At 39.8% G+C, this 115,343-nt stretch carries 94 protein-coding genes and 1 tRNA gene (2 of these 95 running past the window's edge); 62 read left to right on the plus strand and 33 right to left on the minus strand.

Annotation, left to right across the window (positions count from 1 at the left end; all coding sequences use genetic code 11):
* The 4 genes in view from floA to G4420_RS08975 are tightly spaced (at most 5 nt apart) and all read right to left on the minus strand, a layout consistent with a single transcriptional unit that may run on beyond the window.
* Window positions 1-373 carry the 5' portion of a flotillin-like protein FloA gene (floA, locus tag G4420_RS08960; RefSeq protein ID WP_163323305.1) on the minus strand. 614 nt of this gene lie to the left of the window's left edge, so 373 of the gene's 987 nt are visible here — the first part of the coding sequence; the start codon lies at window positions 371-373; the stop codon falls past the left edge of the window.
* Window positions 374-376: 3 nt separating this feature from the next.
* A complete protein-coding gene (locus G4420_RS08965) occupies window positions 377-847 on the minus strand; it encodes an NfeD family protein (RefSeq protein ID WP_163323306.1) in 471 nt (156 codons plus the stop codon).
* Between the two features lie 5 nt (window positions 848-852).
* A complete protein-coding gene (locus G4420_RS08970) occupies window positions 853-1,131 on the minus strand; it encodes an ATP-dependent Clp protease adaptor ClpS (protein ID WP_163323307.1) in 279 nt (92 codons plus the stop codon).
* Window positions 1,128-2,570: a tetratricopeptide repeat protein gene (locus tag G4420_RS08975; protein ID WP_163323308.1), complete on the minus strand. Its 1,443-nt coding sequence runs from the start codon at window positions 2,568-2,570 to the stop codon at window positions 1,128-1,130. The genes G4420_RS08970 and G4420_RS08975 overlap by 4 nt, the downstream gene beginning before the upstream one ends.
* A 153-nt stretch (window positions 2,571-2,723) precedes the next feature.
* On the opposite strand from G4420_RS08975, the gene bcp reads away from it, so the two are divergent.
* From bcp to rpe, 7 genes are all read left to right on the plus strand, one after another.
* Window positions 2,724-3,188, plus strand: coding sequence for a thioredoxin-dependent thiol peroxidase (gene bcp / locus G4420_RS08980; protein ID WP_163323309.1), 465 nt, complete (start codon window positions 2,724-2,726; stop codon window positions 3,186-3,188).
* 12 nt (window positions 3,189-3,200) lie between these two features.
* Window positions 3,201-4,226, plus strand: coding sequence for a recombinase RecA (recA, locus tag G4420_RS08985; RefSeq protein ID WP_163323310.1), 1,026 nt, complete (start codon window positions 3,201-3,203; stop codon window positions 4,224-4,226).
* A gap of 122 nt (window positions 4,227-4,348) precedes the next feature.
* Complete coding sequence (gene thrA, locus G4420_RS08990; protein WP_163323311.1) at window positions 4,349-6,769, plus strand: bifunctional aspartate kinase/homoserine dehydrogenase I; 2,421 nt, start codon at window positions 4,349-4,351, stop codon at window positions 6,767-6,769.
* A gap of 108 nt (window positions 6,770-6,877) precedes the next feature.
* Window positions 6,878-8,083, plus strand: coding sequence for a cofactor-independent phosphoglycerate mutase (locus tag G4420_RS08995; protein ID WP_163323312.1), 1,206 nt, complete (start codon window positions 6,878-6,880; stop codon window positions 8,081-8,083).
* A 106-nt stretch (window positions 8,084-8,189) separates the two neighbouring features.
* The gene (gene thrC, locus G4420_RS09000) at window positions 8,190-9,503 is read left to right on the plus strand and encodes a threonine synthase (RefSeq protein WP_163323313.1); all 1,314 of its coding nucleotides are present in this window, start codon (window positions 8,190-8,192) and stop codon (window positions 9,501-9,503) included.
* A gap of 166 nt (window positions 9,504-9,669) precedes the next feature.
* On the plus strand, window positions 9,670-10,536 hold the full coding sequence (locus G4420_RS09005) for a sigma-70 family RNA polymerase sigma factor (protein ID WP_163323314.1): 867 nt from the start codon (window positions 9,670-9,672) through the stop codon (window positions 10,534-10,536).
* A gap of 9 nt (window positions 10,537-10,545) precedes the next feature.
* Window positions 10,546-11,196: a ribulose-phosphate 3-epimerase gene (gene rpe / locus G4420_RS09010; protein ID WP_163323315.1), complete on the plus strand. Its 651-nt coding sequence runs from the start codon at window positions 10,546-10,548 to the stop codon at window positions 11,194-11,196.
* On the opposite strand, the gene G4420_RS09015 is transcribed toward rpe, so the two are convergent.
* Window positions 11,188-11,439, minus strand: coding sequence for a hypothetical protein (locus G4420_RS09015; protein ID WP_163323316.1), 252 nt, complete (start codon window positions 11,437-11,439; stop codon window positions 11,188-11,190). The genes rpe and G4420_RS09015 overlap by 9 nt on opposite strands.
* A gap of 1 nt (window position 11,440) precedes the next feature.
* Entirely contained in the window at window positions 11,441-13,903 is a 2,463-nt protein-coding gene (feoB, locus tag G4420_RS09020; RefSeq protein ID WP_163323317.1) for a ferrous iron transport protein B, read from the minus strand.
* A 140-nt stretch (window positions 13,904-14,043) separates the two neighbouring features.
* Between feoB and G4420_RS09025 the strand changes: the two genes are divergently transcribed.
* From G4420_RS09025 to G4420_RS09165, 29 genes are all read left to right on the plus strand, one after another.
* Window positions 14,044-14,796, plus strand: a complete 753-nt coding sequence (locus tag G4420_RS09025) for a hypothetical protein (RefSeq protein WP_163323318.1) — start codon at window positions 14,044-14,046, stop codon at window positions 14,794-14,796.
* A complete protein-coding gene (locus G4420_RS09030) occupies window positions 14,777-15,079 on the plus strand; it encodes a thiamine-binding protein (RefSeq protein WP_045032654.1) in 303 nt (100 codons plus the stop codon). The genes G4420_RS09025 and G4420_RS09030 overlap by 20 nt, the downstream gene beginning before the upstream one ends.
* A 144-nt stretch (window positions 15,080-15,223) precedes the next feature.
* Window positions 15,224-15,297: transfer RNA gene (locus G4420_RS09035), tRNA-Arg, on the plus strand.
* Window positions 15,298-15,662: 365 nt separating this feature from the next.
* Window positions 15,663-16,274, plus strand: a complete 612-nt coding sequence (locus G4420_RS09040; protein WP_163323319.1) for an RNA polymerase sigma factor — start codon at window positions 15,663-15,665, stop codon at window positions 16,272-16,274.
* Window positions 16,275-16,408: 134 nt separating this feature from the next.
* Entirely contained in the window at window positions 16,409-17,644 is a 1,236-nt protein-coding gene (locus G4420_RS09045; RefSeq protein WP_163323320.1) for a FecR family protein, read from the plus strand.
* A 145-nt stretch (window positions 17,645-17,789) separates the two neighbouring features.
* Window positions 17,790-21,098 carry a TonB-dependent receptor gene (locus G4420_RS09050; protein WP_163323321.1) on the plus strand — a complete coding sequence of 1,103 codons (3,309 nt, stop codon included), beginning with the start codon at window positions 17,790-17,792 and terminating at the stop codon, window positions 21,096-21,098.
* 27 nt (window positions 21,099-21,125) lie between these two features.
* Window positions 21,126-22,676 (plus strand): RagB/SusD family nutrient uptake outer membrane protein, encoded by a 1,551-nt coding sequence (locus tag G4420_RS09055; protein WP_163323322.1) that lies wholly within the window; start codon window positions 21,126-21,128, stop codon window positions 22,674-22,676.
* A 324-nt stretch (window positions 22,677-23,000) separates the two neighbouring features.
* Window positions 23,001-24,707: a carboxylesterase/lipase family protein gene (locus G4420_RS09060; RefSeq protein ID WP_163323323.1), complete on the plus strand. Its 1,707-nt coding sequence runs from the start codon at window positions 23,001-23,003 to the stop codon at window positions 24,705-24,707.
* A gap of 9 nt (window positions 24,708-24,716) precedes the next feature.
* Window positions 24,717-26,312, plus strand: coding sequence for a carboxylesterase/lipase family protein (locus G4420_RS09065; RefSeq protein WP_163323324.1), 1,596 nt, complete (start codon window positions 24,717-24,719; stop codon window positions 26,310-26,312).
* 57 nt (window positions 26,313-26,369) lie between these two features.
* Complete coding sequence (locus tag G4420_RS09070; RefSeq protein WP_163323325.1) at window positions 26,370-27,257, plus strand: alpha/beta hydrolase; 888 nt, start codon at window positions 26,370-26,372, stop codon at window positions 27,255-27,257.
* Window positions 27,258-27,305: 48 nt separating this feature from the next.
* Window positions 27,306-29,480 carry a hypothetical protein gene (locus G4420_RS09075; RefSeq protein ID WP_163323326.1) on the plus strand — a complete coding sequence of 725 codons (2,175 nt, stop codon included), beginning with the start codon at window positions 27,306-27,308 and terminating at the stop codon, window positions 29,478-29,480.
* A gap of 39 nt (window positions 29,481-29,519) precedes the next feature.
* Entirely contained in the window at window positions 29,520-30,194 is a 675-nt protein-coding gene (locus G4420_RS09080; RefSeq protein WP_163323327.1) for a LamG domain-containing protein, read from the plus strand.
* A gap of 22 nt (window positions 30,195-30,216) precedes the next feature.
* The gene (locus G4420_RS09085) at window positions 30,217-33,996 is read left to right on the plus strand and encodes a beta-galactosidase small subunit-related protein (RefSeq protein ID WP_163323328.1); all 3,780 of its coding nucleotides are present in this window, start codon (window positions 30,217-30,219) and stop codon (window positions 33,994-33,996) included.
* A gap of 205 nt (window positions 33,997-34,201) precedes the next feature.
* On the plus strand, window positions 34,202-34,801 hold the full coding sequence (locus G4420_RS09090; RefSeq protein WP_163323329.1) for an RNA polymerase sigma factor: 600 nt from the start codon (window positions 34,202-34,204) through the stop codon (window positions 34,799-34,801).
* Window positions 34,802-34,910: 109 nt separating this feature from the next.
* Window positions 34,911-35,951 carry a FecR family protein gene (locus tag G4420_RS09095; RefSeq protein ID WP_163323330.1) on the plus strand — a complete coding sequence of 347 codons (1,041 nt, stop codon included), beginning with the start codon at window positions 34,911-34,913 and terminating at the stop codon, window positions 35,949-35,951.
* Between the two features lie 241 nt (window positions 35,952-36,192).
* Window positions 36,193-39,462: a TonB-dependent receptor gene (locus G4420_RS09100; RefSeq protein ID WP_163323331.1), complete on the plus strand. Its 3,270-nt coding sequence runs from the start codon at window positions 36,193-36,195 to the stop codon at window positions 39,460-39,462.
* An 18-nt stretch (window positions 39,463-39,480) separates the two neighbouring features.
* Window positions 39,481-41,085, plus strand: a complete 1,605-nt coding sequence (locus tag G4420_RS09105) for a RagB/SusD family nutrient uptake outer membrane protein (RefSeq protein WP_163323332.1) — start codon at window positions 39,481-39,483, stop codon at window positions 41,083-41,085.
* A 49-nt stretch (window positions 41,086-41,134) separates the two neighbouring features.
* Entirely contained in the window at window positions 41,135-42,415 is a 1,281-nt protein-coding gene (locus G4420_RS09110) for a BACON domain-containing protein (protein ID WP_163323333.1), read from the plus strand.
* 33 nt (window positions 42,416-42,448) lie between these two features.
* Complete coding sequence (locus tag G4420_RS09115) at window positions 42,449-42,820, plus strand: hypothetical protein (RefSeq protein ID WP_163323334.1); 372 nt, start codon at window positions 42,449-42,451, stop codon at window positions 42,818-42,820.
* A gap of 156 nt (window positions 42,821-42,976) precedes the next feature.
* Window positions 42,977-45,310 (plus strand): beta-glucosidase, encoded by a 2,334-nt coding sequence (locus G4420_RS09120; protein ID WP_163323335.1) that lies wholly within the window; start codon window positions 42,977-42,979, stop codon window positions 45,308-45,310.
* 18 nt (window positions 45,311-45,328) lie between these two features.
* Window positions 45,329-46,900, plus strand: a complete 1,572-nt coding sequence (locus G4420_RS09125) for a GH39 family glycosyl hydrolase (protein ID WP_163323336.1) — start codon at window positions 45,329-45,331, stop codon at window positions 46,898-46,900.
* An 88-nt stretch (window positions 46,901-46,988) separates the two neighbouring features.
* Window positions 46,989-49,091 carry a hypothetical protein gene (locus tag G4420_RS09130; protein WP_163323337.1) on the plus strand — a complete coding sequence of 701 codons (2,103 nt, stop codon included), beginning with the start codon at window positions 46,989-46,991 and terminating at the stop codon, window positions 49,089-49,091.
* Window positions 49,092-49,163: 72 nt separating this feature from the next.
* Window positions 49,164-50,018, plus strand: coding sequence for an alpha/beta hydrolase (locus G4420_RS09135; protein WP_163323338.1), 855 nt, complete (start codon window positions 49,164-49,166; stop codon window positions 50,016-50,018).
* Between the two features lie 15 nt (window positions 50,019-50,033).
* Window positions 50,034-51,794, plus strand: coding sequence for an alpha-L-rhamnosidase-related protein (locus G4420_RS09140; RefSeq protein ID WP_163323339.1), 1,761 nt, complete (start codon window positions 50,034-50,036; stop codon window positions 51,792-51,794).
* Window positions 51,791-53,131, plus strand: coding sequence for a family 43 glycosylhydrolase (locus G4420_RS09145; protein WP_163323340.1), 1,341 nt, complete (start codon window positions 51,791-51,793; stop codon window positions 53,129-53,131). Before G4420_RS09140 ends, G4420_RS09145 begins: the two co-directional genes overlap by 4 nt.
* A 12-nt stretch (window positions 53,132-53,143) precedes the next feature.
* A complete protein-coding gene (locus G4420_RS09150; protein WP_163323341.1) occupies window positions 53,144-53,950 on the plus strand; it encodes an SDR family NAD(P)-dependent oxidoreductase in 807 nt (268 codons plus the stop codon).
* A gap of 59 nt (window positions 53,951-54,009) precedes the next feature.
* Window positions 54,010-55,527 (plus strand): hypothetical protein, encoded by a 1,518-nt coding sequence (locus G4420_RS09155; protein WP_163323342.1) that lies wholly within the window; start codon window positions 54,010-54,012, stop codon window positions 55,525-55,527.
* Between the two features lie 86 nt (window positions 55,528-55,613).
* The gene (locus tag G4420_RS09160; protein WP_163323343.1) at window positions 55,614-58,136 is read left to right on the plus strand and encodes a glycoside hydrolase family 2 TIM barrel-domain containing protein; all 2,523 of its coding nucleotides are present in this window, start codon (window positions 55,614-55,616) and stop codon (window positions 58,134-58,136) included.
* A 63-nt stretch (window positions 58,137-58,199) separates the two neighbouring features.
* A complete protein-coding gene (locus G4420_RS09165; protein WP_163323344.1) occupies window positions 58,200-58,754 on the plus strand; it encodes a Crp/Fnr family transcriptional regulator in 555 nt (184 codons plus the stop codon).
* Window positions 58,755-58,810: 56 nt separating this feature from the next.
* Here G4420_RS09165 and G4420_RS09170 read toward each other — a convergent pair whose 3' ends face one another.
* The 5 genes from G4420_RS09170 to G4420_RS09190 form a co-directional block, all read right to left on the minus strand.
* Window positions 58,811-59,806 (minus strand): DUF6268 family outer membrane beta-barrel protein, encoded by a 996-nt coding sequence (locus G4420_RS09170; RefSeq protein ID WP_163323345.1) that lies wholly within the window; start codon window positions 59,804-59,806, stop codon window positions 58,811-58,813.
* Window positions 59,807-59,920: 114 nt separating this feature from the next.
* Entirely contained in the window at window positions 59,921-60,685 is a 765-nt protein-coding gene (locus G4420_RS09175) for an SDR family NAD(P)-dependent oxidoreductase (RefSeq protein ID WP_163323346.1), read from the minus strand.
* 87 nt (window positions 60,686-60,772) lie between these two features.
* Window positions 60,773-61,201 carry a DUF2141 domain-containing protein gene (locus G4420_RS09180; RefSeq protein ID WP_163323347.1) on the minus strand — a complete coding sequence of 143 codons (429 nt, stop codon included), beginning with the start codon at window positions 61,199-61,201 and terminating at the stop codon, window positions 60,773-60,775.
* 218 nt (window positions 61,202-61,419) lie between these two features.
* Window positions 61,420-62,184 (minus strand): LytR/AlgR family response regulator transcription factor, encoded by a 765-nt coding sequence (locus tag G4420_RS09185; protein ID WP_163323348.1) that lies wholly within the window; start codon window positions 62,182-62,184, stop codon window positions 61,420-61,422.
* A complete protein-coding gene (locus G4420_RS09190; protein WP_163323349.1) occupies window positions 62,159-63,232 on the minus strand; it encodes a sensor histidine kinase in 1,074 nt (357 codons plus the stop codon). The genes G4420_RS09185 and G4420_RS09190 overlap by 26 nt, the downstream gene beginning before the upstream one ends.
* A 234-nt stretch (window positions 63,233-63,466) precedes the next feature.
* On the opposite strand from G4420_RS09190, the gene G4420_RS09195 reads away from it, so the two are divergent.
* Window positions 63,467-64,723, plus strand: a complete 1,257-nt coding sequence (locus G4420_RS09195; protein WP_163323350.1) for an NAD(P)-dependent oxidoreductase — start codon at window positions 63,467-63,469, stop codon at window positions 64,721-64,723.
* A gap of 67 nt (window positions 64,724-64,790) precedes the next feature.
* On the opposite strand, the gene G4420_RS09200 is transcribed toward G4420_RS09195, so the two are convergent.
* Entirely contained in the window at window positions 64,791-65,777 is a 987-nt protein-coding gene (locus tag G4420_RS09200) for a phosphotransferase (protein WP_163323351.1), read from the minus strand.
* A 55-nt stretch (window positions 65,778-65,832) separates the two neighbouring features.
* A complete protein-coding gene (locus G4420_RS09205) occupies window positions 65,833-66,168 on the minus strand; it encodes a winged helix-turn-helix transcriptional regulator (protein ID WP_163323352.1) in 336 nt (111 codons plus the stop codon).
* Between the two features lie 136 nt (window positions 66,169-66,304).
* Between G4420_RS09205 and G4420_RS09210 the strand changes: the two genes are divergently transcribed.
* Window positions 66,305-67,306 (plus strand): YhdH/YhfP family quinone oxidoreductase, encoded by a 1,002-nt coding sequence (locus G4420_RS09210; protein WP_163323353.1) that lies wholly within the window; start codon window positions 66,305-66,307, stop codon window positions 67,304-67,306.
* Between the two features lie 278 nt (window positions 67,307-67,584).
* Here G4420_RS09210 and G4420_RS09215 read toward each other — a convergent pair whose 3' ends face one another.
* Genes G4420_RS09215 through G4420_RS09225 form a run of 3 tightly spaced genes read right to left on the minus strand, consistent with a single transcriptional unit; the run spans window position 67,585 to window position 73,102 of the window.
* Window positions 67,585-68,862 (minus strand): TolC family protein, encoded by a 1,278-nt coding sequence (locus tag G4420_RS09215; RefSeq protein ID WP_163323354.1) that lies wholly within the window; start codon window positions 68,860-68,862, stop codon window positions 67,585-67,587.
* 35 nt (window positions 68,863-68,897) lie between these two features.
* Window positions 68,898-72,050, minus strand: coding sequence for an efflux RND transporter permease subunit (locus tag G4420_RS09220; protein WP_163323355.1), 3,153 nt, complete (start codon window positions 72,048-72,050; stop codon window positions 68,898-68,900).
* The gene (locus tag G4420_RS09225; protein WP_163323356.1) at window positions 72,050-73,102 is read right to left on the minus strand and encodes an efflux RND transporter periplasmic adaptor subunit; all 1,053 of its coding nucleotides are present in this window, start codon (window positions 73,100-73,102) and stop codon (window positions 72,050-72,052) included. The genes G4420_RS09220 and G4420_RS09225 overlap by 1 nt, the downstream gene beginning before the upstream one ends.
* Window positions 73,103-73,258: 156 nt before the next feature.
* Here G4420_RS09225 and G4420_RS09230 point away from each other — a divergent pair, with 156 nt between their 5' ends.
* Complete coding sequence (locus G4420_RS09230) at window positions 73,259-74,188, plus strand: helix-turn-helix domain-containing protein (protein WP_163323357.1); 930 nt, start codon at window positions 73,259-73,261, stop codon at window positions 74,186-74,188.
* 403 nt (window positions 74,189-74,591) lie between these two features.
* Here G4420_RS09230 and G4420_RS09235 read toward each other — a convergent pair whose 3' ends face one another.
* From G4420_RS09235 to G4420_RS09250, 4 genes are all read right to left on the minus strand, one after another.
* Window positions 74,592-74,816 carry a hypothetical protein gene (locus G4420_RS09235; protein ID WP_045032664.1) on the minus strand — a complete coding sequence of 75 codons (225 nt, stop codon included), beginning with the start codon at window positions 74,814-74,816 and terminating at the stop codon, window positions 74,592-74,594.
* Window positions 74,817-75,012: 196 nt separating this feature from the next.
* A complete protein-coding gene (gene ablB, locus G4420_RS09240) occupies window positions 75,013-75,852 on the minus strand; it encodes a putative beta-lysine N-acetyltransferase (RefSeq protein WP_163323358.1) in 840 nt (279 codons plus the stop codon).
* Window positions 75,842-77,158: a lysine 2,3-aminomutase gene (kamA, locus tag G4420_RS09245; protein WP_163323359.1), complete on the minus strand. Its 1,317-nt coding sequence runs from the start codon at window positions 77,156-77,158 to the stop codon at window positions 75,842-75,844. Before kamA ends, ablB begins: the two co-directional genes overlap by 11 nt.
* Before the next feature lie 78 nt (window positions 77,159-77,236).
* Entirely contained in the window at window positions 77,237-77,614 is a 378-nt protein-coding gene (locus G4420_RS09250) for a hypothetical protein (protein ID WP_163323360.1), read from the minus strand.
* Between the two features lie 169 nt (window positions 77,615-77,783).
* Between G4420_RS09250 and G4420_RS09255 the strand changes: the two genes are divergently transcribed.
* Both G4420_RS09255 and G4420_RS09260 read left to right on the plus strand, forming a co-directional pair.
* Window positions 77,784-79,988: a bifunctional alpha,alpha-trehalose-phosphate synthase (UDP-forming)/trehalose-phosphatase gene (locus G4420_RS09255; protein ID WP_163323361.1), complete on the plus strand. Its 2,205-nt coding sequence runs from the start codon at window positions 77,784-77,786 to the stop codon at window positions 79,986-79,988.
* Window positions 79,989-80,052: 64 nt separating this feature from the next.
* Window positions 80,053-81,858 carry a glycoside hydrolase family 15 protein gene (locus tag G4420_RS09260; protein ID WP_163323362.1) on the plus strand — a complete coding sequence of 602 codons (1,806 nt, stop codon included), beginning with the start codon at window positions 80,053-80,055 and terminating at the stop codon, window positions 81,856-81,858.
* Window positions 81,859-82,113: 255 nt separating this feature from the next.
* On the opposite strand, the gene G4420_RS09265 is transcribed toward G4420_RS09260, so the two are convergent.
* Window positions 82,114-82,596: a MarR family winged helix-turn-helix transcriptional regulator gene (locus tag G4420_RS09265; RefSeq protein WP_163323363.1), complete on the minus strand. Its 483-nt coding sequence runs from the start codon at window positions 82,594-82,596 to the stop codon at window positions 82,114-82,116.
* A 145-nt stretch (window positions 82,597-82,741) separates the two neighbouring features.
* On the opposite strand from G4420_RS09265, the gene dinB reads away from it, so the two are divergent.
* The 3 genes from dinB (at window position 82,742) to G4420_RS23545 (ending at window position 85,359) form a co-directional block, all read left to right on the plus strand.
* The gene (gene dinB / locus G4420_RS09270; RefSeq protein WP_246241587.1) at window positions 82,742-83,815 is read left to right on the plus strand and encodes a DNA polymerase IV; all 1,074 of its coding nucleotides are present in this window, start codon (window positions 82,742-82,744) and stop codon (window positions 83,813-83,815) included.
* Between the two features lie 192 nt (window positions 83,816-84,007).
* Entirely contained in the window at window positions 84,008-85,015 is a 1,008-nt protein-coding gene (locus G4420_RS09275; protein WP_163323365.1) for an alpha/beta hydrolase, read from the plus strand.
* 41 nt (window positions 85,016-85,056) lie between these two features.
* Window positions 85,057-85,359 carry a GIY-YIG nuclease family protein gene (locus G4420_RS23545; protein ID WP_163323366.1) on the plus strand — a complete coding sequence of 101 codons (303 nt, stop codon included), beginning with the start codon at window positions 85,057-85,059 and terminating at the stop codon, window positions 85,357-85,359.
* A gap of 46 nt (window positions 85,360-85,405) precedes the next feature.
* Here the strand turns inward: G4420_RS23545 and pgl are convergent, their stop codons facing one another.
* From pgl to mutY, 7 genes are all read right to left on the minus strand, one after another.
* Window positions 85,406-86,137, minus strand: coding sequence for a 6-phosphogluconolactonase (pgl, locus tag G4420_RS09285; RefSeq protein ID WP_163323367.1), 732 nt, complete (start codon window positions 86,135-86,137; stop codon window positions 85,406-85,408).
* A 44-nt stretch (window positions 86,138-86,181) separates the two neighbouring features.
* Complete coding sequence (gene zwf, locus G4420_RS09290) at window positions 86,182-87,675, minus strand: glucose-6-phosphate dehydrogenase (RefSeq protein WP_163323368.1); 1,494 nt, start codon at window positions 87,673-87,675, stop codon at window positions 86,182-86,184.
* 9 nt (window positions 87,676-87,684) lie between these two features.
* Window positions 87,685-88,320, minus strand: coding sequence for a 4'-phosphopantetheinyl transferase family protein (locus G4420_RS09295; RefSeq protein ID WP_163323369.1), 636 nt, complete (start codon window positions 88,318-88,320; stop codon window positions 87,685-87,687).
* Entirely contained in the window at window positions 88,320-88,901 is a 582-nt protein-coding gene (gene gldD / locus G4420_RS09300) for a gliding motility lipoprotein GldD (RefSeq protein WP_163323370.1), read from the minus strand. The genes G4420_RS09295 and gldD overlap by 1 nt, the downstream gene beginning before the upstream one ends.
* A gap of 24 nt (window positions 88,902-88,925) precedes the next feature.
* On the minus strand, window positions 88,926-90,248 hold the full coding sequence (gldE, locus tag G4420_RS09305; RefSeq protein ID WP_163323371.1) for a gliding motility-associated protein GldE: 1,323 nt from the start codon (window positions 90,246-90,248) through the stop codon (window positions 88,926-88,928).
* A 15-nt stretch (window positions 90,249-90,263) separates the two neighbouring features.
* Window positions 90,264-90,713 carry a single-stranded DNA-binding protein gene (locus G4420_RS09310; RefSeq protein ID WP_163323372.1) on the minus strand — a complete coding sequence of 150 codons (450 nt, stop codon included), beginning with the start codon at window positions 90,711-90,713 and terminating at the stop codon, window positions 90,264-90,266.
* 68 nt (window positions 90,714-90,781) lie between these two features.
* On the minus strand, window positions 90,782-91,831 hold the full coding sequence (mutY, locus tag G4420_RS09315; RefSeq protein ID WP_163323373.1) for an A/G-specific adenine glycosylase: 1,050 nt from the start codon (window positions 91,829-91,831) through the stop codon (window positions 90,782-90,784).
* A gap of 137 nt (window positions 91,832-91,968) precedes the next feature.
* Between mutY and G4420_RS09320 the strand changes: the two genes are divergently transcribed.
* The 5 genes from G4420_RS09320 (at window position 91,969) to G4420_RS09340 (ending at window position 97,735) form a co-directional block, all read left to right on the plus strand.
* Window positions 91,969-92,256, plus strand: coding sequence for an HU family DNA-binding protein (locus tag G4420_RS09320; protein ID WP_163323374.1), 288 nt, complete (start codon window positions 91,969-91,971; stop codon window positions 92,254-92,256).
* Window positions 92,257-92,469: 213 nt separating this feature from the next.
* Complete coding sequence (locus tag G4420_RS09325; RefSeq protein WP_163323375.1) at window positions 92,470-94,020, plus strand: Rne/Rng family ribonuclease; 1,551 nt, start codon at window positions 92,470-92,472, stop codon at window positions 94,018-94,020.
* 60 nt (window positions 94,021-94,080) lie between these two features.
* The gene (locus G4420_RS23375; RefSeq protein WP_246241589.1) at window positions 94,081-95,175 is read left to right on the plus strand and encodes a helix-turn-helix domain-containing protein; all 1,095 of its coding nucleotides are present in this window, start codon (window positions 94,081-94,083) and stop codon (window positions 95,173-95,175) included.
* A gap of 173 nt (window positions 95,176-95,348) precedes the next feature.
* Window positions 95,349-97,277 (plus strand): protein-disulfide reductase DsbD family protein, encoded by a 1,929-nt coding sequence (locus G4420_RS09335; protein ID WP_163323376.1) that lies wholly within the window; start codon window positions 95,349-95,351, stop codon window positions 97,275-97,277.
* Window positions 97,278-97,282: 5 nt separating this feature from the next.
* Window positions 97,283-97,735, plus strand: a complete 453-nt coding sequence (locus tag G4420_RS09340; RefSeq protein ID WP_163323377.1) for a protein-disulfide reductase DsbD domain-containing protein — start codon at window positions 97,283-97,285, stop codon at window positions 97,733-97,735.
* Window positions 97,736-98,430: 695 nt separating this feature from the next.
* Here G4420_RS09340 and G4420_RS09345 read toward each other — a convergent pair.
* Window positions 98,431-101,244: a M16 family metallopeptidase gene (locus G4420_RS09345; RefSeq protein WP_163323378.1), complete on the minus strand. Its 2,814-nt coding sequence runs from the start codon at window positions 101,242-101,244 to the stop codon at window positions 98,431-98,433.
* Between the two features lie 213 nt (window positions 101,245-101,457).
* On the opposite strand from G4420_RS09345, the gene G4420_RS09350 reads away from it, so the two are divergent.
* Entirely contained in the window at window positions 101,458-102,081 is a 624-nt protein-coding gene (locus G4420_RS09350) for an isochorismatase family cysteine hydrolase (RefSeq protein ID WP_163323379.1), read from the plus strand.
* A 141-nt stretch (window positions 102,082-102,222) separates the two neighbouring features.
* Here G4420_RS09350 and G4420_RS09355 read toward each other — a convergent pair whose 3' ends face one another.
* Both G4420_RS09355 and G4420_RS09360 read right to left on the minus strand, forming a co-directional pair.
* A complete protein-coding gene (locus G4420_RS09355) occupies window positions 102,223-103,515 on the minus strand; it encodes an aminotransferase class I/II-fold pyridoxal phosphate-dependent enzyme (RefSeq protein WP_163323380.1) in 1,293 nt (430 codons plus the stop codon).
* A gap of 163 nt (window positions 103,516-103,678) precedes the next feature.
* On the minus strand, window positions 103,679-104,098 hold the full coding sequence (locus G4420_RS09360) for a hypothetical protein (RefSeq protein WP_163323381.1): 420 nt from the start codon (window positions 104,096-104,098) through the stop codon (window positions 103,679-103,681).
* 109 nt (window positions 104,099-104,207) lie between these two features.
* Between G4420_RS09360 and G4420_RS09365 the strand changes: the two genes are divergently transcribed.
* From G4420_RS09365 to smpB, 4 genes are all read left to right on the plus strand, one after another.
* A complete protein-coding gene (locus G4420_RS09365; protein WP_163323382.1) occupies window positions 104,208-104,807 on the plus strand; it encodes an HAD family hydrolase in 600 nt (199 codons plus the stop codon).
* Between the two features lie 127 nt (window positions 104,808-104,934).
* Window positions 104,935-106,965, plus strand: coding sequence for an excinuclease ABC subunit UvrB (gene uvrB / locus G4420_RS09370; protein WP_163323383.1), 2,031 nt, complete (start codon window positions 104,935-104,937; stop codon window positions 106,963-106,965).
* A 123-nt stretch (window positions 106,966-107,088) separates the two neighbouring features.
* Window positions 107,089-107,652: a Yip1 family protein gene (locus G4420_RS09375; RefSeq protein ID WP_163323384.1), complete on the plus strand. Its 564-nt coding sequence runs from the start codon at window positions 107,089-107,091 to the stop codon at window positions 107,650-107,652.
* 16 nt (window positions 107,653-107,668) lie between these two features.
* Window positions 107,669-108,130: an SsrA-binding protein SmpB gene (gene smpB, locus G4420_RS09380; protein ID WP_045032706.1), complete on the plus strand. Its 462-nt coding sequence runs from the start codon at window positions 107,669-107,671 to the stop codon at window positions 108,128-108,130.
* A gap of 534 nt (window positions 108,131-108,664) precedes the next feature.
* Here smpB and G4420_RS09385 read toward each other — a convergent pair.
* The gene (locus tag G4420_RS09385) at window positions 108,665-109,387 is read right to left on the minus strand and encodes a 3'-5' exonuclease (protein ID WP_045032708.1); all 723 of its coding nucleotides are present in this window, start codon (window positions 109,385-109,387) and stop codon (window positions 108,665-108,667) included.
* Entirely contained in the window at window positions 109,387-110,001 is a 615-nt protein-coding gene (gene udk, locus G4420_RS09390) for a uridine kinase (RefSeq protein ID WP_163323385.1), read from the minus strand. Before udk ends, G4420_RS09385 begins: the two co-directional genes overlap by 1 nt.
* A gap of 105 nt (window positions 110,002-110,106) precedes the next feature.
* On the opposite strand from udk, the gene G4420_RS09395 reads away from it, so the two are divergent.
* The 8 genes from G4420_RS09395 to G4420_RS09430 form a co-directional block, all read left to right on the plus strand.
* A complete protein-coding gene (locus tag G4420_RS09395; protein ID WP_163323386.1) occupies window positions 110,107-110,406 on the plus strand; it encodes a Dabb family protein in 300 nt (99 codons plus the stop codon).
* 38 nt (window positions 110,407-110,444) lie between these two features.
* Entirely contained in the window at window positions 110,445-111,428 is a 984-nt protein-coding gene (locus G4420_RS09400; RefSeq protein ID WP_163323387.1) for a type I phosphomannose isomerase catalytic subunit, read from the plus strand.
* 46 nt (window positions 111,429-111,474) lie between these two features.
* Window positions 111,475-112,071, plus strand: a complete 597-nt coding sequence (gene yihA / locus G4420_RS09405) for a ribosome biogenesis GTP-binding protein YihA/YsxC (protein ID WP_163323388.1) — start codon at window positions 111,475-111,477, stop codon at window positions 112,069-112,071.
* Between the two features lie 210 nt (window positions 112,072-112,281).
* Complete coding sequence (locus G4420_RS09410) at window positions 112,282-113,217, plus strand: ribose-phosphate pyrophosphokinase (RefSeq protein WP_232302863.1); 936 nt, start codon at window positions 112,282-112,284, stop codon at window positions 113,215-113,217.
* Window positions 113,218-113,334: 117 nt separating this feature from the next.
* Complete coding sequence (locus G4420_RS09415) at window positions 113,335-113,976, plus strand: 50S ribosomal protein L25/general stress protein Ctc (RefSeq protein ID WP_163323389.1); 642 nt, start codon at window positions 113,335-113,337, stop codon at window positions 113,974-113,976.
* 66 nt (window positions 113,977-114,042) lie between these two features.
* Window positions 114,043-114,606 (plus strand): aminoacyl-tRNA hydrolase, encoded by a 564-nt coding sequence (gene pth / locus G4420_RS09420; RefSeq protein ID WP_163323390.1) that lies wholly within the window; start codon window positions 114,043-114,045, stop codon window positions 114,604-114,606.
* Window positions 114,607-114,984 carry an RNA-binding S4 domain-containing protein gene (locus G4420_RS09425; RefSeq protein ID WP_163323391.1) on the plus strand — a complete coding sequence of 126 codons (378 nt, stop codon included), beginning with the start codon at window positions 114,607-114,609 and terminating at the stop codon, window positions 114,982-114,984. It begins immediately after the preceding gene.
* 103 nt (window positions 114,985-115,087) lie between these two features.
* Window positions 115,088-115,343 carry the 5' portion of a DUF4924 family protein gene (locus G4420_RS09430; protein ID WP_163323392.1) on the plus strand. Its footprint extends 284 nt past the window's final position, so 256 of the gene's 540 nt are visible here — the first part of the coding sequence; its start codon is at window positions 115,088-115,090; the stop codon falls past the right edge of the window.

The raw sequence follows: 115,343 nt of genomic DNA on the forward strand, positions 1-115,343 counted from the left end.
GTACGGCCTCAAAAACATCGCGACCCGCAAGGTCAATGGCGGTTGCCATATTAAAAGGCAGTTCGATGTTTGCCTTTGCGGCAGATACCAATGCATGAACAACCCTTGCTACGTGACCTCCGGCCAGGTAATGTGCTTCCAAAGCATCGCGACTCAATTCAACATCGGCTTTTGTTCCTTCGATCATTGCACGAACGATAACTCCCGGAGGTACTTTACGGAAACGCATTAAGAATAACTGCAGGAGTGAAATTCGTACTCCAGATACCAACGCTGAAAACCATAATCCTATGGGGATAAAATAAAGGATTATAAAAAGTAATACGATTGCCCCGATTATTAATCCCCAGGCGCCTACTGCTTCTACTATCATGTTTTATTTATTTAAAGGTTCAACTATAATTTTATTGGATTCAATTTTCAAAACTCTGATTTCGGTATTGTGATCGATGAAAGCACCGGTTGATTGGGCTTCCACAATTTCGCCATTTACTTTTACTTTTCCCATTGGTGCTAATCTTCCAATCGATTTACCGGTTTCGCCCACAATAATTTTTTCCCTGTTTATAAGGTCAACTTTTCCAACAATGTTCTTTTCCAGAATCATTTTTTTCCCTGCCCGCGATTTAAAAAAGTAGTAAATCATTGCTGGGGCAAGAATAAGAACTGCGGCTAGTGTTATAAACCCGGTCAGTGTGCCGTATTCGGCAAAAGCCACGTACACTGCTCCTCCTAAAAGAAGAAACCCGCCAATTCCGGCGATGGTAACTCCCGGGATCACTGCAAACTCAATCAGAAGTAACAGCAGGCCGAGAAGAATTAATAGAATAATAGCAAGAATGCTCATATGTTTTAGTCAATAGTTGCGTTTAATTCGCGTTCGATCAAAGCATCTTTCAGTGGCTTTAGTGCATCGAATGCTCCTTTTTTTACATCGCATTTGCCTTTGTAATGAACCAGCATTGTGCATTGTGTTGCCTGCTCATATTCATGGTTGCAAATGTCAATCAAAGCATCGATAACATAATCGAATGTATGCACATCGTCGTTATGCAAAGTCAGGAAATTTTCTTCAACAACTCCTTCACTGAAATCCCCTTTTGGGATCTTTTTTGTCTCTTTCTGCGTCATTTGTCGTTTGCAATTTCTTTAGCTTCACTCAAAGTTATTCTTTTTCCATTAAAATATGGTACAATGTAGGCATCTTCTACACCTTCTCTACGCACTTGTTCCTGCATTTTTACTGCATCGTCGTAGTTGGTAAGGTTTCCGGTAGTATAAACTACAATTCCTTTTTCGTCGGTGTAATTCTCAATTTTACGAATATAGGATAACTTGTCAAATAATCGTTTTACGTAGGGCGGCAATCCACGGCTGTATGCACCCAACTGAATTTTATATATCAGTTCGTCTTCTGTTATTTCTTCGGTTTTGCTACTTGTTGTTCTTGTTATCGGTGCAACTGATGGCTCCACCAGTATAATTGAATCCGGTTTTTTCGGGACTAACTGAGATTTGTAAGCCGCTAAATACTCATCGGCCTGTTTGCGGAATGTCTGTATTTCTTCTAAAGAAGCGTCCTGCCAGAACGAATTTTCTTCTTGTTGCGATTTTAACAGCAATTCTTCCGCAGTTGCACGTAGCTGAAAAATACTTGTTTCGTTATCAAGAATTTGTTTGCCGAGTGTTTGCCGCTCGGTGTACGAGGTTGTGGCACCGTATTGTTTTCGCAGTTTATCTGTATTGCTTATCATTCGCTCCAGCTCTTCTTGTTTGGCAGTTCCTTCGGTATATAATTTTAAACCTTTTTTTGTTTTGAAAAACGTAGTGTCGGGATAAGTAATCTCGGCATTCACTACAAAATTTATCGGTTCCGGTAAATCTTCAGCCGGTTCTTCGATGATTTCCGGCTCTGCAATAATTGAGTCGGTAATTACTGAGTCTATCAAAACCGAATCGTTTGCGGTAATAACTTCTGTTGAATCCAGTATTTCGGAGGCGATCACTGTTTCGCCAATAACCGGAATAAATGGCTTGGGTTCAGTTGTGCGGGGCACAGCTGCCGGCATTACATCGCCCGCTGCAGTTTCAGCAACTTCCTGTGCTTCATTTCGTTGCTCAAACGGATTTATTTTCTCGCTGCAAAGCTGCATTTTTTCTGCAAGTCCAACTTCCTGTGCCGTTGCATCGTCGGTTTTATTCTTGAATAATGTATAGTACTTTAAGGCCTCGTCGAAACGGTTTTTGGCGTGGTACTGAACACCAATATAGTAATCGGTTTTTAGAGGCGCTTCACCCAAACTTCCGTTCAGCAGGTAAATGATTTCGTTGGTTCCGTAATGCCCGTTTTCAGTTCGGCAGGCCCCATAATAGTAATTAACCATCAGGTGGTCTGGTTTCTCATTCAGCAACTTTTTCAGGATTACCTCGGCATCGCTAAAATTGCCATCTTCGTATAAACGAATAGCCTGCGATAAGGGATTTTCCTGATCGCCTCCAAAAACGCTGTTAGACGCAAACAAAAAAATAGCGAATATTGTTAGTAGTGCTAAAACCTTTCTAAAAATCATATGAAAATCAGTTCTGTTTTATGTTTGTAAAGCTACAAAAAATCAATTTTTTTCAGAGATTAAATTATACTGAAGTAGCAGCTAAGATACAGAATTGAGCTGAGATTTATCATTTATTAAACTATATTTGTAAAATTGAATAATTCGTTAGACATGGCAAATTTAAAAGTTGGAGATAAGGCACCGGATTTTGAAGGTAAAAATCAAAATGGCGAGAAAATCGCTCTTAAAGATTTTGCCGGAAAAAAACTGATCCTTTATTTCTACCCGAAAGACAACACTCCCGGTTGTACAGCCGAATCGTGTAATTTGAACGACAATTACGACGCATGGCTGGAAAAAGGTTTTGATGTAGTGGGAGTGAGCCCCGACAGTGAAAAATCGCATCAGAAATTTATCGACAAATTTGGGTTTAAATTCAACCTGATTGCCGATACTGAAAAAGAAATTCTGGAGGCTTATGGCGCCTGGGGCTTAAAAAAGAATTATGGCAAAGAATACATGGGCGTTTTACGAAAAACCTTTGTTATTGACGAAGGGGGCGTAATCGCCGAAATTTTTGAAAAAGTAAATACAAAAGATCACACGAATCAGATTATTGAAACTTTAAATCTATAACCTATTCTGAACATGACAAAAGAGGAGAGAGCTCAAATGAACAAGGAAAAGCTGAAAGCGCTTCAGCTTACAATGGATAAAATTGAAAAGAGCTACGGTAAAGGTTCTATTATGCGCATGGGCGATCGCGCCGACGAAGATGTTCCCGCTATTTCGTCAGGATCGATTGCGCTTGACGTAGCATTAGGCGTAGGCGGATTCCCGAAAGGCCGTGTAATTGAGATTTATGGTCCTGAATCGTCGGGTAAAACAACCCTGGCTATTCATGCGATTGCCGAAGCTCAAAAAGCCGGAGGAATTGCTGCAATTGTTGATGCCGAGCATGCTTTTGATCCCTACTACGCCCGTAAACTGGGTGTTGATATTGATGAACTTCTAATTTCGCAACCCGATAACGGTGAGCAGGCTTTGGAAATTACCGATAACCTGATCCGTTCGGGAGCGTTGGATATTGTTGTAATCGACTCGGTTGCTGCATTAACACCAAAAGCCGAACTTGAAGGCGAAATGGGAGACTCAAAAATGGGGCTTCAGGCACGTTTGATGTCGCAGGCATTGCGTAAACTTACAGCCAACATCAACAAAACAAAAACCTGCTGTATTTTTATTAACCAGTTGCGTGAGAAAATCGGTGTAATGTTCGGTAACCCGGAAACCACTACCGGTGGTAATGCCCTTAAATTTTATGCGTCAGTGCGTTTGGATATTCGTCGTATCGGACAAATTAAAGATGGCGAAGAAGTGAATGGTAACCACGTTCGTGTGAAAGTGGTGAAAAACAAAGTGGCACCGCCATTCCGCAAAGCTGAATTTGATATTATGTATGGCGAAGGAATTTCTAAATCGGGCGAGATCATCGATTTGGGTGTGCAGTACAATATTATTAAAAAAAGCGGATCGTGGTTTAGCTACGGCGAAACAAAATTGGGTCAGGGGCGTGAAACAGTGCGTCAGTTGGTTATCGATAATCCCGAGCTTGCTCAGGAGTTAGAGACGAAGATTGTAGAAGCCATTACCGGAACCACCACCACAGAATAGATTATACTGATATAGACAGAATATACCGGGTGAATTGATTCTGTCGATTCATCCGGTTTTTTTATAAGGCAGGCTTAAAGATGAAGTAGTTTTTACAAATATAAATAGTTAAAAAAAATCGTATGAAAGTGTTAAAGTTTGGTGGAACATCCGTAGGTTCCGCCGCGAACATTAAACGTGTAAAAGACATTGTACTAAACCAGAACGACGACGTTGTTGTGGTAGTTTCGGCCCTTGGTGGCATAACCGATAAAATTCTAACGGCAGCACACAATGCTGCCTCTGGTACAGGCGACTTTCATACGGAACTTACGGAAATCAGACAAAGACACGACGAAACATTAAGTGAACTTTTTAACGGATCAGGATCAGTAAAAGAGTATGTTGATTTATTGCTCGATGAGCTGGAGAAATTGCTCACCGGTATAACTTTGGTGGGCGAATTAACTTTGAAAACACTAGATCGTATTGCCGGTTTGGGTGAGCGAATTTCGTCGCATATTGTTGCCGAATTTATTGGTTGCCCCAGAAAAGATTCGTCGGAGTTTATTCAAACCGACAGCAATTTTGGTAAAGCGGCTGTTGATTTTGGCGTTACAAACAATAGGATCAAGGAGACTTTTGCCGGTTTTAAAGGAGCGGCCGTTGTTCCCGGTTTTATATCGAAAAATGCCAAAGGTGAATTTACTACGTTGGGGCGTGGTGGATCCGATTTTACTGCAGCTATTCTTGCTGCAGCGCTGGATGTTGAAATTCTGGAAATCTGGACCGATGTAAATGGTTTTATGACTGCCGATCCGCGCGTGATCCGCAAAGCATACACTATTCCTGAGATCACCTACTCGGAAGCCATGGAGCTTTCGCATTTTGGCGCCAAAGTAATTTATCCGCCAACGATTTTGCCGGTTTACCAAAAAGGAATTCCTATCCAGATAAAAAATACTTTCGAACCTGAAAACCCGGGAACCAAAATTGTAAAAGGTGTAAAGAATGGTTTCGACCGCCCGATTAAAGGTATTTCTTCCATTTCGGGAATTACGCTGGTTACTTTGCAGGGCATCGGAATGGTGGGTGTTACCGGTATTTCAATGCGATTATTTACTGCGCTTGCAAAAGTAAATGTAAACGTGATTCTGATTTCGCAGGCATCTTCAGAAAATTCCATCAGTGTGGCTATTGAAGAAAAAGCACTGGATGTGGCTGAAGCTGCAATTCGAGAAGAATTTGAAAAGGAGATCTCCGCCGGACAGGTGAATAAAATTGATCTCGAAAGAAGTGTTTCGGTTGTAGCGATTGTTGGCGAGAATATGAAACACACTACCGGTATTGCCGGAAAACTTTTCTCAACAATGGGAAAAAGTGGCGTGAACATTATTGCGATCGCGCAGGGAGCGTCGGAGCTGAATATTTCGTGGGTAGTTAAAAACGAAGACCTGCGAAAAACCTTAAATGTGGTGCACGAATCGTTCTTCCTGTCGGAGAATGTGGAGCTGAATATTTTCCTGATGGGGATCGGTACTGTTGGAGGAAACCTGCTTAAGCAGATAAAGCAACAACAGCAACGCCTGTTAAAGGAAAACCACCTGCGATTGAAGTTAGCCGGAATTGCCAACTCTAAAAAAATGCTCTTTAACCGCGATGGAATCGAAATTGATTCCTTTAAAGAGCAGTTGGATGCTTCGGAGAAAACATCGTCGTTGCAAGGTTTTGTTGACGAGATCAAAGAAATGAATATTTACAATTCTGTGTTTGTGGATTGTACGGCAAACGACGCAGTTGCCGATCTTTACAAGGAAATTTTGAGTTCGAACGTTTCCATTGTTACAGCGAATAAAGTAGCCGCTTCATCGGAGTACGATAATTATGCCGAACTGAAAAAGATTGCCAAAAAGAAAGGGATTAAATTTCTTTTTGAAACAAACGTTGGCGCCGGTTTGCCAATTATCAATACGTTGAACGATTTGGTAAATTCGGGCGATAAAGTGTTGCGGATTGAAGCAGTTCTTTCCGGCACGCTCAACTATATTTTCAATACTATTTCGGCTGATATTCCATTGAGTAAAACCATTCAAATGGCCAAGGAAGAAGGTTATTCAGAGCCCGATCCTCGTGTTGATTTAAGTGGTGTTGACGTGGCCCGTAAAATTCTGATTCTTGCCCGCGAATCGGGTTATCGTATTGAAATGGATGAAATTTTGATCAACCGTTTTGTACCTGAAGAACTTTTCGCCGGTACGCTCGACGAGTTTTGGGCCGGTGTTTCAAAGTTGGATGCCAAATTTGAAACTGAACGTCAACGACTGGAAGCTGAAAATAAAAAATGGCGCTTTGTGGCTAAGTTCGAGAATGGTAAGGCCGAAGCCGGATTGCAGGAAGTAGATTCTAAGCATCCTTTTTACGACCTGGAAGGAAGCAATAACCTGGTAATGTACACAACTGAACGCTACCATGAATTCCCGATGCTGATTAAAGGATACGGTGCAGGAGCTTCGGTAACGGCCGCCGGGGTATTTGCCGATTTAATAAAAGTGTCGAATATTTAGAACAAAGTTGCTGCTAAAAACATTCATATAAAAAAGTAAAAAAACTTAGAAGACTGGTTGCCAACTGCTGTCACCGGATACTGGTCTTCTCTTTATTGTCTGAACATCATGAAACACATTATAATTCTTGGCGATGGCATGTCTGATGAGCCACTCGCAGCCTATGGCGGAAAAACTCCGCTGCAAATGGCAAATAAACCACATATCGATTGGCTGGCAAAAAACGGCCAGTCGGGCTTATTAAAAACTGTGCCCGAAAGTATGCATCCGGGTAGCGAAATTGCGAATATGGCCGTATTAGGCTACGATGTTGAAAAGGTTTTTGAAGGCAGGGGAGTACTGGAAGCGGCCAGTATGGGCGTTGAATTACAACCCGGAGATTTGGGTATGCGCTGCAACCTGATTTGTGTGGAAGAGGAGAAAATTAAAAACCACTCGGCCGGACATATTTCAAATGAAGAAGCAGAAGAGTTGATCCGATTTTTGGATGAAAAACTCGGAACCGACAAAATAAAATTCTATCCAGGTGTTTCCTATCGTCACTTACTGGTGATAAAAGGTGGAGTAAAAGACTTTGCCTGTACTCCGCCACACGATGTGCCGGGAACACCATTTGCCGATTGTTTGCCAAAAGCAAAAAAAGACGAAGCACAAGAAACTGTCGATTTGGTTACTGACCTGATTTTAAAATCACAGGAACTTTTGAAAGATCATCCGGTGAACCTAAAGCGCAAAGCGGCAGGAAAAGATCCGGGTAACTCTGTTTGGCCATGGTCACCTGGTTATAAACCGGCCATGCCAACGTTAAAAGAAATGTTTGGAATCGAGAATTCGGCAGTTATTTCTGCGGTCGATCTGATCCACGGAATTGGTGTATACGCCGGAATGAAAGTGATTCATGTGGAAGGCGCAACCGGTTTGTACGACACCAACTACGAAGGAAAAGCACAGGCTGCAATTGAAGCGCTGAAGGAAAACGATTTTGTGTATTTGCACATCGAAGCGAGTGATGAAGCCGGCCACGAAGGCGATGTTGAACTGAAAACAAAAACCATTGAATACCTCGATCAGCGCGTAGTAAAATACATTCTGGAAGAAACGGCAAAAATGGACGAAGAAGTGGCAATTGCTATTTTGCCCGATCATCCAACACCATGCGCACTAAAAACACATACCCGCGATGCCGTGCCGTTTACCATTTACAAACCGGGTGCTGAAGCGGATGCGGTGGAGGTTTACGATGAGTTCGATACGCGCAACGGTGTTTTTGGAACTTTGGAAGGTGATGAATTTATTCGTGCATTTTTGAAGTAAATATCCATTTGTGGGGATCAAAAGGTGTTAAATTTCTGATATATGTCATGTTTTTGAGGTAGGGGGAGTCTTGCCTTCATCTCAAAATTCTATTTTTGTTGGAGTAATGAAATACTATAGTACAAATAAAAATACCCCTGATGTTTCTTTAAAAGAAGCAGTTGTAAAGGGATTGGCGGCCGATAACGGATTGTTTATGCCCGAGCAAATTGAAAAATTCGAGCCTGCTTTTTTTGATGAAATTCAAAACCTGTCGTTTCAGGAAATTGCTTTTGAAGTGGCAAAGAAATTCTTTGGCGAAGATATTGAAGAGACAAAATTAAAGGAGATCGTTTTTGATACCCTGCAATTTGATTGTCCGGTTGTAAAAGTTACCGATTCTATATATTCCCTGGAATTGTTTCACGGCCCAACGCTGGCATTTAAAGATGTGGGAGCGCGTTTTATGGCGCGTTTACTAAATCATTTTTTGGGTAAACAAGAGAAGCTGGTAAACGTTTTGGTGGCCACATCTGGCGATACCGGAAGTGCTGTAGCAAACGGTTTTCTGGGTGTTGATGGTATTCATGTTTACGTACTTTATCCAAAAGGAAAAGTAAGCGATATTCAGGAGTCGCAGTTTACAACACTGGGGCAAAATATTACAGCATTGGAGATCGAAGGTACTTTCGACGATTGTCAGCATTTGGTAAAAAAGGCCTTTCTTGATGAAGAGCTGAATAAGAAACTGGTGTTAACATCGGCTAACTCCATAAATGTTGCGCGTTTTCTTCCGCAAGCATTTTATTATTTTAATGCGTATGCACGCCTGAAAGAAGCTGGTAAACTTGATGATAACAAATTGGTTGTTTCAGTGCCCAGCGGAAACTTTGGAAACCTGACCGCAGGGTTGATTGCAGCAGAAATGGGATTGCCGATAAAACAGTTTATTGCTGCCAATAACGAAAACGATGTGGTTTTCGAATACCTCAACAGTGGGGAGTACAGACCACGTCCGTCGGTTGAGACCATTGCCAATGCAATGGATGTTGGTGCGCCGAGTAATTTTGCGCGTATTCTTGATTTGTACAAAAACGAACATGCGGTAGTTGCCGGAAAAATTAAAGGTTACCGCTATACTGATGAAGAAATCAGAGAAGTGATTTTGAAGGTTTACAACGAATGCGACTATTTATGCGACCCGCATGGAGCATGTGGATATCAGTCGTTAAACGAATATTTGTCGGAAAATGAGATTGGCGTTTTTTTAGAAACGGCACATCCGGCAAAGTTTACAGAGACGGTAGAGAAGGTTGTTGGAAAAGGTAAGGTAGAATTGCCTGAAAAGCTTGCTGCCTTTATGAAGGGCGAAAAGAAAAGTGAACAAATGACCAAAGCGTATGCTGATTTTAAACGTTATCTTCTGGATCGTCCAATTTAAAGAAAAAATGTTATTGAACAGTTGACTGATTTTTGTGTTTTAGTTGGAGATGATAAATTTAATGGTAAATTTATTCAGTTTTGAGTGTTACTTTTATCCCCAAAGTGTAATATATATTATATAGATTATCATTTTCAAAGAGAATTAATGTTAACAAGAACAATATATGAGACAACTAAAAATCACGAAGCAGGTTACTAACCGCGACACCCTCTCGCTGGACAAGTACCTGCACGAAATTGGAAAGGTGGAGTTGTTGTCTGCGGAGAAAGAAGTGGAGTTGGCCAAACGAATAAAAAAAGGTGACCGCCAAGCTTTGGAAACGCTGATTAAAGCAAATCTCAGGTTTGTTGTTTCTGTTTCGAAACAATACCAAAACCAGGGGCTCAGTCTGCCTGACCTGATTAATGAAGGAAATTTAGGATTGATAAAAGCTGCGGAGCGTTTTGATGAAACACGCGGATTTAAATTTATTTCGTATGCTGTTTGGTGGATTCGCCAATCGATACTTCAGGCCTTAGCTGAGCAGTCGAGAATTGTTCGTTTGCCTTTAAACAAAATTGGTTCGATCAACAAAATCAACAAAGCTTTTAACAAGTTGGAGCAGGAATTCCAGCGCGAACCCACCGTTGATGAGGTTGCTGAATTAATGGAATCAAAACCGGATCTGGTTGAGGATTCTATGAATTTTTCCAGTACTCACGTATCAATGGATGCCCCTCTGCGTGAAGAGGAAGCGAATAATTTGTATGATGTGATGCTAAATGAAGATTCACCAGATCCTGACGGAGAGCTGATGGATAATTCACTTCGTAAAGAAATAGAACGATCTTTGTCAACACTCGGGGAACGGGAAGCGGAAATTTTACGTTATTACTTTGGGTTAAAAGGATATCAGCCGCATACGCTGGAAGAAATCGGAGATGTTTTTGGATTAACACGTGAGCGTGTTCGTCAGATAAAAGAAAAAGCAATAAAAAAACTAAAAAACCAATACCGAAACAGGTTACTAAAATCATACCTGGGTAAATAAACGAAACTTATGAGAGCTTTGGTAGCACCCTCCATTCTGTCAGCTGACTTTAACAATCTCGGAGAAGATATCGAAATGATCAATCAAAGTGAAGCTGATTATATTCATTTTGATGTGATGGACGGGGTGTTTGTTCCAAATATATCATTTGGAATTCCCGTAATAGAACATGTAAAGAAAATTGCCAAAAAACCGCTCGATGTGCATTTGATGATTGTTGATCCGGATAAATTCATCGAGCCTTTTGTTGAAGCCGGCGCATCAATTATTACAGTACATTACGAGGCATGCCGCCATTTACACCGTACCGTTCAGTTAATAAAATCGTTTGGAGCTAAGGCAAGCGTGTGTTTAAATCCGCATACTCCTGTAGCCGTTTTAGAGGATATTATCGGCGATTTGGATATGGTGTTGCTTATGTCGGTAAATCCGGGTTTTGGTGGCCAGGAATTCATTGAAAACACTTACAGGAAGGTGGCTCAGTTACGTGAATTGATTGATAGCACAGATACTGATTGTAAGATTGAAATTGATGGTGGAGTAAACTACGAAACGGGTAAAAAGTTGCTCGATAAGGGAGCTGATGTGCTTGTTGCCGGAAGTTTTGTTTTTAGTGCCGGGAATCCAAAAGAAATTATTTCAGGATTAAAATCATTGTGATGAAGGGACGACGTTGTCGTGGCACTCTTCAATATTCTTTTCAATAACCTTTCTTGGTAAATCCCGCAAAGCACAGTCGCCTGCAGCGCAGTCGGAGCAGTTGTGTACCATGGTTATTTTATCCTTTTTAAAATCGGTTGTTTTGGTTTTTTTAGCCGGTTTAAAAAAACGACGGTACACTTTTAGCCCTGCCCAAAAAATGGCAGCAGCAACAATAAGGTATGTCAGAATTTCCTGGATCATTTTATATCAATAACATGCCTATATTATAAGTTACAAACGCGGCTACCCAGGCCAATGCAGTGGTGTAAAATACCGAAAATGCTGCCCATTTCCACGAGCCCGATTCGTTTTTAATACTCGCCACAACACCAATACACGGGAAATAAAGCAGAATAAAAATAATAAATGCCAGTGCAGCAGGTGTGGTAAATACGGCCTGACCTTTATGCTTACCTAATTGATGAACTTCGTTTTGTAATTTTTGCTGCAGGTTTATGGTTGTTTCGCCATCCTGCGATTGGTAAAGCACACCCATGGTACTTACTACAATTTCTTTTGCCGGCAAACCGGCCACCACAGCAATACTCATTTTCCAGTCGAAACCAAGCGGACTCATTATCGGTAGAATGAGTTTGCCAGTTCGTCCAAGATAAGAGTTGATCAAACGGTCCGACTCCATGGCATGGTTCACCTCTGCAATACGTTCGTCTTTTTGTATTTCGGGGATTTCCGAGTTTGTTATCTGCTCAATTTGTGCTTCAAAATCGGAAGTATTCTCCGTTTTTCGCGGGAAATATTCCAGTGCCCAGATGATAATAACACCCAACAAAATAATCGTCCCGATCTTCTTTAGGTAATGTTGCGTTTTGTCCCACATATGGTACACCACATTCCTAAAAGTTGGCAGACGGTAGGTGGGGAGCTCCATCACAAAAGGTGTTTCTTTATTCTTAAAAACTGTTTTATTGAGAACCTGCGCTGTAATAAAAGCAAAAAGAATTCCAACCGCATAAATTCCAATTAAAATCCAGGCTTCGTATTTCTGGAAAAAGGCAGAAATAATAAGTATATAAACCGGTAGCCGCGCACTGCACGACATAAACGGAATGATGAGCATGGTAAGAATCCGGTCGCCCCGACTTCGCATGGAACGTGTGGACAGAATAGCCGGAACATTACATCCAAATCCCATTATCATTGGAATGAACGAACGGCCGTGCAGACCAAAGCGGTGCATTATATTGTCCATAATAAAGGCAGCGCGAGCCATGTATCCTGAGCCTTCAAGCAGCGATATAAAAAAGAAAAGGATAAGAATATTAGGCAAAAACACCAGCACACTTCCGGCGCCACCAATAATTCCGTCAACCAGCAGGTCGTTCAGCATGCCCTCGGGGATTATGTTGCCCACAAAATTACCCAATGCCACAACTCCCGCATCAATCCAGTCCATCGGGTAAGCCCCCAATTTAAATGTAGTCCAAAAGATAAAAAACAGGAGTGCCGTAAATATTGGAAATCCGAGGTAGCGGTTGGTTAACACACTGTCGATCTTTTCCGATTGGGTTTTCTTTTCCTTACGTTTGTTGCTGTACGTTTCACGTAAAGCACCTGCAATAAAACTGTATTTGGCATTGGCAATAACCGTTTCGCTATCGTCGTTTTCAAGCAGTTCTATCTTCTTTATTTCTTTTAGGGTAACTTCCTGTATATCCTCGAAATTAGAGTATTTCGAGAGCAGTTCGATTACCTGGTTGTCTTTTTCGAGCAGTTTAATAGCCAGAAAACGCGACGAAATCTTATCGGTGATCGGTTTGTCTTCTTTAATTTTCTGACGAATGGTGCGGATTGACTTTTCAAGCTCTTTTCCATAATTGATATGAATATGGCGCGAAAAATTATCGCGGCCCTCAAAAACTTCGATAACTTTTTCAATTAAGTTATCCAATCCGAGCCCTTTCGAGCTAACCGTAGGGATGAGCGGAATTCCAACCAGTTTCGATAACTCTTCCTTATTCAGTTTAAGCTTGTTCTTTTCCAGCTCGTCGAACATATTCAGGGCCATAATAACCCTTAAATCCATGTCGATTAATTGTGTGGTAAGAAACAGACTTCGTTCCAGGTTGGTTGAATCCAGTACGTTTATTACAATATCAGGAGTTTGTTCGTAAATAAACTTCCTTACAAATATTTCTTCTTTTGAATAGGCCGTTAAACTGTAAGTGCCGGGCAGGTCGTAAAAGTTGAATGTATAATCGCCGCTTTTAAAAGTGGCTTTATGAACGTCAACCGTAACACCGCTGTAGTTTCCAACTTTTTCTTTCGATCCGGAGATAAAATTAAACAGCGTGGTTTTTCCGCAGTTGGGATTACCTACCAATGCGATATTGATTGTTTTTGTACGCGCTGAGTGGTCGATTAGGTCGATATTTCGGTCGATAGTACCCTCGTAAGTGTCGGTTGATGTTTTTTTGAACTCGGAGGCCGGAATAACCTCAATCTGATCGGCTTCCGATTTCCGCAGCGTAATATTATAGTTCAGAATTTTGTATTCGCTGGGCCCTCTAAATGGAGAATCTTTTATGGCCCGAACTTCGTTGCCACGGATAAATCCCATTTCAGTAATCCTCTTCCGGAACGAACCATGACCTAAAACTTTGGTGATTATCACCGGCTCATTATTTCTTGCTTCGCTTAATTTCACTCTCCCCCTGCTTTCTGTATTTAAATTAAATAAAAATAAGCCTACAAATATATTTAAATTCCGATGATAAAAAATAAAATATATTTGTTCTTTACATAGTTACAACAAGTGACTATTTTTGTTCGAACGAAGGAGGTTAAATGGAGGAAGATAAATTTTATAATAATATTCAGAAAGCATTGGACGATCTGCCCGAAAACTTTAGTATTCTGGAGGAACAGATAGATGTTGGTATTCAGATGAAATACTTTGAATTTGCCCGACTACTGAAGGACAGGGACATATCGGAAGAATGTTTTGAGGCGAGAGAGGAACTTTTTGACAAAGAAGTTGACGAAGAACGTAAAAAGGAAATACTGACAGCCATTGCGGTGTACGATGACGTGAAAGCGTACCGTACGCTTGAGAAGTTTGTTGAAGAGGCTGAAGGCGACCTGAAACAATGGGGAACGCTGGCTTTACAGGAAAGCAGAATGCTAATGCATAGCTCCTTACTTGATGAGCAACAGGTGTTTATATCGACCGGACTGGGTGGAAAAGGCAAAAAACTGCGCTATTTTGTGGTGTTTCTTTCGGTTAATGAGAACGAAATGTTAACAGAAACGCAACAAAAGCTTCTTAAAGATGAGTTAATATTCGAGCTCAACAAGCAGGAAGGTGTGTTTGAATCGATGGACTTTATGGAAGGTTTTTCATCGGCTTTGGTGATGTTGCCGATTACTGCCGAAATCAGAGATACATTTCAGAATGTAATTAACGAGTGCAATCAGTACGGTGGCTTTTTACGCGAAGATATGGTAATTACCAATGTTAAGATTTTGTCGCGTAGCGAGATTATACAATTAATACATCATAAGGAAAATAAGAATAACGATGAGTTGGAAAACGAATAAGATAAATGTGGCTATTCAGGTATTGCCAGAAGCCGACGGAAAAATAAAATACGAATTGGTCGACAAAGCAATTGAAACCATCCAAAAATCGGGATACCGCTACCAGGTGTGCCCGTTTGAAACTGTAGTTGAATGTGGATTTCATGAATTTCCGGATTTGCTGGAGCGTATTCATGAGGCCTGCGGCGAAGCAGGAACACAACGAATGATCACCAATATGAAACTTCAGGTAAATTTTGAAAAAAATGTGGCCATTGAAGATAAAATGGAAAAATACTCGTAATTATTTTGCTGTTAGGCGGTTGAATACCTCAGCAGAAAAGCAGGCAAAAATGAATTGTAATTAATTTCAATAAAATTTCTGTGCAGATTTGTATTTATACAAATAAGCGCTATATTTGCACCGCTTTTAAAGCAAACGCGTTCTGGACCTGTAGCTTAATTGGATAGAGCACCTGACTACGGATCAGGAGGTTAGGGGTTCGAGTCCCTTCAGGTTCACCGATATAAAACCGTAATCGACGTTATAACAGTTGGTTACGGTTTTTTTGTTGTAGAAATGTCCGACTGGCGTCCGATTTTTCTAAAAATTTTAGTTTGTTGTGATATTTATCAAGCCGCGATCATATGATAAAGCTAGGCTGTTTTTGAATCTATTTCGAAAACATAAGTAAGGAAAAAGGAGAAGATTTGACCCTATAAATTGCCCCGAAATATTTTATATACAAGCTTATGGCAACTTTCTATTGTTGAAAAACTAATATAACTTTGTTTTCGTTAGAGGAGTTGTGTATGGCTAGATCCATTATGGTACTGAAATAAATTTCAAATTCTCCTTTCAATTTATATATATTTGTCCAGTACTTATGAATATAAACGCAGATAAAGAATTATGGGAAGACTTCCTTAATGGGGAAGACTATGCGCTTTCTCATATTTATTATCAGCATGTTCAGGGACTTTATCGTTATGGTAAAAAGTTTTCAAATGACGATGAATTGATAAAAGATACCATCCAGGATCTTTTTTTTGATCTTATCCGAACACGGAAAAATCTTCACGGTACAAATAATATAGGTTTCTATCTTATCGCATCCTTTCGTCGAAAACTGGCAACAAGTATTCGTAAAAGTAAAGTGTTTTCTGGTACCACGGATGAAGAGTATTTTCAGGCTGAAATCGTCTATTCGGTTGAGAAGGAGTTAATCGATAAAGAGGAGTTAACGGAAAGAGAACAACTTTTGCAAGCCGGATTTAACGAGTTAGCGCCAAAACAGCGTGAAATCCTGTACTACCGCTATATATGTGAATTTTCGTATGATCAAATCTGTGAAATTACTTCCCTAAAATATGATTCAGCGAGAAAGCAAGTATTCAGAGCTTTAAAGTCTCTTCGTAAGGCAGTTGAAGGTAAAAGTAGTATTGTGTTTTTCCTGTCGTTCTGCGCTAAGGAAATACTTTTTCCAAAAAAAAGTTAGCGAATACTGTCCACAAAATTTTCATCCACATCTTTCTATAATAGACAGAGGCAATTAATGTCTTTGTGACGAAGAAGGAATTTCGCTTTTCCAGAAAGGAGATAATTCCTAACCAATAATGATCAAACTGAAAGATGGATAAAAAATACTTAAAATATGGTCTGGAAGATTTTCTCGAAGACAAACAATTTGTCGCTTGGATTTTAAAAGGCCATCAAAATGAGGAGTGGAATACTTTCCTACATGATTACTCCGAGTTACAGAGCAAGGTTAACACAGCCAAAGAAATTGTTCTTTTACTAAAAGATAGATACGACATTCTTGACGAAGAAGAGGTGTTGTTAATGTGGCATAACATTGATCGATTTAATAGATCATACAAGAATAGAGCCCGTACAATTCATCTTCGTCGAACAATTACTATTGCAGCATCAGTATTAATAGTTATCTCATTGGGAATTTTTGGATATTCCTATTTAAATAACCGGAATTTGGAGTATCAATTTGCATCCTCGGATATACCTAATAGTACCGAGAATGCTCGTTTGGTTCTATCCGATGGTGAAGAGATTGATCTTGAGAATGATAAGTCAACTATTTCTATCGATGACAAAGAGAAAATTACTATCAACGATGAAAGTGTGATTGATCTGTCGGAAAATGAGGAAATGGACGCCGACGACACTAAAATGAACGAAGTAATTGTTCCCTATGGAAAAAGCTCTGAGTTGTTGCTTGCAGATGGAACAAAAGTTTGGCTAAATGCCGGAAGTCGACTGGCATTCCCAACAAAATTTACAAAAAGTACAAGAGAAGTATACCTGGAAGGTGAAGCTTGTTTTAAGGTCACAAAAAATGAGTCGCAACCATTTATTGTGAATGCCAACGATATAGGGGTAAAAGTACTGGGAACCTATTTTGATGTTTCTGCTTATCCCAACGATGAGCACATTGAAACCATTCTTGTAGAAGGAAGTGTAGTTGTAGGAAAAAAGACAGCATTTGGTATTAGTAAAAACAATGTTGAGTTAAAACCGTATCAAAAGGCAACATTCAATAAAGAAGAAAACGACATTGTAGTAGCTGAGGAACCTAATGCAGATGTTTACCTTGCCTGGACAGAAGGTTGGTTTGAGTTTTCACAACAAAATCTGGATAATGTTCTGACCAAATTAGAACGCTATTACAACGTAAAACTTGTTGTTCCGGAAGATTTCAACACAAATAGGAAAATTACCGGAAAACTTGATTTAAAAGATTCATTGGATGATGTATTAAAAGCTCTGTCAGATGTAGCAAAAATGGACTACCGAATTGATGGGAGTAAAGTGTTTATTACGAATAAAATGGAGGAGATTCCTATGAAATAAAAAGAGAAAACCGGTTAGCGGGCAGGCTCTCCGGTTTTCAAACTAAATTAAATAAAGTATTTAATCTAAACGTTTCAAAATTATGAAAAAAAAGCGAACAGCGCTTTACTTCCCTAGAGGAAGTATGGCCAAAATTCTATTAAAGATGAAATTACTAACTATCCTGTTGCTTTCAGTGTTTGCTGTTTCGGCAGCGAACGATTCCTACTCGCAACAGACCAAATTTAATCTTGATCTTTCGGAAGTTAGTGTGAAACAAGTGTTTCTTGAAATTGAGAAAAGCAGTGAATTTATTTTACTGTATGATGAGAACACTGTTGATGTCAACAGAAAAGTGAATGTTCAGGTTGTTGACCAAACAGTAGAAAGTATCCTTGATCAGGTACTGAAAGGAACGAACAATTCTTATAAAATTTATGACAGACAGATAGTAATCTTAGAAGATGAAAATACAAAAGTTCCTGAAATAGAAGTAAAACCTTCCGAACTGAAGCCGCAAAAGTCGGTGAAGGGTACGGTAACTGATTCAAACGGAGAAACACTACCCGGAGTGACTGTGGTTGTAAAGGGTACGACCATTGGTACAACAACCGATATGGATGGAAATTATACTCTTGAAGTTCCGAGTGATGATGCTATACTTCAGTTCTCCTTTGTGGGAATGGAAACCATTGAGCTGCCTGTAAATGGACAAAGTACGGTTAATACAACTTTAGCACTTAGTAATATTGGACTAGAAGAGGTTGTTGCTGTAGGATATGGTACCCAGAAGAAAAGTGACGTGGTTAGCTCGGTCGTATCTGTTGCAGTGGATGATGTGGTAAAAGTTGCCAGCTCGGATTTAGGTGAAATGCTTCGTGGTAAGGCTACTGGTGTTCAAATTACAACTGCCGATGCCAGTCCTGGAAGTAGTTCTTCAATTTTGATTAGAGGGAAAAGATCAATAAATGGAGGTAACGATCCTCTCGTAATAGTTGATGGAGTACAGGTAACAAACATCAATGAGGTAAATCCAAATGATGTTTCAAATATGGAGATACTTAAAGATGCTGCTGCCCAGGCTATCTATGGAGCCAGAGCGTCAAACGGAGTGATTTTAATTACTACAAAAAGAGGAAAGTCGGGAGAAACTCAGGTTAGCTATTCGGGGTATTTTGGTTTGCAAACTGTTCAGAAACATTTTGAAGCTTATAGTGGAGATGAATTTATCGCCTATAAAAGAGAGGCATTTCGCGCTAATGGAGGACCTGACGGAGATTTCTTGCCAGATGATCAGGTGTTTACAGCTGATGAGCTAGCGACTATTTCAAGTGGTGATTATATTGATTGGGAGGATAAAGTGTTGCAACTTGCACCTATCACAAATCATAATGTCAGCATAACCGGAGGAACCGAAAAAACAAAGGTTTTTACAAGTATCGACTATTTTAGTCAGGAAGGAATTATTAAAGGAACCGATTATGATCGTGGAACTGTTCGTTTGAATGTTGATCAAACATTAACGGACTGGTTAAAAGTGGGTGTTAATTCTTCCTGGCAAATTTCTCAAAAGGAAAACCCTGGAACTAGCCACGCAACAAATGAACCTGCTGCTGCTATGCTGGTGAGAACAATTACAACATCACCATTAGGACAAGTTTATAATGAGGATGGCTCTTTAAAACTTCATCCGAGCGACGTTCAAGATAGCTGGAATCCATTGCTTGATCTACAGGAAATTACAAATGATACGAAGGAAAGCCGGACTATTATGAATGTTTTTCTGGACGTAACTCCATTTAATGGATTCAAGTATAGGTTGAATGCGAGTAGAAATGGATTAAATCGAAAAAATTACCTGTATAACTCATCAAAATCACTATCAGGCACATTAGCAGGTGGAGTGGGATTGGGATCGGTTGATTATATTGACAATGCCAATTGGCAACTGGAGAATATTTTAACTTATAAACCAAATTTAGGTGATGGTGCGCATGCGCTGGATCTTACATTTGTTCAGAGTTATTTGAAATCAACATATTCTCGATTTCTAAACGAAGCAACCAACATCCCAAGTGATGCGATCGGCATTTATTACCTCGCAGCCGGTGTAAATCAACCAAGTATTTTTGCTACGGAAAGAAACTTACTGTCCTATGTATTTCGAGCTCAATACAATTATGGTGGAAAATACTATTTGTCAGCATCCATGAGGGCTGATGGATCCAGTGTTTTTGGAGACAATAATAAATGGGGATACTTTCCTGCAGTTGCAGCCGGATGGAATATAAACAACGAAGATTTTTTAATTGACAGCGAAACCATTAGCGTCCTGAAATTACGCGGTAGTTACGGAAGTGTTGGTAATGAAGGTATTCAGCCTTATCAAAGTTTAAATACAGTTCTTCCTTACGATTATATTTTCGGTGGTTCCAAAACTGCCGGACTTTTACCTGGAGGAACTCTACCAAATCCCGATCTAAAATGGGAAACAACTACTTCGCTCAATATTGCACTTGATTATGGCTTGCTAAAAAATCGAGTAACTGGAACCATAGAATATTATAGGACCAGGACAAAAGATCTATTGGTGAACAGAGCAATCGAGCAGGTAACCGGATATTCGCGCAAAATTGTAAACCTTGGAGAGATAGAAAATAAAGGGCTTGAGTTTGCTCTAAACGGAGACGTAATTAGAAATTCAGACTTTACATTAAGTCTTGGAGCGATGTTTAATTTGAACAGAAACAAGATAATAAGTCTGTATGGCGAAGACAATGATGGAGACGGAATTGAGGATGATGATATTGCCAACCGTTGGTTTATAGGTCAACCAATAGATGTTTACTACGACTATAAGATGGTAGGTATTTTTAGCACTGCCGAGGAAGTAGCTGCATCAAATACACCGGATGCTGAACCTGGAGATATTCAAGTTTGGGACAGGGATCCCAACGATGGTGTGTTGAATCCGGATGATCGAGTGATCACTGACCAGACACCAGACTGGTATGGTACATTTAACCTGGATATGACATACAAAGGACTTGATTTTTCAGCTAGTTTCTATACTGTTCAAGGAGTAACAAAGTTTAATACTTTCCTGGTTGATTACTGGACAGGTGGTAATCCAAGAGGTATTTTAAATGGTATTAAACAGGATTATTGGACTCCTGAACATACCGACGGAACTCGTCCAAGGCCGTTAGAAGCGACTGGAAGAAGATTTATGGATCAGGGTAATGTTACTGCTGGTTTGCAGGATGCGTCATTTATCAGACTCCAAAATGTGACAATCGGATATTCGTTACCCGATGCAGTTATCAGTAGGTTGGGCTTATCTAAAGTAAGAGTGTATTGCACTGGCCAGAACCTATTTACAATAACCGATTTTGAAGCCTATAGCCCGGAAAACGATGCACGTTCCTACCCGGAAACTGTTTCGGTAATCGGTGGACTTCAAATTGGGTTTTAATTAGTTGAAAATTAAAATTTTAGTAAAATGAAAGTAATTTTTAAAATATATACCCTATTAAGTATATTCCTTATCTTCTCATGCTCTGATCAGCTGGATGAGACACCAATTGATGCGATAGATGCTGATTACATTTATAGCTCTGAAGCCGGCCTTGAAGCCGGTGTTACCGGATTGTACAATAAAATGCGGGAATTAAATTACGACGAAGGTACAAATTCTATATTTTCTAGTGTATTTTTCCGGATTGCCACCGACTTAGGAATCGGACGAGTAAACCTGGATCAATGCTATAATCCGAATAGATATAATGCTAATTGGCCTATGCAAAATTGGGGGCGATTGTATTATATTATTGATAGAAGCAATGCGATAATTGCTTACGCACCAGATATAGAAATGGATCAGACCAGGAAAGATATATTATTGGCTCAAGCCAGAGCAATTCGGGCTGAGGTTTACATGCAATTGTATACAACTTATAATAATATCCTCTTTAAACCTGAACCTACAACAATTGAGAACATTGATGAAATTGATTATACACCTGCAGACCCAGCTGATATTTGGGCATTAGTAGATAGTGATCTTGATTTTGCTATATCAAAACTTGATTGGGTGGTTGAGCCCGGGAGATACGGACAAGGCGTTGCAAGGCATTTAAGAGGAATTAGTGCTTTGTGGCAGGAAGATTGGCAAGAGGCAGTTAATCAGTTTGATGCTGTTGTTGAAAGTGGTGTTTATCATCTTGTAGAAGTGGATGAAGTATTTACGGGAGACAAGAACCATGCTGAGTCACTTTATACCTATCAGACAAGTCGCGCCTTAGGTGGTGGAAATGAACTTGCCGGTGGTGGACCTTCCGCGTTGGCAAGTATGTTCAACTGTCGTATTTACGAATTATCGAGTGGAGAAATGATCCCGGAAGTTCAGTATGGAGGATTGGCATTTGGATGGGCTTTCCCTAATGACTATTGCCAGTCTTTATACGATCGGGAAAATGATAAGCGATATACTACTTATTATTATGAACAAAATTATATTGTGAATAATCCAAATTCACCCAATTTTGGTCAACCTCTACCGGAATCCTCTATTGAAGATAATTTTAGAAGGTACCATTTTAGTCTGAAAAAGTTTCATGATCCAGACAAACCGGCTAGCTCAGACCAGAGTTACCAAAATTTTGTTCATTATCGATTTGCAGAAACCCTGCTTTTTGGTGCTGAAGCTCACTGGCATTTATCGGGAAGTAACACGGATGCAACCGCTTTAGAGTATATCAACATGGTTAGAAGAAGAGCTTTTGGAGACAATAACCATGATTATACAACAATAGATTTGGATAGCTATCTCGAAGAACATGCACGTGAGATGGCTCTTGAAGCTTCACGTTGGTACGTACTTAAAAGACTAGGAGTGTTAGTAGAGAGAGTAAATCTTTATTTCCAGGGAGGTTCAAATTCAGGAAACGTTCATGGAGTTCAAATGGAAGATTATATGGTCAACTATCCTATTCCTCAATCTCAATTGGATTTGATGAAAGGATTTCCACAAAATGACGGCTATACCCAATAGCAAGTTTAGTTTGGTTAGTGTTAGGAAGGTACCTTCGAAAGAAGGTATCTTCCTTTCTAACAGTTTACGATTTTTATAATCAATGATATTTTATGATCAATCGCAAACTATCATTTTAAGTTAAGAATTATGACTCATAGCTTTTTGTTTAGAAGGGGTGAGTTTAAAATTTAATTCTTGACTATCTGGTTCCTGTAAAAGAACATTAAACTCGGTATTACGAGATTAACTTATCATTGTGTAGATCGGTTATTTTCTCTTTTCAAATATTCTAAGAAAAACCAGAATCCTACTAACATAAATAAAATTTTATAACCTAAATCAATGCATAATAACAGAAGAAACTTTTTAAAAACCATAGGCTTAGGGTCTGCCACGCTCGGATTTGGAGGAATGACTTCATCTTCCTGCTCAAATACATCCTTCAAAAATGAATCCTACCCCGAACAAACAGTTGAAGTGTCAGAAAACGGTGCTATCGTTGAAACAAAATACGGGAAAGTAAGAGGATACCGTAGAAATGGAATTTACACCTATAAAGGAATACCTTACGGAGATTCAACAACAGGAAAAAATAGATTTATGGCTCCTAAAGAGCCGGAGCCATGGACCGGTGTTCGAAATGCTTTATATTGGGGAAATGCTGCTCCTGCTGAGGCTGGATTAGGCTATCCGCTCGAACCAAGTTTTGACCATTTTGATAATAGTTTTACCTACAACTGGGGGCATAAACGATTTGGCGAAGATTGTTTGTCTGTTAATGTGTGGACCCCTGAAATAAATGATAATACAAAGCGCCCGGTACTAGTTTGGTTCCACGGTGGAGGTTTTGCCGGAGGCTCTTCACACGAACTTGATGCCTATAATGGGGAGAACCTGAGTAATATTGGAGATGTAGTTGTTGTAACAATCAATCACCGCCTCAATATGTTTGGGTTCTTAAACCTCGGTGCTATTGGGGGTGAAAAATATAAAGATTCCGCTACTGCCGGAATGCAGGATTGTGTTGCATCTCTGAAATGGGTAAACCAAAACATTTCAAATTTCGGAGGTGATCCGGGAAATGTAACCATCTTCGGCCAGTCTGGTGGTGGAGCTAAAGTAAGTATTCTAATGGCTATGCCTGAAGCCAAGGGACTTTTCCATAAAGCCATGACAATAAGCGGTGCTGCTTTAAATGTTGCATCCTACGAATCTCAGGCCGAATCGGCAAGTGCTCTTCTTAAAGCAGCGGGAATCAGTCCTTCAAATATTGATAAGATTCAGGAAATCCCGTGGAGAGACCTTTATAAAATAAGTCTGGATTCAGGACTTGGAAGAGGATTTGGAAGATTTGCGCCATGTTTGGATAATTTGCACATTCCTCAACATCCGTTTGATCCGTCAGCACCAGCTATATCAGCAGGTATTCCTATGATTATTGGTGGTTGCACTGGAGAACAATCTCATAGTGGCAATGATCCTTCTTTGGAGGACATCACTTTTGATGAGCTGAAAGAGAAATTACGTAATTCAAAACGAGGAGGAATATTTGACGGAGGTATACCTTTTGGTAACGACAGAATTGGAGAGCTGGTGGATGCTTACGCTAAAGTATTTCCAGAGAAAAAACCCGTTGCTATCTGGTCATTACTGGGTGGTCGCGATCGTATGTTAACACAGGCTGAAAGACAAACTGCCAACGGTGGAGCTGTCTACAACTACTGGTTTGATTGGGCAACACCACTTTATGACGGAAGGCCAAGAGCTTACCATAATACTGATATTGCATTTTGGTTCAACAATACGGACTTGATGGATACCATTACGGGCGGTGGTGCCAGACCACGCAGATTGGCTGAGAAAATGAGTCTGGCGCTTACCAACTTTGCAAGAACTGGTGATCCGAATCATCAGGGAATCCCGAACTGGCCAAAATATAATACTACCGATGGAGCGGTAATGATATGGAACGATACCTGCGAAGTAAAGAACGATCCTGACCGCGAAGCCCGGAACCTGGCAAATGAAATAAGAAACTCAAATGCTTAAATAAAAACTATGAAACCAATAAATAGAAGATCTTTTCTAATTACAACACTTACCGGAATCCCGGCAGTAATGTTGGCCGGAAACGGAATTATGAGCTTGCCATTATATGATGTTGAAACTGAAACCATTTACGGAAAAGTGAAAGGATATGACTTTGATGGTGTCAAGATTTTTCGAGGTGTTCCTTATGGTGATTCAACCGCCGGAGAAGCAAGGTTTTCACCACCGAAGAAACCACAAAGCTGGACCGGTGTAAAAGATTGCACCGCCAATGGGCCTCGTTGCATTCAGGGAGGGCGCAGCATTTTTGAGACTGACCGACTAGGCCCTTATTTTTCTGGAGGTCGTACCGATCGGTTTGAACTTAGCCAACAACCCAGTGGAGAAGATTGTCTGAATCTTAACGTTCTCACACCGGGTTTAAAAGGTAAACGCCCGGTAATGGTTTATATTCATGGTGGCGGGTTTCAGGATGGTGGTGGATTGCTCGCTGTTTTTTCCGACCGGCATGTTAGGGAACAGGATGTGGTTCTGGTAGGTATTAACCACCGTTTGAATGTATTTGGATACACTTTTTTTGGAGGTATCGATAAAAAATATGAAGTTGGTAATCCCGGACAAATGGATTTGGTTGCAGCCCTGGAATGGATTCGTGACAATATCGAAAACTTTGGAGGTGATCCTGATAATGTAATGATCTTTGGTGAATCAGGTGGTGGTGCAAAGATTTCTACGCTATTGGCGATGCCTGCTGCAAAAGGATTATTTCATAAAGCAGCTATTCAAAGTGGAAGTTTTGTTGGGAAAGCCACCGATGTTGAAACTGCTACAAAGTCAGCCAGAGAACTGATGTCAAAACTAGGAGTGGACAACGTTGCTGATTTGCAGAAAATCCCTGCAGAGGAATTATTTAAAATAAGCACTCAGAGTAGACTCAGACTTGGACCTGTTGTAGATAGTCATTCTTTGCCAAGGGATCCGTGGTATCCTGATTCTCCTGAGATTTCTGCTGATATTCCATTGTTGATTGGGAACGATAAAGATGAATCTTCGCTTTTTGCATTAAGTAATGAAGCTCTTTTCAATCTTGACGAAGCAGGATTGCGAAGTGCGTTATTGAAAGCAAAGATCCCGGAAAACAGATTAGATGATCTATTAAAACTATACAAAAAGAACCACCCGGAAAATAGTCCCAGTGATTTGTATTTCCGCATTTCAACCGATCGTGGAGCCCGCTTCAATGCGGTAAAACAAGCCGAAATGCAATTAGCAAGAGGTAAGGCAGAAGTATTTATGTATTATTGCCAATACAATACTCCTCTTGAAGATGGAAAACTAAGGGCATTTCATACCTGCGATCTTCCATTAATCATGCGACTAACGCTATTCCCGGAAACGGAACAACTATCACGTCAGTTAAGTGCTGCATGGGCAGCTTTTGCCCATAATGGCAATCCAAGCACCAAGAATCTACCCTGGACTTCGTATGATGTTGAAGACAGAGCGACAATGATTTTTGACGCAGACAAGAGTGAAGTTGTGAATGACCCGGATAAGGATATTCGTAAAATGCTACTTAAAATGCCGTCTGGTTCATTATTGTAATTGAAGTATTAAATGTAAACTATCAACAAGAAATTCAAACCATAAAAGAAACCATAAATGAAAAAAACACTCTTAATAATCTCCCTTCTGACTTTTCTATTCGGAAGCGTAAATGCACAGAAAATTGTGCGCCTTTACGAGGGGAAAGCTCCCGGCTCAGAGGATTGGAACTATGCTGAAGTGGAATTTGCCAATCCCGGCACAGAAACAAAAATGATTCGTAATGTTGTTGATCCAACACTTGAGGTATATATGCCGGAAGAATCAATAGCTACAGGTACGGCAGTGGTAATTTGTCCCGGTGGGGGCAATGTCTGGCTTTCGTATGAAAGTGAAGGAACTGCTGTTGCAGAATGGCTCGCTAATAAAGGGATTACAGCATTTGTCCTAAAATATCGATTAAATAAGACTCCGGAAGATCCCGAAGAGTTTGATGACTTTTGGAACAACTTTGGAAAGCGAATAAAAGCTATGACAAAGGAAAGTTCTTCAGAAGATAAACCGGTAGTAAACCCTCGTAACTATGGAGGGGAAGATGGTTTAAAAGCGGTTCAATACGTAAAAGAACATGCCGGTGAATACAATGTCAATGCTGAAAAAGTGGGGATAATGGGATTCTCGGCCGGAGCAGGAGTTACTACACATGTGATTCTCAACAGTGATCCGGAATATATGCCTGACTTTGCCGCACCAATTTATGGTGGATGGTTGAGGGGAAAAGATGTTCCTGAAAATGCACCGCCTATATTCATATTGTGTGCGGCTGACGATCGTATCGCTGCAGGTAGCCCTGATTTATTCAAGGCATGGCTCACTGCCGGTAAATCAGCAGAACTCCATATTTATTCCAAGGGGGGACATGGATTTGGAATGGATAAAAAGGGATTACCGGTGGATACCTGGATTGAAAGACTCCACGATTGGTTAACAGCTACCGGCTTCTAATAATCCCGCATTTCAAAAAAATTATATCAACAAATAGAAAAACTAATTATGACTATAAAACGATTTCAACTATTAATTTTCTCTCTCTTCATAGTGTCTGTGAGTTTTGCTCAGAGCAATAATGAGGGAAATTCATCTACTCCAATTAACAGACATGAATTGGTAACCCGTCACAATATTCGGTGGGGATGGGAAGAGCGAGGACAGATTCCAATGGGTAACGGCGAGTTTTGTTTTAATGTTGACGGAACGGGACTTCAAACCTTTGGAGGTAATACAATGTCGCACTGGGGATGGCACTCATTTCCACTTCCGGAGGGTGTAACTCCTGATGAGGTCCCTGAAACAGGATCATTCATTAATGTGAAAAATGGAGAGCGCTATATCGGTGCAGATACTGTTCCCGCAGGAAAAGAATCAATCAGAAATTGGATGTATGATAATCCCCATATTATGAATCTTGGGCGATTACGGTTCGTAAGAGGTGATGGTTCGGAACTGACTGTAGAAGATATTACAAGCAATGGCAGCCGGAATCTTGATTTGTGGACTGGAACGCATAGCTCCAGATTTGTGGTAAGCGGTGATTGGGTAACCAAAGGTGATTGGGTGAATCCGTCTGAGGCAGCAGGCAGTGGGTTTCAGGTGATAGTCACTACCTATGTTAATCCGGAGACGGATCAGGTTTCGGTAAAAGTAGAGTCTGATTTACTTGCCAGGGGAGTAATCAAGGTGGCACTTGATTTTCCTTATCCAACATTAAATAATGAAACAGACTGGGTAGGTGATTTTAAACGGAACGAGAATAATTTAACCACCTTAACACAAACCAGTAAAGTCAGAGCCGACTTTAAAAGGCAAGTAGATGATTTTACCTATTACGTTGCGTTGAATTATACGGAAGGTGCCAAGGTAACTCCTTCAACTTATGAAGGTGGTAAAGTTTGGTATCTTGAAGGTAATGGTGTTTCAACTGTAGAATTTAGTACCACTTATTCAGCTACGCCTATTGGTAATGAAGTGCCAGATTTTGATTCGACAAAAAAGGCAAACGCAGAATATTGGGAAAACTTCTGGATGAATGGCGGTGCTATTGATCTTTCTGAAAGTACCGATCCGAGGTGGTATGAATTGGAGCGTCGTATTGTTCTTTCGCAATGGGTAACCGCTGTGCAGACAGCTGGTAGTTGGCCGGCATCTGAAAGCGGACTTAGGAATATAGATCCCTGGCGTGGACAATTTCATTATGAAATAATCTGGTTTCACCAGGCTCATTATGGATTTTGGAATCGTTGGGAATTAACTGACGAAGCGGTAAAATCTTATCAACGTTTTATCCCTACTGCACGTAAACGAGCACAACAATTCGGATTTAAAGGATTAGAATGGCCTAAATCGGCTAGTCCATCAGGGCGCAGTGCACCATGGGAAGGCAATCAATCCTTATTATGGAAGCAGCCTCAACCGCTTCATTTTGCAGAACTGGACTACAAGATACACCCTACGACTGAAACACTTGATAAGTGGGCTGAAGTAGTATCAGGGACAGTAGAATATATGGTCGACTTTTTAACTCTTGACGAAGAAACCGGAATCTATCATATTGTCCTTAATCAGGGACGTGGAGAATGGGGAGCCAACATGGATAATCCACAAGTTTTGGCCTTTTGGCACTGGGGAATTGAGCAAGGTCAAATATGGCGTGAACGAATGGGACTGGAGCGAAATAAAGACTGGGACAAAGTATTAGATAAACTGGCAACGTTTAAAATTGAAGACGGCATTTATGTTGGAGCTAATGGTCGACCATTGTGGTTGACAGGAATCCTAGGATTGATGCCACCTTCCGAAGCAGTCACTCTCGAAACAGCGAAACGTACACAGGCTAAAATGAATGAACTGAGAGCAGCATCTCGTCATGGAGTTGAAAGTATCTCCGGTGGTGTTGGCTGGGGATCAGGAATGAGTGCAGTAGGCTCTGCCAAAATGGGAGACCCAAAAGGTGCTGTTGAAGCGATACTCGGGGGACTTGGAACCGGTTTTGATAAAGCTGGTATAAACCGTGGTCTTGGTGGTGACTACTTACCTACAAATGGTGCTTTGTTATACGCAGTTGCAGTAATGGCTGCAGGCTGGGAAGGAGCACCGGATAGAAATGCACCCGGATTCCCGGATGATGGTTCCTGGGTTGTTAAGTGGGAAGGGCTTATACAAGCACCATAACAGGACGATTTGAAAGTGTAAAAACAATACAAAGTTCAGATGAGTAAAAATTCGATTTGTCACATAGCAATGTTAACAGGCCTATTAATATTTTTCACATCCATACAAAGCTTAGCACAGATCAAAAAATCAGAGGTGGTTTATATCATCTCTGATTTAATTGAAGCTAATGAAAATGTAACGGTTGTTGGTAATCCGATGGAAATTGATTCTCCGTATGGAAGTGCGGTTCAGTTTGACGGTAAAGACGACGCTATTTTTATTGATGAAATGCCGTTAAAAGATCTAACGGAAATTACCATTGAAATGATTATTCGATTTGACAGTGGTGGCAGTCACGAACAGCGCTACTTTCATACCGGCTCTGTGAAAAAGGATCGTTTACTGATGGAGATGCGATCGAATGCTGATACCTGGTATTTGGATGGCATGTTCGAATCTAGAAAAAAATGGGTGGTGTTAATGTCTCCGGAATTGATTCATCCTTTAGATGAGTGGTACCATATTGCCTTTACCGTTAAAGATGGAGGACAGGCCACGTTTGTTAATGGCCAAAAGGAACTGGAAGGCGATGTCGATTTTGCTCCCATTAAAAAAGGAAAAACTTCCATTGGCGTTCGTCAGAACAAAATTTCCTGGTTTAAAGGAGCAATTTATAGTATCAGAATTACCGATAAAGTCTTAAATCCCGATGAATTTAATTTTTCCAAATAGAATGATTTTAAGAATGTTGAAGATGAATAAAATATTGATTCTTTTAGCCTGCACGTTTTGTGTAACTTCAGTATGGGCTCAAAAGGGAGATTTTTTAAATAACCTATCCTATTACATCGAGAATACTGAGGTATTTGAACAGGGTCAGGAAGAAGGCAGAGCATTTCATATTCCGGAGCAGAATATTTTACTAAATGGTAGTTGGAAATTCTTTTACAGTGATGTGACTGAAGGAATCCCAACTGATTTCTTTAAAACAGATTTTAATGATTCAGGATGGGATCAAATTGATGTTCCATCCAACTGGGAAATGAAAGGTTATGGAGACCGGATGTTCCGAAATATCAGTTTGACCTATCAATACGCAAGAACAGAAGAGGGAAAAAAATCAGCAGGCGAATTTGCAGTAATACCTCCGGAAGTACCGGATGAATACAATCCAACCGGAGCATACAGAAAAACATTTGAGTTGCCATCTGATTGGCAGGATCAGCAAGTCTTTTTGCATTTTGAAAAAGTTGCATCAGCTTCTTTTGTATGGGTGAACGGTCAAGAAGTTGGATATAACGAAGGAGCACAAGAGCCTTCGGAATACAATATCACATCTTATTTGAAACCTGGTAAAAACACGATCGCGGTTTTAGTGTTGAAGTTCTCTGACGGATACTACCTCGAAGGACAGGATTATTGGCGTCTAGCCGGTATTTTTGACGATGTTTGGGTGTATTCTTCGCCACTGGTTCGTCTTTTTGATTGGCAGGTAATCACGGATTTTGATGAAAGTTATACTGACTCGAAACTCTCTCTCAATATTGATGTGAAAAACTATGGAAGGAATTTAACGGGTCATAAATTGAACGCAATTCTGGAGAGAAACGGTCGGGAGATTTCCACCATTGAAAGTCCAAAATTCGATATAAAAAAGGGTAAACAAACCATTAGTCTTTCAGAATTAATTAAACAACCGGAAAAGTGGACTTCAGAAACTCCAAATCTCTATGATTTGAGAATGGAGTTACTCAACAGCGAGGGCAATGTAGTTGATCAAATACAGACCAGAATTGGTTTCCAGAAAACAGAAATCATTGGGAACGTTTTTTACCTAAACGGTGTGCCGGTGAAACTGAACGGTACAAATACACACATGCAGCATCCGGAAATGGGGCATGTTGTGGATGAAGCTACTATCTGTAAGGACATGGAATTGTTGAAGCAATTCAATTTTAACCTGGTTCGTATTTCCCACTATCCTCCGGTCAACAGGTACCTGGAGCTGGCCGATGAATACGGTCTTTTTATAGTTGATGAGGTGGGTAATGAATGTCACGCCACTCAATATATGTCAGAATTGCCAGAGTATACTGAAATGTACAGGGATCGAACCAGAAAAGCGGTACTTCGTGATCGAAACCATCCAAGTATTCTGTTTTGGAGTGCCGGCAACGAAGCCGGAGAGGGAGAGAATATAACGGAGGTCGTAAAGGAAGGTAAAAGACTCGATCCTACACGATACTGGATGTACGGAGGAAACGATATGGTTCACCCTGCCGAAGATATAATTGGGCCACGTTATCCTTCACCACTACAGGAAGAAGTCAATCTTGGACTTGATACGACTGATAGCAGGCCATCATTTATGGACGAATATCTTTCCGTAACCGGTAATGGTGGCGGAGCACTTGATGAGTACTGGCGGTTTATTTACAGGCATCCGAGAATTATGGGTGGTGCAATATGGGATTTTGTTGGTAATGGTTTAACCGACTCGGTTCGTATTCTATCTGATAAATCACCGTTTGAAACACCAAGCTACGCAATGGGTAATTCAAAACTGGTAGAAGGAATAAACGGAAAATGTCTGGATCTGAACGGGCATGATGAATGGGTTGAAATATACAGAACTGAGAATTTAGAAATTTCGGGAGATCAGTTGACCATTATGATGGATGTTTATCCCCGGTTGTTAAATCGTAGTTCCGGTAATTTCTTAACAAAAGGGAGCAACCAGTTTGGAGTGGTACAAAACGGAAAAAATACCCTGGACTTTTACATTTTTACAAACGAGAAACAGGTATTAAGTGCAGCACTTCCCGGAAATTGGGAAGGAAATTGGCATAACATTGTTGCCTCCTATGATGGAACCCAAATGAAGATTTTTATAGATGGGGCAGAAGCCGCAAGTATGAAAGTGAGCGGGGAAATTAAAAATTTACCGTACCCTGTAAACATCGGGAGAAACGCCGAATCTCAAACGCAGGATACGAAAGACTATACCTCTGATTCGAAGATTGATAATGTAAAGTTATTTGCTAAAGCTGTGGCACCAGGTAGCGATATGAGGCCATCCGATGCCATTTTATGGTTAGATTTTGAGGGAACAACAAACGGAGGAACATATTACAGCAATGGTATGGGTGCCCGAACCTATGGCAGTATATGGGCAGATCGCACCCCACAGCCGGAGATATGGCAGATGAAAAAATCGGCGCAGCCAATTTCATTTAAATTATTGAACGGGGAAAAAGGAGTTGTTGAAGTTTGGAACCGAAGCAATTTTACAAATGCTTCTTATTGGGAAACAACCTGGACACTTACCGAAGATAATAAAGTACTTCAGGAAGGTAAATTAAACTTAGATATAAAACCCGGTCAACGAATGAAGCAGGTTATACCTTACACAAAACCTGAGATTATTGCCGGTAATGAATACAGGCTCAATATAAGTTCATCCTTAGTAGATGACGAGATATGGGCAGATAAAGGACATGAAGTATCATGGGACCAATTTGAATTATCAAGGTGGAACCTGCCGGAACCTCCAAAAGCTCCAACAGAAAAGGTGGCAACACTGTCAACCACAGGGGAATCACATATCGTTTCCGGCGAAGGATTTTCATATACCTTTGACAAAACAGCAGGAGAACTAAAATCCATGTTGATAAATGGAGACGAGATGCTTCAAGCTCCTGTAAAACTAAATGTTTGGCGGGCTCCGGTCAACAATCAAAATGACAGGTGGGCAGGCAGAAGTTTCAGCCAGGCCTATTGGAAACAAGAATATGGAACTACCATGGCTACAGATTTATATTCTCAGGGAATAGATGAGCTGAAGTTTGTTCCACTTGAAGTAAGAGCTGATGAGGCAGAAGGTATGGTATATATTTATGTACGCGAAGTTGCGCTCACCAGGCAGGATAATGATGTTTCAAGTCTTAATTTTCTTATAGAAGGAGGGGCAGCCGGAGCGATAAGCGGTTTTGAAAGTATCTATGAGTACAGGATTTATGGCGATGGCATTGTTGAGGTTAACCACGAGGTGATGCCACAAGGTCAAATGCCCCAGTTGCTGCCACGAATTGGAATTAGTTTGATGATGGATAATGAATATGACCAGGTGGAATGGTATGGCAGAGGTCCTCAGGAAAATTACCCTGATCGTAAAAGTGGCTACCGACTTGGTATATACAATTCAACTGTAGATGAAATGTACGAGCCTTATTTGGTCCCGCAGGATTATGGCTTGAGAATGGACAATCGTTATTTAAAAATGACGAATGGAAAAGGAAAAGGTCTTATGTTTTCCATGGATCAGCATTTCAATTTTAATGTTCATGTGTTTACAACTGAAAACATCACAAGGGCGCTCTATGTATTTCAATTGAAAAAGGCAGACGGAATTACGATTAATCTGGATTATAAAACTACCGGCGTAGGTGATACCTCGCAACCGGTTTTAAATTCTTACCGCGTGTATCCGCATGCCTATTTGCGAAAATTTACAATAAAACCGATAGGATATTAAATAATAAGTAGTTGAGACAAGAAATCACTTGTCTGGAGAAGGTTCTTTGAAATATTAGAAGATTAGTAATTAGGACTAATTTACCGCTTAAGTTTATCGATTATAAAGTAGTAAATGCTCAAATACCGGTTTAGATACTGTTTAACATTTTTCAGGATTAGAATCCTGATATAAAAAATTGTTTTCTATCTTCACGTTGGAAGAAATGTCAAAACCAATAAACGATACTACACTGGATATTGAACTAGTCAAAAAGCTTCAGAAGGGTGATGTAGAGGCATTTGATAGACTTTTTAGTAACTACGGGAAACGATTGTATCATTTTGCCTATGGTTATCTGAAATCAAAAGAAGATGCTGAAGGTGTAGTTCAAGAGGTTTTTCTCCGGGTTTGGAGAAATCGAAAACAGCTAAAATCGGACTTATCTTTTAAAGCATATCTTTTTAAAATTGCTTACCATTACATACTCGAACTCTTTGAGCAAATAAACCGACGTAAGGCATACCAACATCAAATTATTGATGAAACTGTCAGTTTTACAGACGACACCAACGAACGCTTGAATTACCAAATCCTTTTGGAAAAAGTGGAAACTCTTATTGGAAAGTTACCTTCCCAACAAAGAGTAGTTCTTATCAAACGAAAAAAAGAGGGAATCCCGGTAAAAGAAATTGCAAAACAATTGGGAGTTTCTCCAAAAACCGTTGAGAACCACTTAACTGAAGCACTCAAAAACATAAAAAAAGGACTGGGCGAGGAAGATATTTCAGCGATGCTGTTTTTTTTGCTTTTTGTAAAGCCTTGATATATAGTCTTTTTCTTCGACTTTGTCATTTTTCTTTATTTTTCACTAGGGGAATATTTCATTTCTACCCTATATCTTTAATAGAACAATAAAACGAACATCAAATTTTATGGATTTCAATCCGGAAATACTGAAACGTTACTTTAAAGGGAAGTATTCAAGAAAAGATTTTTTAGCTATAAAATCGATTTTTGAAAAACCTGAAAAGCGTGAGGAGATAGTTGATATGCTCCAAAATCATTGGTTTGATTATAACAATGAACCACTTCCTGAAGGGAATGTCAACCATGTTTTAGATAAAATTCATCATCAAATAAATCTAGAAAAAAGACGTGAAATCTTTACCGGTTTTATCGGTACTTTCCAGCGTATAGCAGCGATATTAATTATCCCGCTTATTCTTACTTTTTTGGTGGTATTTTATTATCAATCCAATAAACCAGTAGAAAGTGCACTTGCTGAAATTCAGTGTCCGATGGGTGTGCGTACTAAATTTATACTTCCTGATGGAACTACCGGTTTTCTAAATAGTGGGTCAACACTGGAATACCCGGTATTATTTGCTAAGAACAGGAACGTGAAACTAAGTGGCGAGGCTTATTTTGAAGTTGCTCATGATAAGGCTCACCCATTTGTTGTTAAAACTTCGAATTTATCTACAAAAGTATTAGGTACTCAGTTTAACGTAATTGCCTACGAAAGTGAAAATAGGGAAGAGGTTGTTCTTCAAGAGGGGTCTGTGGAGGTATATTCCAATCAGGGCGACAAGCTGGAAACACTTCAACCCGACCAAAAACTGGTTTTGAATACTGAAACAGGGCAACATAACAAAGACAATGTTGAAGCTTCACAATTTGTATCGTGGACGGAAGGTAAACTGGTATTTCGAAATGAAAGTATGGAACTGGTGATCCAGCGACTGGCAAGGTGGTACAACGTTGAAATTGAAGTTGAAGATTCGGAACTGTTAAGTTATGCCTTTCGTGCAACATTTATCGACGAATCGTTGGATGAAGTATTAAAACTAATGGCGTTAACTGCACCAATAAAATACAGGGAAGAAAAACGCGAAACTACAAACGATGGAACTTATAATAAGAAGAAAATAATAATCAGTTTAGACCATAAAAGAGAAGAATCTTTTAAATAGAAAAAGGAGAGTGTTACCAGCACTCTCCTAACTATCAAGCAGCGTGAATTAGTCCAATAATTATTAAACTACTTAATGTTTCAAACTTATGAAAAAAAAATGGATTCGAGACGCCATATACGTGTGTCTCAGAACTAAAACTTGGAAAATTATGCGATTAAGTGCTTTTTTTCTTTTCCTCTTTCTCTCCCAGGTTTGGGCGGGAACAGGATACTCACAACAGTCAAAACTTACCTTAAAAATGGACAATGTTAGGGTAATTGATGTACTGGACGAAATTGAAAACAACAGTGAATTTTATTTTTTGGTTAACCAGAAACTTGTGGATCTGGAGCGGAAAGTAAATGTAAATGTCGAAGATTTATCCATCGATAACATCTTAGATGATTTATTCGAAGGAACTGATGTTACTCACCAGGTGAACGACCGGCTAATTATTCTAACAAACGCAAAATCAGAGACGAATGCAGGGACGGTTTTACAACAACAAAGATCAATCTCTGGAAGCGTCACTGACCAGTCAGGGGAACCGCTCCCGGGAGTTACGGTTATAATTAAAGGCACGGCAAACGGAACGGTAACTAATTTCAACGGCGAATATTCATTAGATGATATTCCCGCAGGTGCTACATTGCAATTTTCATTCGTTGGAATGACATCAAAGGAAATATTAGTTGAAGACCAGAGTGTAATCAATATAGTTTTAGAACAGGAAACGGTAGGTATTGAGGAAGTTGTTGCTATTGGATATGGTACCCAAAAGAAAAGTAATGTAACAGGAGCAATTGCTTCGGTAAAAGCCGAAGCGTTAGAGAATCGCTCAACAGGAGATGTTGGACGTGCAATACAAGGTAAAGTTGCCGGTGTTCAAATTATGGCTCTGAGTGGCGCTCCGGGATCAAGTACAAGTTTCCGAATTAGGGGATATTCCAGTAATGGTTTATCGGACCCACTTTTTATTGTTGATGGGTTAAAAGTTGATAATATTGATTTCCTCGATCCTGAAAATATAGCATCTATTGAAATTTTAAAAGATGCTGCATCGGGTGCAATTTATGGTACCGAAGCAGGGAACGGAGTTGTTCTTATAACTACGAAAAAAGGTCAAAAAGGAAAGAGTCGGGTTTTCTACAATACACAGTATGGTGTTCAATCGATGACTAATAAGGTTGATATGATGGATGCCCAGGAGTTCAAACAGTTTTGGTCGGATGCCGGTGTTGCTGACGGTGCTTTTCAAAGTGCTAACACAGATTGGCAGGAAGAAGTATTTGAAAACGGAGAAACTCAAAGCCACATTTTAGGATTTGAGGGAGGTAACGACCGAGGATTATTTTTTGCGTCGGTAAAATACAGTAAAAACGACGGAATGGTTGTTGGCAACAAGGATGTCAATAAACGTTATATTGGTCAGCTAAACGCTTCCTACGAAATTAGTGACTGGTTAAAGGTTGGAACAACTAATTCGATTGACCACAGCACTACTACATCAATATCTCAAAATGCCTATAACTCTGTAAATAGTGTTATCGGTAGTGCTTATTTTTTCGATCCTACAGTACCAACGTTTTATGGAAATGATGCGGACGCACCAACAGAAAACGGTTACAACTTACTTCAAGCAGAAGCTGAAGGTTACAACGTACTTCGAAATGATCAGAATCAACTTTACGGTATTTCCCGTTTTATTATCGAACCACAGAATCCGCTGGGGATGATACATAATTCCGATAATTTGAGACGTAATTCTTCGATTGGTGGTACACTTTACGCAGAACTAACACCTTTCGAAAATTTCTCTTTTACTTCAAGGTTGGGGTATGGTATTGGATCTACTCATAATAAAACATACAGGGAGCCTTATTGGTGGAGTGCGACTAAATATCTTGTCAATCCGGCGCTCTCTGAAAGTATGTATCAATCAATTTATTATCAGTGGGAGAACTTTGCGAATTACAGCTTTACAAGAGGTAATAGCGAATTTACTGCGATGGCCGGTATGCAGTATACGCAGAACCTAATGGAATACATGTCGGCAAGCACCGATGAGTTAATTAGTACACTACCGAATTTTCATAATTTGAACAGTTCGTTTACCGATGCAAACGATGGTATTGGTGGAAGTTCTGATAAAACCAGCAATATCTCATACTTTGGACGACTTGGCTGGAGTTATGCCGACAAATATATGGTTCAGGCGAATTTCCGTGCTGATGCCTATGATGCTTCAAGGCTTTCAAAATCTAACCGATGGGGATATTTTCCTTCAGTGTCAACCGGATGGGTTGTGTCGAATGAAAATTTTATGCAGGAGATGAATCAGGATATTTTTTCCTATTTCAAAATTCGAGGATCTTGGGGTATAAATGGTAACGTTAACTCGTTGAGTAATTACAGGTACACAACATATGTGACATTGGCAAGTGATTATTATAATTTTAATAATTCGCTTATTGCAGGATCTGCTCCTTCAGATGTGCTTCCTAATGAAGATTTAACATGGGAAGAATCGGAACAGTTCGATATTGGAGCAGATGTTCGATTCTTTAATGACCGGTTGTCTTTTTCATTCGATTATTACAATAAAAGAACGACAAACCTGCTTACTGAGATGACTGCACCTGCAGTTTCAGGAACTTCAAGCCAGTGGGTAAACCTTGGTAAAATTGAAAACTCAGGATTGGAATTTGATCTGGAATGGAAAGATAGAATTGGTGATTTTAGCTATGGAATACAAGCAAATATCTCCACACTTCATAATGAAGTTTTAGAAAGCCCGTATGAAGAAGGTCGTTACCCAGGTGGTGGTGGATTCTTTACTGAGGCTACCTATTTTGAAGTTGGTTACCCAATATGGTATCTAAGAACCAACATTATAGACCACATCGATTATTTGACTGGTCAACCAGTTTATAAAACAAGCGAGGAACTTGGCACAGATGATGGAAAAGATTATGTGGGTTCCAGTATTCCTGATTATACCTATGGAATTACTTTGACAGCAGATTATAAAAACTTTGATTTAAAAGTATTTGGCTCCGGTGTTGAAGGATCAGAACTGTTTTGGGCTATTGCCAGGTTAGATCAACCCAAAGGTAATTTACCAACAGCTATCACCAACGATCATTGGTCAATGGATAATATTGACGGAGTACATCCGTCACCAAGTATATGGAACAATACTACCAGCTTATATTATTACGGATCATCTGATGATTTTGTATTTGATTCATCATATTTTAAGATAAAACAAATACAGTTGGGATATACATTTCCAACACGTATGATTTCCAAAATAAAAATGTCTTCATTAAGAGCTTATGTCTCACTGGATAATTTCTTCACGTTTACGAAGTATCCTGGTAATGATCCTGAAGTAATGTCAGGGCTCTCAAAAGGAGATGAACCAAGAAGTTCGAACGGTATGTCTCAAGGTGGAGGAATGGGAGTTGACAGGGTGCGCTATCCTGCAATGAAACAAGTATTATTTGGTCTTAATGTATCATTCTAATTTTAAGGTATTACAACAATGAGAAAATTCAAAATAATAATAGCACTACTGGTTACCGGGTTTTTATTTACCATGTGTAACGAGGATCTTTTAGATATTGAACAGCAGAGTGTCGCTAACTTAGACAGTTATTATGCAAATGCAACAGACGCTGATGCAGAATCGCTTATCGCATTTGTTTATGCAGAAGTGTACAATGTAACCGGATATTTCTGGGTGAACTTACTAAACTCTCTGTCTGATGATTCACCAGCAACAGGAGGTCTTTATTCCAATATTAACGTTACCTCTTCAAATCATAGAGGCAATCAATATTTCACAAATTTCTACAATATCAATTATCTCTGTAACCTGATAATTGAAAAGCTTGAACCTACTTCAGAAGTAAAAGAACAGATTATTGGTGAAGCGTATTTTTGGAGGGCTTATGCATACACAAATCTAATTAGGTTATGGGGTAATCCTCCACTTGTTGATCACGTTCTGGCAACAGAAGAATTAACACCAACAAACGGAACCACTGAAGAACTTTGGAATTATGTAGAGACAAGTTTACAAGAGGCAATTGCAAGGCTTCCTGAAAAATCAGGATTAGGTGGTCAACAGGAAATTGGTGGACGGGTAACCTTGCATTCTGCTTATGCCTTGTTAGGTAAAGCACAGTTACTAAGAGGAGATTATACCAGTGCCATAGCAAGCCTTGAGAAAGTTATAAACTCAGGTAAATATGACCTGATTGATGATTTTACTGAATTGTATCACATGCCTGCAGATTTTTGTGATGAATATATGTGGGAGTGGAATGTGGACGACAATTCTACTGCGAGCACTTATATGAATGAAGGAGACTTCAGGTTTATGAGATTTACCTGGAATACTGCAAATGTTACTGTTCCGGGAGGTATAACAGAGCAGGGAGTAAGCGGAGCAGACCTAAATAAGGACTTCTATGACTTTATGGTTGACCGGGGAGAGAAAGGAAAACCCCGTTACTATGGAACCATTTGGGATTACGAAGATATACTACAAAGATTTGTTGATCTTGGTTTAGCCACTGATACAGAAGAGGCAGTATCTAAATTCTGGAAAACGGATGCATCTATGATTAACTGTCAAGGGTATTTTAGAAGCAAAGTTCTTGCCTGGGCCGATGAAGTAGTTCCTGATTCAAGAGAAGCCGGATTACCTTATACCTACACCAATTGGCCGGGAATGAGATATGCAGAAGTACTTTTACTCTATTCAGAGGCATGTGTTCAATCAGGAACAAAAGTTTCGGAGGGACTGGTCGCATTAAATAAAGTTCGTGTTCGAGCCGGCCTTAGTGAGTTAGGAGCTTTCGACCTTCAGGATGTTAAGGATGAAAAGAGAGCGGAACTTGCTTTTGAAGGAGAACGCTATCTTGATCTTATTCGTTGGGGAGACGCACCAACATTACTAGCGAATCGCGGTGTTACAAGCTATACCTTCTATGGGTATGTTCAATCTTCAACCGAATACGACGTTGTTGAAGAAGCTTTTGCCGGAGCATCAGGTTTCCAAACAGGACGGGATGAATTATTCCCTTACCCATATTCTGAAACCCTTCTTAATCCAAACCTGATCCAAAATAATGGATGGTAGATTAGGACAGATGTTAAACAATTAGAGTATAAAGTTTTAACAAATCAAAATGAACGTAATGAAAGAACTTAAAATAATATTAGCTGTTTTAATAATCTTTTCATCAGCCTGTGTTTTCACATCATGTAGTGAAGACGATGAAGTAATTATTAAGGCTACCCTTGAATTAGAGCAAGGTGATGTAACTGTTCCATATACGGAAGGAAGCTTTACAATAGGCGTTTCTGCAAATGATGAATATACTGTAACTGTTGATGAGACCGGAACTGATTGGTTGTCTTATGAAATAGTTGATGGCGGAGATTCCTTAAAGGTGTCTTTTGTACAAAACGATAGTACTCTTGTGAGAACTAGCCGTTTGATTATCATAAATGATGATGTAATGCGATTCTTAAATGTTGATCAGGAAGGTTTCCCAACAACAAGTATCACTACAGTCGATTTAAATTATACGGTAACTACTGGTGGTGGATATACCATTCTCAGCGTTCCGGACGAAGATTGCGACCAGATTCCTATTGGATCAACCGTTGTCTTTGAATGTGGCGATGCAGGATCAATATCATTCCTTGATGCAACCTACACAGAATATGCAGGAGGCATACCAGTGAATGGAATGTTTAGCTTCGTATGGACCCAGGAAATTGCAAATATAACAGCGGGATCAGGAATCACTACAGGTATCCTACGAGATGGATTCGAGGTTACGGGAGCGTACGCCATGTTTTCGAAAACCAGTCTTGAGTATACAATTACTGAAGGAGGAGGTTATACAATTTTCTCTGTTACGGCTGAAGAATGTGAGAAAATACCTGTAGGAGCAACACTTAATTTCTCATGTCCGAGCGACAATGGATCTATTTCGCTTCTTGATGCCACATACGCTGAATATGCAGGAGGAAGCCCGGTTAATGGTAAATTCAGTTTTAGCTGGACAAATGCGATTGCTGCCACTACAGCAGAAAGTGGAATCACTACAGGAGTTATTCGCGATGGATTTGATGTATCATCTTTATTCTTCATCGACATGAATACTGAACTTGAGTATTCAATAAATGAAGGTGGAGGTTATACCATTTTTTCAGTATCGCTTGAAGAATGCGCTAAAATTCCTATCGGAGCAACAGTAGTTCTCGAATGTCCAAGTGATGCTGGTACTATTTCATTACTCGATGCAACTTATACCGAATATGCAGGAGGAAGCCCGGTAAACGGAGAGTTTAGCTTTGTTTGGACGAAAGAAATAGCTGCTATAACTGCTACTTCTGGAATCACAACAGGAATACTTCGCGATGGCTTTGATGTAAGCAGCATGCGTTGCCACAACTAAGAATAAGTTTAGTATCAAAAAAAATTAAAGACAATGAAAAAAATATTAGTAATAATCACGAGCCTTATTTTATTGTTATCCTTTAATCTATCCTATGGACAGGATGATGCCGATTATTTTGTTGGCAACTGGAAAGTTGTAATTAAAGGTACTCCTGCGGGAGATGCAAAAATGGACATGCAACTTGAGCGTGTTGATGGTAAATTAGCAGGTACAGTCAAAAATGAAGGTATGGATGCTGTAAAAATCAGCAAATTGGAAGAAGCTGAAAATGAGATTACAATTTATTTCAAAGCAGCTGGTTACGATCTTTATATGACATTGAAGAAAAAGGATAGTGATAATTTGGATGGTCGCTATCTGAATATGTTCGATGTGGAAGGGAAACGCACTTTAGAGAAATAGACATTTACAGAATGAAAGGGAGGAAGCTTTTCCTCCCTTCTTCAAATCTTGCATTAATATGAAAAAGAAATTAATTCAGTCGGCAGCTCAAATTCTCCTGATTTTGTGACGTAATCTTAAACATGATCAGAAAGCTGTTTAACCAATTCAAGAGTAATGAAACAAATTAAATTAATAATAGTCAGTGTATTCCTGATTTCAGGTAATCTGCTATCTTTTGAAAATGTGTACGGACAAAATACATCAAACCTCCCTCAGTTAGGAAAAGCATCAATCGAGGAAGTAATAGCTGCCATGACGCTTGAAGAGAAAGCAGCACTTGTTGTAGGCACCGGCTTGAAGATGGGAGAGAAAGAAAACAATATGGGGTTTCAAATTCCAAATCAACCTATTCCGGGAAGTTTAGCCGATCAAACAAAGGTTCATGTTTCGGGAGCGGTAGGTAGAACCCTGGAAATTCCACGCCTTGGTGTAACAACAATTGAAATGGTTGATGGGCCAGCCGGACCGAGTTTTGGTTCTCGAACAACTGCATATCCTATTGCAACTAATCTGTCTTCAACATGGGATGTCGACCTTGTGTATGAGGTTGGAAAATGCATGGGTAATGAGGTTTCAGAATATGGACTTGATTTATTGCTGGCACCTGGTATGAACATTCATCGGAATCCGCTTGGGGGCCGAAATTTTGAGTATTACTCTGAAGATCCGTTGCTCTCGGGTAAAATGGGCGCTGCTGTTGTTAACGGAATCCAATCGCAAGGTGTGGGAACTTCGGTAAAGCACTTTGTTGCCAATAATCAGGAAACTAACCGGATAGCTGTTGATGCGATAATTAGTGAACGTGCCCTTCGTGAAATTTACCTGAAAGGCTTCAAGATTGCTCTTAAAGAATCTGATCCATGGACACTGATGGCTTCATATAACTCGGTGAATGGTGCCACAGCAACAGGGAATTATGATTTACTAACGACCATTGCCAGAAATGATTGGGGATACGAAGGAATCATCATGTCGGATTGGGATACCGGTAAAGATCCGGTAGAACAAATGAAAGCAGGATTGAGCCTGATCATGCCTGGGCCATATCAGGATACGGTAATAATTCAAGCTGTTAAAAGTGGAAAATTGAGCGAAGAAGTACTGGATAAAAATATTGCATGGATTTTGAAAAACACCATGAGGTCACCAAAATTCAAAGGATATGAATATTCCGGCAAACCTGATCTGGAGAATAATGCTGAAATAGCAAGAAAGGCTGGAGCAGAAGGTATGGTTTTGCTGAAGAATGAAAAGAAGGCACTTCCAATTAAAGATAAAAATCAAAAGATCGCCTTATTTGGAAACGGATCGTATGTTACCAATGTCGGAGGATCGGGAAGTGGATTCGTAATGCATGCCGGTCCAACTGTAAATATAATTGATGGACTGATCAGTGGAGGACAATCAATCGAAGAAACATCGAAACAGGTTTATACTGATTACATCAAAGAAAATACGCCCAAACAAAATATGATGCGGGCTATCAGGGGCTACATAAAAAGAGCTGTGGAGATGCCTGTGAATGAGGATTTGGCAAAAGAAATTTCTGAAAAAGCAGATATTGCTGTTATTACAATTCGCAGAAATTCAGGTGAAACAGCAGATAGAAAAATAGAAGATGATATTAACCTGACTGAAACAGAAAGGAACAATATAAAAAACATTACTAATGCTTTTCATGCCATGGGTAAAAAAGTGGTAGTTGTACTAAATATTGGTGGTGTGATTGAAACAGCCAGCTGGAAAAGTATACCAGATGCCATATTGATTGCCTGGCAACCCGGTCAGGAAGCCGGAGATGCAGTGGCTGATGTAATAACAGGTAATATTAATCCATCTGGCAAACTGCCAATGTCATTCCCGGTTAAATACGAAGATGTTTCTTCAGCAAAAAACTTCCCGGGAACACCAGCCGAAAAACCGGAGCAGGTTGTTTACGAAGAAGGTATATATGTGGGGTATCGTTATTTCAATTCGTTTAATGTTGAAACGTCTTATCCTTTTGGCTATGGGTTAAGTTATTCTGGATTTAGTTACAGTAACTTAAAACTAAGTTCTAAAACTTTCAAAAATCAAATTGAAGCGAGTATTCAAATAACCAATACAGGAGATGTTGCCGGAAAAGAAGTTGTGCAATTATACATTACGGCCCCTGAAAAGAAACTGGATAAGCCATCTGAAGAATTGAAGGGTTTTGCAAAAACTAAATTATTACAACCTGGCGAATCACAAACAATATCTTTTAAAATCGATGCAGAAAAACTGGCCTCATTCTATTCTGATAAATCCTCATGGATAGCAGATGCAGGTGAATATACTGTGAAAATCGGGGCATCGTGCGAGGACATAAAACTTTCACAACAGTTCAATTTAAAAGATGATATTCTGATTGAGAAGGTGAGCAAAGCACTGGCCCAAAAAGTGGCAATTAACGAAATGACGAAATAATCTGAAAAACTTTAAAAAATGAGAAATCTAAAAATATTAATACTTCTATTATCAATATTAACTCTTTCAAGTTATACCAGAGCACAGGAAAAGAAGCAGAATGCACCTGCAATCTCGGATGAAGTTAAGCAATACCTGAAACAACAGGGAATTGACATAAGTAAGCCTGTAGGACCTATGATTTCAACCAGCGTGGCAGAAGCTGAAATAAATGTGGATTGTGCAGAAACGCTGGGTGATTTTTTGCATGTTGAGCGCTATAATAATTTCGAAAGCAGCATGGAATTTGTCGATCAGAGAGATGCTGATATTGAATTTTTCAACGAGAGCGGTTTGCATGGTAAAGTTTATCGTGTTTGGTTCATTGGAAACAGCTATTATGATGAAAGTACTGATGAGGTAGATCTTAGTACTATTTCTGATTATTTAGCAGATGCCAGTAAAATCTCAGATTATGTATTGGTTAATTGCAGCCATCTGGGAGTTGTAAGAGGATGGGATGTTAATGATGATGTAAAGGTTGAGCGTCTTTCAAAAATTCTGAAAGAGCTAAAAACAAACTTCCCGAAAATTAAATACATTGAAGCAACCAATGAACCTGATTATGCTAATGAAGGAGTAACACCAGACAATTACTACAATTATTACAAGATTTATTATCGGGCAGTAAATAAGGTTAATGCCGTATTAAATCCTGAAATTCCGTTGTTGGTTGGAGGCCCTTCAGTATCGCAATTTTCGATGGTATGGTTACGACCATTCCTGGATGCCTACGTTGCGGATGCTTCACCTGATAAGCGACTTGATTTTATATCATACCATGGTTACTATAAAAAACCTGAAAATGAATATATCTTATTTAAAGACAATCCGTCGTTGGTAAAAGATCAGCGTACACAGCTTAACAGCGAACTTGCAAGTAGAGGAATAAGCACTGATATTCCTGTATTTATTACTGAAATGGGGATTTACCCGGGACCTGCGTTTGATGATTTTGTTACCATGAAAAATGATCATTTACGACAGGCTGCAGGTATGGCTTCGTTGTTTTATTGGTACCTGACTACAGCTGATAATACCTATCCTTTTAACTGGGTAATGCGTCACCGTATGGAAGGAAGAAAAGATCAGTTGGTTACACGCGATGAATATGCTCAACCTTTTGTGCAAACAAATAAATTCACTCCGTATGGAAACATGATGATCATGATGTCGAAAATGAAAGATGGTAAGATTGCTTCTAATGTAAGTACAGAAATAGAAGAAGGAAAAGGATTGTATTCACTTGCCACAAAAGACGAGTCGGGTATTTCAATTATGCTTTGGAATTTTCAGAGTAGAAATACCGAAGGATATGATGCCACTTTAAAGGTGGATAATTTACCTGCCGGATTAAACGGAAAAAATGTGACGGTAAAACTTTACAAAATTGATGCTGAACACAGTAACTATCATGCCGACCTGGAGAATTGTAATCTTCAACTAGTAGAAGAAAAAACAGTGAAAGCAGATGCTGTTTTTCAATCGGCATTGCATTTTGAACCTAATACTTTGCAGCTTATTGTTCTGGAACCCGTAGAAACAAACTAAAACATTTGCTATCAGTAGCGAGTACAACATAACTGATGAAAGGCATTTCAATAAGTTGAAATTCGAGTAAGCAGGAAAAATTGAAAATATGAGGCATAAAATTCTTACGATTACTATCTTATGCATTGTAGCTCTTATAAGCATTCAATGTAAAAGGGATACCGGACAAAATCCAATAGACCGTTATGCCCTGGTTACCCGGCACAATATTGAGTGGAATGATCTGACAGGACAGATTCCGCTTGGTAATGGAGAGTTTTGCTTTAATGCTGATGGAACGGGCCTTCAGACTTTTGGAGGAAATACCATGTCGCATTGGGGCTGGCATTCATTTCCTCTTCCTGATGGGGTAACATCGGAACAGATTCCGGCAACCGGTACCTTTCAGCAAGGGCGTAATGCCGGACCGGATATTTTTCCAGAAGACAAGGATAATATTCGTCAGTACATGTTTGATAATCCTCATATTTTCAACCTCGGCAGAATTAGTTTTGCTTTCGCAAACGGAGTGGAACTGACTCCGGATGACGTAGAAGGTTTGTCACGATCACTTGATCTGTGGAACGGGATATTAAGTTCATCATTTACTATAAATGGTCAGCCGGTTCATGTGGCCACTTGTGTCAATCCTAATTCAGATATGGTTTCTGTACAAATTGAATCACCACTTTTAGAAACTGGCGAACTTGTTGTTGCCATCGATTTTCCATATCCTAATTTAGAACGTTACAAACCATGGGTTGGCGATTTTGAGCAAATCGATAAGCATAAAACAATTCTTCTAGATGGTAATGATCAACGTGCTGATTTTCGTCGAGAAGTTGATTCGGTAACCTACTTTACATCTGTGATATGGAGTAAGGGAGCTGAGTTAAAACCTATTTCCGGGAATAATCCGCATGCATGGCAACTTGCAACAGAAGGGGTGAACTCGCTTGAGTTTACATGTGCCTATTCAAAATCATCAGACAAGGAACAGGTTCCTGATTTTGTGCAAACGTCAAACGCTTGTAAACAACACTGGCCGGAATTTTGGCAAAGTGGAGGAGCTATCGATCTTTCAGAAAGTACCGATCCAAGATGGAAAGAACTTGAACGAAGAATTGTATTGTCACAATATCAAACTGCGGTACAGTCGGCCGGAAGTTTTCCTTCTGCCGAAGGAGGACTTATGGGAATTGGTCCATGGAAGGGACAATTCCACATGGAGATGATTTGGTGGCATACTGCACATTTTGCTTTATGGGATCGTTGGGAATTGGCAGATAGTGCTCTAACAATCTATAAACGATTTACTCCCTCTGCACGTGCACTTGCAGAGCAGTTGGATTACGAAGGACTTAAATGGCAGAAATCAGCAAGTCCCGGTGGCCGTACGGCTCCGTGGTTAGGAAATCAGGTTTTGTTATGGAAGCAACCTCACCCAATCTTTTTTGCAGAGTTGGATTATCGTTTACATCCAACGCAAAAAACACTTGAAAAATGGGCGGATATAATTGATGGAACTGCCACACATATGGCTGATTATCCGGTAAAAGATGAAAGCGGAATTTATCATTTAGATCCGGTAATGCCGCCAAGTGAACAGGGAATTACAAAGGATGCTGTATTTGATTTGGCCTACTGGACCTGGGGATTGAATCAGGCACAGGTGTGGCGTGAACGAATGGATTTGGAACGCGTTCCGCATTGGGACGAAATTATTAATAACATGGCTTCTTTGCCTGTGGATAGTGGCGTTTATGTACACTCAGCAGAATGGAAAGATACCTATACAACAAGAGCCTGGGAACACCCTGATCCGATAGGAGTTTTGGGAATGCTTCCCAATCAAAGTAATGTAGATCCGGAAATAGCTCATCGTACACTCCTTAAAGTTTGGGATGCCTGGCAATGGGAACGATGCTGGGGGTGGGATTTTCCATGGACAGCAATGGCAGCGGCACGTTTAGGGGAACCGAATCTGGCCATAGATGCTTTGTTGAAAGATGCAGGGACTAAGAATTATTATGACGAACGAGGTGTATGTACCGGTGGCCCGTGTCCTTATTTGCCCGGGAATGGAGGATTGTTGTATGCCGTTGCAATGATGTCTGCAGGATGGGACGGTGCTCCTGATAAACATGCTCCGGGATTTCCTGATGATGGTTCATGGACAGTAAAATGGGAAGGACTTAAGCCGGCACTTTAAAGAAGACATACTAACAGAGTAGAGGGCGGTATACTACTCCGAACTTTGAATAAAATTTAAATCAAACCTAATATGAGGAATATAGTTACACTACTTTTTCTATTGCTAATTACCTATTGCAGTTATGGACAAAAAGTAATACCTCTGTATAATGGTGAGACACCTCAGGGCAATGAGCTATTAACATTGAAAGAAAGAGTTAGGCTGGATGAAAACGATGAGATTGTTACCATTCGTAATGTCTCAATGCCCACCTTGACTGTTATTCAACCCAAAGAGGAAAACAATAGGGGAACGGCACTTATAATCTGCCCGGGTGGTGGTTTTCAGGGACTGGCCTATCAACAGGAAGGAACAGCTACTGCAAAATGGTGTGTAGAGAACGGTATCACAGCTTTTATTTTGAAATACAGATTGATGCCTTTTCCATACCTTGAATTAGATCAGGCGGAGCCATCAGAGCGAGATTCCCTCTTCTCTAAATTTGTTGGTCTTGCTGCTGCAGATGGACTTGAAGCAATAAAATATGTACGGAATCACGCATCGGAGTATGGACTTAATCCTGCAAGGATTGGTATTGTGGGATACTCAGCCGGAGGAACACTCGTTGGTTCTGTTGCCCACATTTATACCCAAGAAAGTAGGCCTGATTTTGTTGTCCCTATTTATGCGTACTGTGGAGCAATGCTTGGAGATGAGGTTCCTGTTGATGCTCCTCCCATGTTTCTGGCATGGGCTGCCGATGATCAAATTGCGAGTGGCAATCCCGGATTGTATGAAAAATGGAAGAAAGCTGGCAAATCAATCGAGATGCATAGTTTTTACTCCGGTGGACACGGCTTTTCAGTTATAAAGCAAGATAAACAGTCAGACATTTGGCCTGAGCTGTTTTTGGATTGGATGGAATTTCAGGGATTTATTGAATAATATAGAATTGAACAGATGAAGAAACAAAGTATAATTTTAAGTCTACTGTTGGTGTTGAGTTTTTCAGGAATGGCGCAACTCCCTCCGGTGTTTAAGAATCAGGATCCGGGTAAAGTCCGATCGTCAAGCTTAATTCGTAAAAATCTTACACCTGAACGAATTGTTTGGAGTTCTGATACCACTGGAAATAATATCCGGAATGCAGAATCGTTGCTAAAACCAAGTACCGGACAAGCTGATTTAAGCTTTGGAAACTTTTTTACGATTCAAAATGATGAGGAAACTCAGCATGGAATTATACTCGATTTTGGTAGAGAAATTCAGGGTGGTATTGAAATTGTAACAACCCGTGGGAATCTGAGTCCTGCCGGGAAAGTGCGTATTCGTTTTGGTGAATCGGTAGCAGAAACAATGTGTGATGTAGGAGAGAATGGGGCTACCAACGACCATGCCATGCGTGATTTTGAAGTGACATTACCAACTATGGGCCGCTTGGAAGTTGGTGAATCCGGGTTCCGTTTTGTACGCATCGATTTAGTGGGACCAAATGCCAAAATCTTAATCAAAGAAATTAGTGCCAGTTTCAGGTATCGCGACATTCCTTATTTAGGATCATTCATATGTAATGATGAAGAACTGAATAATATTTGGATGACCGGCGCATATACCGTCCATCTTAATATGAATGAATATCTTCTGGACGGAATAAAAAGAGACCGTCTGGTTTGGGCCGGTGATATGCATCCTGAAATGATGACAATTAATTCTGTATTTGGATACAATGATGTGGTACCTAAGAGTCTTGATTTTGCCCGTGATCAGTATCCATTGCCTAATTGGATGAATGATATTAGTTCATACTCAATGTGGTGGATACTTCTGCAACAAGAATGGTATAAATCACAAAGAGACTTTGAATACCTTGCCAAGCAAGAAGAATATCTCGTAGGAATACTTAACCAACTTGCAAAATACATTGACGAGGATGGAAAAGAAACGTTGGATGGAATGCGCTTTTTAGACTGGCCATCCAGTGAAAACGAAGCAGCTATTCATGCGGGGCTGCAATCAATGATGGTAATGAGCTTTGAGGCAGGTGCAGAACTTTGTAGCTTGCTCGACATCCCGGAGACCAGGGAGATGTGTCTCCAGTCAATAGAGAAATTAAAAAAACATATACCTGATATGGCGGGATCGAAACAAGCTGCAGCTTTGTTGGCCATGTCGGGATTAGTTTCACCGGAAAAAGCAAACTCTGAAGTGCTTGCTAAAGATGGCGTTCATAAAATGTCAACATTCTATGGTTATTATATGCTGATTGCACGTGCTATGGCTGGCGATTATCAGGGCGCGATTGACAATATCAGGGAATATTGGGGAGCGATGCTCGACTTGGGAGCTACTACTTTTTGGGAAGATTTTGACATCAGTTGGATGGAAAACGCAGCCCGGATTGACGAGTTGGTACCTGAAGGAAAAGTAAATGTACATGCAACTTATGGCGGTTACTGTTATGAAGGTTACCGACATAGTTTTTGCCATGGATGGGCATCAGGACCTACAGCCTGGTTAACACAGTATGTGCTTGGTATAAATGTGGTGGAAACGGGATGCAAAACGATAAAGATCAGTCCACATCTTGGCGACCTTGAATGGGTTAAAGGAACTTATCCAACGCCGATGGGCATTTTGTCTGTCGAGCATAAAAAAATGCCGGATGGTTCAGTGCAAACAAAATATACAGAACCTGATGGAGTAAAAATTATTCTGGAATGATGAAGTACTGCCTGATTTTCTCACTTTTTCTATTTTTTGTACACGAGGCTGTTGGTCAAAATCCAATTGTTCCGGCCGGTATGTATATTGCCGATCCATCAGCACATGTCTGGAACGATGGAAAATTGTATGTTTATGGTTCATTGGATGAAAGCACGGAATATTACTGTTCGTTTAAACATCATGTACTTTCAACAGCCGATTTGAAGAGCTGGGAGATAACTGAAAATGTTTTTTCTTCAACCGGCGAAAATGACCAGGTTCCTTATTCGGATAAAGAACTCTACGCTCCGGATTGTCAGTATAAGGATGGTACATATTACTTGTATTATTGCCAACCAGACCGAAAGGCCGCAGAAGGTGTCGCTACAAGCAGCTCTCCATTAGGGCCATTCATGAACGGTAGAAAAATGAACTTAGCAGGAATAGAAGAAATTGATCCTGCAGTGTTTATTGATGATGATGGGCAAGCCTATTATTTGTGGGGGCAGTTCCAGACCAAAATTGCCAAATTAAAGCCCAATATGACAGAAATAGATACTTCGACCATTGTAACTGATGTGATTACCGAAAAGGAGCATTTCTTTCATGAAGGAAGTTACATGGTTAAACGCAATAGTATTTATTACCTGATATATTCAGATATGAGCCGTAATAACCGCCCAACTTGTATTGGGTATTCTATCAGCACTTCACCAATGGGGCCGTTTAAATATGGCGGAGTAATTATTGATAATGATCAGTGTGATCCGGCAACCTGGAACAATCATGGATCTATTGTTGAATTTAACGGACAATGGTACGTGTTTTATCATCGGTCGACGCATAACAGTCGCATGATGCGGAAAGCTTGCGTCGAACCCATTTATTTTAACGAAGACGGTTCTATTGATGAGGTTGAAATGACATCGCAGGGCGCAGGTCCGCCATTGAATGCCTTTGAAAAAATTGATGCTGAACGTGCCTGCCAGTTATTTGGAAATGTAAGAATCCAGCAATTTGAACCTACAAATGAAAAATTAGGTGCGATTCAGGATGGCGATAATGTAGCCTATAAATACGTTGATTTTAAAGATGGGGCAGAAGAAATCAAAGTGAGAATTAAACCGCTCAAAAATGGAGGAACAATTAGTCTCAAACTCGATCAACCGTGGGGTACCACCATTGGGACATTAACATTTCAGGGGAATGAAGAAGCTGAATGGGAAACTGTTACTTCCAAAATCAAAGGAGTAAAAGGAGTTCATGCGGTTTGGATAACATTTAAAGGGAAAGATAACGAGATATGTGATCTGGATTGGTTTGAGTTCAGTTCATCAGCAAATACCGAAAACTAAAAAATTTAGAAAATGAATTTACAATACAAAACAATAGTGGTTACCGGTGGTGGTAGCGGAATGGGGCGAGAGTTGGTAATCGCATTGTTGAAGAAGGGTGCTAAAGTAGCTGCCATCGATATTAATAAAGACTCGTTGGAAGAAACGGTTCGAATTGCGGGGGATTATGGCATTAATGCTAGCACATTTGTGTTAGATATTACAGATAAATCTGCCGTTGAAGAAACAGTTAAAGAAATGCTTGTGCGGCTTAAGTCAATTGATGGACTCATTAACAATGCCGGAATAATTCAGCCATTTGCAGCGGTAAACGATCTGGATGATAAAACCACTGAAAGGGTAATGAACGTCAATTTCTGGGGAACATACTATTTAACCAAAACCATACTTCCGCATCTATTAACGCGTCCCGAAGCACATATTGTAAATGTTTCCAGTATGGGAGGGTTTATTCCTTTTCCAACACAAACCATTTATGGTGCTTCGAAAGCAGCCGTAAAAATATTAACTGAAGGGCTTTATGCAGAATTAAAAAATACAGCAGTAAACGTGACAGTAGTTCATCCCGGCGCAATTATGACGAACATTACACAAAATTCGGGATTAGGTGGACCAAAAGTTGATAACAACGATAAGAATAATATGGCACTTTCTCCTTCAAAAGCAGCTCAGATTATCATCAGAGCAATGGAGAAAAACAAATTCAGAGCTACTGTTGGGAAAGACGCCTGGTTTTTGGATAAGCTTTATCGTTTAGCTCCAAAATTTGCAACTAACTTTATCGGGAAGATGATGAAAAAGAGCCTTACACAACATTAATTGTTAGGATATTTCATTTCTGTTCCCGAAATTCAAAAGGTTTAAAATAAAACTACAAAATGAACCTGAAATTAACAGCATTATTAGGATTTGTATTCCTTCTTTCAAGCAGTTTTACTGGTACTATCCCAAAAGGAGACGAATTGGAAATCAATCTCAAAAAAATGAATTTTATTGGCGAGGTTGACGAAAGGTACCAGTCAATAAATATCGAAATGTGTGAAGTTGTGGGAGGCGATTTTTGGATTCCTTATGACCTGGTTGATACAGCAAAGGTAAAAAGCGGTGGTTTTGCAGCTTTGAAACGATCAATCCCGCCTGTAAATCTCTACGATAATAAACTTCGCACACTTGCTTCTGCGTTGGGACCAATGTATGTGAGGGTAAGTGGAACGTGGGCAAACACCACGTATTTTCAGGATAACGACGAATCGAAACTTAAAGCTGCGCCCGAAGGATATGAAAATGTTTTAACCAGGGCAGAATGGAAAGGTGTTATTGATTTTTGTAAAGCAACCGATTCGAAACTCGTAACTTCTTTTGCCATTAGCAATGGAATGCGCGACGAGGATGGAAACTGGACGCCAGCACAGATTGAGCCATTAATAAATTATACTAAAACGATTGGCGGAGAAATTGCTGCTGCCGAAATGTTTAACGAACCTTCTCATGCCGGACATGGTGGTGCTCCAGAGGGATATGATGGAAATACTTATGCAAAGGATTTCGAAGCTTTTAAAAGTTACGTTGATGTGGCTATCCCTGAAATGAAAATTCTTGGCCCGGGCTCAACGGGTGAAGGCGGTATAATTTCTGGGCAGTCGTTATCAACCGACAGTATTTTTACAGCACATCCAAAACCTGAGTTCGAAATATTTACTTATCACTATTATGGTTGGGTCTCGAAACGCTGTATGGGTAACCGTACACCGGAGTCTGCTTTGGACAGCGATTGGCTAAGCAAAACAGAACTCGGGTTGGAGTATTATGAAAATGCACGTAATAAATATGTGCCGGGTGCACCAATTTGGTTAACAGAAACGGCAGAGACTGCGTGCGGAGGAAATCCCTGGGCAGCTACTTATGTAGATTGTTTCCGTTATTTGGAACAACTTGGGCGATTGGCAAAAAAGGATGTAAAAGTAGTTATGCACAACACCCTTTGTGCCAGTGAATATGCGTTACTTGAACAAGATACGCACGAACCACGACCAAATTACTGGGCTGCTCTGCTTTGGAATAAATTGATGGGGGAAAAAGTGTACGATGCAGGATTAAATGACGATGGAATTGATGTTTTTGCCCACAATCTAAAAGGGCAAAAAGACGGATTCGCTGTTTTAATTGTAAACCCAGGCGCTTCAGAAAAGACGGTGGTAATTCCTTCAAATGCCGAACAATACCTGCTTACTGCTAATGGCGAAAATCTTCAAACTAAATCGGTAAAACTCAATGGTGAAGTACTGAAATTAACTTCAGACGAAAGTTTGCCCACAATCAAAGGGGAAAAAATAAAAGCCAGTGAAATTCAGATTCCCGCATACAGTATATTATTCCTGTCATTCAACAAAATTTAGAACCTTATTCTGTGCATGTATAATCAGCTGTTTTCACTTCTCAAAAATCTAAACCAGGAAACTACAAACCTTTAAAATTGTACAATATGATCTATCATTACCGAGCAGGATTTTATGCTTTAATCTTTTTCCTATCGATAAGTTGGGGATGTAATTCAAAATCCGATAATATGGACAACGAGCGTGAGCAGTTATTTAATAACGGATGGAAGTTTATACGTGATTCCATTGGCGGAGCGGAACAATTGGTATTTAACGATTCTGCCTGGTTGGAGGTTGATCTTCCTCATGATTTTAGTTTGATGGACATCGATGGAGAAGATGCTGCTGACCAGATTGGTCCTTTCTCAAAAAAGTCTCCTGGGAACGGAAATTCAACCGGACATTTTTTGGGAGGAACCGGATGGTACCGAAAAACTTTTTCGATCGATAAAAAGGATGAAGGGAAAACCGTTATATTAAAGTTTGAAGGTGTTTACATGGAATCGGAAGTTTGGGTGAATGGCCATAAAGCCGGTATTCATAAAAATGGCTATACTCCTTTCTGGATCAATATTACACCGTTTTTGAACACGGCAGAAGAATCGAATGTAGTTGCAGTAAAGGTTGAAAATATTGGCCGAAATTCGCGCTGGTATAGCGGTTCTGGAATTTACCGAAACGTGTATTTACAGGTCACTGATCCTGTTCATGTTGGGGTGTGGGGAACAAAAATTACTACGCCGGAAATCAATCACAACGAAGCAGTTGTCGAGGCTGAAATTACGGTTCAGAACGACAATGAAACAGAAATAAATGCTGAGATAATAATAAATATCAAAAATTCGGACGGTAATATAGTCGGTACTACGACCGGATCAATTATAATCCCATCAAAATCAGAAGAAGTTTCTAAAAACCAGATCAATGTAGAAAGTCCTGTTTTGTGGTCGCTTGATTCGCCTAATCTTTATACCGCAGAAGTGGTCGTTAAAGTAGGGGATGAGGTAAAAGACATATATGATCAAACTTTTGGAATCCGTAATTTGGAGTTCTCTGCCGATAAAGGATTTCTTCTAAACGGAGAATCAGTTTTACTAAAAGGTGCATGCATCCACCATGATAACGGATTGCTTGGTGCAGCTGCATTTGAAAGAGCAGAAGAGAGAAAAGTTGAGGTATTAAAAGCCAATGGTTTCAATGCAATTCGCTGTGCTCATAATCCATTTTCCGACGCTTTTTATAAGGCTTGCGACAAACATGGAATGCTGGTTATTAGTGAATTTACAGATATTTGGGAGAACTATAAAAACCCACAGGATTACTCGCAGTTTTTTAAAGATTACTGGCAAAAAGACGTAACAAACTGGATGATGCACGATCGGAATCACCCGAGCATTATCATGTGGAGTATTGGAAATGAAATTTTTGAGCCGGAGGATTCAACTCGTTTACGAATTGGTACTCAACTGGCAAAACGTGTCAGAGAGTTGGATGATACGCGCGCGGTGACCATGGGAGTAACAGGATTTTTCTATCCCAAAGGGTGGGAGTCAACAACTCCAATGTTTGATCTGCTTGATGTTTGTGGTTATAATTATATGATCGATGAAGTAGAATACGATCATCAGAAATTCCCGGAGCGAATAATTTATATGTCAGAGTCCTACGCTACATCGGCATATGATTATTGGAAAACTGTAGAAAAGCACCCTTATGTTATAGGTGATTTTATATGGACAGCCTGGGACTACCTGGGCGAGGTATCTATCGGAAAACCGAATTATGTTCCGGAAAGTCAGGGAGTGGGATTTTCAGGGAATTTCTCCGGATTTAAACTGCCGGAAGGTGTAAATATATTTGATCTTCAGGCGATGCGTCCATCTAACTGGCCCTATTTTCTTGCCAATTGCGGAGACATTGATATATCCGGGGAGAAAACTCCTCAAATGCTTTATCGCGATGTAATCTGGGGAAATAGTAATCTTGAAATAAATGTACACGAGCCAATCCCTGAAGGAATGATAGAAACAGCCGGAGCGTGGTCGTGGCCAATGGAATTTCCTCATTGGAACTGGCCGGGAAGTGAAGGCAAAGTACTTCATGTAAGAGTGTTTACAAGGGCTTCTCAGGTTAAGCTGGAATTGAAAGGTAAATGGTTTGCTGAAAAGGAATTAACTGAAGCAGATAAATACATCGCCACATTTGAGGTGCCATATCAACCCGGAGAATTAAAAGCCACTTGTTACGAGAACGGGGTAGAGGTTGAAAGCAAAATATTAAAAACTGCTAAAGAACCAAAGACCATTAGGCTTACTGCAGAGCAGAGTAAATTGAAAGCTGATCGTAAAGAAGTAGTATTCGTAAAGGTTGAAGTGATGGATGAATCAGGACAACTTGTTCCAACTAATGATGTAACAATTGAATTATCTATATCAGGAAATGGTGAAATTATTGCTTCGGGCAATGCAAGTCCCAATGACATGGAGAGTTTTAACAGCACAGTCTTAAAAACCTATCAGGGAAAAGCGCAGGTTGTTATTCGTCCTTTTGCTACAGCTGGTGAAATAATATTAAAAGCTCATTCTCAAAATTTAACTGATGAAGAACTAAAAATTGTTTCAGAATAAATATTAAAACGTTGAATTGAAAAAAACAGGTTCGTGGTCATTTAATGTTGTAGGTTTGTAGTAATGATCGATGAATTGATAAATACAATAAAGGAAGACGAGAAGAGTTGGTTGCGCTTTCAGAAGGTATTTGTTGAAAGAGAAATTACCTCAAAAAAAATCTTGTTACAGGAAGGGGAAATTTCGAAGCATATTTACCTCATAAAAAAAGGATGCTTGCGAGAGTGGTTTAATAAAGATGGAAAAGATATAACCTTCCAATTCTTTTTTGAAGGACAAGCGGTTGCTTCCATTGATAGTTTCATGAGCAACAACACAAGTCTTTTTACCATTGAAAGCATTGAACCATCTACTTTGATTTCAATTAGGAAAGATGATTTCGACGAACTTATACAAACCTATCCAAAATTACAGCTTGAGTTTCAAAATTTAATTTTTCAACGGCTACGAAACTACGGTCAACTTTTCCTTTCAAGAATCAAGGATAGTCCGGAAGAAAGGTATAAAGATTTAATTCAGAACCAACCCGAAATCATTAAACGGGTTCCACAGCATTACATTGCTTCTTTTCTGGGAATTACAGCAATCTCACTTAGTCGGATCAGAAACAGAAAGTAGAAATATTTAATTATAGCTGGCGCCATGCACTCACTTTATAAGCGGTGAATGCATCCTTATTTTAATATTTTTAATCCCATACGGAAAAAGTATTTACTATCCACATCCAGGCTTAGTTCTTCTTTTAAATCTTCGTTCTGAATCGCCAAAATATTTCTTACGGATATTCCGATTCCGGTATCCAAATATAAGTCTCCAAAGAGTTTAAACTGGTATTCGGGGCCAATCGTTATTCTTGAATAGGAGGATTTGTTTAAATCTATTGTAGTAGGAATTGCATCAAAACGAACGTTGTAGTAATCTCCATTAACATTTGCCGACAGACCGATTCTGGAGCTTTCGTTAAAACAGTAAAACTGCGACATGTAGGTTGGTAGCAAGAATGATGTCAGCCATTTATTTTTTCTGTATGTCAGGTTTATCAAGGGGAGTAAAGTTAGTTTTCCAAACCTACTGGTATAGGCTATTCCCATCCCATATTGAAAGTTATCTTTTGCCCTTTTTACAGCTAAAGCTGAAAACTGATATATAAAGTCGTCTGAACTTAATTTGTCTTTAAAATCTGATGCCAATGTCGGAGAAAAATTTAATGCCAATCTCCAATTTTTAGGCAATACTTTTATCAACCCAACAGTGAAGTCTAAAGAACGATATGTCTCCTGAAATTCCAAATCTGTAGATTCCAGAAAAACATTATAACTGAATACAGAAAGATCAATCTTATTATAAAAATATAATTTCCGTTCTTTTAAAGGAATGGCATACTGTAACGTAAAGTTATATTCGTTCATGCCAATTCTTCCATTTTCCGATTTGGTTTTAAAGTTTGACTTTGGATAATAAAGGAAATCAGTCGTAGCCAACGGAAATTTTGTTAGCGGAACTTGGGATGTCGTATCTATACTGTTTTTTGTATTTAATCCCTTTTTTGAGTCTTCGGCTGTTGTTTGCGCGCATAAAACATGTGTAAACAGAATAAGTGCAAGGAATAGGAGATAGCCTTTACTTCTTTCTTTAAACGCTAAATAGAAGTCGCTTGTATCGGTTGCCATAAGAGAATTTGATAATAGATTTTGAAATCAATTTTCTATAAAAGAAGAGGATGCCCAACTATTCCTGGACACCCTCGTTTCTGTCTATTATGTGTTGATACTTCGTAGTACTTATTAAGTTCTCATTACAGCACCACCATCAACACAGATTGACTGCCCTGTAATCCATTCTGATAGATCTGAAAGCAGGAAGGCTACAATGGATCCCATATCTTCAGGTTTTCCAACGCGTGGTGCCGGAATCATTTGCAATACCATACCCACAATTTGCTCCGAATTTTGAAGACCACTTTCTGTCATAACCAAACCTGGCGAAACTGCATTACAGCGGATACCTTGCTTACCGAATCGGCTTGCTACATTTCTTGTCATTGCTCCGATTCCTGCTTTTGTAACCGCATATGTCACCTTATCGGGCATACCTGCATATAATGCATCTGAAACAGTATTTACTATTGATCCTCCACCGGCTTCCAGAATGTGGGGAATAGCATATTTTGAGGTAAGCATAAACCCGGTAAGATTAATATCAATGTTGCGCTGCCAATCCGCTAAGTCAATATCAACTGGGTTTGTGTCTTTCATCACTTCCGCCGGATTAATATTGGCTGCAACATTAAACAAGCCATTAATTTTACCATACTCACTAATCGCCAAATCGATTAGTGCCTTCACGTCTTCCTGACTTGAAATATCAGTTTTGGTTGCGATTCCATCTCCTCCTGCTTCTTTTATTGAAGCAACGCATCGTTCAGCGTTTGCCTTTATAATGTCACCAACAACAATTTTAGCGCCTCCGGCACCTAAAAATTTAGCAACTCCATCAGCGATTTCGCCTGCACCGGCGAACACTATTACTTTATCTTTTAAACCTTCCATACTATTAAATTTTTTAGTTTGTGATTTTATTAATGCTTTTAAATCTGTCAGTCATACACTTAATTAAGAGCCTTGCAACAAGCTCTTTTAATACATGAGCTTTATTTCTGTTTCGACATCTTTATTCAAAAGAATGCTACAATCTTTAAAATCGGGACGCGACAAACCTGGTTTAACGTTTTTTGAAAATCCATACCCTTCTTTTGGCATACCGATTATCGACTTGTCCATTTTTTTATTGTCGTTTTCGTCGTGATAAATTATGAGAGCATATTCTATTTCAGGTAAATCATTAATAACAACTCTTCCTTTGGCCTCTTCAACTTTAAACCGATAAATTTTGTACTCTTCATTTTCTTTTAAAAACGATTCGTCATTATCATATACACTTACTTGTATTTCACCTTTTAACGGATTGATATTCGGAACAGTTACGATTAATGTGGTTGACTGACCATGTGCATATTGCCCTATAACTGACAAGCAAACAACAACCAAGAATTTGAAAAATCTCATAAATACATTCTTTAATTACACCACTAAACTAGCTGGTAATGAGGAGGGTTTTAATGAAAAATATAGTCAACGGGGCAAATTGCGGGATGAATGGGCACTATGTGAAATGAATGAATTAGTGTAGATAAGAAAAAAGAATAAAAAAAGGATGTCCGAATATTTACGGGACATCCTCAATTCTATTTCTATTTCAATTAAAGAGTAATATTTGCAATGATTTATTCCGAGTATTCCAGCCAGTTAAGAAACTTGGCTACATTTCCTTTACTCACGATAATCTTTTCTTTATACGGTACTTTCAGGTGCAATGAGATTCTTCTTCCAAAATATTGGGCAGCTTCAATTATTGATTTACGATTAATGATAAATTGGCGATTTACCCTAAAAAAGTTTGTCCCGATAGTTTGTTCCAGAACTTCAAGTGTTTTGTTCGTTGTATAATTTTGATTGTCGAATGTTGTCAGGTAGGTAATGCCATTCTCAATGTAGAACATAGCGATGTCGTCCAGTTTTACCGGCTTTATTTTGTCTTTAATATAAACCAGAATTGAAGATGAAACCTGATTCTCGTTCTTTTGCAGAATGCCCATAATTGCTCTGTACTGTGCATCATTGGGCAAGAGCATCTTTTGTAAATCTTTATACTTCTTAAAAGCATCTTTAATCGAACCCAATGTAAACGGTTTGACAATATACGCGATACTATTTGTTTCAAAGGCATTTATGGCATAATCATCATACGCCGTACAGAATATTATCGGAGTTAAAACATTAACCTCTCTAAATATCTCAAAGCTTAATCCATCTCCTAACTGAATATCGCTAAAGATTAAATCCGGAGCAGGATTATCTTGAAAATATTCTATTCCTGTCTTCACCGAGGAAATAGTGGAAACTATCTCTGCATTCGGTTCTGATTCTTTAATAAGTGCCGCCAAATAATTGGCCGAAATCTTTTCATCTTCTATTATAATTATTTTCATTCTCGATGATTTTTAGAATTACTGAAAATTCCAGATCATTTTCTTCGATAATAATATCTTCATTCGCTAATAAACGGTATCGTTCAGATAAATTAGCCAAGCCTGTTTCTGTTGAGACTTCCTTGAATCGTTTGATTTGTTTGCGGTTACTGACTTTAATCCATCCATCCTTTTCTTTAATGCTAATAACCAGTGGATTTTCGGATGTGAGTTCGTTGTGTTTTATCGCATTTTCAACTAATGGCTGAATAGAAAAAGCAAGTATCGATTTGTCTTCCTGAATTTCTTCCGGTATATCTACCGAATAAGAAAGTGCATCGCCAAATCTTACTTTTTGTAACTCTACATATTCATTACAAAATTTTAATTCATCCTCTATTTTAACTATTTTTTTGTTCTGATTCGATATGGATCTTCGAAGAAAATCAGATAGATTAATTAAATACTTTTCTGCGGCCTTTGTATCCGTCATTATTAATGACAACAGTATACTAAGCGCATTAAATAATAAATGAGGATGTATCTGTTGTCTCAACAATTGGTTGGAAGCCTCAACATTCGCAACCTTTAATCTTGAGTTTTCAATTTCGGCTTTAGTTTTTGCATAATTGACCAAAACAAAATTTTGCATCATTAATACTAAGGTATTAAGAATTACAATATCTACTATGATGAAGAAGCTTGTCCCTATTGTAAAGGTTACATCCCGAACTATACAATAAATAAAAACTATTATAATCGCGATAATCGTATTAATCGTATTACTAATTAAAACAAAGGCTAATTTATATTTTGAAGTATTTTGATATAAATTTTCCGTTAGAATAGCTAATCCAAGATTTGTAAAAGAAGTCAGCAATGTTATTATTATACTTAATAATGAAATAGTAATTGACTGTTGAAGACTATCTGAATCATGTTTCATTATCAATGAGAATGTTAACGCAAACAGTGTAACAACTACTGTTAGCCCAACATTAACAAGGCTTATTTGTCGAACTGGAATGTTTGATTTTGCCTTTTTTATTTTATTCAATTCAAGCAACATATATATTGTTTTAAATCATTGAAAATTAACTACAAAATTAAATAACTCGATAGATGCCTGAATCTTTTTTTTAGGCAACGGGACAAATTCCCGGTTGAACAACTAATTTAATCATTTAGATGGTACACCAATACTTTCTCTAAAATAGAATGAAAGGAGATTAATTAACAATTGTTATCGTCCGGCCATTGTTGATTTCTGACCTTTGTTGCATAAATTTTAAACAACAGAAACATGAAACTTACATTATTATTATTTGGATTATCGTTGAAAATGAGAATGGCGAATAAAAAGAATGAACTTTTTAAGCGTCGATTAAGCACCAAAACCGGCTCAATATTAATTCGAACCGCCGATCGTAGCACCGGGCGACTTTTTAGCTTTACGAAAGGCCACATATTTACAAAAATTGAAAAAACCGGAGATGCCGATGTGCAGATGGTTTGGAAAGATGCCCAAATTGCTTTTAACACCATGACCAGTAGCGATCCTCAGGCATTATTCCGGGCAATGGATAGAGGAGATGTAGAAATGATTGGTGATTTATCAGTTGCGCAATGGTTTGGTTTGCTGATAAAAGCGATGAAAGCCAGTGACAAAAAAGCAGAAAACAAAAACCCGCAAAGAATAGCCATGATTGGGCTCGGTAAAATGGGTAAAGGTATTGCAACTAACATTCAAAAAGCGGGATTTGATTTGGTTGTGTATAATCGCACAAGCGCGAAAGCAAAGCCATTTTTGGATAAAGGTGCTACATTAGCCAAAACTCCGGCAGAAGCTGCCAGCTTTGCAAATATCGTAGTTACATCACTTATGGATGATGCTTCAGTGCTGAATATTGTGACCGCTGAAGATGGAATATTAGCTGGTTTAACAAAAGGAGGCATTCATCTTTGTGCTACAACCATTTCACCTGAAATGTCGAAAAAACTGGAAGAGATACACCGTAAACATGGAAGCCATTTTGTTATGGGCGCAGTAGTTGGACGACCAGATGCAGCAGAGGCAGGAGAACTATTGACTTTGATGGCCGGTGATGAGTCGCTCATTGATCAGTGCAGAGCTATAACTTCAGCGTATTCGGCTGCAACGCTAATCATTGGTAAAGAACCATGGCTGGCAAATTATGCAAAACTTTCAGTAAACTATTTTGCGGTTTCTAATATGGAGTTAATGGGCCAATTGTACGCCATGGGCGATGCAACTGGAATTGGCAGAGCCTTTTACAAACAAATCTTTGAATCCAGCTATTCCAATCCAATTCTTAAATTTTATGCAAAAAGAATTATGGATAAATCCTACGAAGACAATGTTGGCTTCGAACTTTCAGGAGGCTTGAAAGATGTAAAGCTTATGCTTCAGGCATCAAATGTTACCTCAGGTTCATTAAACTATGCACCTATTATTATTTCAAAAATGGAGCAAGCTATGGAATTAGGCAAAGAACATTGTGATTGGAGCGTATTTACAAGTATTTCGGCAGTTAAATAGAAGATAGGTAACGGAAATTTAGGAAGGCATGAATTAATCCCATACTATTAGTGTTTTTATAATAGTGTTAATCCCTGTTTAGCTTGTAATAATCGATCCAGGATTTTATTCTACCAACAAACATCTTTAAATAGTTTTCAGTCAGGAATATATTTGACCAGTCAAACCTTTGAGCTTGTACACCGAGATAAAAGATGAAAATAGAAGCACCTGCTTCCGGAATTAGACTTATCTCTTCATCTGTAAGTTGACTTCTTTGCTGGTAGCCTGTAAGAAAGCTTTGAACTTTTGATTCGTATATTTTTTTCTCAGATTCGATGAAAAATAATTGTTTGCAGAAATAACCAACATCTAAAATCAATAATCCATTGCCGCAATTGTCAAAGTCAAATATGGTAATTTCGCTCTCATCTTTAACGCTAAAATTGTCATACCAAATATCAAGATGGACTATTCCTTTTTGAAAATCAGATTGATTAATTTTTTGAAACGTTTTAGAAATCTCATTTCCTATTTCTTTTAGATATTTCATTTCGGGCAATTCCTCGGAAAAAAATTGGGTTAATTGCTTATATGAGTTAATTAAAAGCTGTTCCGAATTGTAATTTGTTCTGTTAATTGATTTGTTTTTCGTTATACTATGAATTTCACTCACTAGAGAACCAATTGCAAAACACGTATCATTGCTCATAAACCGCATTTTTTCACCTTCTGCAAATGCAAATAATACGGCATAACGAGTTCCTTCGGGCGCATTTATTTCTTGAATGTAATTGAAATTTTTATCGGAAATTGGAAATGAAACTGAAAGGTTATTTTCTTGAAGTAATCTCAGAAGATTTAGTTCTTCTTGAATTTCGATTTTAGTTCTCCAATTATGGCAGTATACTCTGACAACATACTTCTTAGTAGGATTTGAAATGATATAAGTATGATTTAATCCTGTTCTGAATAATTTACATTCAAAATTCTCACTTAATCGGTATCTTATTTTTATAAAATCGCCGAGTTCCTCTTCTGACAGGATAGAAGCGATTACTGGAAAAGTTGTCATTAGGATTTTTTTGTGTTGATTGTTGAGAATGATTTGGTTATTGATTTCTTAGGTCTTACCTGATTGTTGTAGGTTTGACATCAATGACTTTTTCGAAAAGGATTCCACCCTTGTACATTCCTTTAAGGATAGGGTGAATTTCTTTGCCAAGCTCTGTCAAACTATATTCAACCCTTGGCGGAACTTCAGGGAATACTGTCCGGGTGATTAATCCGTCTGATTCCAATTCTTTAAGTTGTTTTGTTAGCATGCGTTCGCTAATATCATCCAATAGTTTAACTAACTCACTATACCTCTTATCCCCTTGATAAAGGTGTAGAATGATTGTGCCTTTTCGCTTTCCTTTAACTGTATTAATGAATGTATCAATCGGACAATAACTTTTTTTCATTTTTCTCTCCCCCTCTAAGCCTTGAAAATAGTAAAAACAGTAATAAATGTTCGTATGCTACCTTTTTGTAAGGTGTTGATAAGCAAAATATTTATACCGAGATTTGTACAAAAATAGGTAAAATAAAAAACAAAATATGGTACAGAATACTTCCACATTTAAGGCTTTTCGTGTTGAAGAGAAAGAGGGTAATTATATTGGTTCGATTCAAGATATGGAATTTGGCGCCTTGAAGAAGAATGAAATCCTGGTAAAAGTGCACTTCAGTTCATTAAATTATAAAGATGCATTGTCGGCTATAGGCAATAAGGGAGTAACAAGAAGCTATCCTCATACTCCGGGGATTGATGCCGCAGGAATAATCGAAAAATCTAACTGCGAATCGTTAAAAGTGGGAGAAAAGGTCATTGTTACCAGTTACGATTTAGGAATGAATACCGATGGTGGATTTGCTGAGTATATTCAAGTTCCATCTGAATGGGCAGTAAAACTGCCTGAAAAAATGACCATGAAAGAAGCGATGACATATGGGACTGCCGGGTTAACTGCAGGAATGTCTGTTTTGCGACTTACTGAGTTGATTAAACCTGAAGATGGTAAAATCGTTGTTTCAGGAGCTACGGGAGGTGTAGGTGCATTAAGCGTTTCAATACTGAGTAAATTAGGTTATCATGTAGTTGCTATTACCGGAAAAGAAAAGGAACGCAGTTATCTCCTAAACCTTGGCGCACAAGAAATAATATTGCGCAACGAATTTGAAGAATTAGATAAAAAACCATTATTGAAACCATTGTTCGTTGGGGCAATAGATACTGTTGGAGGTGTTATTCTTGAAAATATCATAAAATCTTTGGCCCCAATTGGGGTAGCAACCTGCTGTGGTAATGTGGCCTCTCCAAAACTTGATTTAACAGTGTTCCCGTTCATTCTTCGAGGCATTGCACTTATTGGAATTGATTCTCAAAACTATCCAATGAATTATCGGACCAAAGTATGGGAGAAACTTGCTAACGACTGGAAACCGGAGCTTTTAAACGATACTTGCAATGAAATTAAGCTTGAGGATGTTCAGGATAAAATTGACTTAATGCTGCAAGGAAAACTAAAGGGGAGGACAATCTTGACTTTGGTAGGATAAATACACATTGTAAGTATTGAAAATTGACGGCTAGCTTCGCTTAAAATCAATTAGTTATTTTCTTCTAATTTTTATTATTCTTTCATAAGTAGCTATTAATAAATAATTGAATCATTTGTGATATTCGAACAGTCGAAAGAATATACTAATTGTTTGGTGTTTCAATCAGATTATTATTCCCCATTTGTTTATTATAACATGATCTCCTGGTTTTGTCGTTAAACAGTAAATAATGAACGAAATATTCTTTCAGTACTAATCCTTATCAGTCATTGTAACTAATCTAATCTTCCAACTGCTTTTAAGTAGTTAATTTCGTAGATTTTATATTGTGTTTTGGCTTCAATAACGTTACTATTCGATTCTTGCCATTGAGCCTGAGCAGCAAGTAAATCTGATAACGGTGCCAATTGGACCTCATACTTACTTTTCATTACCCGTAAATTTTCATTTGCTTGTTTCATGGCAAATTCCGCAGCATCAATCAAGGCAATACTTTCATTCAGACTGTTTAATGCATTTGTGGCTTCCAAAGTCATTAAACGTGTGTTTTTTTCCTTCTGATATTTTGCATTCTCTAAATCAATTTGTGCCTTTTGTACATGTTTTTGTCCTTCACCCCAGTGAAAAATAGGAACAGATAGGGATGCTATCGCATTAAATATTGCACCGTTTATTTTTTCTGAATACGGAACTTGTTCTCCTTCATACTCTGTAATTCCTTCTGTTTTTATATTTCCATACCAGGTATAACCTGCAGCCACACCCAATTGCGGCAGGTTATCTGCTTTTGCCATTTTAATTTGATGTTCACCGGCTTCAACACCAATGTTTAAAAGCTTTATTTCAGGACGATTTGATAAATCAAGATCTGAACTATGTATGCCATTTATATCTATAATCGTATCTGTTGGTATGATTTCAGTTTCAGGAGAGAGTCCGGTAACATAGCATAATGACAACCTTAGTAGGTTCGCACCATTCTTTACCTTTAACATCTGATATTTGATTTCACTAAGTTTTGCTGCCACTTGCAAATAATCATTTTCAGTAATCATTCCGGATTCCTGTGATACTTTCATTTGTTGTTGTAAAGTATCAAGTTGCGATTCGTAGGCTTTAACCAGTTTAATTTTATTAAGCACTGCAATAAAACTCCAATAACTATTTTCTGCATCAGCAATTACTTCTGCTTTTGTAATACGTTCCTGTTCGGCATTGCTTTTTAATCCAATTTCGGCAAGTTTATTCGCAGTCCTTATTTTACTACCAGCATAAATGGGTTGTTGTACAGTGAATCCTGCAGTATACATGCCCTTAATAACCAGACTTGAGCTTCCTAAATCAATATCGGGAGCCATGTAAATCCCCATTGCAGATCCCTCAATATTAGGAAGGTAATTACTAAATGCAATGTCTTTGTCGTATTGAGCCTGAATAGAAGCATTACCTGCAATCTTCATATCTTCACTTTGTTGCAGAGCCATTTTTTTGCATTGCTCAAGTGAGAGGGAAATTGTTTGCTGGGCATAGCATCCTATTGATACTAATATCATTGAGCATATAATTAAAATATTCTTGATCATTTCGTTTAATTTATCGGTTTTCTAATTCTGTAGAATGCAGTGTATAATAAAGGCAGTAACAATAAGGTGATTACTGTTCCAACAGCTAATCCCCCCATAATTGTTAGAGCCATAGAGCTATACATGGGATCGCCGAGCAACGGTACCATACCTACGATTGTTGTTAGCGACGCCATCAGTACTGGTGTAACACGTGATATTGTTGCATTGATAACAGCATAATATGGGTGCACTTTTTCTTCCACCTGCAAACGGTTAATTTCATTTACAAGGACGATCGCATTTTTAACCATCATTCCCATGAGCCCCATCATACCAATAATTGCCATAAATGTAAATGGTGATTTGGAAAGCAGCAATGTTGGAGTTATTCCTACAAAAACGAAAGGAATAATAATGAGAATTAGAATAACCTGTCGCCAACTATTGAATAGAATAAGTAATACTATCAGGATAATTGCAAGTGTTAAGGGCATCCATTCTAGTGTACTGGCCGAAGCGTCTTTTTGCATTTCAATTTCACCAGTCCAGTGCATGGAATACCCATGCGGGAGTTCTATAGCATTTATTTCATCCTGAATATTAGCCAGAACCTTAGCAGGAGTTGCTTCCCATAAATCATAGTTAGGATCGCATTCTGCTTCAATTATTCGTTGCCCGTTTACACGACGAACAAGATTGTCATCCCATTGCAAAGCTACATCATTAGTTACGTTACTTAGGGGAGTTGCTCTAAACATACGATCTTTCAACTCTGAAACAGATTTACCTCCAGTCATTATTCCGGCTAAGTCATCCTCGGAAATACTCACATTCATCATGGTCCAAACAGGGATGTCGCGTATATTTTCAATACGGGAACCATCTTCGTTTCGTACTCTTAGATTTACCAATACCATCTGGTCCGCATCATTAATAACTCCAACTGTCATACCTTCATTGGCAGCCTGCAATGCATTTCCAATGTCTCCTCTGCTAATACCAGCGCGCAAAGCGTCTTGTTGGTTATATACTGCTAAAAGTGTTTTTTCCTGGGGTTCCCAGTTGTTCGATACTGAATAAGGATCTACTAACGGGCACGCACGCATAATATCTTCTGCCTGGCGACTTAAATCGCGAAGAATTGCCGGATCTGGCCCCGCAAACTCCACTTCTACCGTGTGTGAAGTAGCTATTGAGAAATTATATTTGCGAATACGAATGTATGCATCGGGGTATTGCTCACGTAACTGTTTACGTACAAATGGGATTTGTTCGCATACGGTTTCATAATCCGGACAGTCCACGATTAATTCACCATAGCTTTCACCTCCATTGGTCATTGGACGAACCAAACAATACATACCGGGAGCGCCTCCCTGGCTGGCAGATACTTTCTCAATAGCAGGATTTTCTAATAGTAATTTTGACATTTCTAATAAGTCGTCCCGCACTTTATCCGGATCCGTCTGTGAAGGCATGTGATATTCAACAATAAATTGTTTGTAGTCAAAATCGGGGAAGAACAAGTTCTTTACATAGGTCATCCCATATAAGCTTATCATCAAAACAATAAAAGCCAAAGCAATAGTTGTTTTTTTATAATTTATGAATATCGTCATCAGCTGGCGTACTATTTGATGAATTTTGCCATTCATCAGGTCTCCGTCTTTGATTTTGGCTTTATCCTTTTTTGTCAACCGAGCGGGATAAAAGACTTTTGCAAAAAATGGAACTTGTACCAGAGCAAGCACCCAACTGATTAGTAAACTGACACACAGAACAAGAAATAAATCGCTTGAATATTCGGCGGCCGAACCATTGGCAAGAAAGACACTGATGAATGTTGAAACAGCAATAATTGTAGCTCCTAGAAGAGGGAGAGCGTTGTTTTTACCAATGTTGTGTAGATATTTTTTTGGCCCGTATCCTTTTTTCCTGTCAACAATAATACCATCCATGATCACAATAGCATTGTCTACCAACATACCCATAGCAATGATGAATGCACCCAGAGATATGCGTTGTAATGTTGTTCCCAAGGTTAAAAGGATAGGTAAAGATGCTGCAATGGTTAGTACAAGACCTGTCCCGATAATCATACCACTTCGAAAGCCCATAGCAAAGATTAAAACGATAATTACAACCACAACCGACATTACCAGGTTCCACATAAATGAACTAATTGCCTGATCTACCTTGTCGGGCTGAAAAAATACTTTATCGGTTGTAATTCCTGCAGGTAGATTATTTATTACGTCAGCAAGTTTAGCATCAACCGCTTTCCCAACATCGGGCACTACAACATCATTCTCCATAGCTACCATAATGGCAATGGATGGTTTACCATTAACAAAAAAACCTTGTGTTTGAGGTTCTGAATAAGTTCGTTCAATAGCAGCAAAGTCGCCTAATCGTATTTGTTTGCCATCAGTAGTTTTTAAAAGCAGATTTTGCAGATCTTCAATTGTCTTAACTTCAGCATCAACGCGTACCTGCAAGTTGTCGGTTCCTGATTGATATTTTCCTCCGCCAACAGTCGATGTTGCAGACTGCAACGACATCATTATTTGATTAGGAACCATTCCGTTACGTGCAATCTTTTCTTTAGAAAGTGTTATGTTGATTGCTTCACTACGATTACCAACAAGGTTTATACGTTTTACTCCTTTAACAGTAAGGAGTTCGCGTTGTATAAGTTCTGCATATTTGTTTAGCTCATGATAATCGTATCCATCACCAGAAATAGAATAAAAGATACCATATACATCCATCATGTCGTCGATAACAACAGGTTCACCACAGTCTTGTGGGAGATATATCTTTACATCATTTACTTTACGGCGAAGTTGGTCGAAATACTGTTCTATTTTTACAATAGGAACGGTTAGGTCAAATTCAATCGAAATCATTGCCATACCGGCATGACACTCCGAACGTATTTTATATATGTTTGGTAATGTGCGAAGTTTGTCTTCCATTACCTGAACTACCTTTAACTCTACCTCATGCGCATTTGCTCCAGGATAGGGAACAACTACCATTGCCTGTTTAACTGCAACGGCAGGGTCTTCCAGTTTTGGCATCGCTTTGAACGATACTACTCCGGCAACCAGAAGTATCCCTAAGAACGACCAAAACAGAGTAGGACGTTTAAGAAAAAACTCTGTAACTTTCATTATAACAGTCCTCCAATATTAGTTTTACTGGCATCGCTAAGTACGTTCACTGTTTCATTTTCATGCAACGCATTAACCCCGGCACGCACTATTTGTACATTATCACTAACTCCGGATATGTACAAATTCCCTTTCTCGTCAATACCATCAACTTTTACTTCTTTACTGTTTACCTTACCATTTGAATAAATCCAAACGTATGTTTTTTCATCCTTTGTAAAAACAGCATGTGGTGTTATAGTATACTTGCCAACGTGAGCGATATTTTCTTTCTCAATATGTAACTCAACATTCATACCTGCTGTAATTTTATTGTTTCTGCCATCAATAATAAACCGCATTTGATAAAGTTGATTCCCATCGGCTTTAGGACTAATTGAAATAAGGTTTAGAGGCAATTCTGTACTTCCGAGATACTGAGAGCTTATATAATAGTTTTTGAAAAGTTCTCTGTCAACATATTGTTTAACCGGTATGTCAACCACTACCTCATATTTTGAATTATCCAGCAAACTGAAAAGGGGAGAACCTGCATCAATCATTTCTGACGGATCATTATTAACCGATTGTATGTAGCCTGAGGTTGGGGCATATAATGTTGTATAGTTCACTTTATTCTGATAAGTTTTTAATTGAACTTCAAGTTGCTCTAACCCGGCCTTAGCTTTTTCATAATCATTCTCAGAGATTGTTTTGGCCATAAACATTTTCTTTAATCGAGCTACCTCATCTTTAACCTGTGCATATTGTATTTCGTAAGCATTTAATCCGAGCTTATAATCTGCTGAATCAAGCTGCGCTAATAGTTGGCCTTTCTTTACGTAATCACCTTGCTTTGCGTAAATTTTCTGAATCTGTCCTGCAGTTTTAAATCCAACACTAATTTCGTGCGCCCCTTGTACTACGCCAGAGAAACTCAATGTAGAAACATCTTCAACTTTTTTCGCTATTGTAACTTTTACATTCTTAGTAAAGGATTCGCTTTTTTCCTCACCTCCGGAACAAGCAATAATAAGGCAAGTTGCTGCGACTAAAATCCAATTCTTTTTCATATGTGGTTGTTTAAAGTTTTCTGGTTACAAAGGAGGGAAGAACGAGTAATAAATTATTAACTTGTTTTACCTTAATTCTGTACTATTTTTCTCATCTTATTCAAATATTGATAATAAATAGCCTATTTTAGTTGATTTTATGTAATATTTTTCGATATGAGAATTGCAGAAGAAATTAATGAGTTTGATTTTTTTATAGATACTCAAGCGGCCAATACAATAAAAGTTGAAGATAAATTGCTGCTGGTTGATAATTTAGATAGGGAATTTGATTTTGGTATCTCAAGCGAATTCAAATTTAAGAAAGGCAAGCTTATACAAGATATTCCCATTAAGACTAATTTTGGAATGGTATTGTTTTGTATAGCAGGAGAAATGCGATTACAAATAAATTTAAAGGAAATAACCGTAAAGAAAAATTGCATTTTTGGTATTATGCCTGGTTCTGTTGGAAAACTTTATTACATATCTAACAATTTTAGATCAGCAAGCATTTTTTTTTCTAATAAATCTTACCAAACCGCACTAGATATTCAGTATATTATCGAATCTCAACATCTCATGTTTAATAATCCAATCACTGAAATCTCTCCGGAAAGAATGACGGAATTTATTGATGTATTTAGAACAATGTACTGTAAATTATCGGATGAAAATTTCAAATCTAAATTAGACCTTGCAGATGCCTATCTTCAGGTGTTAACGGTTTATTGGGAAGATTGTAAAGATCAGCATGCAATGAATATACCCCATAGTAAACCAAGCCGGCAAAAGGTAATCTTTGATGCTTTCTTAAATGAAATAATTCAGCATTACAGGGTTGAACGTAGCACAGCATTTTATGCTGAAAAATTATTTATATCTCCAAAATATCTTTCGAAGGTAATTAAAGATGTAAGTAACCGACAGCCATCAGACTGGATTAAAGAGTTAGTAATTCTTGAGGCAAAAGCATTATTGCGCACACAGCAATATACAGTTCTGCAAATCAGCGAGCAACTTAATTTTACATCTCCATCATTTTTTGGCAGATACTTTCGTGAAGCTGTTGGGTGTACGCCAAGAAATTACCAGCTCGATGCGTAAAGACCAACTACCGATAAATATCTTATAAGAGGATTTAAGACTACGCTGAACAAAGTGTTAAAGAACGCTAAAGTTAGGTAATCAAAAATCAGAAGAATGAAGTGCTCTGCCTCAATTATTTGCTTCAGACCAGATTTACTTTTTCTAAAGTCCTTAAAATGAATCTCATCTCCATGGTTAAAAATTGTTTGTAGCTTTTAATTTCATCTTTTGAGAATCTTCCTGAACCTAAAGCGAGCGCCTTTTGGTAGTGATCTAACAAGTCTTGACCAGTATTTTCTGCGTGTCACCGGGTTTTATACGGATGAAGTTGATATATTTTATTCATAATATCAAAAGTTCAGATTCTGACCAAGCATCGCCAACAGGTATACGCAAAAAATAGAGAGATCAATCCAACCCATTATTTAATGTCAACATTAAGTTTGAGGTACGACGATTGATCAATACGTTTTACAAGACCTTTATTAAGTAAGGAAGAAATTAACTCCTGGCCTCTTCTGGCAGACAGTTTAAGGTCTTTGATGATGTCGCCATAAACGTATTTTTCTTTTTCGTTTAATAATATTAAAATGTCTTTTTCAAATTGATTACTGATTTTCTGAATGTCAATTGTTTCTTTACTCATATATTTTTTCGCTCATTTTTGGTTCTGATGTTCCTTTTCCGTCAATTCGTTGAATCTGCTACAGTTTTTCCAGCCTTTCATTCCTCGGTTACAAAACACGTTTCTAAAAAGTAGCAAAGGCATATCCTTTGATTTCTCCTCTCCTTTATAAAGAGGGCAGGTTTTTGCAAAATGACATCGGTATCCCAGGTTCATATCAGATATGTTTATATAAAATGTTTAAACTTTCAATTTTTCCGGCAATGTTTGTATTCTTTATTAAAGTTCCCGAATAACAATAATCCATCTTCAGGAAGGTTTTTGTCATTCCTATCGAATTTAGCCGGGCCATCGTATACAAGGTTGTAATTCCCTCTTCTTTCATCGATTTTTCGAGTGCGTTTAATAACAGCACCGACAGGTTTTTACCGCGCTGGTCGGGTAGGGTGGCAAAGTCGGTCATTTCGGCATTTTTGCCTTCTTTGTCAATCTCGGCCGATGCCAGAGCTACCAGTTTTCCATTCGATTCAGCTCCGAAATATTGTGTTCCATCCTGAAATGTTTTAAGCACATAACCCGGATTATAGATCGGAAACGGATAAGTTACAAAAACTTCGCGATATATGTCGGTTATTTGCTCATAGTCTTCTTTTTCCAGCTTGCGAATAGTTACATTCGAATAGTCGGTACCGTTGGGCGTAATCGAATCCTGCACCTTCAGCATCTGGCTAAGGTTGTTCAGTTTTTCTGTTTCAATATCTAAAAGCCGGTCGGAATTCAGAAACTTCGAAACAAAAAACGCAGCTTCATTGTCGTTGTAAAACGCCGGTATTTGTGCCTCGGATAAAAAACCGTTGGATAGAAATACCGGGGCGGCGTGCACCGGTATTTTACAAACTATTTTACTGTACTTGTTTTCTCTTGCAAGCGTATTTATTTCTTCAACAATTTCCGACGGACAATCCGTGCTACCCAATTTCATCAGGTAGACACGATCGTTTAACTGCCCGTGTTGAATTATGCTTCCGTTGCCTAATTTTTCAATTTTATCCTGCATCTTCTTCCCTCCTTATCATTCTTTCGTTGTCTTCGGGTATCAACGAAATGGCATCGTCGGTATCCGATAATAATTTTTCAATTCCAATTGCGTCTTCTTCTGCTCCCTCTTCAATTTTTAAGTCGAGGTTACAATTTTCACAGTTTCGGTCGCACAATTTTGCTTCGTATGAGTCGGGTTCTTTATAGGTTGTTATTACTCCTTCGTAATTGCGCAACACTACTTTGTTGGTCGACCATGAAATAATATAATTTGGCATTACCGGAATTTTACCTCCTCCGCCGGGGGCATCAACCACATAGGTTGGGCGGGCAAAACCACTGGTGTGCCCAATAAGGCTTTCCATAATTTCAATACCCTTACCAATTGGTGTTCTGAAATGTGAAAGTCCTTCAGAAAGATCGCACTGATAAAGGTAATAGGGGCGTACCCGGTTTTCTACCAACTTGTGGAGCAGCGATTTCATAATCCGAGGGCAGTCGTTTACATCGGCCAACAGAACCGATTGGTTACCCAACGGAAATCCGCCGTCGGCCAGTTTTGCCAATGCTTCTTTTGATGAAGCCGTAATTTCTTTCGGATGATTAAAGTGCGTATTAATCCAAAGTGGCTGGTATTTCTTTAAAATTGAAACCAGCTTATCGGTGATCCGGTAAGGAAGTACCACCGGCATTCGTGTACCAATTCTTACGATCTCAACATGTGGTATTTTTGTTATTTCCGACAAAAGCCAGTCAATTTTATCATCAGGCAACATAAACGGGTCGCCACCCGATAACAGAACATCGCGTACATGCGGGGTGTTGGCAATATAATCGAGCCCCTTTTGCAATTGTTCTTTTGACGGCACATAGTCGATATCGCCCACTTTGCGTTTGCGGGTGCAGTGGCGGCAATACATCGAGCAAATATTACTTACATGAAATAACACGCGGTCGGGATAACGATGGGTTATTCCTTCAACCGGGCTGTCGCTGTCTTCCGATAGCGGGTCTTCCAGCTCTGATTTTAAAGTAATAAGTTCTTCAACCTGGCCAAACGACTGTTTAAAAACCGGATCGTTTTTGAAATCTTTCTTGTTAATTAATGAAAGGTAATATGGCGTAACAGACAAGGGGAATTTGTCGAATGTTTCTTTTAGATTTTCCCGTTCATCCTCATCAAATTTAACGCCTAATAGTTCTTCAAACTTTTCCAGTGTTGTTATGGAGTGCCGTAGCTGCCACCTCCAGTCTTTCCATTTCGAAAGTTGCGCTTCTGTTTCAATTTTGTGTGCAATTGTCTGCTGTCTGTTATTATAAATCATACATATTTTTTTACTCAAAGTTATTTTTGAGTATGTTATGAACTAAAGATATAAATCGAGTACTATCAGCGAGTTGAGTTAATTCGGAACATACATCAGCCTAATGTTGCGGATGTCGTTCTCAGCGATTACTTTCTCTGCTGCACTTAAGTTGGGCTCGGGTACGATGATGTGAAGTTTTCCGTGTCTTTCTTTTGTGAAATGCGCGAAAAACTTCCATCTTTCTGTATCAATATTATTGGTTAACTGAATTTCGTAAATATTGGTTTCTCCGTTTTTTTCGGTGGCTATAATGTCAGGAATAAAACCATTAACCTCCGTTTGCGTTGTAATAGGAGAAGAAGGAATATAGTTTTTTAGTAACCCGGTTTGTAACGACAGCTCGTATGCCTGTTCTTCCAACTGGGGAACAATTGACTTTGCTACCTGCTTTTTTGTTAAAGAAGTTATATTCATATCTGAAAATAGTTTCTATGCGAACAAAAATACAAAAAAAAGCCGGCATGCAAATTCATGTAGCTTTTAAATTCATTGTTAATAATGAATTTATATAAGTGGAATGCAAGTTTCTGCAGATAATAATATATTTGTAAATTAGAAATAATTTCTATAGAAATAATACAATATGAGTAGATTAATAATTGCCTCAAACAGGTTACCTGTGATGATAAACAGAAGCGCAGACGGAATGACCATAACTCCCAGTGCCGGTGGTTTAGCAACAGGTTTAAAATCATATCACAAAGACAGCAACAGCGTTTGGATAGGCTGGCCGGGCCTTATGCCCGAAACAAAAAACGAAGAAAAGGAAGTTATCGGTTTGTTGGAAACCGAGCAGTGCCTGCCTGTATTTTTAAACGAAGAGCTAATTACTAATTATTACGACGGGTTTAGCAATGCAACGCTTTGGCCCTTGTTTCACTACTTTGCCGAGTTTACCGAGTTTAACGAATCGTATTGGGAGTCGTATTGCAAAGTGAACGAAATGTTTGCCGATACCATTATCGAAAATGCAGAAGAAGGCGACGTGGTTTGGGTACACGATTATCAATTGTTGCTTTTGCCCAACATCCTTCGCGAAAGACGCCCCGATTTAACCATCGGATTCTTTTTGCATATACCGTTTCCATCATACGAGTTAATACGTATACTTCCATGGCGCGAGCAAATTGTAAATGGACTGCTGGGAGCCGATCTGATTGGATTTCATACCTACGATTATGCCCGACACTTTATTAGTTCGGTGAAGCGTTTGTTAGGACACGATGTTGATTTTAACCAGATAAAACTGGAAAACCGTCAGGTGATGATCGATGTATTTCCGATGGGTATTGATTACGAGAAGTTTGAATCGCATGCGCTGGAAATACAAAGCAAACCTATTCAGGACCGATCGAAAGAACACCAGGATATTGACCGGTTCCTGTTAAGTATGCCAAACCGTAAATTAATTCTGTCTATCGACCGTTTGGATTACACCAAAGGTATTCCGCAGCGTTTAAATGCTTTTCGCGAGTTTTTAATGAAACATCCGGATTACCGCGAAAGAGTTTCGTTGATTATGCTTACCGTTCCATCGCGAACGGATGTGGAGCAGTACCAAAATCTGAAAAACGAGATTGATGTGTTGGTGGGGAATATTAACGGTGAATTTGGAACGCTGAACTGGAACCCGGTAATTTATTTCTATCGCTCGGTTCCGTTCAATAACCTGATTGAGTTATACAGCTCGGCCGATGTGGCTTTACTAACACCGCTCAGAGACGGAATGAATCTGGTGGCCAAAGAGTATATTGCGTCAAAAGTCAACAAAAAAGGTGTTCTTATTCTTAGTGAAATGGCTGGTGCATCGAAAGAGCTTGGAGAAGCTATTTCGGTAAATCCGAATAATATCCCCGATACGGCCGATGCAATTTACAGGGCGCTTACGAAACCCGACAAGGAAATGGAGAAAGCCATAACAGCCATGCAACAGCGTATAAAACGTTACGATATTCATAAGTGGGCTTCGGAGTTTATGAAAGCATTAAATAAAACGATTGAAAAACGCTCGGAGCATCATGCACGAAAAATTACAGCCCAGTTAAAGAATAAGATCTTTGCGGATTACAATGATAAGCAGTCGAAAGTTTTGTTCCTGGATTACGATGGAACTTTGCAACGTTTTTTTGCGAATCCGCAAGCGGCTAAACCCGATGAGGACTTGTACAAGTTGCTCGATAAACTGGCAGCTGAAAAGAATACAACGCTGACATTGGTAAGCGGGCGCGACAGAGAGACCTTTGACCGCTGGTTTGGAAAAAGAAAATACAACTTAATTGCCGAACACGGAGCCTGGTTAAAAGAAAAGGGTAAAGGTTGGGTAGAACGTAAACCTGTTCATACCGAGTGGAAAGAGAGTATTTTGCCGGTGCTTGAATCGTATGTCGATCGTACGCCGGGAAGTTTAATCGAAGAGAAAACCTATTCGCTGGTTTGGCACTACCGCAAAGCAGATATCGAGTTAGGCGTGTTGCGTGCGCTTGAATTGGTGCACGATATTTCAAACCTGATCTTTAACCAGGATTTGGAAATACTGGAAGGGAAAAAGGTTGTTGAGGTAAAAGTTTCGGGAATAAATAAGGGAACGGCTGCAACCGACTTTTTACATGCTAATCCTGCTGATTTTGTGTTGGCAATGGGCGACGACTGGACCGATGAATTCTTGTTTAAAGAGTTACCCGAAGAGGCCCACACCATTAAAGTAGGTACCGAAAATTCGGCCGCAAAATACTTCGTAAACAACTACAAGGAGGTACGAAGTTTTTTGAATGAGCTTGTAAAATCATAGTTAAAAATAGCTTCGTTTATAAGCTTTCTGGTAATACTAATTCAAAAATCATTAGGTTGCGTCCATGGATAATTTGAACTACTCGATAATCGGAAATTGCAAAAGTGCTGCATTAATTTCCGACAAGGGATCGATTGACTGGTGTTGTTTGCCCGATTTTAATTCGTCGTCGGTGTTTGCAAAAATACTCGACGAAAAAAAAGGGGGGAGCATGGAGTTCCTGGTAGACGATAGTTATGAGATTAAACAAACATACATAAGAACAACAAATATTGTTTCTACATTTTTTCAGAATGAAGATTCGTGTTTTGAAGTTGTTGATTTTATGCCTCGTTACAAAACAAGCGAATTCGGTCATTTTACCCCTCCGGATATTATTCGGTATATAAAGTACAAATGGGGAGAACCTAAATTTAGGGTCCGATACAATCCGAAAGTGGAATATGCCCGATTTAATACAAAAACGGTTGCCGAGGAGGAGTACATTAAGTGTTTCACCACCGAAGGCGATTACGACTCGTTGTACCTGTATACCGACCTCAACAAAGAAGATATTTTGCAGGAAAACGAAATTACCTTAAGCGATAATGCGTTTATCCTTATTTCTTACGATCAGAAACTGCTGAATCAAACACTGGAACGGCAATACCTGAAACTTCAGAAAACAAAAGTGTATTGGCTGGAATGGGCCAACAAACTAACGTCGTTTAAAAAATACAACAACGAAATTGTTAGAAGTGCGCTTGTTCTGAAGTTGCTGAGTTACGATAAATCGGGAGCTGTTTTGGCGGCTGTCACAACTTCGTTGCCCGAAACAATTGGCGAGGAGCGAAACTGGGATTATCGTTTTTGCTGGATCCGCGATGCGTCGATGGTAATAAAGGTAATGTCGAGTCTGGGGCACCTGAATACCGTGAAGCGTTTTATGAAATTTATTATCGATATTATTCCCGATAAGGATGAAAAGATACAGATCATGTACGGCATAAATCGCGAGAAAGTGCTCGAAGAGGAGACTTTGGATCATTTAAGCGGTTATAAAAATTCGTACCCGGTTCGTATCGGGAATGCGGCTTACATTCAAAAACAGAATGACATTTACGGAATTCTGATGGATGTGATTTTTCAGCAGTTTACCGAGTTTAAGATTTCGCTTGAAGACAGTGAGGCGCTCTGGACAATCGTGCGTAGCATCGTAAAAACGGTAGCCAGTAACTGGACAAAACCGGATAAGGGAATTTGGGAGATCAGAACCGATGACCGCCACTTTACCTTCTCGAAAGTGCTTTGTTGGGTAGCAATCGACAGGGCAGTTAAAATTGCCCGATTTATTCACAAAGAAAGATATGTGGCGGAATGGCAACCACTGGCCGATACCATAAAAGAAGATATTTTTACCAATGCCTGGAACGAAGAAGTTGGCGCATTTACACAGTCGTACGGATCGAAAGACCTTGACGCTGCCACGCTGCTGATGCAATCGTACGGTTTTATCGATGGAAAAGATAAACGCTTTGTAAAAACGGTTTTGGCCACCGAAAGGGAGCTTTGCGAAGATGGATTAATGTATCGCTATAAAAACGAGGATGATTTTGGTTTGCCAAGTTCGTCGTTTACTATTTGTACCTTTTGGCTTATCAATTCGTTGTATGCCATTGGGCAGCGAAAAAGAGCGAAGAAGATATTCGATAAACTACTAACGTACAGCAACCATGTGGGGCTTTTTAGCGAGGATATCGATTTTAAAACCAAACGTTTGCTCGGAAATTTTCCACAAGCGTATTCGCATTTGGCCTTAATCGAAACGGCTATAAACTTCTCGAAAGGGCAGACCACCGAGGATGAGCAGATTCTGGACGCGATTCATTAATGGTTTGAGTTGGAGCAGGTATTGTTCGGCTTCAAGTGCTTATTGCTTTAGTTCAAATGCTTATTGCTTTAGTTGAAACTGACATTGTTTCAGTTAAATCTGACATTGCTTTAGTTAAAGTGCTTGTTGCTTTAGCCACGGCGGTCGTTGTTTTAGTTGAAGTGCTTGTTGCTTTAGTTCAAGTGTTTATTGTTTGAGGTGAAGCTCTTATTGTTTCATTTTAGTTGTAAAAAACGTAAGCAAAGTTGGCCCGATTTAAATTTGTTCGCCCAAATCAGACTCCGAAGTGATTAATGGCGAAGCTTCAACTTTTTCGATATCAAGAATTTTTACCAGCGTATTCAGGCCGGCTTCAACAACTTCGAATTCCTCTTCGCTAAGCTGCAACAGTTTTTCCGATAACTGTTCGTGCAACAACGATGGCATTCTACTCAACAGATCGTCGCCCGACGAGGTAAGTGCAATATTCACCACACGTTTATCACCCGATTTGGGAAGACGGGCCAGGTAGCCTTTCTTTTCAAGGCGGTTAATAATACCGCTTACTGTACTCGGATTCAGGTTCAGAAATTTTCGTAGCTCGCCCTGCGTTGTTTGATAATTTTCTGATTCGTGGAGAAAGTTCAAACAAAGAACCTGTGGAATACTTACGCCGTGTTCTTTCTGAATTTTTTTTGACTCGATATCTACCGAGCGCACGATTTTGCGAATTTTGATTAAAATATCTCTTGTTTCCATTCTTTCCGGTACAAAATTTTTGCTAATATATTAAGAAATAATTAGAGCCGCTATTTCGCCGAACAACGATTAAGTTATTAAAGATTCATATTATTCCGCGACTTCGTTATTTTCGCATCGTATCAGGAAATACAAAATGCCGACAGTGAAAAACCGTAAAATTATACATGTTGATATGGATGCATTTTTTGCGTCGGTAGAGCAGTTGGATCATCCCGAGTTGCGCGGAAAGCCTATTGCTGTTGGAGGCACCAGCGACCGGGGAGTTGTTGCCGCGGCCAGTTACGAAGCCCGAAAATACGGTGTGCGTTCGGCTATGTCGTCGAAAGTGGCAAAACGAAAATGTCCGAACCTGATTTTTGTAAAACATCGTTTTGAGCGTTACAAAGAAATTTCGGCGCAAATACGAAGCATTTTTCTGGAGTATACCGATTTGGTTGAGCCGCTGTCGCTCGATGAGGCTTATCTTGATGTTACCTACGCCAAAAAAGGTTTGCCTTCTGCCACCTTGATTGCCAAAGAAATTCGTCAACGCATTTTCGAAGAAACGGGACTAACCGCATCGGCCGGAGTTTCGTACAACAAATTTTTGGCTAAGGTGGCTTCCGATGTCAATAAACCCAACGGAATGTTTGTGGTAACTCCCGATAAGGCGCAGGATTTTATCGACCAGCTGGAGATCCGGAAGTTTTTTGGAATAGGAAAAGTAACCGCCAAAAAGTTAAATGATATTGGTGTGTGGTATGGCCGTGATCTGAAAATGATCGACAGGCTTGAGCTTACCCGAATGTTTGGCAAAGCAGGAAGTTACTACTACGATATTTGCCGGGGTATCGACAACCGCGAGGTGCAGCCATCGCGCGAACGGAAATCGGTAGGCGCAGAAAATACTTTCCTGCAGGATTTGTTTTTAGAGGACGAACTAAAGAAAGAATTATTGGTAATTGCAGAAAAAGTTTGGGAGCGGGCCGACCGATCGGGGGTAAAAGCCAAAACGGTAACTTTAAAGTTTAAATATGCCGATTTTGAGCAACACACCCGAAGTAAAACCCTTGAGCCCTACATCAACACCAAAGAACGATTTATTACCGAAAGCCTGAAACTAATGAAATCGGAGGGTGGATTTATAAAAGGAATCCGTTTATTGGGATTGACGCTCTCTAACTTTTTGCACGAACAGGAGGGTGAAATTGGTGTTCAGCTGGTGATTGAATTTTAATAAACTTTGTAGAAAAACTGTTTGTCGAATTATATTATTTCCTCTAACTCTCGTATCTTTCCAGCTAATTAGTAACAACACAGACCGCCCGGAACGAATACTTCCCGGTTCGGTCTGCTGCTAGACTGGTGAACGCCGTCGATGCATCCCGGTGAGCTTTGTCGAATCGGGAGGACTTATAATCTTTTATATATGAAACGAATAAAACGCTTTTTACTGATAGTGATTCTTTTGGCGATAATTGGCTACCTTCTGGGGCCAAAACCTCCCAAACCTGAGTTGAATAAAGACCTGCCATCGCTATCGGCAAGTATTTCAAACATCGAGACCTTTGTGCAACGAAAAGAAGCATCTTTTTCCATAAAACCCGATAACGAAAGCCGCATTATCTGGGCAAACGATTCGTTAAAAGAGCGCACTGATTATTGTGTGCTGTATCTGCACGGTTTCTCGGCATCGTGGTTCGAAGGGCACCCCGCACACGAGCGTTTTGCGCAGCATTTTGGCTACAACTTATACATTCCGCGTTTGCACGATCATGGATTGGTTACCGAAGATCCTTTAATTGATATGACTCCCGATGGATTATACGCTTCGGCAAAAGAAGCATTAATGGTTGCCCGCAGTCTGGGGCGAAAAGTGATCATCATGAGCACGTCAACAGGAGGAACGCTGGGACTAAAACTGGCGGCAGATTTCCCGGAGTATGTTGACGGACTGATCATGTATTCGCCTAATATCAAAGTGAAAAACGGCTCGATGGTTTTATTGTCAAAACCCTGGGGCCTGCAAATCGGGCGAAAGGTAATTGGTGGGAAGTACCGTGTTTCTGACGATGATCCGGAGTCGGAAGATTGTAAATACTGGAACTGTACATACCGTGTGGAGGCGCTGGTTTATTTGCAACAACTACTTGATGCCACTATGACAAAAGAAACGTTTGGCCGTGTAACAGTTCCTGTGTTTCTGGGATACTACTATAAAGACGGTGAGAATCAGGACCAAACAGTAAGTGTTGATGCAATGCTCGATATGTTTGATGAACTGGGAACTTTACCCAATCAGAAGGTGAAAAAAGCCTTTCCTGAAGCTGGTGATCACGTTATTGCGTGCGAACTGACATCGGGCAGTGTGGAAGAAGTAATTGCCGAAACCATTCGTTTTGGAGAGGGGTTTTTGGGATTAAGCCCAACCCGCTAGCTGTCATTTCGAAGGAGGAACGACTGAGAAATCTGAAACCTATGAAAGACCACAATTATTTCGTATACATTGTTACAAACAAAAATATAACGGTTTTATATATAGGCGTTACGAATGATCTCCAAAGGCGGGTATTCGAACATGAAAATGGATTAATTCCCGGTTTCTCAAAAAAGTATAATTGTAATTACCTTGTTTTTTATGAGCATTTCCAAAATATTGAATATGCCATTGAGCGGGAGAAAGAAATAAAGAAATGGAGGAGAGAAAAGAAAAATAATTTGGTAAAAAACTTTAATCCGAGCTGGGAGTTTTTGAATCAAAAGATATATGGTTCATTGTAACAGATTTCTCCTCCTTCGTCGTCGAAATGACAGCATCAGGCATTTTTTATTGAATTTGAGCCGCTGCCTCTTCGTCTAAAAACCAGGTTAATGTACCGTTGGTTGGCGAAATGTAATAGGCCGGTAACAATTGGGCAGCATCGTTATCATTCATAATTTCTGCAACCCGCAATGCTTTATTCGATCCTGTTACCAGGAAAAATATCTGGTTGGCATTATTCAGCACATTTCCGGTAATGGTAATACGTTTTTGCCCGGAAAGCGGATGAACGGCAACTGCGCAGCTTTGTTCGTCTTCAAAAAGTTCCAACTGATCGGGAAAAATTGAAGCCGTGTGTCCGTCGTCGCCAAGCCCCAGAATGATCAGGTCGAAAACCGGATCTTTACCACGTGAATTAAGGCTTTCCTCCATCTCTTGCGAGTAGCGCAGTGCTTCCTGTTCCGGATCTTCCTCGCCTTTAATACGGTGGATATTTTTTTCGGGAATAGAAATATTTGAAAGCAGGTAATCAACCGTCATTTTGTAGTTGCTTTGCTCGTCGGTTGGAGGCACACAGCGCTCGTCGCCCCACCACAAATGAATGCGTTCCCAAGGAATTCGGTCGGCGTATTTTTTACTTATCTTTTTAAAAAGTCCTTTTGGAGAATTTCCACCAGACAGTGCTATATCAAAGACTTCCTGATTCGAATTTTGTACCATCTTGATCATTGCTTTCGCGATGGCTTTGTAAACATCTTTCGGTTTCGAATAGATTTTTACTTCAGTAAAGGTTTCCATTTCAGATAGTTTATGCTGTTAGATAATACAATGCAATATGCAGATTAAAGTTCACAATACAAGCCGTCGTTATGTAAATTCTTGCAAGGGTAGCGCCAATCTCCGTTAACAATCAGGTTGGCGGATTCTTCCGGTCCCCAACTTCCGGCCGGATAACCATAAATTGGAATTTCAGGATTGGTTTCCCAGGCGTTAATTATCGGCTGCACAAACTCCCAGGCAGCTTCTACGGCATCGCCCCGCGAATAAAGAGTTGCGTCGCCTTGCATACAATCCAGCAGAAGGCGTTCGTAGGCTGCCGGAACTTTTTTGTCGGCCAGGTCAGAGTAATGGAAATCCATGTTTACCGTTTGCACTTTAAATCCGGCTCCAGGTGTTTTCATGCCAAATTTCAGCAGAATTCCTTCGTCGGGCTGAATTCGGATGATCAGCTGGTTGTTACTGTCGGAAGTGGCATTGCCAAACAAATGATGAGGTACTTTACGGAAGTGGATAACAATTTCAGTTACTCGGGTTGGTAGTTTTTTCCCGGTGCGAATATAAAATGGCACACCTGCCCAACGCCAGTTGTCGATAAAGAATTTAAGAGCCACAAATGTTTCGGTGCGTGAAAGCTTGTCCACGCCGGTCTCCTCGCGGTAACCGGCAACTTTTTTGCCTCCAATGGTTGAGGCGGTATATTGGCCGCGAATAACGTAACGCGACACTTCATTTTCTTTAATCGGTCGTAACGACTGAAAAACTTTTAGCGTTTCATTTCTGATGGCGTCGGCTTCTACAACAACCGGAGGTTCCATGGCCACAAAACCCGCTACCTGTAACAGGTGATTCTGCAACATATCGCGCAAAGCTCCGGAGCTTTCATAATATCCGCCACGGCCTTCCACTCCTAAACTTTCGGCAGATGTAATTTCTACCCGTTCGATATAGCGGCGGTTCCAAAGCGGCTCAAAAATTCCGTTCGAAAAGCGGGTTACCAACATGTTTTGTACGGTTTCTTTGCCCAGGTAATGATCGATACGGTAGATCTGTTCTTCTTCGAAATAATTTAGTAGCTGTTTGTTTAGCGTTTTTGCCGATTTTAAATCTGTTCCAAATGGTTTTTCAACTATCAGTCGCCTAAAATTATTCTCCGATTTTGAAAGACCATTCTGGCAAAGCATTTTCGGAATTACCGGGTACAACGATGGGGGAGTTGATAAATAGAACACATAATTCTGCTCAATCTCCAGCGAGCCGGAAATTTCATCGAGTCGCTCTTTTAACGGGATAAAATCGTCAGCTTCGTTATTCTGAACAGCTTGATAAAACAATAGCTTTTTAAATTCTTCGCGTTTTTCATCGTTGGGAATAAATTCATCAGCCCGGCTTCTGAATTCATCGTCAGAAAGTGTTGAACGGGAAGCACCCAGCACAGCAAACTTTTTAGGTAATAGGTTTTGTTTGTAAAGTTCGAATAGTGCAGGTATTAATTTACGTTTGGTGAGGTCGCCCGATGCCCCGAATATGATGAGAATTTGATCTTCTACTTTCTTCATGGTTAAATTTTAGTGTTGAACGCAATAAACCAGAATATTGTTTTTGATAATGCGAAAAAATATATCGTAACCAACTTCCTTATCAGGATGCTCTAAAGCTCCGGAAAAATTAGATTGTGTATTGTAATCGAACGGAGTAATTGCAATTTGCTCGTTAAACTGAACTCCCTGTATTCCACAGCATTTAAAAATAGCTTCTTTTGCTGCCCAAAACAATATTTTTACGAATTGCGGATCCTTGCTACTTTCAATAAATTCTATTTCAGCGGGGCTCGCGAAACGGGTAACTACTTTATCGATATTTCGATGCAATTGCTCAATGTCGATTCCAATATTTTTTTCGGATAAAATAATTGCCGCCAGGTCAGCAGAGTGTGTGATGCTAATGTTTAAATCGGAATTTATTAATGAGGGTTTGCCAAATTCATCGCGGTAAATAATTGGGGTATTTTCGGGTATCAGATTCTGAAGAAGCTGACGTGTAGCAAGAAATTCTTTTCTGCGCTTTTCGGCTTTATAAGTTGCCAAACGCGCAGTATCATCGGAATTTAATATACATGATTTTAATAAATCAGCAACTGTTTCTTTCAGCTCCCATACACCGATTGTGCCGTTTTGGTTGGCTATTTTTTCAATTAGCGGCATTATTTCCAGCTTGTGGTTTCAATCATATGAATCACGTCGGGTTCGATAAAGTTGATTACCGGATTCAGCGAATCAATGTCGGGAACTTCGCGAATGTAGAATGCGCCGCGTAAAAAGTGCCGGGCGCTGTCGGTTAAAAAAAACTGCATGGGCGACGCAGCATTTCCTTCAATGGAATAAATGGTTCCGTAAACTTTTTTAGCAGGATTCATAAATAAACGCTCGTCAATCGCGTCGGCTTTTATCGAATGTTTGTAAGCCAGCGTGCGCGTCTCTTCCATTAACTCAGCCAAAAGTTTGTAGTCGTCTTCTTGGCTGTTCAGGTCGTAATACGAAATGTGTATTTCCACTTTATTTTCGGGCACTGCCACATTTATCCAGTAAGGTTCGTTGCGGTTTCTGGAGTCTTTTTCTATCCTTGCATATTCCGGTATTTCAAAATCGTACGGAAATGAACGATTGAGTGCCGTGTAGCTTTTTTCAGGAAAATCGATGCGGTAGTAACCTCGCGGTTTGGGTGTGTAATCTTCTTTACAACCCACTAAAAACAACAATAATAATAGTGTATATGCGAATCTCATTTCCCAAAAATTTAGTCACATTTACTACTTATTAATAACTACCTTGATTTGTTTAATCCGGCGGTTATCAACCTCTTCGATAGTAAATGTGAATGTTTTGCATTTTACCTGTTCTTTTAACGAAGGTATCTCACCTTTTATTTCAAGAATAAGGCCGGCGAGCGTATCAGCATCACCTTTTACTTCGTTAAAAATGGTATCGTCGCAATTTACAGCCCGGTAAAAATCACCAAGTAAAATCTTAGCGTCGAACAAGTAAGAGTTTTCCGATAGTTGGGTAAAGAAACTTTCTTCATCATCAAACTCATCGGTAATATCGCCAACAATTTCCTCCAGAATATCTTCCAGCGAAACGATGCCGGAAGTTCCTCCGTACTCATCAACTACAATGGCAATGTGTACTTTGGTTTTCTGAAATTCTTCCAAAAGCGAACTGATCTTTTTGGTGTCGGGCACATAAAACGGTGGCCGGATCAAAGTCTGCCATTTAAACGTTTTGTTTTTATGGCTGTGCTGAAGTATGTCTTTAATGTATAACAGACCGCTGATTTCGTCGAACGAATCGATGTAAACCGGAATTCGCGAGTAGCCCGAATCGTTTATAATCTCAAGAACCTCCTCAAAATTCGCTTTAATATCGATGGAAACCACATCAACACGCGGAGTCATAATTTCTTCCACGCTTTTGTTGCCGAATTTTACAATTCCCTCCAGTATATCTTTTTCGTCCGAGAGTTCATGGTCGGATGTCAACTCAAGCGCCTGCGAAATATCATCCATCGAGATATTCTTTTTGTGTTTTAGCAGGCGGCGGTTAACAAATCCGGTTGAGTGGATCAAAATCGCATTTATCGGGCGGAATAACTTTTCGAGTGTTTGTAGTGGCAATGCCATAAACAGGGCAAAGCGCAAAGCAAAATGCGTTGCATAAACTTTCGGAAAGATCTCGCCAAAAAGCAAGAGGAAAAAGGTAATAAGTACCACCTGGAAGATGAACTGCAATGTTGGTGCATTCACAAACGATACTAATTCGTTTGAAATAAAGGCTGTTAATATTACAATGCCAATGTTTACAAAGTTGTTGGTTACCAGTATGGTAGCCAGAAGTTTTTCCGGGCTTTCGAGGTTGTGCAATACTCGCTCGTTGTTTTTGCCTTTGTGCCTCAGCTTATGTTTTTCGCTGGCCGACAATGAAAAGTAAGCCACCTCGGATCCACTTATCAGTGCCGAAGTCAATAGTAAAAACAATACGATAATAATTGAAACTATTATTCCGGGACTGATAGGGTGTAGTTGAATTTGCCAGGAGCCGATAGCGGCTAAGCTTAAAAGCGGTTCTGTTTCCAAATTTAAATGTTTTGGTTAGAATGGAAGATCCTCGTCTCCCTCCGGTTCTTCAATGTCGGGTTGCGATACCTGAGGAGTGGATGCGGCACCGGAGTTCTGCATTGCTCCGCCATGTTCTGGCGAACCCATGTTATCAGCGCGGTTGCCAAGCATAGTCATCTGGTCGCCATAAATTTCAGTCACGTAACGTTTGTTACCGTCTTTGTCGTCGTACGAGCGGGTTCTTATTCGTCCCTCGATATACAATTGGCGGCCTTTGGTAACATATTTTTCAGCCACTTCGGCTAATCCTCTCCACAATACAATATTGTGCCACTCGGTTGTGGTAACACGCTCACCGCTTTTCGAGTTATAACTTTCTGATGTTGCCAATGGAAAATTAGCTACTGCAACACCCGAATCAAGGTGACGTACTTCAGGATCTTTACCAACGTTTCCGATAAGAATTACTTTATTTACTGACATAATCTAAAATTTATATGGTTAACATTTTCAGGTTGTTACTACGCTGCAATTATAAACCGGTTTTTTAATTATAATCCCAATCCGGCCTCATGTAAAAACTGTTCAACCAGTCGGGATACAGCAAATTTAGAAATATCTTTTTTATTTACCCGAATTAGAGGCAACGGATTATTAAAATTGGCCTGAACTTCAAGATATATCAATTTTGCATGAATAATCTGGTGGCTCAAAACATGCTTTTTTTGCCCACTTATAGTTTTAATATTAACCTGCGACAATTTTACCGGGTGATCTGCTTTTAGTAATTCCGAATCAGAAAGTGCTTTTTCGTGCTCGATCAGCGGTAATTGATACAGGTTTTGCCAGATATCGTTGCCCGATCTTTTATCCAGTAAAATTGAATCGCCCAGATCATATAAATAATAGTAAAAATAGCGGTGACGTTGTTTGGTCTTCTTTTCTTTTACCGGAAGTTGGCTAACTAAGCCTTTTTTAAACGCAAAACAGGAATCAACAAGCGGGCAGTTTTCGCATTTTGGCGATTTAGGAACACATTGCAAAGCGCCAAATTCCATCAGCGCCTGGTTGTGCATGCCGGGATCCTGTCCCTGAATCAGCTCTTCGGCCAACTGTTGAAACTCTTTTTTGCCTGCCGATGAGTCAATCGGAGTAACAATTCCATAATATCGCGACAGTACCCTGTATATATTACCATCAACCGCAGGGTAGGGCAGGTTGAATGCAATGGATGAAATTGCCGCAGCGGTGTATGGTCCGACTCCTTTTAAGGCTAAAATGCTTTTATAATTGTTGGGGAAAGTTCCGTTGTATTGCGATGCAATAATTTTTGCCGAAGCATGCAGGTTGCGGGCACGCGAATAGTAACCTAGTCCCTGCCAGAGTTTTAGCACCTCGTCTTCGTGGGCATTGGCCAAATCATTTACCGTAGGATAGTTCTCCACAAAACGGTAAAAATAGTTTCTGCCCTGTTCAACGCGTGTTTGCTGAAGTATGATTTCCGAGAGCCAAATCTTGTACGGATTACGGTCTTTTCGCCACGGTAAATCACGCTTATTTATATTGTACCAATTGTAAATGTTGGTATGAAAATTGTCCATTCTATGCTAACTGGTTAAAAATCTTACAGAAAAACAAAAATAATTTATTTGAAATGCTTTCCGGTTTTATAATATTTTTTATTTTTGCATCCTCTAATAAAAACGATTAATATATTGAAAATTAAATATTTTAAGAGATGACTAAGGCAGATATTGTAAATGAAATTTCGAAAGAAACGGGAATTGAAAAGGTAACTGTTCAGAAAACAGTGGAAGCTTTTATGGAAACTGTAAAAGATTCACTGGTTGATGGCAAAAATGTTTATTTAAGAGGTTTTGGTAGTTTTGTTGTTAAGAAAAGAGCAGAGAAAACTGCCCGTAATATTTCTAAAAACACAACCATTATCATTCCTGCACACAATATTCCTTCGTTTAAACCAGCGAAAACATTTGTATCAGAAGTTAAGAATCAAGTAAAACAATAGAGTTATGCCAAGCGGTAAAAAAAGAAAGAGACACAAGATGGCCACTCATAAGCGCAAAAAAAGATTGCGTAAAAACAGGCACAAAAAGAAAAAATAAGATTTTAGTAAACTAATTTCTTATAGTTAAAGATTAAACCTAAAGCATTATAATGCTTTAGGTTTAGTCTGTTATAACGTTAGTATTAACCAAAAGAATTAGATGATTAAAAGGTTGTGAGTAGCGATTTAATAATTGATGTAACTCCATCCGAAATTGTTATTGCCTTACAGGAAAAGAAGAAGCTTGCAGAACTATCCAGAGAAAGAAGCGGGGCAAAATTCGCTGTCGGAGATATATACCTCGGCAAAGTAAAAAAAATTATGCCCAGTTTAAATGCTGCTTTTATCGATGTAGGCTACAGTAAAGATGCTTTTTTACATTACCTCGACATGGGGCCACAATTCGCCACGCTGAATAAGTTCCTGCGAATTGCCTCATCACGAAAAAACAAAATTTCTTCAATCTCAAGGATTCATTCCGAACCCGACATTAATAAAGAAGGTAAAGTAAACGAGTTGCTAAAAGTTGGTCAGAAAATTTTGGTTCAGGTAGCAAAAGAACCAATTAATACAAAAGGCCCGCGGTTAACATCCGAAATCTCCATTGCAGGGAGGAATTTAGTTTTAATGCCATTTAGCGACAAAATATCAGTGTCGCAAAAAATCAGGTCAACCGAAGAAAAAAACAGGTTGAAAAAACTGATCCAGAGTATTAAGCCCCGCAAATATGGAGTAATAATCCGCACTGTAGCAGAAGGTAAAAAAGTAGCTGAACTCGACAAAGAGCTTCGACGTTTGGTAGAAAAGTGGGAAACCACCTTTCAAAAGTTAGGCAGAGCACAGGCACCATCGCTGATAATTGGCGAGATTGACCGAACAACAGCTCTGCTGCGCGATATTTATCATCCCGACTTCAACAGCATTATTGTAAACGACCAATCGGTAGCGACAGAAATTGCCGATTACATAGGTAGCATTCAGGCCGACAAGAAGAAGATAGTTAAATACTACAAAGGACGTCAGCCAATTTTCGAACACTACGGCATCGATAAACAAATTAAAGCCTCGTTCGGAAAAACCGTATCATTTAAAGATGGTGCCTATTTAATCGTAGAACACACCGAAGCGTTTCATGTTATTGATGTAAACAGCGGGAATCGCGCAAGAGCCGGCAACGACCAGGAAAAAAATGCCCTGGAAGTAAACCTGGCTGCCTGCGACGAAATAGCAAGACAATTACGGTTGCGAGACATGGGAGGAATCATTGTAATTGATTTCATCGACATGCATGTCGCGGCCAATCGCCAGAAAGTGAACGATCACATGAAGGAGGTTATGGCCGACGACCGGACCAAGCACAACATTCTTCCACTAAGTAAGTTTTGCCTGATGCAAATTACGAGGCAAAGAGTTCGTCCGGAAGAAAAAGTTGAGACTGCCGAGAGCTGTCCAACTTGTAAAGGAAGTGGAAAAGTTGTGCCTACTGTGTTATTTGCCGACGATATCGACGGTAAAGTAAACTACGCGCTAAAGGAATTGAACAAGAAGAAACTGAATCTGAAAGTTCATCCTTATACAGCTGCTTATCTTACAAAAGGCTGGAAAAGCCGCCAAAATAAGTGGTTTTTCAAGTACCTGAAATGGGTAAGCGTTGAAGCTGTAAATTCATATTCCTATCTGGAATATCATTTTTTTGATGAGAATGAAGAAGAAATTATTTTATAAAAGGAAAGCCGTTCATTATTGAGCGGCTTTTTTTATTTTCGCAGTAAGCAAAGTAATTCGATGGCGTTAAAAAAACTGGTCTATATTATTCTTTTTCTTTTTATTGCAAGTTCCTCGGGTGCACTCGAAATAAAAGGTACGATCGATTTAACCGAGCAGTGGCAGCCCAAGGTTTTTCTGGCTTTGCTAAATACACCTAATGATATTTTTGTAGCCTCGCCCGATTTTATTATTGCCGAAACTTTTATAAATCCCGATGGCAGTTTTGAGATCAATACGCAGTCGGTGCCCGACGACGAACGTTTTTACCGCCTGTATCTGGTGCAGGGCGATAATGCCTCGGTAGAGTTTAGTTCAACCCAAAACAAAAACTATTTTCATTTGCTGCTAAACCGGCAATCGGAAATTGTGCTGAATGCCACAACCCGGAATAATTCGCTGGAAGTAACAGCCTTAAATGGGAGCGATGACACAAAGGCCATTTTTGATTTTGACGAAAAGTTTCAGGAGCAAAGCAGCGAGTTGAGTGGTCAGTTGCCAAAAGCACAAAGTACCTTCCTGTCGCAGGAGTTGGAAACCTTTATCCATTCGGTAGTTGCTGATGCTACTAATCCTTATGTTGGGCTTTATGCGCTGTATCACATCGAAGATAAAGAGACCGATTTTTTGCGAAACAGCGATTTCTATTTTAACTTTCAAAAACGGCTGGAAGATGAACTTCCGGTAACACCATACACCGAAGCGTATTCCGAGTTGTTGGATGAATTGATCGGCTTTCGTGAGTTTGTTTGCGAAATGCCGGGTGTGCAACCCAAATGGAAAGACTGGTTAATGCTAATTGAAGCGGTAATTATTCTGATTCTTATAATCGTTTTGATTGCAGTGGACCGGCAATTAAAGAAAATGAGAAACCGGGAAAACGACCCGGCCAACAATCAGAAACCGCTTTATGAAGCCTTAACCCTAAAGCAACAGGAGATATTGGGGCTTTTAGCCGATGGAAAGACCAATAAAGAAATTGCACAGGAACTTTTTGTTGAATTGAGTACTGTGAAAACGCACATCAATAATATCTACAGGCAGTTGGGCGTGTCGACACGTAAAGATGCCGTAGACTTTCACAACTCTGTAAAAAACCGGGATCAGGGGGTCTAGACCCTATTTCAAACCCAGTCTATACTTCTTTTGTTAAACAGCATAAGGCGTTTTGTTGTTTTCTATCATAAATTTGTGCTATTCGTTAAAACACCATGGGTGTGATGAGCGATCAAAGTACAGAACACAATTTAGAAGGAATATCAAAGTTTATTTATAAAACTACAAAAAGAATGAAACGCATACTGTTTACGGTCTTTTTACTTACGACAGCTTTACTGGGCTATTCACAAATTGTTGAGCCGGTTAAATGGAGTTTTTCTCAAAACAAAATTTCAGACAATGAGTTTGAGTTACTTTTCACCGCCACGATAGAAAAAGGCTGGCACATGTACTCAACCGATCTGCCGGAGGGCGGTCCGATAAAAACCAGCTTTTATTTCGAGAATGTTGAGAATGCAGAACTAGTAGGCGAGCCATCACCGAATAAAGAGGTTATCGAAGAATTTGACAATTCATTTCAGATGGATCTGCGTTGGTTTGAAGAGGAAGTAACCTTTTCGCAAAAGGTAAAAGTATCGGGAGCGGGTACCGTTGCCGGTTATGTGGAGTTTATGAGTTGCGATGACGAAACCTGCACACCGCCAATGGAAGCAGAATTTTCGTTCGCATTGGAGGGAGGCACAGAACAAGTAGCCGACACTTCAACAACAGACGACAGCAGTAACAGAAACTACTGGAGTATTTTCTTCCTGGCATTTTTAGGCGGTTTTGCCGCTTTGCTAACGCCCTGTGTTTTTCCGATGATACCGATGACGGTAAGCTTTTTTACCAAACAAAGTAAAACCAAAGCCAAGGGAATCCGCAACGGAATTTGGTACGGAATATCAATCATACTTATTTATGTAATTCTCGGAACAGTGGTAACTGCCGTGTTTGGTGCCGAGAGTTTGAACAGTCTTTCTACCAACCCGTGGTTTAACCTGTTTTTTGCCCTGTTGCTTTTTGTTTTTGCCTTCTCGTTTATGGGAGCTTTCGAAATTGTATTGCCCAGCAGCTGGGTAAATGCAGTGGATAAAAAAGCAGACAAAGGTGGTTTACTGGGCATATTCTTTATGGCCTTTGCTTTGGCACTGGTTTCATTTTCATGCACCGGACCGATTGTAGGGGCACTGATTGTTGAAGCTGCACGAAGCGGTGGTATGGCACCGGTGGTTGGAATGTTAGGATTCTCGCTGGCACTGGCAATTCCGTTTGCCTTGTTTGCCGCTTTCCCGGGGTGGTTGAACTCGCTGCCAAAATCAGGTGGCTGGTTAAATTCGGTAAAAGTAGTGTTGGGTTTCCTTGAGTTCGCTTTTGCATTCAAATTCCTGTCAATTGCCGATATGGTTCTTGACCTGCACATTCTGGAGCGTGAAGTTTACATCGCCATCTGGATTGCCATTTTCTTAGGACTGGCATTGTACTTATGGGGAAAAATCAAACTGCCGCACGATTCGCCAACTACACATTTGCCGGTATCGCGCTTTGTGTTGGGAACCATGGTATTTGCTTTTGTAATTTATATGATCCCCGGATTGTGGGGGGCACCGGTGAAACTTATCAGTGGTTTCCCGCCACCGGTTGATTATGCTGAATCGCCACTGGGTGTAGGACGTACGCAGCCTGCCGGATCAATTGCTACCGGACATTCATCGGGAACAATGGCATCGGGAATGCACATTGGCCCGCACGGAATTCCGCTATTCGACGATTACGATAAAGCGCTGGCGCATGCCCGCGAAACCGGAAAACCGTTGTTGATCGACTTTACCGGAAAAGGTTGTACCAACTGTCGGAAAATGGAGGACAACGTTTGGGTAAAACAGGAAGTGAAGAACCTATTCCTGGAAGATTATGTGGTTGTTTCGCTGTATGTTGATTTGAAAACAAAATTACCGGAAGAGGAACAATATGTTTCGGAAACAACCGGACGAAAAGTGAGGTCGGTAGGCAATAAATGGACCGATTTTCAGATATCGAGATTTAACAGAAATACACAGCCATACTATGTTGTATTGGACGAACATGAAAATCAGATAGGAGAGGGGTATAGTTATGATCCGGATCCGGATGATTTTATTGAGTGGCTAAACGAAGGATTAACAAAATTCAAAAAATAAAACAGATGAAGAAGCTAATTTTCGCACTGGGATTTATTGCCATTGCAGCCTTTGCTCAGGCGCAAATGATTGTACCTGTGAAATGGGACGTTGAAATTAAACCGTTAAAAGGTGGTAATCAATATGAGATTGTTGCTACGGCAAAAATCGATATGGGTTTTAAACTATACGGGGTGAACATGGAAGATGGCGGCCCGGTAAAAACCTCGTTTAATTTCGAGACACTGGAGAACTGCAAAGAGTTTGGAAAGGCCGTTGAAGTTACACCGTCGCATACCATGCACGACAAAATCTTTGATATGGAGGTAACTTATTTTAAAGACAAGGCTGTTCTTTCGCACAAAGTGTGGGTTACTGAAAAGCCTGCTAAAGTTGCCGGTTATATCCAATGGATGAGTTGCAACGACGAAATGTGCACTCCTCCAACCGATGAAGAATTTGAGTTTGTGATCGAATAATATCGGTTACTTTCAAATAGTTAAAAGTAAAAACTGCACTAAAGCCGGGAACGAAAGTTTCCGGCTTTTTTTTCTGAAAGTCTCTTAAAAGCCAATAGCAATATCTGGTTGAAAATCCATTGACTCACCCTGATTGTGCCTTCGACACAATCGTCCCTCTCTTCTTGAAGAGAGGGAATGAGGGAGAGTTAACCGAAAGTTTACATTACTTACATCACTGTTTGTTATTCCTGGGAATCATGAATGTTTTTTGCGCCTTGTAGGCAGGGAAAATCTTATTCGTTAAGGGCTAAAGCCCTGAGCTTTTGGCGGTTGACTAACCCCGGCATTAATGCCGGGGTTAAGCATAATGCTACTACACCAGGGCTTTAGCCCTTAAAATTTAAAGAAAAAACCAGCCGGGCAAGCATTAAACTAAAGTTTACGAGCCAAATTCTTCCAGGCCGGCGTTTATACAAAAGTTTACGCTTCAAAAACTTTCCGGCCAGCGTTTAAAAGTAAGTTTAAAGGCTAAAAACTTGCTGCGCAAGGTTTAGACTAAAGTTTAAGGCGTGAAATCTTGCCGGGCGGCATTTAAACAAACTTTTAAGCCGGAAATGGTTTTTGCTGTAAACTTTTAATCAGAGTAGTAATTCACAAAAAAAAGTCCATGATTCAAAAACCATGGACTTTCTTATATCGTTGAAATGACTTATTTATTCTGCCTTTTTTGGTAGAAATACTACATCTACAACATCAGCATCGGAGTAAAATGTTTTAGCAAATTTCTGAATTTGTGCTGTTGTTAATCCATCCAGAATTGCATCGAAGTTTTCTTCAGCATCAGGATTAAATCCATGGTAGTATTTGTTATAAAGCGCATTCATCCAGTAGCCATTATGCTCTTTGGCTTGTGCACGCTCTTTTTTCAGGTTCAGAATAACCTTGTCCAAGTCTTCCTGAGTAGGGCCTTCAGCAACGATCTTTTCTATTTCGCGGAAGATGATCGATTTCAGATGATCAGCTTTTTCAGGATCAGTATCAAAACTGATTTGCAAAGTTTTCCGCTCGTACGGGTATTGATTCGATGATGAACCAACACCAACACCATAAGTTCCGCCTTCTTTTTCACGTACTTCTTCGGTGTAACGCAATTGCAGGATAGCCTTTAAAACGTCCAGTTCAACATTGCTTACGGGTGAATAGCCTAACTCTTTACGGATAAGAATATAAACCGTTCCTTTTTCAGTTTGTAAGGGTACTTCAATTTTCTTCTCGGTGATGCCATCCGGCATTCTAACTTTGTGGTCAACCCACTTTTCTTCGCCCGGAAGATCTTTTAACGACCCAATGTATTTAACGGCCATTTCCTTTGCCACTTCTTCGTCGATGTTTCCAACGATAAAGAACGTAAAGTCGCCGACGTCTTTAAAACGGTCCTGGTACAGCTCTTCCATTTGAGCGAAAGTGATCTCGTCAAACATTGTTGCCGACATCAGTTTTGTACGCTCGTTATAACCGGTTGCGATTAACGACATCGAATCGCTCATAATCTTCTGCGGATTATTGGCCATGTTTTGCAAATAGGCAACGTAGCGGCTTTTTAACGCTTCGTAAGCTTCTTCATCAAAACGAGGATTATTGAATTGCAGGTAAAGCAACTGCATCATTGTTTCAAAATCCTTTGGAGTACTGCCGCCATTAAATCCTTCGGTAAGATCGCCCAGACTGGTTGCCACAGAAGCGGTTTTTCCGGTTAATACTTTGCGAAGAGCAATGGCGTCGAAATCGCCAACACCAAACGATCCGATGAACTGAGGAAGCATTGTGGCAGCCTGAAGATCGTCGGTCCCCAGCAATGAGTTTCCTCCCGGACTGTAAGCACGCAGTGATACTTCATCTTTTTCGTAGTCGGCATGTTTAAACACCACGGTGGCATTATTGCTCAGTTTCCATTCTACAGCGTCAAGGTCTTCCAGCTTTTTTGTTGAAACAACTTCAGCACCCGGTAATTCGCCTTCAACCAACGATGCGGCTTCAGCTGTATCTTCATACGGATCGATAGTCGAATTTTCAACCTCGGCCAAAATCGCAAAAGCTTCGTTCTGTGTAAGGTGTTTTACGTCGCTGTTTGGCCCCGTAATTACGATTACACGGTTTTTGTCAACGAACATATCAGTAGCCATTTTATTTACATCGGCCAGCGTGATGGTTTCCAGAATTGCCTGACCAAATTGCCAGTCGAATTCGGCGTCGGTAAGCGGTTCGCCTTCCAGAAAGTAGTTTTGAATGCCGCTTACATATTGATCGTTACTGATTTTGTCGCGTTGTTTGTAGGCACTTTCCATAGAGGTAAGCAGGTTTACTTTGGCACGGTTCAGTTCGCCCTCGGTAAATCCATGGCGAACGATACGTTGCGCTTCGGTGTAAATCGCTTTCAGTCCTTCATCTTCTTTATTGGGGTTGGCTGTGGCCGAAATAAATGCTGCATCGTAGCCTCTCACAAAACCTCCAACCTGAACACCTCCGGAAATAAAAGGAGGATTTCCTTTTTGAAGCAGCTCCGAAATTCGTTCGCCGCTCATTTGATTCAGAAGAGTGACAATATAATCTTCGCGCAGGTAACCAATGTTTTTGTCTTCGCGCGGAGTGGCTTTGTGTTTTATATAGATTGAAATACTTGAGTTTGTAGCTTCTTCGTCGGTTGCCAAAACAAACTTTGTTTCGTCGTGCTCCGGAATTTCAAATTGCGGGCGTGGTTGTGGATTTTCAACAGCCGGTATTTTCGAGAACAGCTCTTTAACTTTTGCTTCAACCTGGTCAACGTCGATATCGCCAACAATGGCAATCGCCTGCAAATCGGTACGGTACCAGTCGTGGTAAAAACTGCGTAAAGTTTCGGGCTCGAAATTTTTAATAATGTCGAGGTCGCCAATTACATCGCGTTCGGCCCATTTCGAACCTTCAAAAACCACCGGAAACCACTGGCTGCGCATTCTAAAACTTGCATTACGTCGTGTTCTCCACTCTTCGGAAATAACACCGCGTTCCAAATCAATTTCTTCTTCGGTTAGCAACAGGTAATTCGACCAGTCATTAAGTACCAAAAGGCACGAATCAATAAGTCCTTCGCGGGTAGCAGGTACATCGCTCAGGTTGTATACCGTTTCGTTAAAAGCGGTGTATGCGTTAATATTACGACCAAAAGCCACACCGTTTTTTTCGAGATAATCCAGAAAACCTTTTCCCGGATAGTGCTCGGTGCCGTTAAAGGCCATGTGTTCGAGAAAGTGCGCCAGACCGTTTTGGTTGTCGTTTTCAAGCAGGGCACCAACATTTTGTATCATATAAAAACTTACCCGTTCTTTCGGCTCTTCGTTATGACGAATAAAATAGGTCATTCCATTTTCAAGTTTCCCTGTTCTGATAGCAGGATCAACCGGAGCCTTCTGTTGTAGCATGTCTTGTGCTGACACAAAAATTGGGGCAATTACTAAAAATGCCAGCATCGATAAAACAAATTTTTTCATATTTTCTTTTTTGTAGTTCGCATTTGAACTGTGTTTGAATTTAAGTATTACTCTGTGAGTATAGTATTAACAAGTGAAATTACAGAAAGTATGAAAATAGTAATTTATTTTTTGCTCCTGTAATTTTAGAAGACAAGAAAAACCAATAATTTTAGATGACCAAAACAGCAAAATTGAGTATGAAATTGCTCTCAGCATTTAAATAGCAGCAAAATGGAAAACGAGAAACTTATATTTTGGAATGTTGACACACAGGTAGATTTTGTAGAACCCGATGGCAAATTATATGTAGAAGGGGCTGAAAAAATAAAACCAATGTGGCAAAGAATCACTGATTTTGCAAAGCAGAAAAATATACGGGTGGTAAACACGGCTGATTACCATTATCCGGAATCGGATGAACTTTCTGATGCCCCGGACTTTGTAAATACCTTCCCACGGCATTGTATGGCCAACACTCCGGGAGCGGAATACGTTGCCGAAACGCAACCTGAAAATGCAGTGGAGTTTGACTGGGATAAAGACTATGATGCTTTTGATGCGGTTAGATCAGCACGAAATACAGTTATCCGAAAAGATGCTTTTGATGTGTTTGCCGGAAATCCTTATACCGATAATATTCTTCAAATTCTGTCACCTGAAACCGTTGTGGTTTATGGTGTAACCACCAATGTTTGTGTAAACGATGCAGTTGTTGGCCTGTCGAAAAGGGTGAAGCGTGTTATCGTTTTAAAGGACGCGATAAAAGAATTGCCGAACATTCCTTTACCATTTGAGGCGTGGGAAAAACTGGGAGTTGAAATGATGACGTTTGAAGAGTTGGCGTCTCAGCTTTAAATTGTCATTTCGAAGGAGGAACGACTGAGAAATCTGTCGCATTCTTGATGGAAAAGATTTCTCACTTTGTTCGAAATGTCAATAAAAAAGCCGCATCAAAAAAATGAAGCGGCTTTTCCGGGCTGTGACTAATCACAGTTGTTATTTCTTGCAGTCTTTACAAGCGTTGTAAATACCGTCGAACATTTCTTTTACGTCAGAAGCGGCTACTGCCGAGAAGGCAACACGTAATACGTTACCAAGGGCAATTAAGCCAATTCCGTATTTTTTTATCAGCAACTGGCGAACTTCTTCTCCAACCAAACCTTCTGCCAACTGAACACACATAAAGTAGCCCGAGTTGTAAGGAATAGCTTCAAAACACTCCTTGTATTTTTCGTCGGTTAAAGCTTCTTTTACCGCATCGTAACGTTTTTGCATGATGTGGTATTTTGCTTCTTTTTGCTGTGCATAATCTTCACTCTCGAAAGCTGAAAGCAGTAACGATTGTGAGATATTGGCTGCATTCGAAATGTTTCCACGAATGGCACCTGCAGTTTTTGCTTCCAGCGCACCGTATAATTCAGCGTCGCCACCTTTAATTCCGTAAGTGATAAATCCAACACGGAAACCCCAAACGTAATCTTCTTTTGTAGCGCCATCAACTTTTACAGCCAACACATTTTCGTGTAACTGGCTCAATGGCGAGAAAATACTTTCGGTAGCAATTCCTTCTTCGTAAACCAGACCGAAGTAAGCATCGTCGGTAATGGTAACGATTTTGTTGCCCGCTTCAGCAGCTTTTTCTATGATGTCCACAATGGCATCCTGCTCTTCAACAGTTGGTGTATAACCTGATGGGTTATTCGGGAAATTCAGAATAACGATTTTTTTACCGATTCCGCCTTCGTTCAATTTGGCCTCAAAAGATTCAAGGTCAAAACCTCCATCTTTAAAAAGGTTGAATTTGCCCAGCGAACAACCGTAAGCATTGGTAAGGGTTAGATTATAGTTGCCCCAGAAAAGGTCAGGAACAATAATTTCATCCTGAGCATCGGCAAACATATAACCTGCCATGCTGATACCATGCGTAAGTGCATTGGTAACTACCGGCAAACTCAGTTCAACTCCATCGAGTGACGGGTTTTTCTCGTAGATCATGCTCTTCCATTTTGCCCTGATATCAGGACGACCAAAACTTGGAGCATAAGGAAATACCAGCGATGGATCCATATTGATCTTTGAAGCCACAGCTTCCAGTCGCATAGGTGTTCCGTCGTCCTCAATTGCGGCTCCAATGGTTGCATTAATCTTTGTTCCTTTAGCTTCAGCTGTTTGTCCCAGAATTCCTTTTTTAGGGAAGAAAATATTCTTGCCTCTTTCAGAAAGCAGTTCAAAAACGGGTGTGCTTTTTGCTTGAATTACGCTGTTAAGTTCAGCAGCCTGTGGATTCATAATCAATAATATTTGTCTGTTATAATTTTGGTGCAAGATAGGAAAACCCTTAATGAAAAGCGAAGTTTTTTTAACAAGTCAAATTCATTTTTGATAAATAGCTAACATATTGAAAGTACAGGCTTGAGGAATGTTTGGGATATGCCGAAAAAGTAGCTTCAATCTAAACCGACCGCACGGCTCCAACTACGATAAAAAAGCCAAGTAAAGCCACCAAACCGGCAAGTACCGTGAATAAACGATATTGTTTTTTATTCAGCCAGTCGAGTAACAAAGCTACCAGTGCCAATACTGCCGAACCAATAAAACTGAGGTATGCCGGCAAAAGCTGTGCTTCAATGGGTGCTTCATTAATAATTTCGTCGTTTAATTCTTCGTGCATTATCTCTTCGGGAGTTAAAAACTGTCCAGGTGCAAGGTAGTCGCCCAGAAAAACATATACAGAAAACAAGCCCAAAGCGATAAACGCTGCAAGGCCAACTAAACGGAACGCTTTTTTGTTTTCAACCCAACCGTAAATTATGCCAAACAGGGCGGCGAAAACGATCCACTGGGGAAAGGTGTAAAGAAATACTTCTGTCATTGATTATTAAATTACCGGAAACAAAGGTTAAAAATTTTCTTAAATGTAAAAAGCCTTTCGTACTTACAAGTTGTAAAACCTTATTTTCGCCTGAAATAATTGGAAAACAATGCAAAAATTAGAAATAGATCCGAAAGCCAAAGGTTTAATATTCGATTTAGACGGCACACTGGCCGATACCATGCCTGTGCATTTTGTTGCTTACCAGAAGATCCTTAAAAAGTATGGTATTGATTATTCAGCAAAAATGTTTTTGGCACTGGCAGGTGTTCCGGTGGTGGAAACCATTGTTAAAATTAACGAGGTTTATGGTTCTTCGCTCGATCCTGAGGAAGTGGGGAATGAAAAGGAGGCAGAATACGAGCGTATGATGCACAAAGTTAAACCAATTGATCCGGTAATTGACCTGGTGAAACAATACCACGGAAAGTTGCCAATTGCAGTTGGAACCGGAGGTTATACCCGTCTCTCCTGGAAGACGCTTGAGATTATTGGCTTAAAAGATTATATTGAAATACTGGTTTCTGCCAACGATGTACAAAACCCAAAACCGCACCCTGAGACTTTCTTACGATGTGCCGAACAGATGGGCGTAAAACCCGAAGACTGCCAGGTTTTTGAGGACGGAGAGCCGGGAATGAAAGCCGCGCATGCCGCCGGAATGATGGCCACACTGGTAACCGATTATTACGATGTTTTTAAAGCATAACATATCGGGATTAATCTGAAGTATTTAACCTTCAGCCGGATTAATTGTGTACAAAAAATCGGGAGAAAGAATATGCAGGTCGTTTTTTTACGACTAAATTTGGAGGGAATAATACTTAAAAAGTCGAATGGATTTTAACGTAGTATCAGATTATAAACCTACCGGAGATCAGCCCGAGGCAATAAAACAACTTGTTGAAGGGATAGAGAACGGAGAGCGTTTTCAAACCCTGCTTGGGGTAACCGGCTCGGGAAAGACCTTTACAATGGCTAACGTTATTAAAGAGGTGCAGCGCCCCACTTTGTTGCTGAGCCATAATAAAACGCTGGCCGCTCAGTTATACAGCGAGATGAAGCAGTTTTTCCCAAATAACGCCGTGGAGTATTTTGTTTCGTATTACGACTATTACCAACCCGAAGCATATTTGCCAACCACTGATACTTATATTGAAAAGGATCTTTCGATTAATGAGGACATTGAAAAATTACGATTGAGTGCAACTTCTGCTTTGCTATCGGGAAGACGCGATGTTGTGGTGGTTTCGTCGGTTTCGTGTTTGTACGGAATTGGAAACCCTGAGGATTTTCATGCCAATGTAACAAAGGTAAAAGTTGGCGACGAAGTTTCGCGAAATGCCTTGTTGTACAATTTTGTTGAAGCGTTGTACAGCCGGAGCGAAGTGGAATTTAAACGGGGAAATTTCAGGGTTAAAGGCGATACCGTTGATATTTTTCCGGCATATGCCGATGTGGCTTACCGCATAACTTTTTGGGGCGATGAAATTGAAGAACTGGCAAGTTTTGATCCTGAAGACGGGCTTACAATCGAAACGCTGGATGAGATTGTAATTTATCCGGCCAATATTTTTGTTACCACAAAAGACCGCATGAAATCGGCCATTCATCAAATTCAGGATGATTTGGTAAAGCAGGTCGAGTTTTTTAAAGAAATAGGAAAGCCATTGGAAGCAAAACGTATTTTAGAGCGTACCGAATACGACATGGAAATGATGCGTGAATTGGGGTATTGCCCGGGAGTGGAAAACTATTCGCGTTATTTCGACGGGCGTGCACCAGGAACCAGACCTTTCTGTTTGATGGATTATTTCCCCAATGATTTTCTGGTGGTAATTGACGAAAGCCACGTTACCATTCCGCAAATACGCGCCATGTATGGCGGCGATAATTCACGGAAAACAAACCTTGTGGAATACGGATTTCGTTTGCCCGCTGCCATTGATAACCGCCCGCTGAAATTTGAAGAATTTGAGCAGCTGGTCAATCAGGTGGTGTATGTAAGTGCTACGCCTGCCGACTATGAGCTGGCCAAATGCGAAGGTGTTGTGGTTGAGCAGATCATTCGTCCAACAGGTTTGCTGGATCCGATAATCGATGTGCGGCCAAGCACCAATCAGATTGATGATTTGCTGCACGAAATTCATCTTCGTATCGATAAAAACGAGCGTGTGCTGGTTACCACCCTTACCAAAAGGATGGCCGAGGAACTTTCGAAATACCTGGTGAATATGGGCGTTAAAACCCGCTATATTCACTCCGATGTGGATACCATGGAGCGCATTGAAATAATGGAGCAACTGCGAAAAGGAGAGTTTGATGTGCTGGTGGGAATTAACCTGCTGCGGGAAGGACTGGACTTGCCGGAAGTGTCGTTGGTTGCCATTTTGGATGCGGATAAGGAAGGCTTTTTACGCTCCGAAAGATCGCTGACACAGACCGCAGGACGTGCAGCGCGTAACCTGAACGGCATGGTAATTATGTATGCCGACAAGATTACTGCTTCCATGCAAAAGACTATCGACTCGACCAATTACCGCCGCGAAAAACAGTTGAAGTACAACGAAGAAAACAATATTGTTCCAAAAGCAATTGTAAAACCAACCCGCGAAATTATTGGTTACCAATACCGGAGCGACAAAACTCAGGAATACGAAGGCGGAATGGGACAGCCCGATATTGCTGCCGACCCTGTGGTGCAGTATATGAGTGTTGAAGGGCTGGAAAAAGCGGTTGAGAAAACCAAAAAGCAAATGCAGGCATCAGCTAAGGATCTTGATTTTATTGAAGCAGCCCGTTTGCGCGACGAGATGTTTGCTTTACAGGCCTTGATTCAGGAACGTAAGCAAGGGAAGAAGAAATAGACAGGTTTGGCTGACGGCGATATTGTGCGTTTAAGCTAATTTAACGCGACGAAAAAGTGATCCGAGGCCGCATAAATAGTCTGTTCTTTAAAAAAGTGTATTTTTGCCGCAAAATTGTGATAAATGGAGTTTTCATTTTCAAAATTGATAAGTGACGTTAAGCTGATCCTTGTAAATCCGAATGGATTTTGGGTGGAGCAAAAAGAAACGGCCGACAGTAAACAACTTTGGCTAACTTACCTGTTGCCAATAGCATTGGCTGGGGCAGTCGCGGTTTTTATTGGCGAGTTTTTTAAACGCACCGACTTTTTTATTCAGTTCCCCTTGTTAAAGGCAGCGCGCGAAATTTTACTTTTCGTTTTGCAATACTTTATCAGTGTGTTTTTTACCAAAGAGCTGATGAAGACTTTTGGAGGAGAAAAGAATATTGACCTGGCACGTAAGCTGGTTGTTTATTCCATGACACCGATGCTTTTGGTTTCGGTAATTACCGGTCTGTTCCCGTTTTTATACGTGGTTGATATTTTTGGAATTTACAGCTTTTACCTGTTTTGGATTGGAGCAAAAGAGTTGCTAACTTTCCCTGAAAATAAGGAACAGAGCTACATAATAATCACAATTGTGGTTAACTTCTTTATATTTAGTTTTTTAAGTGTTTTCTTGTCGAAAGTGCTACTGATTTTTTAATTTAATCACCGGAAATATGTCACATAAGCCACAACAAAATATTAGCATAAAGAACCGTAAAGCCTCGTTTAATTATGAGCTTATCGAGCGTTTTGTGGCCGGACTTAAGTTGGTTGGAACCGAGATTAAATCTATCCGCAACGGGAAAGTTAATCTCACCGATGCCTACTGTACGCTTATCCGGGGCGAAATGTATGTGATTAATCTGCATATTGCCGAATACGAGCTGGGTACCGTCAATAATCATATTGCCAAACGCGACAGAAAGTTATTGCTGAATAAAAAGGAAATTGAAAAGCTCGATAAAAAGGTAAAAGAATCGGGACTTACCATTGTTCCAACAAAGCTGTTTGTTAACGACCGGGGCCTGGCAAAACTGGAAATTGCACTGGCCCGTGGTAAAAAAACATACGATAAGCGCGAAACATTAAAAAGCAAAGATGCAAAACGCGATATCGACAGGGCAATGAAGTTTTAGCAGGCTCAAGGCAAAAGTAAAAAGTAGAAAGTTGAGCGTAGCGAAATCCCGGCCGTAGCGTCGGGAGCAAAAGTTGAGAAGAGCAGTTACAAGTATCCAGCTGCGAGCCGCTAGCTGCTAGTATCATCCAGGATCCAGTATCCAAACAATTTGTCAGTTTGTCTATCTTATATTCAGGAAGGTAAACCACAGAGATTCGCAAAGAAGTCACGGAGTTACACAGAGAATCGAGAATCCAGCTGCGAGACGCGAGCTACGAGTATCATCAAGTATCCGAAATCCAAGATCAAGCATCCAGCACACTGTACACTTTCAATTCAACAATTTATCAGTTTGTCAATCTTTTATTCAGAGAAGTAAACCACAGAGATTCGCAGAGAAATCACGGAGTTGCATTGAGAATCGAGAATCCAAGATCAAGTATTCAACTGCGAGCCACTAGCTACGAGTGTGTGAAATCAAGTATCGTTGACTATCCAGCATCCAGTATCCCTTCAATCCCTTCAATCCCTTCAATCCCTCAGTTACTCATTCCTAAACACTCTCCAAATTCTCAAAAGGAATAATCATATCGCCTTTGTATTTTAGCAGCAGGTTGGCAACGGCCATGGTGTCTTTTTCGCAGTATTTTACAATGCGGTCAATATCTTTTTCTTCCCAGTAAACTTTAGCAACCTGACTACCGTCGATGTCGTCTTTTGGTGTAGGAATATTAAAAAGCTCGCACAGCAGCGATAAAGAGGTGTAATGTTTATAGTCGCCAAATTTCCAGAGTTGTAGCGTGTCGATCAAAATATCTTTTACTTCCCAGGGTTTAGCACCGGCAATGTCCAGCACTTTCGGAAGCGTTAAATTATTTACCAAAGCTCTTCTTGAAATGTAGGGGAAATCGAATTCCTGGCCGTTGTGCGCACAAAGTCGGCGTTTACCGGCGCGTGCAAAACTATCCAGCGCATTAAAGAAATTCTGGATCAGCTTTTTCTCGTCCTCATCATAAAACGATTTCACACGAAAATAAGGTTCACCTTTTTTCTGAACAACGTAACCGGCCGAAATACAGGCAATTTTACCAAACTCGGCATAAATTCCGGCACGCTCGTATAACTCGTGCGGTAGTTTGCCATCGTTAATCTGGAACTGCATTTTGCGCTCCCAAAGTTGTTGCCATTTTTCGTTTAGCACGGTATATTCCGGTGCCAGCGGAACAGTCTCGATGTCGAGAAAAAGAATTTCTTCGATGTTTAAGTTTTTAAGCATCAGCTTTTGTTTAAAGTTTGCAGTATGTGGTTGGTTAAAATCTGGATGGCAATTTTGTTCTTGCCTCCCTGTGGTACAATAATATCGGCATAACGTTTTGTTGGTTCTATAAACTGAATATGACTTGGGCGAACCGTTTTTTTGTAGCGTTTAAGCACCTGTTCCACGTCTCTGCCGCGCTCTTGTATATCGCGTTGTATTACGCGTGCCAGCCGAACATCCGAGTCGCAGTCAACATATACTTTTATATCCATTAAGTCTCGCAACTCAGCATTTGTAAGACACAAAATTCCTTCAATTATCAACACTTGCTTGGGCTCAACAATATTTGTTTCTTCTTGTCGGGTGCAGCTGATAAATGAATACACCGGCTCTTCAATAGATAACCCTTGTTTTAGTTTTTTTACATGGTCAATCATTAAATCGAACTCAATGGAATCGGGGTGGTCGAAGTTTTTCTGCCGGCGTTCTTCCAGCGAAAGATCGCTGTTGTCGTAGTAATACGAGTCGTGCGAAAGTATTGCTACTTCGTTATCGCAGAACTTCTCGCTAATTTTTTTTACAACCGTGGTTTTTCCCGAACCGGTGCCGCCTGCAATGCCAATTACCAGCATATTGTCCAATTTATTTGTTAAATGATAATTGAAGATTAAAATTAAACGCTAAGAAAACACTATTTTCGCAGCCATAAAAGTACAAGTTACAAAAAATAGACAGCAATGATTAATCACGTCGTTCTTTTTAAATTGAAGGATTATCCGGCCGAAGAAAAAACGGAAGTAATTGCGGAACTAAAAGCAATGCTATTGGGTTTAAAAGATAAAATTGCCGAATTGAAGCATATTGAAGTTGGCGAAAATTACGAGTTAGACTCGAAAAGTTACGATTTGGCCTTGATTTCGCATTTCGAAAGTGTTGAAGATCTGGATGTATACCGTGTGCATCCCGAGCATTTAAAAGTGGTAAAACGCGTTGTGGAAACCACAGAGGCACGCGCTGCTGTTGACTTCAACTTTTAATTTAAATTTTAGTATTTAAAAGATAATCCGTACGAATTATGAGTAATCTGTATCCCATAAAATTCAACCCGATATTTCATGAAAAAATCTGGGGTGGAAACCGAATGAAAACCATCCTGAATAAAGATTTTGGCGACATGCCCAACTGTGGCGAAAGCTGGGAGCTCTCGGGTGTTGACGGAAACATTTCGGTGGTAAGCAATGGCTTTTTGGCCGGCAACGACCTGAATGAGTTGATTGAAATATACATGGGAGATTTGGTAGGCGACAAGGTTTATGAAAAGTTTGGAAACGAATTTCCGCTGCTCATTAAATTTATCGATGCGCAGGACGATCTGTCTATCCAGGTTCACCCCGATGATAAGCTGTCGAAAGAAAGACACAATGCCTTCGGAAAAACTGAAATGTGGTATGTGGCAGGAGCCGAAAAAGGAGCACTTATCAACTCCGGATTTAACCAGGTAGTTGATCGCGAAAAATACCTTGAATATTTTAATGCCGGTAAATTAACCGATTTGCTGCATTACGATGAGGCGAAGGTTGGCGATGTTTTCTTTATCCCTGCAGGTCGTGTTCATGCTATTGGCAAAGGCTGTTTGGTGGCCGAAATTCAGCAAACATCGGATGTTACTTACCGTATTTTCGATTACAACCGTAAAGACGACAAAGGAAACGAGCGCGAATTACATACTGATCTGGCATTGGATGCCATCGATTTTTCGTATTCGAGCCAGTATAAAACAGATTACAAAACCGAGAAGAACAAAGCGGTAGAAATTGTAAGCTGCCCGTATTTCACCACAAATATTATCGAATTTAATAAAGAGCAGGATAAAGATTACAACCAGCTCGATTCGTTTGTTATTTACATGACTATGGAAGGCGATTTTGAAATCGTTACGGAAGAAGGATCAGAAACAGTATCGATGGGAGAGACCGTTCTTTTGCCGGCCAGCCTTGAGTCGGTGCAACTGAAACCCAAAAGCGAATCAGTAAAAATCCTCGAGGTTTATATCAAATAGCAGAATATTTCTTACCTTAAGAAATCATTCTAAAAATGCACCTTTTATGGAGATAAAAGAAGCTCAGTTTGTGATGAGCAATACTGCAGTCGATAAATGTCCGGCACCCGATCGGCCGGAGTATGCTTTTATAGGTCGGTCGAATGTGGGCAAGTCATCGCTGATAAATATGCTTACGAATAAAAGATCGTTGGCAAAAATTTCGGGTAAACCCGGGAAAACGCGCCTGATCAATCATTTCCTTATCAACAAAGAATGGTACCTGGTTGATTTGCCCGGCTATGGCTATGCGCAAGTGCCGAAAGCCGAGCGGTTGAAATGGGAGAAAATGCTCAAAAATTATATCCTGAAACGTGAAAATTTGTATTGTCTGTTCGTGTTGATCGACTCGCGCCATGAGGCGCAAAAAGTTGATCTTGAATTTATGGAGTGGCTGGGCATTAGTGAAATTCCTTTCAATATAGTTTTTACCAAAACGGATAAACTGAAACCTAAGGAGCTGGAAAACAACTTAAAAGCTTACGAAGAAAAGATGTTTCAAATTTGGGAAACAATGCCCGGGTATTTTATTTCTTCGGCCGAAAAGGGAGTTGGAAAAGACGAAATTCTACGGATGATAGACGAGCTGAATAAAGCCCACTAGATTTTCGTAGAAGTGAACAAACTATATGAGCTAACAATTATTTAAGAAACACGTAAAGTTGTTAACTTTGCAAAATCTTTACTATTAAAGAAATCAAGATGGCGAAACGTAAAGTAATGCTGAATTTTACTTCTGAAATGTGGTTTAACCAACTCGCCATATCTACTCCAACACAATTTGTTGAAACAAAAAATCATTAAATAAATGGAGATGAAAACTCACCCACTGAAAATTTTTACCGGACGTGCAACCCGGCATTTAACTGAAAAAATTTGCGATAGTCTGGACGTTGATCTGGGACATTCGTCGTGCCCGGTTTTTGCCGACGGCGAATTTGAACCCTGTTACGAAGAGACGATTCGTGGCTCGCATATTTTTATCGTGCAGTCAACACCACCAACTGCCGATAACCTGTTGGAGCTGTTGTTAATGGTTGATGCCGCAAAACGTGCAAGCGCCTACAAAGTAATTGCAGTTATACCATATTTTGGTTATGCGCGTCAGGACCGTAAAGACAAACCAAGGGTTTCTATCGGAGCAAAACTGGTTGCCGACCTGCTTACCGTTTCCGGAATCGACAGGCTGATTACTATGGATTTGCATGCCGACCAGATTCAGGGATTTTTTGATGTACCGGTAGATCATTTATACGCATCAACGCTTTTTGTTCCGTTTATCGAAAAAATGGGACTGGATAATGTTGTTATCGCGTCGCCGGATGTGGGTGGTACAAAGCGTGCCAATACCTATGCAAAAATGTTAAACACCGGTATCGTTATTTGTCACAAAACACGTGCACGTCCTAACGAGGTGGGTAACATGACCGTTATTGGTGATGTTGAAAACAAAGATGTAATTATTGTTGACGACATGATTGACACTGCAGGAACAATTACCAAAGCTGCCAACCTGATGAAGAAAAAAGGTGCCAGAAGCGTTCGCGCTTTTGCAGCACACGGAGTATTGTCGGGACCGGCCCTGGAAAGAATTGAAAAATCGGAGTTGGAAGAAGTATATTTTACCGATTCGATTAAACCAAAAACAGGCTGTGATAAAATTAAATATATCACAACTGCCGAGGCTTTTGGTGAAGCCATTCGCAGAGTTTATAAAAATCAGTCAATAAGTTCGTTATATTATAAATAATTTCTATTTTTGCACCGCTTTTTCCATAAGCAGACGCATTAATGATGTGCATGCTGTTTGCCCAACCAAAAGGAAGGGAGGACTGAGTACCATATTTATTAACGTAAATTATTTAAAATGAAATCAGTAGTAATTAAAGGAGAATTAAGAAGTTCTCTTGGAAAGAAAGACGCAAAAAAACTTCGCGCAGAAGAGAAAGCTCCTGCAGTATTGTATGGTGGCGAGCAGCCAATTCACTTCGCAGTTTCTTTTGCCGAGTTAAGACAATTAGTTTATACACCAAGCGTATACCTTATCGACCTTGACATTGATGGTACTGTGTATAAATCAATTATGCAAGACATTCAGTGGCACCCGGTTGAGGAATTAGTGCTTCACGTTGATTTCCTTGAAATCAAAGATGATAAACCAGTAAAAATCAACATTCCTGTAAAAATTGAAGGTTTTGCTAAAGGTTTAAGAAAAGGTGGTAAATTAAACAGTACACTTCGTCGTTTGAGCGTAAGAGCTTTGGCTGAGAAATTGCCTGATACCATTAATATTGATGTAACAAAACTTGATATCGGCCAAAGTATTAAAGTGGCAGACCTGAATATTCCAGGAATCGAGCTGTTAGATCCTAAATCGAATGTTATCGTTGGTGTTGGTATTACAAGGGCTGCAAGATCTGCTGCCGGTGCCATGGTTGACGACGATGAGGAAGAAGAAGAAGAAGTGGCAGCTGAAGAAGCTGAAACACCGGAATCTTCAGAAGAATAAATTATATTCAAGTGAAATGAGTCTTGCTTAAGCAAGGCGAATCATCTGAAATAAAACTAAAAACAGATGAAATACTTAATTGCCGGACTCGGTAATATAGGACCAGAATATAAAAATACTCGCCATAATATTGGCTTTCAAATATTGGACGCACTCGCTGAGGCGTCCAATATTAGTTTTAGCGATAAGCGTTACGGTTTTGTGGCTGAATATAAGTTCAAAGGCCGAACGTTTATTTTGCTAAAGCCAACCACCTACATGAATCTGAGTGGACGGGCAGTAAATTACTGGTTACAACAAGAAAAGATAGATATAAAAAACATGCTTGTGCTGGTTGACGACCTGGCATTGCCCTTTGGCACGCTCAGAGTACGTGCAAAAGGCGGAGCCGGCGGACACAATGGGCTCGAAAACATTAATCAGGTGCTGGGACGAAACGATTATGCTCGTTTACGTTTTGGTATTGGCGACGATTTCCATAAAGGCCACCAGGTAAACTACGTGTTAGGCGAGTGGTCGAAAGAAGAGCAAAAGGAATTGCCGTTTAAAATCGACGATTCCATTGAAATAATAAAAAGCTTTGGAACACTTGGTGTCGAGCGCACAATGAATTTCCATAACAAAAAATAGATGGCTGAAGGAGTTCGCATAGATAAATGGTTGTGGGCCGTGCGGATTTTTAAAACCCGCAGTCAGGCTACCGAAGCCTGTAAAAAAGGCCATGTAACAATTGGTGATTCAGTGATAAAAGCCTCGCGCGAAGTGCATGTTGGCGAGGTAATAAAAGTGCGGAAATCGCCAATTACCAAAAGTTTTAAAGTGTTGGCGCTTACCGGAAAAAGAATGGGAGCCAAACTGGTTACTGATTTTGCCGAGGATGTTACGCCACCCGAGGAAATAGAATTGCTCGAGATACAAAAAAACATGCGCTGGAGTGTTCGCGAAAAAGGCACCGGGCGACCAACCAAAAAAGACCGCCGCGATTTGGATGACTTTTTTGAGTGGTAAGAGATTGAAGGATTGAAGGACTGATTCTGGATACTGGATTCTGGATACTGGATACTGGATACTCGTAACTCGCGGCTCGCAGCTCGAAACAAAAAACAAAATTATGCTTGTAGCAAAACAAAAACGAAAAGAGAATATTGCCGAATACATCTTGTATTTGTATCAAATTGAAGACATGATCAGGGCTTTTAAACTGGACATGGAGCTTATCGAGGAGCGTTTGGTAGCCAATTATAAAGCTGATGATAAAACCAAAGCTGCCATTACCGATTGGTATGCCAATTTGGTGCTGATGATGGATAAAGAGCAGATCAGGGAGAAAGGGCATTTCCAATTTCTTACTAACCTGGTTTCGGATG

Source organism: Draconibacterium mangrovi (assembly GCF_010586825.1).
GTDB lineage: Bacteria > Bacteroidota > Bacteroidia > Bacteroidales > Prolixibacteraceae > Draconibacterium > Draconibacterium mangrovi.

Bases quoted from the DNA above. Each gene is read 5' to 3' on its own strand.
- G4420_RS09375 (WP_163323384.1), top strand. From the start codon at position 107,089: ATGGAGTTTTCATTTTCAAAATTGATAAGTGACGTTAAGCTGATCCTT.
- G4420_RS09130 (WP_163323337.1), top strand. From the start codon at position 46,989: ATGAGGCATAAAATTCTTACGATTACTATCTTATGCATTGTAGCTCTT.
- G4420_RS09215 (WP_163323354.1), bottom strand. From the start codon at position 68,862: ATGATATTAGTATCAATAGGATGCTATGCCCAGCAAACAATTTCCCTC.
- zwf (WP_163323368.1), bottom strand. From the start codon at position 87,675: ATGAAGAAAGTAGAAGATCAAATTCTCATCATATTCGGGGCATCGGGC.
- thrA (WP_163323311.1), top strand. From the start codon at position 4,349: ATGAAAGTGTTAAAGTTTGGTGGAACATCCGTAGGTTCCGCCGCGAAC.
- G4420_RS09385 (WP_045032708.1), bottom strand. From the start codon at position 109,387: ATGCTTAAAAACTTAAACATCGAAGAAATTCTTTTTCTCGACATCGAG.
- G4420_RS09050 (WP_163323321.1), top strand. From the start codon at position 17,790: ATGAAATTACTAACTATCCTGTTGCTTTCAGTGTTTGCTGTTTCGGCA.
- G4420_RS09065 (WP_163323324.1), top strand. From the start codon at position 24,717: ATGAAACCAATAAATAGAAGATCTTTTCTAATTACAACACTTACCGGA.
- G4420_RS09120 (WP_163323335.1), top strand. From the start codon at position 42,977: ATGAAACAAATTAAATTAATAATAGTCAGTGTATTCCTGATTTCAGGT.
- G4420_RS09320 (WP_163323374.1), top strand. From the start codon at position 91,969: ATGACTAAGGCAGATATTGTAAATGAAATTTCGAAAGAAACGGGAATT.
- G4420_RS09355 (WP_163323380.1), bottom strand. From the start codon at position 103,515: ATGAATCCACAGGCTGCTGAACTTAACAGCGTAATTCAAGCAAAAAGC.
- G4420_RS09030 (WP_045032654.1), top strand. From the start codon at position 14,777: ATGAGTTGGAAAACGAATAAGATAAATGTGGCTATTCAGGTATTGCCA.
- G4420_RS08995 (WP_163323312.1), top strand. From the start codon at position 6,878: ATGAAACACATTATAATTCTTGGCGATGGCATGTCTGATGAGCCACTC.
- G4420_RS09335 (WP_163323376.1), top strand. From the start codon at position 95,349: ATGAAACGCATACTGTTTACGGTCTTTTTACTTACGACAGCTTTACTG.
- G4420_RS09150 (WP_163323341.1), top strand. From the start codon at position 53,144: ATGAATTTACAATACAAAACAATAGTGGTTACCGGTGGTGGTAGCGGA.
- pth (WP_163323390.1), top strand. From the start codon at position 114,043: ATGAAATACTTAATTGCCGGACTCGGTAATATAGGACCAGAATATAAA.
- G4420_RS09105 (WP_163323332.1), top strand. From the start codon at position 39,481: ATGAGAAAATTCAAAATAATAATAGCACTACTGGTTACCGGGTTTTTA.
- gldD (WP_163323370.1), bottom strand. From the start codon at position 88,901: ATGAGATTCGCATATACACTATTATTATTGTTGTTTTTAGTGGGTTGT.
- G4420_RS09125 (WP_163323336.1), top strand. From the start codon at position 45,329: ATGAGAAATCTAAAAATATTAATACTTCTATTATCAATATTAACTCTT.
- G4420_RS09070 (WP_163323325.1), top strand. From the start codon at position 26,370: ATGAAAAAAACACTCTTAATAATCTCCCTTCTGACTTTTCTATTCGGA.
- G4420_RS09310 (WP_163323372.1), bottom strand. From the start codon at position 90,713: ATGTCAGTAAATAAAGTAATTCTTATCGGAAACGTTGGTAAAGATCCT.
- G4420_RS09110 (WP_163323333.1), top strand. From the start codon at position 41,135: ATGAACGTAATGAAAGAACTTAAAATAATATTAGCTGTTTTAATAATC.
- G4420_RS09165 (WP_163323344.1), top strand. From the start codon at position 58,200: ATGATCGATGAATTGATAAATACAATAAAGGAAGACGAGAAGAGTTGG.
- G4420_RS09040 (WP_163323319.1), top strand. From the start codon at position 15,663: ATGAATATAAACGCAGATAAAGAATTATGGGAAGACTTCCTTAATGGG.
- G4420_RS09425 (WP_163323391.1), top strand. From the start codon at position 114,607: ATGGCTGAAGGAGTTCGCATAGATAAATGGTTGTGGGCCGTGCGGATT.
- G4420_RS09400 (WP_163323387.1), top strand. From the start codon at position 110,445: ATGAGTAATCTGTATCCCATAAAATTCAACCCGATATTTCATGAAAAA.
- G4420_RS09170 (WP_163323345.1), bottom strand. From the start codon at position 59,806: ATGGCAACCGATACAAGCGACTTCTATTTAGCGTTTAAAGAAAGAAGT.
- G4420_RS09090 (WP_163323329.1), top strand. From the start codon at position 34,202: ATGTCAAAACCAATAAACGATACTACACTGGATATTGAACTAGTCAAA.
- G4420_RS23545 (WP_163323366.1), top strand. From the start codon at position 85,057: ATGAAAGACCACAATTATTTCGTATACATTGTTACAAACAAAAATATA.
- G4420_RS09295 (WP_163323369.1), bottom strand. From the start codon at position 88,320: ATGCCGCTAATTGAAAAAATAGCCAACCAAAACGGCACAATCGGTGTA.
- G4420_RS09415 (WP_163323389.1), top strand. From the start codon at position 113,335: ATGAAATCAGTAGTAATTAAAGGAGAATTAAGAAGTTCTCTTGGAAAG.
- G4420_RS09160 (WP_163323343.1), top strand. From the start codon at position 55,614: ATGATCTATCATTACCGAGCAGGATTTTATGCTTTAATCTTTTTCCTA.
- G4420_RS09100 (WP_163323331.1), top strand. From the start codon at position 36,193: ATGGACAATGTTAGGGTAATTGATGTACTGGACGAAATTGAAAACAAC.
- G4420_RS09200 (WP_163323351.1), bottom strand. From the start codon at position 65,777: ATGACAACTTTTCCAGTAATCGCTTCTATCCTGTCAGAAGAGGAACTC.
- G4420_RS09260 (WP_163323362.1), top strand. From the start codon at position 80,053: ATGGATAATTTGAACTACTCGATAATCGGAAATTGCAAAAGTGCTGCA.
- G4420_RS09145 (WP_163323340.1), top strand. From the start codon at position 51,791: ATGATGAAGTACTGCCTGATTTTCTCACTTTTTCTATTTTTTGTACAC.
- G4420_RS09175 (WP_163323346.1), bottom strand. From the start codon at position 60,685: ATGGAAGGTTTAAAAGATAAAGTAATAGTGTTCGCCGGTGCAGGCGAA.
- G4420_RS09185 (WP_163323348.1), bottom strand. From the start codon at position 62,184: ATGAAAATAATTATAATAGAAGATGAAAAGATTTCGGCCAATTATTTG.
- G4420_RS09045 (WP_163323320.1), top strand. From the start codon at position 16,409: ATGGATAAAAAATACTTAAAATATGGTCTGGAAGATTTTCTCGAAGAC.
- ablB (WP_163323358.1), bottom strand. From the start codon at position 75,852: ATGCAGGATAAAATTGAAAAATTAGGCAACGGAAGCATAATTCAACAC.
- G4420_RS09025 (WP_163323318.1), top strand. From the start codon at position 14,044: ATGGAGGAAGATAAATTTTATAATAATATTCAGAAAGCATTGGACGAT.
- G4420_RS08970 (WP_163323307.1), bottom strand. From the start codon at position 1,131: ATGACGCAGAAAGAGACAAAAAAGATCCCAAAAGGGGATTTCAGTGAA.
- G4420_RS09080 (WP_163323327.1), top strand. From the start codon at position 29,520: ATGAGTAAAAATTCGATTTGTCACATAGCAATGTTAACAGGCCTATTA.
- recA (WP_163323310.1), top strand. From the start codon at position 3,201: ATGACAAAAGAGGAGAGAGCTCAAATGAACAAGGAAAAGCTGAAAGCG.
- kamA (WP_163323359.1), bottom strand. From the start codon at position 77,158: ATGATTTATAATAACAGACAGCAGACAATTGCACACAAAATTGAAACA.
- bcp (WP_163323309.1), top strand. From the start codon at position 2,724: ATGGCAAATTTAAAAGTTGGAGATAAGGCACCGGATTTTGAAGGTAAA.
- smpB (WP_045032706.1), top strand. From the start codon at position 107,669: ATGTCACATAAGCCACAACAAAATATTAGCATAAAGAACCGTAAAGCC.
- G4420_RS09060 (WP_163323323.1), top strand. From the start codon at position 23,001: ATGCATAATAACAGAAGAAACTTTTTAAAAACCATAGGCTTAGGGTCT.
- G4420_RS09340 (WP_163323377.1), top strand. From the start codon at position 97,283: ATGAAGAAGCTAATTTTCGCACTGGGATTTATTGCCATTGCAGCCTTT.
- G4420_RS09155 (WP_163323342.1), top strand. From the start codon at position 54,010: ATGAACCTGAAATTAACAGCATTATTAGGATTTGTATTCCTTCTTTCA.
- G4420_RS09210 (WP_163323353.1), top strand. From the start codon at position 66,305: ATGGTACAGAATACTTCCACATTTAAGGCTTTTCGTGTTGAAGAGAAA.
- G4420_RS09250 (WP_163323360.1), bottom strand. From the start codon at position 77,614: ATGAATATAACTTCTTTAACAAAAAAGCAGGTAGCAAAGTCAATTGTT.
- G4420_RS09255 (WP_163323361.1), top strand. From the start codon at position 77,784: ATGAGTAGATTAATAATTGCCTCAAACAGGTTACCTGTGATGATAAAC.
- G4420_RS09265 (WP_163323363.1), bottom strand. From the start codon at position 82,596: ATGGAAACAAGAGATATTTTAATCAAAATTCGCAAAATCGTGCGCTCG.
- G4420_RS09220 (WP_163323355.1), bottom strand. From the start codon at position 72,050: ATGAAAGTTACAGAGTTTTTTCTTAAACGTCCTACTCTGTTTTGGTCG.
- G4420_RS09055 (WP_163323322.1), top strand. From the start codon at position 21,126: ATGAAAGTAATTTTTAAAATATATACCCTATTAAGTATATTCCTTATC.
- G4420_RS09085 (WP_163323328.1), top strand. From the start codon at position 30,217: ATGAATAAAATATTGATTCTTTTAGCCTGCACGTTTTGTGTAACTTCA.
- G4420_RS09095 (WP_163323330.1), top strand. From the start codon at position 34,911: ATGGATTTCAATCCGGAAATACTGAAACGTTACTTTAAAGGGAAGTAT.
- G4420_RS09275 (WP_163323365.1), top strand. From the start codon at position 84,008: ATGAAACGAATAAAACGCTTTTTACTGATAGTGATTCTTTTGGCGATA.
- G4420_RS09230 (WP_163323357.1), top strand. From the start codon at position 73,259: ATGAGAATTGCAGAAGAAATTAATGAGTTTGATTTTTTTATAGATACT.
- G4420_RS09015 (WP_163323316.1), bottom strand. From the start codon at position 11,439: ATGATCCAGGAAATTCTGACATACCTTATTGTTGCTGCTGCCATTTTT.
- pgl (WP_163323367.1), bottom strand. From the start codon at position 86,137: ATGGAAACCTTTACTGAAGTAAAAATCTATTCGAAACCGAAAGATGTT.
- thrC (WP_163323313.1), top strand. From the start codon at position 8,190: ATGAAATACTATAGTACAAATAAAAATACCCCTGATGTTTCTTTAAAA.
- G4420_RS09135 (WP_163323338.1), top strand. From the start codon at position 49,164: ATGAGGAATATAGTTACACTACTTTTTCTATTGCTAATTACCTATTGC.
- G4420_RS09180 (WP_163323347.1), bottom strand. From the start codon at position 61,201: ATGAGATTTTTCAAATTCTTGGTTGTTGTTTGCTTGTCAGTTATAGGG.
- G4420_RS09115 (WP_163323334.1), top strand. From the start codon at position 42,449: ATGAAAAAAATATTAGTAATAATCACGAGCCTTATTTTATTGTTATCC.
- G4420_RS09345 (WP_163323378.1), bottom strand. From the start codon at position 101,244: ATGAAAAAATTTGTTTTATCGATGCTGGCATTTTTAGTAATTGCCCCA.
- G4420_RS08975 (WP_163323308.1), bottom strand. From the start codon at position 2,570: ATGATTTTTAGAAAGGTTTTAGCACTACTAACAATATTCGCTATTTTT.
- uvrB (WP_163323383.1), top strand. From the start codon at position 104,935: ATGGATTTTAACGTAGTATCAGATTATAAACCTACCGGAGATCAGCCC.
- G4420_RS09360 (WP_163323381.1), bottom strand. From the start codon at position 104,098: ATGACAGAAGTATTTCTTTACACCTTTCCCCAGTGGATCGTTTTCGCC.
- G4420_RS09075 (WP_163323326.1), top strand. From the start codon at position 27,306: ATGACTATAAAACGATTTCAACTATTAATTTTCTCTCTCTTCATAGTG.
- yihA (WP_163323388.1), top strand. From the start codon at position 111,475: ATGGAGATAAAAGAAGCTCAGTTTGTGATGAGCAATACTGCAGTCGAT.
- rpe (WP_163323315.1), top strand. From the start codon at position 10,546: ATGAGAGCTTTGGTAGCACCCTCCATTCTGTCAGCTGACTTTAACAAT.
- G4420_RS09190 (WP_163323349.1), bottom strand. From the start codon at position 63,232: ATGTTGCTTGAATTGAATAAAATAAAAAAGGCAAAATCAAACATTCCA.
- G4420_RS09225 (WP_163323356.1), bottom strand. From the start codon at position 73,102: ATGAAAAAGAATTGGATTTTAGTCGCAGCAACTTGCCTTATTATTGCT.
- G4420_RS09395 (WP_163323386.1), top strand. From the start codon at position 110,107: ATGATTAATCACGTCGTTCTTTTTAAATTGAAGGATTATCCGGCCGAA.
- mutY (WP_163323373.1), bottom strand. From the start codon at position 91,831: ATGGACAATTTTCATACCAACATTTACAATTGGTACAATATAAATAAG.
- G4420_RS09350 (WP_163323379.1), top strand. From the start codon at position 101,458: ATGGAAAACGAGAAACTTATATTTTGGAATGTTGACACACAGGTAGAT.
- G4420_RS23375 (WP_246241589.1), top strand. From the start codon at position 94,081: ATGGCGTTAAAAAAACTGGTCTATATTATTCTTTTTCTTTTTATTGCA.
- G4420_RS09205 (WP_163323352.1), bottom strand. From the start codon at position 66,168: ATGAAAAAAAGTTATTGTCCGATTGATACATTCATTAATACAGTTAAA.
- G4420_RS08965 (WP_163323306.1), bottom strand. From the start codon at position 847: ATGAGCATTCTTGCTATTATTCTATTAATTCTTCTCGGCCTGCTGTTA.
- udk (WP_163323385.1), bottom strand. From the start codon at position 110,001: ATGCTGGTAATTGGCATTGCAGGCGGCACCGGTTCGGGAAAAACCACG.
- G4420_RS09365 (WP_163323382.1), top strand. From the start codon at position 104,208: ATGCAAAAATTAGAAATAGATCCGAAAGCCAAAGGTTTAATATTCGAT.
- G4420_RS09235 (WP_045032664.1), bottom strand. From the start codon at position 74,816: ATGAGTAAAGAAACAATTGACATTCAGAAAATCAGTAATCAATTTGAA.
- G4420_RS09195 (WP_163323350.1), top strand. From the start codon at position 63,467: ATGAAACTTACATTATTATTATTTGGATTATCGTTGAAAATGAGAATG.
- G4420_RS09410 (WP_232302863.1), top strand. From the start codon at position 112,282: ATGAAAACTCACCCACTGAAAATTTTTACCGGACGTGCAACCCGGCAT.
- G4420_RS09005 (WP_163323314.1), top strand. From the start codon at position 9,670: ATGAGACAACTAAAAATCACGAAGCAGGTTACTAACCGCGACACCCTC.
- G4420_RS09140 (WP_163323339.1), top strand. From the start codon at position 50,034: ATGAAGAAACAAAGTATAATTTTAAGTCTACTGTTGGTGTTGAGTTTT.